Here is a 115,343-nt window from a genome sequence, read left to right on the forward strand (position 1 = left end):
CCTCCAGCATGATTCCAGGCTGGTGGAGCAAACCCCATCCAATATTCTAATGCATCTTGTGCAGAATAAATTGGATTATCTGCTGTTTGTCCTTGATAAGTACCTTGTTCTACTTTATAAAGAGAAGAATGAGGGCCTTCTGGTGATTTATCCCATGATCCTGTAAAATCATAAGACATAAGACCAATCCAATCCATATAGTCTGCCATACCATCATCATAGTTATTTCCATACCAAGATGTTCCGAATACGGCAGCTGTAATTAATTTATTAGGTATTTTAGCTCTTAGTTTCTGACTTAATTTTTTTAGTCCAACACCTGCTGGGTGAGGACCTTTATCAGCATCTCCCCATTTGCTTCCTCTTACTCTTCCTCCTTGATCTGAAGTCCCACTAATGGCTGGATCTGCCCACCAGCATTCCATATCCAAATCAACCCCGTCCAGATCATTTTGAGTAACATAATTAGCAATCAATGTTGCTATTTCATCTAGTTTACTATCATTGTTTTGGTATTTGTTCATCAACCATAGAAATGCATAATCTGTAGCTCCACCTAATGCAACAGATACTTTTACTCCTTTGGCTTTAGCTTTTTGAAGAACACCTAAATCGTTAAGAACAGAATCTACTTTTCTAGATTGAAACTCATCAAAAGATATAGAAGCAAAGTTTGAACTATTATAATCGTTATTATTCTGTTTAAACATTAAAAAAGAAATGTTCAGATGTGTTACTACTTCTGGATTAAATTTATTTTTGATATCATAATCAGCAACCCAGGTAGGCAAATACCCAATAATTCGTTGTTTACCAGAATAGTCTGGTCCTAGTCCTCCATCACCACATGGTCCTATTAGTTCCCAGGAACCAGCTCCAGGAGCATCACTGGTATAGTATTTACACTTATAATTAATATTATTATAAGAAACTTCTTGCCCTTGTGTATAAGGAACTTTACTTGCATCCCATTCTGTAGAACAGGTAGGGAAATTGTATTGTGCCTGAATATACAGCGCACAAAAAAACATTAATAAAAATGTATAATAATTTTTCATGATTAGTGTGATTAATTAATTCGAGTTTGTATATATATAATCGGGTAGTTAAGTCACTAGTAAATAACTACCCGAAATAGTTCCTTAGCAGTTAATTTTTAAGGATTTTCTCAAAATAAACGTCGTCATTTATGTAAATTTTAAATACATAAAGACCGTTTTTGAGATTTGACAGATCGTGTGTAAATGATTTTACTGACTTTGTCTGGATTCCATTAAATGATTGTGTACTTATTAATTTTCCAGAAAGGTGGTATAGATTAATCCTAATCCAGGATGTATTATCTGTTTTTATCCTAAAGTTTACAATATCCTGAGTTACAGTAGGAAAAACAGAGTAATCATTTGAAGTTATTTCAGAGTTACTTTTAGAACAAGTTCCTGTTTTTGTCCAGGCAAGTTGCCAATGAGCTCCAGTACCAGGTGCATATGCCCAAGCAGCAGCAGATGAGCACCATCCCGGGATGTTACATTCAAATTTTTCTCCTTCATTTACTACTTCATCATTTAATCCATAAGAAGTACCTGCTACATATTGAGGTACATTCGCACAGTTACCATTACCCACCGTAGTAACCGAAACTGAAATTGAAGAAGAAGTTGAAGAAGCACCGTCATCATCTGTAGCTTCGGCTGTTAATACATAATTTCCTTCTACTGCATTAGTAATTGTATATGTATAAGGGCTACTTAAGCTTTCTCCTATCTTATTTCCATTATTAAAAAAAGTTACTTTTGTAATCGTACCATCATTGTCAGACGCACTTACCGTGATAGGAATCGAAGTTCCTGCTTCAAAAGAAGTATTATCACCCGGAGAAGTTATACTTACAACTGGAGCATTATTATTTCCTCCTGTCGTTTTTTCTTTCACAGTAAAAGAAATTGCTTTTTCTGAAGTATTATTTTGATCATCTGTAGCAGATGCTGTAATCGTAATTTCTCCAAATGCAGTTGGCGTAAAACTAGCTGTATAGTTATTCCCTGAAGAGGTAGGATTAATACTAGTATTGTTATATTTAAAGACAAAAGATTGAACAGTTCCATCGGTATCTGTAGCACTGGCTTTTAAAGTAATTGGTGTAAGTTCTTTTTGTTCTATGACCTGTCCATTACCTGGTGATTCCCATGTTATTACAGGGTTAGTTCCATTAGAAGCACCACATTCTTTTACAAACTCCCATACGGTATCACTTCCTGGGATATTACTACTATCTGCATACCATTTGTTTTTATAGACTTTGTTATTGTACTTCACATAGTTGTTCTTGTCTTTATAAATTCTTGAAGCATTCCATTCGGGCACTTCTTGACAGTCAATATTCACTCCATCCCAAATAATAATCTTTATGGTTGAAGTTGCGGTAATACCATTTTCAAATACAGCATTAGCGGTTAAAACGTGACTTGTATAACTAGATGGTGTCCAACTGAATGTTACTCCATCAAAAGTTTGATTTTCTACAGATGTAGTAACGCTTACTAATTTTGTGTTTTTTTCGTCTATAGACAAGCTTACCGAAATTGGCGAAAATGTAGTTTGCTCAAACATTTGATTATTCTTCGGGCTAGCAAATGTTACCTGAGGTTTTTGTGCGCAGGGTTCTGCTGTAAGATCAGCAGCATCACCACCATACTTAGACATATCTTTACATCCACAATCAGAAAGATCATGAACTCCATCCATATCGGTTCCTATATTATAAATATCAGTGAATCTTTGGTAGTACCCTATTCTATCCACTACCTGAGGTTTTTCTGTACCTTGCCCACATTCTACTCCTCCATTAATAATATTTACAGTCATCCCAAGTCCTGGAATTCTATTTTTGGTTTTATCCAACTCATTAGGGGTCCATTTGTTCACCATCACATCATGAGCCGATGGCTTAGGATATTGAGGTGTCATCCAAAACCAAATAGCAGTCTGAAAAGCTAAAGCAGCATCTTCGATTACTTTTTCCGGATTATCCAAGAGTATTTGTTTGTCTCCAAAAATAAATTCACTGGCAGGACCGTAGTTATAATTGTATGATAACTGTATTGGTCCTCTTCCTTTATATGATTTTCCCGGAGTTGGGGGATAATTTGTATCTGGAGAAGCATAAGAAGCATCTGTAGGTTCTTCGCGAAAGTGCAAACCCCAAGAAAACTGTCCACCCGGAGCAGTTGACCACCCCCCGGTAGTCTCGTGAGAGATATTAGCAAAAAAAGCGGTAATCTCTCTTTTTCTGGTTTCCAGATTTCCTTCTCCCAAAAAGGATCCATAATCTACTTCTTTAATGACAATTTCTTTTTCTACATTTCTTGGTGCATCAAAATCTACATCGGTTCGAATCACTTTTGATACACCTGTAGTCTTATCAGTACGTGTAACTCTATAAGCGTTCGTACCACATCTTCTCTCAAAGGTCACTTCAATTTTACTCATTCTATTAATGGCCTCGATAAAAGATTCGAAAGTATAAAAATCATCTTTAGGATCTAATACCCAAACACCGCCTCCTGTGTCTTTGGCGCCAAAACGGTACGGAAACAAAGTATCCCATAAGTCTTTATTTATCAAATCATTAACTTGAAATAATGGTTTTACGGTCAAAGATTTATCCGGAGTAAAAGAATAATCTGATTTTGATATCCTGGGATATGTATTATCATCGTTAGAAAACGTTGGATTAATAGCAAAAAGTAATACAGTAAAAATCATTATCCATAATTTCCTGCATAAAATCCAATGGATTTTTGGAGTAGTGAGCTTGTGTGTCATTGTTAAGGTTAATTTGTGTTAAGTCGTTGGTTTTCTTTAAGTTTTTTAAAAACCTAATCATAAAGTACTGTATTTAAGTTCTTTTGAAGAAATAAAATATACGAGTAACACTTTTTAGCACACAAAAGCCATCAGATTGGCAATAAGTGAAATTTTGGATTAATCAATTATACAATTCTATAATTATTCATTTATTGAAGAAAAAAAGAACTGATTAATTCGAGATATTAGAACCAGATAGTTTTATTATTTTGGTATAACTTTTTGAATTTGTTCCAGTAGTGTTACGGGTTCGAAGGGTTTATTTATTACTTTGGTAATACCTGCATTTACAAAATTTTCTTTGTTTTCTGATTCAGAAATAGCTGTTAAGGCAATAATTGGAGTTTTTTTATCCGATTTACGTATTCTTTTTGTAGTTTCAAACCCATCAATCCCTTCCATCATTATATCCATAAAAATAAGATCATATCCATTTTTCTCTGTCATTTTCAATGCTTCATAACCATCTGAAGCAATTTCACAATGATAACCGAAATTAGTTATGATTTTTCGTGTAATTAATTGATTAATCTTATTGTCCTCGACAACCAAAATTTTTACATCTTTCTTTTTTTCACCGTTAAATTCTGCTTGCCCTATTTTCTGCTCTATGTGTTCGAAAGGTATTTGAAAACTAAAAATTGCACCTTCTTTTTCGTCCGATATAAAATCCAGTTTACTATTACACTGAAGAAGTAATTTATTAGCTATAACTAATTCGAGAGTAGGTAGATTATTTTCATCTGATAAAGAAGTGAAAATTGCGGATTCGTTTTCTATAAAAGCTTTATTTAATTCTTCTTGCTTTCTCATAGAAAAATATAAATTTTTACTCTTTAATGAAAATAAGATAGTGCTTGTCTTTTCTCTTGAAAAAAGATGTTGCATCGAAAACTCTATAACACCCCCATTTATGTATCTAGAAGTATTTGAAAGAATACTAATAACAATTCTTGACAAATGATCAGAGTCACCCAAAAGTTTCTTGGGTAATTTGTCATCTAATAAAAAATTAAAATCATTATTGTTTTCTCCTATAATAAAGAATTTAAGAGATTCTTTAATTGTATTAGCTAACTTGACAGGATCAAAAGGGTGTTTTTTTAAAGAAGTTTTATATGCTTCGTCAGATCTGTTTAATTCTATAATATCATTAATAAATCTTAATAGATATTTCCCCGAAAACTGTAATATATTTAACTGCTTTTTTCGCTGATTTTCATTAGATTCCTTATTCTCTAATAAATGTGCAATGCCATTTATTGCATGAAGGGGGGTTCTTAATTCATGAGTAATATTATTGATAAACAATGTTTTCTGTTTATAAGCTTCTTCTACCCTATTTTTTGCCTTTAATAATTCTTGATTTTTCTGTTGTAAGAGTACGTTATTCTCTGTTTTTAATCTAGAATTTTTATATTGAAGTAAGACCAAAAGAACCAGAATAACTATAATCACAATTCCAGATATCAAAAGAGATTCATTAAGCTTTAATTGAGCTTGTTGGTACTTATTTTCTGCAAGAATCCTTTCATTATCCTTTTGTTTTAACTGAAGTTCTTTGTATCCTTTTATGTCTTGAGCATACTTTTCAAGAAAAATATTATTCTGTTTTGCCTGTTCTTGGATATAATCTTTATAATAATTATTAGCTAATTTATATTCCTTTTTTCGGTCATATATATCTGCAATCCCTGCAAGATATAATGTGTGGTTTGCATAATTACTTGTCTTTGCTGAGTCTATTTCTTTTTTGGCAATCTCTTCTCCTTTTCTAAAAAAAATAAGTGCTTCATCATATCTATTTGTTTTTGAACATGCCGTGCCAATTCGATAATATAGATATATCAATCTTATATCTTTATGATATTTTTTTGCAAGTTCAATAGCTTTTTGAGAGGCCTCATAACAGTTTTTCCAATCCGCATTTCGATAATAAATAGAAGTTAAGTTTACCAGCATATCAATACTTTGCTCCTCATACTTATATTTTTCTGCTCCATCTATCGCTTTTTTTAAGAAAAAAATCGCTTTATTATTATCTTTTGATATTATTTTATGATATAAGCCCCAGAGGTTATTTATGTACATTTCACCATATTGATCTTGTACTTGTTTTTGTAAGATAGTCGCTTTTTCTAGATAAGTTTCGAACCCTTTTAAATCCTGAACAGATATATACAACCCACTATGCAATCTATAGACTCGAGCAATATGCTTTTTATTGTCACTCTCTAATGCTAATTTTTCAGTTTCATCAATTATACTAAGAGCCTTACTTATATAATCATGATCTATCCAATATTCTATAGAATCTAAATTTTGTTTTAAAACATTCTCCTCCTGTACAGAAGAGAAATCATAAGCCTCTTTAGCACTAGCAAATAAAATCAGTAATGAAATAAGAATTATTGAGGTGAATACATTTCTTTTCATAAAACGTCTTGTTTCATCTTTTAGCTTAGAGTACAACTTTATTACCTAGTATTTAAAATCAACTTAGATATCATTAGATCATATTTAAAAATCACATTATCCTCGATAATTGTAATTTATGAATAACAAATCTTAAGCTTTTTTTATTAGGCAGATATAAAACAAGAAGGGGTAATTATTTGTATTATGATTTGCATTAAGCCTATTTACAATTAAAATTTTAACAAAAATAAGCTTTATTTTTTAAAATTTTAACATAATCAATTTTAAAAAATGTTTTTTAAATAAAAGTACTACAAGAATTATTTTAATTTCTTATAGTACCCTTTATAGTATCTTGTAATTTTTCTTATTGAAATTTTAGACTTTAATAAATATCTTTTTCTTGTATAAAAAATATGCTAAAAGCGTATAAAAACCAACAACAATCAATGCATAGAAAAACGAAGATAATGGTTTACCAATCGACGGGTATACAAAAAATGTTTCAAAAAGAAATTGATGTACCGAGGTTTGTGAATCTATTTTAATTAAATAAAAAGATTTGGCAAGTATCATAGAAGAGAAATAGATAATGATTGCATTAGCACCTACATATTTCACAAGACTACCAAAATCACGCTCTTTATAATCCATGAAATAATGAAATAACACTAAAAACAAAGTAGCATAGCCCGATGTGACTAGTACAAAACTACTACTCCACAACACTTTATTGATTGGGAAGAAAATACTCCATAGATATCCTATAAGAATAAAACATGTTCCCATTATGGTCAATACACCAAGTTTCCGTTTTGTTGCACTCACTAAAATCTCGCCCACAACGATTCCCGTAATTGTGGTTACTATAGCCGGTATCGTACTAAGAATTCCTTCAGGATCATAATCAGGTTTCCAAATATGCCCTTTAAGTAATAGATAATCCAGATAATTGGCCCAGTTGTTTGGGCCTCTTTCTAGTATAGGAGTGGCCCCATCAGGCAATGGAATATATGTCAACCATACCCAATAGCCTATAAGAATAATAGCAGCAATAGAAATCAACTGTTTTCTAGTACAATTCAGATACAATATAGATGCTACGCAAAATACAATTCCTATTCGTTGTAATACTCCTGGGAGACGTACGGATTCTGTTTCAATAAAAGGAAAATAGGGTAAAAACACATTGATAAGTAATCCCAGTGCTACTAATTTTATACTACGTTTTACAATTTTCTTATAAATAACCCTATCTCCTTTTTTATGTTTGTATACAAACGATATAGATATCCCAACAATAAATAAAAAGAAAGGAAATACAAAATCTGCCAAAGTAAGGCCATTCCACTCTGCATGTAATAATGGTGTATATACATAAGACCAATCCCCTGGTGTATTTACCAGAATCATAAGCATTATAGTAAGCCCTCTTAAAAAATCAACAGATTGTATTCGTTTAGTTACACTCACGACATTAAATTCTTTCCTATTGATTTCCAAACTCTCACCAATAAGAAGCCAGAAACTACAGCTAATACTCCTATAATTGCAGCCATGGCGTACTCTCCATAAAGCAAGTTACCTACAGAAAACAAACAACTATATACTAATACGCAACCTAATAACATTGCTAGAATTCCAGAAGGTACAGACCATTTCTCATTAGATTCAACTATTTCTACTCCCTCGGCATCAGCTTCATCCACAATTTTTTTCCAGCCTGGTCCACCGGGTTGAATACTTTTATAAAAAGATCGTAAAGTCTCTTTTGATTCTGGTTTAGTTAGATAAGTTGTCACAATCCAAACAATTGAAGTTATAATCACCATAGCTATAAATCTAAACCAAGAAGGAAAAATTCCTGATATTATTTCTCCAGCATCGCTGGTATATCCAAATAGTGAGTCACCAAGAGGTGTAAAAGTTAAAATTAATGGGATAAGCATCGCAGAGAACATTACAGATATCTCACTCCATGCATTTATACGCCACCAAAACCAGCGTAAAATATATACTAATCCTGTTCCTGCTCCAAACATTAAAATAATGTCAAAAAGCTGCTTGGCATTGGTAAGATAAAGTGCAAATACAGCACTAGTCACCATAAGGACTATAGTAGTAATTCGTCCAACATTCACCAGTTCTTTTTCACTTGCATCTTTTTTAATTTGTTGCTTATAGAAATCATTAACGATATAAGATGATCCCCAATTAAGATGTGTAGATAACGTTGACATAAATGCAGCACCCAGAGAAGCTAAGACAAGTCCTAATAGTCCAGCCGGAAGCTTTGTTAACATCGCCGAATAAGCCAAATCATGTCCTAATTTACTAGATTCAACATTAGGAAAAGCCTCTTGAATACTAGCGATATCTGGATACATTACTAAAGATGCTAATGCTACCAAAATCCATGGCCAAGGTCGTAGTGCATAATGCATAATATTAAAAAAGAAAGTAGCACCTATTGCATGGTTTTCGTTTTTTGCAGCAAGCATACGTTGCGCAATATATCCACCACCTCCTGGTTCTGCACCAGGATACCATGAACTCCACCATTGTACTGCTAATGGTATAATTAAAATCCCAATTAATGCTTCTGTATTAGAAAAATCTGGGAAAAATGAAAGTTTATCAGATACATTTGGATGAGAGACCAAATTGCTCAACCCTCCCACTTCAGGAAGATTAACCAAATAATAAGAAGCTCCTACAGCACCTACTATTGCAACAAAGAAAAGTACAAAATCTGTATAAATCACCCCCCTAAAACCTCCTAAAGAGCTAAAAGCAGCTGTTACCACGCCACCAATCAAAACGGTCTGTATTGGTGAAAGTCCAAGCATAATTTGCCCTATTTTGATTGCAGCAAGGTTTACCGCAGCCATGGCAATTATATTAAATACTACTCCGAGATATATCGATCTAAATCCCCTTAAAAATCGAGCAGGTTTACCACTATACCTCAGTGTATAAAACTCTAAATCTGTCGTAACGTTTGATTTACGCCATAATTTGGCATATACAAATACGGTTAGAAGACCTGTCAATAAAAAGGCCCACCATACCCAATTACCGGCGACACCGTCCTGTCTTACAATATCAGTAACTAAATTTGGAGTGTCGGTAGAAAATGTAGTTGCTACCATCGAAAAACCAAGTAACCACCAGGGCATATTACGTCCTGACAAAAAATACTCTGCTGTATTTTTTCCAGATCTTTTAGATACCACAACACCGATAATAAGTGTGGTTAAGAAAAATGAGGCTATGATTATGTAGTCCAATGTTGTTAAAACCATTATTTTTATTTTAATAAATTTGATTTGTTTTTTAATATTCGTTGTTTTGCGTGAGCCGCATAATTTCTCCCTATAGGAATTCTTTTTTCCCCCACCTCGGCAAGATTCCCTTCGATAGATTTAACTTTATCTATAGCTATAGTATACGATTTATGAATCCTTATAAAATTTTCTGAAGGAAGCTCTTCACTAATACTGGTTAAAGATTTATGGGATAGAAATGTATCTTCAAGTGTACTCACCCTGATATAATCTTTAAGGCTTTCAATAAAAAGTATATCAGTTAAAAGAATTTTCACCAATTTCTTATCTACTTTTAAGAAAATATGAGCCGGTTGCACCATATTCATAGAAGGTTCATGTTTCTTTATAGCAACAAGCCTTGCTGTTAATTTATTTATAGATTTCAGAAATCGATTAAAAGAAATAGGTTTTACAAGATAATCGAGAACTTCTAGCTCATAACTTTCTAATGCATATTCCTTATATGCAGTGGTAATAATAATCTGGGGATATTCCTGTAAGCTTTTTAAAAATTCTAAACCATTCATTCTAGGCATATTAATATCTAAAAAGACAGCGTCAATATCTCCTTGTTCTAATATAGATAATGCCTCTATTGGGTTTTTAAAAGTATCAACGATCTGAATGTTTTTAAATTCTTTTAAAAAAGATTCAATAACTTCAATTGCTAAGGGCTCATCATCAATTATGATACATTTAATAGTCATTATATAGGGATTTTAAGCAAAATCGAATACTCATTATTTTTTTGTGCTATGTTTAGTGTATATTTTTTTGGGTATAGTATTTCTAACCTTCTTTTTACATTTTTTATTCCAATTCCATTAAGTCTTTTAGTTTTAGATTCATCTTCATAATTATTTTTAGATATAAATACCAGTTCATTTTCAAATCTTTCAAAAGAGATTAATAACTCCATTCTGTCATTATTTTTTAGCCCATGTTTAAAAGCATTCTCAATAAACGGTAAAAACAGCATAGGAACTACTTTAACATCATCAATATTACCATTTATATCAACCCTCGAATCAACTCGATCACCATAACGCATTTTTTCGAGCTCAATGTAATTATCGATATGATCAATCTCCTGCAAAAGAGGGAGCTTCTTTTTACTGGTATCATAAATCACATATCTCATAAAGTTAGATAGTTTTAATACAAGATTAGGTGCCAAATCCGATTTTTTTATTGTTAGTGCATATAAACTATTAAGTGTGTTAAAAAAGAAATGGGGTTGTATCTGCGCTTTTAAATATTTTAATTCTGTTTTATATTGCAATTCACTTAAGTCTCTATTCTTATTTTGCATAATCAAAAAATCAACTGTATATTTTATTGCAGAGGTTAACCCTACAACATACAATTCTCCTATAGCTACTGCTACAATATGATTAAAACCAAATGGATCCAGCCTTCCTTCTACTTCTGGCCAGATATCCTCGGTAACCAACAATAGATTAAGACCAGACCTTAATATATAATGAACCCCAAGAGACATACATAAGAAAAGTACGTAATACACATACTTTTTTTTGAATATGTATTTAGGAACTAAAAAATAAATATTAAAATAAACTAAGATGATGTGTAGAGGAAATTCTACAAGGTTCGATTTTAACGAATACCAATAATCATTAAAATAACTTCCCCATCGAATTACATTAAATAAAAAATAGATAATCCAAAAATATAGATGATATTTTCGTTTAATAGTCCTTTGCACGTTACCCCTCTCTTTTTTTAAAAAATCATTAAATAATACTAGTTAAAATCACTTTTTTAACAAAAATTTTTGAAAAATGTAAGGCTATTTGTAGAGAAAAACAAAAAAAATAAGAATATCGAATTTCAAAAAAACCGTTATCTATCAATGTATGTCGATTGTTATTGAAACGATGTCGTTTGTCTAAAAAAAATTTTGTTAAATAATTAAAATACTACTTTGAGATCATTCAAAAAACACTTATTAATATGAAACAAAAAATTTTAACCCTTACCACTCTATTATTTTTTTCTTTTATGAGTTTTGGGCAGGGAACCCAAATAACGGGTACAGTAACAGGGGCTTCAGATGGTGTACCACTGCCTGGAGTTAATATTATTGTAAAAGGAACTACAAACGGAGTACAGACAGATTTTGATGGAAATTACACAATTACTGCTGCTGCAGGAGATGTAATTCAGTTTTCCTATTTAGGAATGTCAAATAAAGAAGTTACTGTAGGTAGTGATACAGTAATAAATGTTCAGTTACAAGAAGATGCTGAACAATTAGAAGATGTAGTAGTAACTGCACTGGGGATTCAAAAAACCAGGAAGTCACTTACTTATGCTGCTCAGGATATAAAATCTGATGAGCTAACAAAAATCAAAGATGCAAATCCTATTAACAGTCTTTCTGGTAAAGTATCAGGACTTGTTGTAAACAGAAGTGCCTCTGGTGTTGGTGGATCAGTAAAAGTAACTCTAAGGGGTAATACTTCTACGAGAAACAACCAACCATTATATGTTATAGATGGTATTCCTTTATTAAACAATTCTGCTATTCAACCTAATAGTACATTTGGTGATATTGAAAACGCGGGAAACAGAGATGGTGGAGATGCATTATCTCTTATCAATCCAGATGACATTGCAAGTATTAGTGTCCTAAAAGGAGCTTCTGCTTCTGCCCTATATGGTAGTCAGGGATCTAATGGTGTTATATTAATTACCACTAAGAAAGGTAAGTCAGGAAGTTTTAGAACAAATGTATCTTCTAGTTTCACAGTAGATAACGCTGCTTATTTACTTGATTATAATGATCGTACACAAAAAAACGTAGATGACTTTTTAGAAACAGGAACAACTGCAATTAATTCATTGTCAGTATCGGGAGGAACAGAAACTGCTCAAACGTATTTCTCTTATGCGAATACACAAGCATCAGGAGTACTTCCTACTCATAATGTAAAAAAGCATACACTTAATATTAGAGAAACAGCTAAACTATTTGATAACAAGTTAACTGTTGATGCAAACATCTTGCTTTCAACTCAAAAAATACATAATAAGCCCGTTTCTGGTCTATATTATAATCCATTAGTAGGAGCAACAGCATTTAATTCGGATACAGAAACCTTAAGTAACTATAGAGTTTTTGAAGAATTTAATGTAGATAGAAATTTAATGGCGCAACGTTGGTTTAGAGGAACTTCTGATATCGAACAAAACCCATATTGGATAATCAATAGAAATGCCAGTGATGATCAAAATCAAAAAGTATTAGCCTCTGTTTCTTTAAAATATAGGTTTAATGACTGGTTATCTGTGCAAACCAGAGGAAGTTATGATAAAAACTTTTATAAATTTGAAAGAAAAATCTATGCAACTACCGATGGAACGCTATCTGCATCAAACGGTCGTTATTTATTAAATGATGTAGAGGATACTCAGATCTATGGTGATATCATAGCGACAATTAATACTCCTCTTTCAGAAAATTTAAATTTAACAGCTAATATCGGTACCAGTATCAGAAAATCTGATTTAGGAGAAAGCACCTTATTAGATTCTGGTGTAGGAGGTAATCTAAAAATACCAAATATCTTTACGCTTTCTAATTTTGTCGTTGGTACAGTAGGAGTTAATCCAATATTAAAAGAAACTAAAGCTGAGCAAAAAGAAGTACAATCTCTATTCGCTAGTACAACATTAGGGTTTAAAGATATGTTATATCTTGATCTTACTGCTAGAAATGATTGGTCTTCAACTGTATCAGATTCTTTCTTCTATCCATCTTTTGGTATTACAGGAGTAGTATCTGAGATGTTTGATTTACCTGAAGTAATTTCTTTTGCAAAAGTAAGAGCTTCTTATGCAGAAGTGGGTAATGATATACAAAGTTTCGCCAATAATCCAATCAACACTATTGGTACTGGTCCAGGAGGGTTAAACCGTCCTACTGTAAGACCGCTTACAGAGCTAAAGCCAGAAACTCAAAGATCTTTTGAAATAGGTACAGAATGGCAATTTTTTAATAACCGTCTAGGGTTTGAAATTGGATATTACAAAACCAATACTATAGATCAGTTTATGACAGTCCAATCTGCTAGTGGTCAAACAAATGCTAACGGTCAAACAGCAGATCAATTTGCTATCAACGCAGGGGATTTTGAAAATAAAGGTATTGAAGTTTCTATTACTGCAGACCCAATACAAAATGAAAATTTTTCCTGGAATACAACTGTAAATCTAGCTAGTAATAAAAATACTATTAAGGAATTAGATTCTAGATTAGATAGAGATTTTCTAGAACTAACCCCTATAAGTGTTAACTCTTATGCCTTATTAATTGCAGAAGGTGGATCTTTTGGTGATATTTATGGAAAAAGACTTAACAGAAATGCAAATGGATTGCCGATTCGAAATACAGATGGTAACTTTACTCAAGCAGCACCTGATGCAAATACCAGAGGAGGTTTTGATTTATTAGGAAATGCAAATCCTGATTTTTCTTTAGGATGGAATAATTCTTTCACCTATAAAAACATAACATTATCCTTTTTAGTTGATGGAAAATTTGGTGGAGAAGTAATGAGTCTTACTGAAGCTATTGTTGATGGTTTCGGAACATTAGATAGAACAGGTAGCGTAAGAATCTTTGATGAAGTTTCTGGTTCAGAAACTTCAATACCAGCTTCAGAATATTACCAAGCAATTGGAGGAAGAGATAAATTTAGTGGTGAATATGTATATGACGCTACTAATATCCGTTTAGCAGAATTATCTATAGGGTATAATTTTAATCTTGGAGAGAATAGTTTCTTTAATTCGATCAATACTTCTTTAGTCGGTAGAAATTTATTTTTCTTTTATAAAGATGCACCTTATGACCCAAATATATCTTTAAGTACAGGAAATGGACTTCAGGGTGTTGATGTATTCGGATCGCCATCTACCAGAAGTATCGGTTTGAATGTTGGCTTATCATTTTAATTAAAAGGAATAGAATATCATGAAAAATATATTTAAAAAAATAATCATTACTGCTTTTATCTCGGTATTTGTACTCTCATGTACAGACGATTTCGAAGCATTAAATACAGATCCTAATGGATTAACGGATGCACAAAGTGAAGCCGATTTTATTAATGTAGGTGGACCATTTAATCCTATCTTTTTAAACCTATACAGGTATGACCCTGCATGGCATACGCAATTACAACATAATCTAAATGCAGATACCTTCTCTGGATATATGGCCCCACCAAGACCATTTGCAGGAGGAGCAAATACCACAAACTATAATTTTATTGATTTTTGGGATCAATTCCCTTGGGATATCCCATATTCTTCTACAGGAGTTATGCAAAATGCTGCATTAGTCAAAGAGCGTGGAGAAGAAAAATTCCCATTAATCTATGCTATCGCAAAAATATTAAGAGTAGAAGGTATGCATAGAGTAACCGATGTATATGGACCAATTGTGTATTCAAAATTTGGAGTACCTGGAGCATCTTTTCCAGAATATGATACTCAACAAGAAGTATACAATCAATTTTTTACTGAACTTGACGAAGCAATAACCACTTTATCTACAGATCCTACCAATGAGCAATTCACCAATTTTGATCTTGTATATGGAGGAAATTATGCGCAATGGATAAAATTTGCCAATACACTTCGATTACGTTTAGCAATGAGAATTTCGAAAGCAGATGCTGCTAAGGCTCAAATTGAAGGAGAGAAATCATTAGCACATAGTGGTGGACTTCTGGAAACTAATGCTGATAATTTCATCATTCAAGGTGGTGCAAAACATCCACTAACTGTTTTTAATTCTGAATGGAATGACGTTCGTATGAATGCTTCTATGGAATCTATATTAGTTGGATATAACGATGCCAGAGGTCCTGTTTTATTCGAAGAATCTACGGTAACACCTGGATCATTAAAAGGATTAAGAAGTGGATTACCATTATTAGATGGATATACTGATGATATCGATCAAAAAGGAGATTATGTTGGATTTTCAAGATTAGGAAATTCTTATATCATTGATAAAACTCCAACTACAAATATCCAATTAATGACTGCTGCAGAAGCATATTTCTTAAAGGCAGAAGCTGCCTTAAGAGGATGGACTGGTGCCGGTGATGCGCAATCAAATTATGAAATGGGAATCACAACTTCTTTTGATCAACACGGCGCTGCTGGAGCATCAACCTATATTACTGATAATGCCTCTACACCTATTGATTATGTTGATCCTGTTGGATCTAATAATATTGCTGCATTAAGTACGATTACTATTGCCTGGAATGCCGGAGCAACGAATGAAGAAAAATTAGAACGAATTATTACTCAGAAATGGATTGCTATGTTTCCTGACGGACAAGAAGCATGGAGTGAATTCAGAAGAACGGGATATCCAAAAATATTCCCTTCGGTAGCTAATAATAGTGGAGGTACTGTAGATACTGATATTCAGGTTAGAAGATTACCTTTCCCTGCTAGTCAACGAAGTACTAACCCACAAGGAGTAGCACAAGCGAGAACACTTCTTGGAGGTGCCGATAATGGAGGTACTCGATTATGGTGGGATATTGCTGGTGGAAATTTTTAAAAAATTTGAGTTAGCCAAATAATACTTATGAAAGAGATGGATAGAGCAATATCTCTCAACTCCATCTCTTTTCATAAAAAGCCTTAAAATAAAAAAACAATTAAAACAATCAAACTCTTGAGGAAAAATGATCCAGGAAATTGAATATAAACAGGTAGGACAGTTTGAAAAAACGAAGTTTGAGAAGATTCATAATGAAATATTTCCCGATTCGTCGATAGCTTCAAAGCTTGTTGCACACGAAATTGCAACACTAATTAAACAAAAACAACAAGAAGGTAACCCTTGTGTACTAGGTCTTGCTACAGGTTCTTCTCCTATAAAAGTATATGAAGAATTAGTAAGCTTGCATCGTTCTGGAGAGTTAAGCTTTTCAAACGTAATTACTTTTAATCTGGATGAATATTATCCAATGGATACTGCACATCAGCAAAGTTATTATCACTTCATGCATCAACACTTATTTGATCATGTAGATATTAACCCAGAAAACATCAACATTCCTGATGGCACCATTCCTGTTACAGAAATGGATCAATATTGCATTGATTACGAGATGAAGATCAAAAAGTACGGCGGACTAGATTTTCAACTCTTAGGAATTGGTAGGACAGGACATATCGGTTTTAACGAACCAGGATCGCATCCCAATTCGGGTACACGAATCATCACATTAGATCATGTCACCAGAACTGATGCTTCTTCTGATTTTAATGGTTTAGAAAATGTTCCCAAAAAAGCCGTTACTATGGGAATAAGTACCATAATGAAATCCAGAAGGGTATTACTATTGGCTTGGGGACATAAAAAGGCTACAGTGGTTAAACAGACAATAGAAGGTGAAATTACATCTAATATTCCTGCATCTTTTTTACAAGAACATAAAAACACCACTATTATCCTTGATTCTGAAGCTGCTTCTGAACTTACACGAATCAAAACGCCATGGCTTGTAGATCAATGTATCTGGAAAGAACAATTAAAATTTAAAGCTGTTACCTGGTTGAGTCAAGAACTCAATAAACCTGTCTTAAAACTTACAGATAAAGATTATAACGATAATGGAATGTCTGGTCTATTGGCTGTTGAAGGATCTTCTTATGATTTAAATATTAAAATTTTTAATAACGTTCAACATACCATCACAGGGTGGCCAGGAGGAAAACCAAATGCAGATGATACCAACAGACCCGAGAGAGCCCTCCCTGCAAAAAAGAGAGTTTTAATTTTTAGTCCTCACCCAGATGATGATGTAATATCAATGGGAGGAACATTCTTAAGATTAATTGATCAAGGGCATGATGTACATGTTGCTTATCAAACTTCGGGTAATATAGCGGTTACAGATGATGAAGCCTTAAAGTTTGCTGAGGTAGCCAATAGTGTTCATCCTAATAAAGAAGAAGATACTTTTAAAAAAGTAATTACATTTCTTAAATCAAAAAATCCAGGTGATATTGATATACCAGAAGTTCGGTTAATCAAAGGGTTAATTAGACGAATGGAATCTTTGGGCGCTACTCGGTATTTTGGATTAGATGATGATAAAGTTCATTTTTTAGACCTTCCTTTTTATGAAACCGGAAGAATCAAAAAAAATCCGTTAGGAGAAGAAGATGTAACTCTTACCGCTAGTATTATTGAAAAAATAAAACCACATCAAATATATGCTGCAGGTGATCTTGCCGATCCTCATGGAACTCATAAGGTTTGTCTAGATGCTATTTTCGAGGCTGTCGACAACCTAAAAAGTAAAACCTTCATGGATGATTGTTGGGTATGGCTATATAGAGGTGCCTGGCAAGAGTGGGATGTTTCTGAAATTGAAATGGCCGTACCTCTAAGTCCACACGAAGTATCCAAAAAGACTAATGCTATCCTATATCACCAATCTCAAAAAGATAGAGTGATGTTTCAAGGGGAAGATTCAAGAGAATTTTGGCTAAGAGCTCGTGAAAGAAATAGAAATACAGCGATATTATATGATAAGCTTGGTCTCGCAGATTATGAGGCAATAGAAGCTTTTAAGAGATATATATTTTAAAATTAATTGCTTTGTTTGTTAGATAAATTTTTGCAAAAAACAACCTTCCCTCAACATATGAGGGAAAGTTGCTTTTAAAAAGAATCTCTTCGCTATGCACCAGCAATAAGACAATACATAAATGATAAATAAACTAATGACTAATGATATTATTTGCAGATAGCGGTTCTACCAAATGTGATTGGGTTCTTGTTGATACTAATGGAGAACTCGTTGACAAGACTAAAACCGATGGTATAAACCCTCTTTTACTTTCTGACAATGCTATCATAAATATTGTTCAAAAAGCAGACTCTATACTACAAAAAAGGGATCTCATACATAAGATTTATTTTTATGGTGCAGGGTGTGGTGAGGCTGATGCTAAGAAAAAAATAGCCTTCGTGCTGCAATCTATATTTAAAAATGTAACATCTGTTGTTATAGAAGAAGATATCATTGGAGCCGTAAAAGCTACAACAGAAAAACCAAGTGTAGTATGTATTTTGGGAACAGGAGCAAATTGCTGTTATTTTGATGGAGAAAAAGTTATTCAAAAATCCCCTGCTTTAGGGTACCTATTAGCAGATGAAGGTAGTGGTAATTATTTAGGGAAAAAATTGATTAAAGATTATTTCCTAGGTAAAATGCCATCTGATACAGCCTCATTATTTAAGAATGAATATACTACCGAACTTAATCAAATTCTTGATGAATTATATTGTGCTGATCATCCAAATAAGTACTTAGCTTCTTATGCAAAATTCATTTTTAGAAATCGAGGAAATGCTTATCTCGAAGGAATTTTACATCATGGTATTTCAAAATTTATAAGTACTTACCTTTTTCAATACAAAGAAGAATTATCCAAATATCCTATACACTTTGTGGGTTCGGTAGCCTACTACTCTCAAGATATTATAAAAAAATTATTAGATGACCATGGTTATCGGGTTAGGGGTTTTGTAAAAAAACCAATAGATCATTTAGTTAATCGCCTGATCATCCAAAGAATTTCTCAAAAAACAAGTCAGTAATGAGTTTACGAATTATACCTTTCTTTTTTTTAATTTTCATGGCCTGTAAAAGTCCTGATTCATCATTCCCTGTTAATCAATCTTTGAGTATCACCCCCATACCTTTCAAAGTAAATCAAAAACAAGGATATTTCGAGATCAACAAAAAAACTGCTTTTCTATGTACTGATGCTTCTTCTGAAGTTATCGCAAGTTTTTTTATCGAAAAAATGAAGACTCTCACAGGTCATTCTTTTTCAATAGATAATGAAAATAACACTAAAAACAGCATTCAACTAATCAAAGAAAGTACGCTAGACTTTGGTGAAGAAGAATATCGTCTGTCTATATCAAAAGACGAGATAAAAATAAAAGCAAAAACCGATCAAGGATTGTTTTATGGAATGCAAACTTTTATGCAACTTCTTCCGTTATATGATGCCAATTCAAAAAATCAAATGCATTTTCCTGTTAAAATCCAGGCTCTAGATATAGAAGATAAACCTCGTTTCGGTTGGCGAGGAATGCATCTGGATGTTTCCAGGCATTTCTTCTCAATTGATTTTATCAAAAAACAACTTGATCTATTATCTCTTTTCAAGATCAACAAATTTCATTGGCACTTAACAGATGATCAGGGATGGCGAATAGAAATTAAAAAATACCCTAAACTTACAAAGATAGGTTCCAAAAGAAAAAATGCTGATGGTTCTTTTCATCAAGGATTTTATACTCAAGAAGAAATAAAAGAAGTCGTACAATACGCCAAAGAAAGATTTATTGATGTAATTCCAGAATTTGACACACCAGGGCATGCTATAGCAATTTTGGCAGGATACCCAGAGCTTTCTTGTAGTGAAGAAAAATATAAGGTAAGGAATTTATGGGGTGTCGAGTCTAGTATACTATGTGCCGGAAAAGAAGAAACTTACACTTTTATAGAAGATGTAGTCCAGGAACTATCAACTCTTTTTCCTTATGAATACTATCATATGGGAGGAGATGAAGTACCTAAAGATCAATGGAAAAATTCTGCAGAATGTCAGAAATTAAAACAACGCGAAGGCCTAAAAGATGAAAAAGAAATTCAAAGTTATTTTATGGCTCGTGTAGAAAAAATCTTATCAAAATATCAGAAAAAAATGATTGGATGGGATGAGATTCTGGAAGGTGGTATTACCCCTACTACAAATATTATGTCATGGCAAGGAGAAGAAGGTGGAATCAATGCCGCTAATAAAGGACATGATGTTATTATGACTCCTGCTAAGTATTGTTATTTTAATTTTTATCAAGGAGATTTTAAAGCAGAACCTTTAGCTTTTGGAGGGTATATCCCACTAGACAAAGTATATCACTATGATCCAATACCAAAAGAAATTGAAGAAGATAAAAAGAAACATATTTTAGGCGCACAAGGAAATGTCTGGACCGAATATACTTATGAAGAAGAAACAATTGAGTACCTGCTATATCCGCGTATCATAGCATTGGCAGAGACTACATGGTCACAAAAAGAAAATAAAAAATTCGATGATTTCTTAAATAGATTAAATAGTGTTTATGATGTATTAGAACATTATAATATCAATTACCATATTCCTCTTCCCGAGGGGCCTACTTCAAATAAGATTGTATTTACTGATAGTATAAGTATTCCTTTTTCTACCACACATCCGGTTAAAATGGTATACACTACAGATGGAACAGATCCAATAGCAACTAGCACAGCATATATCGAACCTTTAAATTTTAAGGAAAATACAGAACTACGAATTGCTTCAATATTGAAAAGTGGAAAAATGAGTAGTATTCGAAAATTGAACATCACAAAAGAAAATCTCATTGCTTCTTCTGATACAGCAGAATTATCTCAGGGACTTATCATGAAAGAAATAAAAGGTTATTTCAAAAGTATCAGTGATGTTAATGATATTACTAAAAGCCATACATCTACTATTAAAAATATCAAAGATGCGAATACAACATATCACTGGGGACATGAAGTAAATGAAGATAATTTCAAGGCTGTTTTTCTTAATGGTTATGTTGACATCCCAGAGGATGGAGTGTATTATTTTTCTAGTACGCAAGATCAGATATGGATAGCGGATCAACTCGTTATTGATTATAAAACCCCATTAAAAAAACATCCAAAAGAAAGCTCAATCGCTTTACAAAAAGGAAAACATAAACTTAAGATAGTGTATCTAAACAATATAGCAAAAGGTTGGGCAACAGATTGGAATACTGTAGAACTCAAATATAGAAAAGCTTCTGAGGTTGATTATAAAGAAATAGATGAACATATGATTTTTCATTAACTGTATAATGGCCTCGCAATATTCACAAACTCTTAATTTAATACACAATGAAATTACTTAAAAGATTATCAGTCGTCTTATTCATTCAGGTTTTTTTATTTTCCTGTACGAATGAAAGTTTTATAGAAGAAGGGGCTCTGGAGGCTCAAAATTCTGAAACAAGTCTAACAGACAAGGCAGCACTCACAGAACCTATTGTCTTAGGATATTTCCCTTCCTGGTCAGAAAGTTGGGCCGGACCTGGGCAAGGATCAAAACTAAGAGATATCCCAGAACATATCACTCACGTTTTTTTGGCATTTGCAAAGCCTAATCTTCGTTATCAAAAAGGTTCTTTAGATATTACCAATACCGGTATTCAAACTCCTTACGGAGGGGCTACTTTAAAAGAATCTGTTGCAGCTCTAAAATCAAAAGGCATCAAAGTTATTTTATCTGTAGGTGGAGAAACGTATTGGGGTACAGATGCAGCTTATGATATAAATTATCAGCAGATCAAAGATCTGGTAGATGACATGGGATTTGAAGGTATCGATTGGGATTTTGAACCCAATGGTAGTTTTGCCACCATAGGAGAACCTATAAATGTACAACGCTTCATCGATTTCTTTACAAATTCAAGAGCTATTATGCCAAAAGGACAATACTTATTAGCCTGTGCTCCTGCGGGAGTTGGAGCTTTAGGAGGTGCAAATAATAATGACCCCTCCTCTCCTTTCGCCTATAGTAAAAGAAACACAGTAACTGGAGAGTCCGATACTAACTTATTCAATGCTACTTCACCTAACCAAGGCATTAGTTTATTTGGTTTTGCTACTACAGGGCATATGATTCCTGTAATGGAAGCTGTTGGTGATAAAATTGATCTTATTGCATATCAAGGATATAATACGGGAGCTGCCAGTAATAGAAAAATTATGTATGATGCATATAAACACTACTCAAACCAGTATGGCTTTTCTATTGCAGCCGGAGTTCATTATCCTAATGAACCTTGGGGGCCTTATTATGAATATACCTATCAAAATATAGCAGAGCTATCTAACCATATTTCTGTAAATAACAGCTCTAATGATGGAGTTATGATATGGCAATTATTACTTGGTAATACGACTTCTTCTGCATATGGATATCTTCATGTTGCAAGTCAGGTACTTAATGGTGTATCACAATCTCAGGCCATAGCCAATGCAGAAAACTATCCAGAATCTCCATACTCTGGCGATGGCGGTGGAGGTGGTGGATCAGGCTGTGAATCTGCGCCATGGAATGCTTCTGCTGTTTATAACACTGGTCAGGAAGTTGTGCATAACAATAAATTATATCGTGCAAAATGGTGGACGCAAAATGATAATCCATCATCAAATTCTGGAGCAGGATTGCCATGGGAATTTGTTCAGAATTGTAATGGTAACGGAGGAGGAAACAACCAATCTCCTTCTGTATCTATCACATCTCCTACAAATAACCAATCGGTAACCGAGGGGCAGTCTATCAATATTACAGCAAATGCTTCTGATACCGATGGGACAATTACTAAAGTTGAATTTTTTCAAGGAACTACTAAACTTGGAGAAGACACAACAAGTCCATATAGCTATTCCTGGAATAATGCTGCTGTAGGAAGTTATAGCCTAAGTGCTGTTGCTACAGATAATGCTAATGCAACATCTACATCGGCTACAGTATCCATTATTATTACTTCTTCTGGTGGTGGTAACGGTGGTTCTTGTAGCGGGATTGCAAATTGGGAAGCATATCCAACAGTATATAATGTGGGAGATAAAGTAGTATACCAAGGTACATTATACGAAGCTCAGTCAGGGCCAATATGGGTAACCCCAGGTAGTGGTGAACACTGGTGGAAAACTATAGGAACCTGTAACTAAAAATAGTTTTTGATTGTTTAAAGTCCTCCGACACAATGGATCAGTGAAGGAGGACTTTTTTATATATTCATAGTATCAAAATAACTAGTTCCATAATCAACCAATGTTTTTGCTGAGCATAGAATTGAATCTGCTGTTCCTACTTTTCCTATACTTGCGTTTCTATCCTTCAAATATGATGCTCCTATTTTAGGAAAATAAGTACCATTATCATTTCCCATATCTTCTACTTCAACCCATACTCTTTTAATATTACGAAAAATCGGATATGTACTAGTTGTGGTTCTCCTGTTTTTTGATTTTGATTCTGCAAAATGAAGCATTGTACATCGATTGAATCCTACTCCCAATAGGAGTATTTCGAAATTAAGGTCATAAACTTTTTCGTAAGGAGTATTTTCTCCTTCTGAAATTTCTAAAGTATGAGTTTTTGTGATTTCAGCTGATAGTTTCCCCCAGGCAGACACCGAACTAATAGGGTGATCGCTTCGTACAGTTTCAGGCCAGTTTCTAAATGTTTCTGGTATTGCTCCCATTGTTGTTGGTGTTGTATTGAGATCAAACACAGGTAAATGTTCTACTATTTTTGGTATCCAGCTTTCTGGGATTTTGGTTTCACCCCAATCGTTAGGGTGCAAACAAAATGGAGTTGCAGCGGGCATAACAATAGTTCCCTCTTTACCAATGATATCAATTAGCGCGCTCACCACTGTTTGTGCTCCTCCAATTACCCACCCTATCTTACTTAACGAAGAATGGAGCATTAAGTTCATTCCAGCCTTAACTCCTATTGCTCGGAAATCTTTAATCAATTCACTTTTAGAAATTGGTAGAAGTTCTGTCATAAAAGTTTTACTATTTAGTTATCTATTCTTTTGTAAACGTAGCAGTAGTAATTAATTGAAATGCATCTAATCTAAATATAATGTTGCTTAGATCTTTCCATTTAGATTTTTAAGCCTTCCCAATTCATCAAATTCTGCAACCAGTACTTTTTCATTTTTTAATCCCTCAATCGTATTTTCTTGGTTCTTTATTTGAAAATCCTTGTCAATCAAATAGTTTAGAAACGCATTTTTATGATTCATCTCAATACTACTAATAAGTTGTGGGAAATTGGTGAGTACTTTTTCTAGCCGGTTATTGTCTATTCTAGGTATGTCTTTACTTTTTATAGTTACAACCATTGTTCCTTGCCCATAATTTGCACAAAAATAAGCATCTGCATTTAGCATACCACTTACAATAAGTCCCATTTTATGCTCGAACCCCTCCTGTACAGAAAAATGTCCGTTCACAAATTCTTCTATATTATTTTGCTCTCCAATACTTTTTAATTTTAAAGAACTTTCTAATAAATTTTCAGGTATACCACTCTTTTCATTTGCCCATCCCCACATCCAGGAGAAATCATTAAAAGACAAAGAACCAATCACTTCAAAAGGAAAGCTATACTCTCCAAAGGTAATAAGGCCCTCATTTAGATTTATATTCCAGGAATGCTCACCAGTTATTTCACTAAAATTCTGTTGTTTTTCAAAAGATAAACCTCCATGTAGCTCAAGCAAATCACCGAAGTTATCAAAATTTGATTTCGATAATTTTCTAAATTCATCGGTATTCATACTTACTTTAACTTTTGATTCCTGTTTGTTTCCAAATAATTTTTTGAAGATGCTCATTTTTCATTTTTAATATTCGTCTTCCAAAAATACGGTTTATTATAATTTCTACGGATATCCATCAAAATACAAACCTTTCCACTATCTACAAGAAAACAGGATGATTAAGTTTGCTACATTTTCTAAATCGTGATAAAAAAGAGAATTTATTAATTCTTGAGAATGGTATAAAAGAGTTTTCCCAGGTTCGCTTGAAAAATTTTATAATCAACTCGCTCTTAACTATTTTGAAATTGAAGAGTATCAAAAAAGCATTTGGAAATTATAATAAAAGTATTAAATATAATTCTTCATCATTCGATGCTTATGATGGCATTGCTAAAGTCTGTTTGGTTCGAGGTAAACATGAAAATGCTGTTCTAAATAATAAAAAATCTATTGAATTGGCTAGAGCCTGTAATGCAAGGCAATGGATGTTAAATCAATTAATTGCAACAATCGCACTTTTAGTATTGAGTCATACTGGAAGAAAAACAATGAACCGCTAACAATGAATAAATGACAATTGCTTTCTATCACTAGTAACTATACTTATATATGATGATATGGTTAATTTTGAGAACCAAGTCTACTTCATATTTTTTTACCAAATGACAATTCCTATCAAAATGACTTTCATTAATTTTCCCAAATGAAAGAATTTATAGATTATATATTGCAGTTTGGTAGTTTAAATCAACAGCAAATAGAGCTTATTAGCAAAAAGGGTGAAGAACTAGAACTTTGCAAAGATGAGTATTTTGCTGAAGCGGGAAAAATTCTAAAACGAGTTGGATTTATTGTAGAAGGCGTTCTGCGTATAAGTTATTATAATAATAAAGGCGAAGAAATCACAAAATACTTTCTTGACGAAAATCATTTGATGTTTAAATTGAAAGAAGAGCCATTTACAGAATACGTTCAGGCTGCTACAGATTGTAAATTACTGGTGTTTTCAAATAAAGATTGGAAAGAAATTTCAAATACAATTGTAGGATGGGATGTTATTTTTCAGAAAATAATTAATAAAACTCTATCCGAAAAATTAGAAAGAAGGAGTCCTTTAATTGAGCAAAATGCTACCAATCGCTACTTAATGTTCATAGAAGTGTTCCCTAACCTTATCAATCGTATTCCTTTGTCTTATGTTGCTTCTTATTTAGGTATGACACAATCATCACTAAGTCGAATAAGAAAAAATATAAGCTAATTCGCTTTTTGTCATTTGGCAAATCTTATTCGATTTTAATCTATCACCTTTGTAAAATAAAATTAGATAGATATGAACAAAACAATTTTCATCACAGGTGCTTCACAAGGATTAGGAAAAGTCACTGCTAAATTATTTGCTGCTAAAGGTTGGATTGTAATAGCAACTATGAGAAATCCCGAAAAGGAAACCGAATTATCACAATTATCAAACGTTCACTTACTAAAATTAGACATTAGTAATGCTAAACAAATTATTGACGTTGTAGCAGATGCAGAAAAAATAAGCCCGATTGACGTTTTATTTAACAATGCTGGTTTTGGTCTTGCTGGGCCGTTAGAAGCCGTTACTAACTCACAGTTAGAGAAGTTAATAAACACAAACTTATTAGGTACTATATTTGTAACAAAAGCTTTTATTCCTTTTTTTAAGAAAAGGAATAACGGAACAATTATTACTACCACATCTTCTACGGCATATATTCCATACCCATTTATTGCAGTATACGAAGCTACAAAAGCGGCATTAGAAAACTGGACTGCAAGTATGAGCTATGAGTTAGGTAGGTTTGGAATAGATACTAAAACTGTTGTACCTGGTTATATGCAAACTAATTTTGGTAATAATGGTGAATTCGTATCTCATCCAGATTATCAAGAAGATTTTAATAAATACATTAAAGTATTAAAATCTGAAATTGGTTCTATTTCAGATAATCCAGAAGACATTGCAATGGTTGTATTTGAAGCTGCAACAGACAATAAAAAGCAAATAAATTACATTGCGGGGAATCACGCCACAAAAGAAGTTGAATGGTTTAAAAAAGAAGGGATGGAGGTTGTAATACAAACAATGAAAGAACGGTTTTTTGATCAAAAATAATTTTATAATTGTTTACCAAAATCATCTAAGACTTTTAGCACAGGAATAAGCTCTTTTCCTTTTTTTGTTAAAGAGTACTCTACTTTTTTAGGATACACTTCATAATCTTTTTTTTGAATAATACCATCATCTACTAATTCGCCTAGCTGTTTGGTTAAAGCTCTTTTAGAAGCTTCGGGGTTGTATTTTTCTAAATCTTTGAGTCTACAACTCCCTCTATTAAGTTCACATAATAGTGCAAGTTTCCATTTCCCGGAAATAACATGTAATGTTCTTTCCATCGGACAATCAATTTTTAAAGGTGTTTTTCTGGTGTAAGTTCCCATCTATTATGTTTCTTTAAAATTACAATAAACATAGTGTATATGGTTAACGAAAGTATAAAAAACAGCCCTTTTATCAAGTTAAAATGTATCTCGTCCTAAAAAAAGTTTACAGTTTTTACTTAAATCCTAAAAAAACTTTACATCTATATTTTAATCCTATTATTGGTTTACAATAATTAGTATTTATTAGCTATTCTATTACATTGTACGATATGCCTTTGATTGTGATAAATAAGTACTCTAAACGTATCACCCAATTTTAATTTTATCCATTTAGAAATACTGATCGATGTTTTAATCTTACTTAGGTCTTTATTTCTTGCTATATCTAATAATTCTAACGTCTTGTGTTGTTGTGCTATAAACCTGTCAATACATTTTTCATCCAGATCATTATTAATCGGATTTTTATCTTTGAATGTTTTCATGGTATTCAATTTTTCTCTGGGAAGCATCATTTTTGCAAAGTAATTCCCCAAAAGGCCTGATTTAAAAACAGAAGCATTTTTTCTTTTCGACCTTAGCATTCTATCTTCAATCTCGGGCAGATAATAGTCTCCATATAAATTTAAATGTTCCAAACACTCTAAAATACTCCAACTTTCTGGTGTATTTTTCCAGTTGAGTTTTTCTATTGACAGCTGATTATATTTTTCTGCTTCATTAATATTTTTTCGTGTTCTTTCTACCAAATCCAGTAGTAAATCTTTTGACGTTATCTTCATTTGTTTTTTTATACAAAACTCTATGATTTCAAACTTTAAAACATTGATCGAAATTAAGATTTTTTAATTCTTGAAAGTGTTTCGGGTGTCATTCGTAAGTAGGAAGCAATATACTTGTTTGGTATTTCCTGAAAGAGCTGAGGACTACGTTTTAAAACCCTCTTATATCTTTCTAAAGGAGAAGTGGTCAAAATATCCCTTTCTCGTTCCATTTGTTGCAAAACAAAGTTTTCAAAAATCAGATACCATGCTTTAGTATATTCTGGAGAAGACCATATAAAGTTCATAAGGTTAGCTTTTTTAATCACTTTTAAAGTCGTCTTCTTTAAGGCTTGAATATAAAAATCAGATGGTTTTTCGTTTATAAATGAATCGAGAGCCGCAATAAAATTGTTTCTGTAGCCAAACCTAATAGTGTGTTCTTCAAACTCGTCTATCACAAAAATTCTTAAACTACCATCTACAACCAGATATCCGTTTGTGTCAACACTTCCTTTTACTTTTAAATATTCATTCCTATCCAATTTTAACTCTTTATCCCACAAATCTTGGCTATTTATTTCTTCTAATAAGGTTGAAATTGGATTCATATTTTACGCACAGGTATTAGTCAAAACAAGATACTTTTTAGTACAGAGATTCTTTGATTTTGTACTAAAGTAGCAAAAAGACATAAACCTATTGTCTGGTAGTGATAATTTTCTGAAAAGGAAATCAGATATTATACGCTATTGATTGTAGTTTTATTCGGATATATATTTTTTTCCGTTTATGAATATTTCTCCGCCAAGTTCTTCTATGTCATATCCAAACCAGCCTTCTTCATTGCTTCTCCAGGTTTCTTTATGCTTCTGTGTAGTTAGTACAGTATCTGTTGTTATACCGTCTCTTTGAAACATCATTCTTTTCCATCGTTGAGATGTAAAAACAATTACACTATCTTTTTTTAAAAATTGTATACTATCAATATCCATTTTTATACTCAAAGTGGTATCGATTATTGCCCAATCTCTCAATGCATATTCTTTTTGTTTATCTCTTGAAATGATTTCTCCGCTTTCATCATAAATTACAAGATCCTGTGGTAATCGGCTCATATAAGTTTCAATGTCTTTTACCCGTGTAGCTTCAATACCTTCATCTATATTCTTTTTGATTAATTTACCAATAGTAACTTTTTCTAATTCGGTTAGTCCTATTGATTTTTTGCTTGAATCGCAACTAGTTGATACAATTAAAAACAAAAATCCTATTATAAAAACAGTTTTCATTGGTACCTATTTATGGTTTAGTTCTTATCATATTTTAAGCTAGCAATACCTCCATTTGACACTAAAAAACCAGAAATTATACCTTTTGGATTTCTAAGGATTTCAATTTTCTTAAAATGTCTGTTTGATGATGTAAATACATCTTTTTTAATAGCTTTTAGTTTAATCGGATTTCTTTTAAATAGTTTTATAAAAACTGAGTCATTGTCGTTATAAAACTGAATTGAGCTATCAAGCTCTTCACTAGTAAAATCCCCAGTATACTCACTAATATTGAACGAGTTATATTTTAAGAATTCAATGTTTTGATTGTTATTGATATTCAATCGCATCACTTTTTCATTGTTTTCATTTTCTTCAAAAATGACACTTACATCGTTTGTATCCGCCAACATTTTAAATTCATTATTACTAATTGGCAGTAACCTTGTTTGACTTTCTTCGGATCTATAATATATAAGTGTGTCATTAACAATTTTTATTTCTCTATCATACCATTCTTTGGGTTCCCAATATTTACCACAAAATTTTGACATCTGATTTTTGGATAGTTTGATAGATTTTTTAATCTTTTTTTCATTCTTACTCTTCTTTGCTTTTCCTTTTGATTCAGATTTATAATATTCATCTAAAAAAATATCGGCAGTTTTTAATGCCAGCGTAGAAGCACGTATTGGTGTTGTATTTGCTAATATTACTACAGCCGAATTATGCTCTGGAAATCGAGAAAAATAAGCTCTAAAACTAGCATCAGAACCGGTATGATCGAACCATTCTAAACCTTTATATTTAACTCCTGTCCATTGTCCCATTGCAGCCTCGGTGATTTGACCATTATTTAAATAGGCCTGTTGATTCATTTTTGTTATTATGCCTTTATTTTCTGAAGCTGGAGTATTTAGGTAAATAGCCCATTTACATAAATCATGTACAGTAGTAAATAAATTGGTAGCCCCTACAGTAGAGAAGCTAAGTTTACTTTTTTTAATGATATTTTCTTTATTCTTGTAAGAGTACGCCCTGTTCTTTACTATTTTTTCATAATCATCATAGAATTGTGAATTGCTCATTTCTAATGGAACAAAAATGTTATCTTTTGTATATTCAGCAAAAGATTGACCCGATACACGTGCTACAACTTCTGCTAATAAAGTAAATCCTGTATTTGAATATGATAGTTTGGTTCCAGGGTCAAAGTTTAAAGAAGTCTGTTTAGATACTAAATCCAAAATATCCTGATTAAGAATAACATCATCATTTTTCCATCCTGCTAAATACAGGAGTCGCCATTGATCTCTTATACCACTTGTATGACTAGCAAGATGTCGTAAAGTAATTTTTTTACCAAAATTTGGAACTTCTGGTATGTATGTTCTTATATCATCATCTAGTGACAATTTTCCTTCTTTTTCAAGAAGCAAAATGGCATAAGCGGTAAATTGTTTTGATAATGAAGCTGCATGAAATATAGTGTTAGTCGTATTTGGAATGTTATATTCTAAATTGGCACTTCCGTATGCATTACTAAAAACAACTTTTCCGTTTTTAATAACTGCAATTGCTGCACCACCAGAATTTACTGAATTCCATTCTTTAAATAATGAGTTAGCTTGCTCGACTTTAGTTAATTTACTAGTTGTAGCATGATTTTTATTGGTCTGAGCGTGAATTGAACTAAATAGGAAAATAAATAAGCTACATGTATAAAGAGTCGATAATCTTTGTGGATTTCGTTTCATTTCTTTTTGATTTAACCTACTATTTTTGGGTAGTCTTTATTTGTATTACCCATTTTTTTCAAAAAGGTTACATAAAAACTTAAGAATGTCCTTTGGTTTTTGCTTTTAGCAGCTTTCAAAAAATACAATACCCATACATTTTTTAGAGAAGTATTTCTGTGAATTAGTGAAAGAAACTTCATCAAAATACCAGTATCATACTTCTTGATTTTGGATATACAGCACTATTATTGGTTTCGCTTCCCATTTGACACTAAAGCAGTTCTGGATCCAACGGCAAGGCTCTCTATTTTTTTATCCTCATTTATGGTAAAATCAATCCACCAATCAGGATCGGATTCAAAAATAAATTTGTGTTCGCTAATTGGCACAATAACAAACTTTCTCCCCTGGTCTCGCTGCGAATTAAGCTGTCCGTTTTCTAATGTGATATTACGAATGGTTCCATCTTCATGAGTATAAACCCCTGTAAACTTCTTTAACACACTCTCATCAAAGGACTTAACCTGTTCTAGATTAGGTAGAATTCCTAAAACATCTGAAGCTAATTGTACGGCGAGTGCTCCCGGAGAACTTCTATTTAGGTTTGATAACACAATAATTTGTAAGTCCTCTTCAAGAACCCATAACGAGTAACATTCGGTGCCGTGCACGTTTCCTCCATGCTCTACTGTAGTGTACTTCCCCAAAGTTGTGGTCCACCAACCTAATCCATATTTAGTTTTTCTGCCATCATGCAGGCTTTGAGAAGTGAAAGCGATCTGTTTTTGTTGCTCACTGATTAATGTGTTGTTTTTTAAAGCATCGTACCAAATGGTTATATCATCGATAGTAGAAATGATGCCGCCATCTGCAAGTGTTCCTGGTTTTACAGCCTTTGCATGAACAATTTTATGAGGTTCTTCCTCGGCTACTTCGTATCCCTTAGACAATTGCGGAACGACTTCATAAAAATCATAGAAGCTTGACTGTTTCATATCTAACACATCAAAAATATGCTCTTGCATATATGCTCTAAACTCCTGTTTGGAAACGTTTTCAACAATTTTGCCTAATAAAACATATCCTGAGTTTGAATATTTCCAGGCAGTTCCGGGTTTAAAATCAAGTGAAATAGTATTGATCACATTTACAATAGTGTCCATAGTTACCCGATCTGTACCATGATGATCATAAGAAGGTTCTACTTCTGTGTATTCTGGAATTCCTGCAGTATGCCCTAATAATTGACGAATAGTAATTTTGTTATCATATGATTGTTTATACTCAGGAATATACTCTCTAATATCATTATCAAGAGATAGTTTCCCTTGTTCTTCTAACATCAAAATACAAACGGCAGTAAATTGCTTTGTAATAGAGGCGATACGGAATTTCATATCGATTTGAGCCTCTACCTGATGTTCTATATTTATATTTCCAAATGCTTTTTTGAGTAATGTTTTTCCGCCTTTACGAATTAAAACAACCGCTCCTGCTCCATCGGGTGGATAATGAAGATTAATTTTCTCCTCTAATAACTGGTTTAATGCAGCTTTTTCTTTTGTTTTAGGAACATCGGGTTTTCTATCGGTTGCACATGCTGTAAAAAACAAAATTGATACTAATACAATACTAAGGAGTACAAAAAAATTTGATCGAAACAGGTTCATATATATATTTTGTACTTAAGACCATCGTTTTTTAGAAAGGTTACATTGTATTTTTGATTTAATTCATCATTATTCCTTAGGGATTTCACCAATTAGCACTCCTTTTTCGTTATAAAAATGTAGTTTGGCGACATTTGTAGAATCTATAAATAGTTTTATCCTTTCATTCCCCATAACATCTTTCATTGTAAGTTGAGGAATTTCGTTATCGCTACCCAAGAATACTCTTTCTACTCCCAGATCACGATTCTTTTTCATTTTTCTTATTTCCTCAATGATTTCCTTTTTTCTATCATCTGATATATTTTGGTATTTATATTCTTCTATCAAATCAAGGTTTTTACCAAAACTACCATTACCAGTTCTATCATAAAACGTTATTCCAGACTTAATACTGCCATGAATATTTTCTTTATGTTCTAAATTTATTACCTGATTATCGTTATATCTATCGAACGATAAATGACCAGCTCCAAACTTTCTCCCGTCTGGCAATTGAGCACTATTAAAAACAAGTCCTCCTATTTCATCTCCTTCTTCATTAAAAAATATCATCCCGGCAAAGTGCTCTCTCTCTATCATACTAACAGGGTATTCTTTTCCATTCATCCTAGGTGCTGCAATACGTTGTTTGTTTGCTAGTGCCATAACTGTAGTTCCGTCGTCATTCACTATGTTAATTCTTTCTGCAGTAATGACATCAAATGTAGTATTCTTTATCCCAGTAAAACCAGTCAGTAACAGGACTAATAATAATGCCCAACAAGAGATGTTACTAATAATTAAAAAGCGTGTTTGTTTTTTAGAAAGATTCATTTTATACTAGATTTTGGTTATAGTTAAAAGACATATTTCATTTTTCTTTGTTACAATAAGAACATCTCATACCTACTAAGCCAATATGTAGAAAGTGATAAAATACATGGATTAACCTATCTTTTTTCTTGTTCAGAATATTGTTGATTGTATTATTTAATTGACGTAGTAATTATAACTTGATACGCTTTTAGAAAGAAGGAGGAGGAATGTGAGTTCCATGTAATAAAGTTTACTCCAGTCGATGATTTTCTATCGAAAACTGTACTTCGACAAGACTTGTTCTAAGTTTTTCGAAGACAAGTAAATTTTAATCAAAAGCCTAATTTCGATACAATTTTTCTTCGTTTCACTATGAAAAACCACTCAACTTGACGGCTTTTGATTAAACTTATAAAAATTTAGCATTGCTAAAAACAGGGAATTCTTTTTACTTGAAACTAAATTGCTCTGATCTCATGTATAGTGTAGTAAATAGTTTTTTTAATTTGTCATCTAAATCAGGGAACATATACTTATTCTTTTTCAGGTCATAATTAAATTGATACTTGGGTAAATCAAACCCAAAATGTTCAGATGCCCAAAATGCAATTCCGTAAAACATTCCTTCAACTTGATAGTCACAATGATTTAGCTTTATTTCATTCAGAGTTATTTTGGTTGGAGTATTAATTTTCTTTTCAATTATTGAACTTACCCAGATAAGACCTTCTTTTAAAAGTTCAATTTCAACATCTGTTAGATGTATGGTATTAGCTTTATACTCAAAAAACAAGTTGTCGGATATTTTATCACCTTGATTACTATTTTCAACACCGGCCGAAATTTGTACCCAAATACCCCAACTTGTTTTCCGAATTCTATAAAGAGATGTAGATGATTTCTGCATATGATTAAGTGCTTGTGTCAACTATTTATGGGTATATGTCCTAACCAGGTAAAATGTTACTTAATCAAGTAAAGTAATTTGCATTTATTTTATGTCATTCACTATAGAAAAGATGATATTTTCAGTTTAACACAGATTCTAATCTCACTATACTGCTTTTAATCAAAAGTAAGTACATCAGGTTCTAAAAATTCTGTTTTTGCTTTTTCCGAATTAAAAATATCAAAACTATAATGGCTACCGATGAGTTGTTTAAAGCTGGTTTTTAATTGCGGAAACTCAACTATGAAATCTTTAAAATTATTAGAGTTTGATTGATTCATAAAATGATTCACTGCTTTGATCGCGACAATCGTTAGTGTTTTGTTGTATTTGTCTTTTGCACCTACAAATTCGACAAAATTCTGTAGCTGAGTTTGTATCTTTTTTTCAGCTTGTTCAACTCCATGATTACTAATATTTATCCAAGCCAGTCGTAAATGTGCTTCATGACTAAAAATTTCAGGATTTAGTGTACACTGTGTAAATTGATTTTCGAATACTTTGTCTGTTAGTTCAAAATGCTTTTCCATATTGTATCTTTTTTATATCATTTCTTGATACAAAAGAACGAATACGTATTTTTTTTCTCATTTACATTTGTCGATAAATTGTTTTCGTGCTCTACTTAATTGTGTTGGTGTAATACCTAAGTAGTTTGCAATGTAATAATGTGGAATTCGATTGATTAAACTGGGGTATTCTTTTAAAAAGAGTTCATACTTTTCTACAGAATTCAAATTTAAAAGAGATACTAATCTTGATTGTAATTGATTATTGAGTTTTTGGAACTCGTTTGTTATTATTTCGGTGATATTTTTGTCTTTATTGACCCAAGACATCACTTCTGAATAATCTGCTACAGAAATTTTACATTTTTCTAAAGCTTCAACATACATTACTACATTTGTTTTTGGTATATAACTACCAATAATCATATCATCTTCCTGATAAAAATGAGTAGTGATTTCATTACCATCATTATCATAAACAAAACCCCTCATCACTCCTTTAATCAACATACCAATTTCTATACAAGGTTTGCCATATTGAAGAAAAAAACCGCCTTTTTCTAATGATATTGTTTTGTGCAAAGAATCGCTAATTGTTTTCTTTTGAGACATTTTGGTTTTTAATTACACACAACGTTACCTGCTTTTTTTTAATTCATCGATAATTTTAGTACTTACCCAGTAAATATCTTGATTACTTGTATAGAAGAAATATTTACCATCTTTTGATACAAAAGGACAGAGTTCGTGGTTTTTTGTATTGATTTTTTCTCCCATATTGATAGATTTTGTCCAAGTACCATCAGTATTCTTGAAACTAATATACAAATCACCTCTACCTAATCCCTTTGGTCGTCTTGCACAAAAAATAATGTAGCTTTCCTCTGGGTCAACAAAAACATCAGCTTCATAATTTGAGGTGTTAATTGAATCTCCAAGCGTAATCGCTTTCTGAAATTTTCCATTAATACTTTTAGAGGAGTATATATCAAAGTCACTCTGCTTTTTCTCAGCGGTTATTTTATTTGATGAAAAATACATTGTTCCGGTTTGTGTAAATGAAATATAGTATTCATTTCTATTGGAATTGATGTTGGGTCCGGCATTGATAGGTTCTGACCACTCGTTACCTTCTTTTTCTACATACCATATATCATGATCTTGTTTGGCTCCCATACCATCTAATGTTCTTTCTGATATAAAGTATAATCTCTTTTCGTCTGGAGAAAGGAATGGGTCATTAAATCCATATTTATCATGAGATAAAATAGTTCTAGGTTTGCTCCATTTGTTTTCTATAAGTTCTGAATATCTTATTTCGGTTCTTCCGTTTATATCTACTCCATAGAAAAATTGTGTTGCTTCGGTATTAAAAACCGAACCAAATTCTGATTCAGTATTTTTAGAAATAAGACCGGGTGCGAATATCTCTGGGTTTACAGATGGAGGTTTTTGTTCAAGATACTTAAGACGATCATCTACTTTCTGACTGCAACATATTAAAGGAGTTAATAAACACCAGAAAAAACAATTAATTAGTAAACGCATATGTTTTTAAGTTTTATCTATTGAAGGTAATGTTCTGTATAAGAAACATAAGGTAGATAATAAGCAATACGTTTCAGGTCGGTGCTAACCCAAATATAAATATTTTCCTCTTATCATTTTTTGACATACCTAATATTGCTTTCATTAAACCATAAAAACTCTATTTACCCTTACATCCAGGCCTAGCATCAATGTCTGATTCTAAGCGAATATTGCTAAGTCCAATATCTACGCCTTCTCCTGCGGTAATCATTAATGCAGAGCTTATTTTGGTCATATCAACACCAAGGTTATCAAAACAGCTTAGACTTATTCGATATTCTTGCCAATGATCGGCAGCGATATTGATATTAAGAGTTTTATCGCAAGAAGAATTTTTATCACACATACCAATTTCGACAACTGCCTCCTTTGCTTTAAATGATTTTGCAGAGAAAGTAAGTTCCATTGCTCCATTTGCTTGGCGAGACATATTGCTTGGTGAAGTCGTACTGATCCGCATTTGATCACGATCTGATTTAGACCATTTTATTCTTAATGCATCTTCTTGTGCCATGTGGTCTGTCTTACTTATAATTAGCCCTCCAACAGATGTTGGAAAACTAGCAATTTGTTTGACCAAATTACCTGAGTTTAACCATAATCCCCATGGCGCAACAGGGGCACCTTTACTGAAAAACTCGCCTGTAGATACTACTTTATTATTTTCTATGCCAGAATTTTCAGAAAGTTGATTGACCGCTATATTATTATTATAAGAAAGACCATAACCTAATTTAAATAACGGTTCACTATCTTCTGATACTACCGCACTTGCTGGCCATGAAAATGATAGACGGCCTGTAAAATCAAAAGAAGGATCTCTTTGAAATAATAAATCCGAAATCCCTCCACCTTCAGTACCAGGTAACCATGCTGCGATAAATGCATCTGACTTGTTTATTTCAGGATTACACCATAGTGGGCGGCCTGATAGAAAAACAGATACAACAGGAATGCCTTTACTTTGAAATTCTGCCAATTTATTTACATCAAAACCATTTGGAATAAAGTCAAGGTTTTCTCTGTCGCCTTGAAACTCAGCATATGGATCTTCTCCATATACGGCAATTACAACATCAGCTTTCACGGTTGTATCTCCATTAGCTGAATAAATTACCTTACCACCTGCTGTGTTAACTGCTTTCTTAATACCATCAAGAATAGAGTCACCATTGGGAAACTCATCATTGGTATGACCTGTTCCCTGCCAGGACAATGTCCAACCACCACATGCCTTAGAGATATTTTCTGCTCCATCACCAATTACCAAAATTGTTTTCATAGCATCAATCGGTAAAGTACTGTTATTGTTTTTAAGCAAAACCATCGACTCTCGAACCGCCTGGCGTGCGATGGCTCTATTTTCTGGTAGCCCCAAAAGGTTTTCGTCTCCTGCATTTTTACGTGTACTCGGTGCTCCTTTGGTAAATATACCCGAAGCAATTTTCACTCTAAGTATACGACGTACTGCATCATCTAAGCGGGACATTGGAATTGTTCCACTCTTTACATGCTTCAATGTGCTCTTATACAAACCTTTCCAGCTGTCAGGGGCCATATACATATCCAGGCCTGCATTCAGCGACTGCGCACAATCTGTATTTGTACAACCAGGAACCTGGCCATGACCGTTCCAGTCACCTACCACAAAACCGTTAAAACCAAGTCGTTCCTTCAAGACATCTGTCAACAGTTCTTTCTCGCCATGGAGTTTTTTACCTTGCCAACTGGAGAAAGAAACCATCACTGTTTGAACACCTGCAGGTATAGCACTATAATAACCTGTCGCATGCACATTACGTAATTCTGTTTCACTAACAAGGGCATCACCTTGATCAACGCCTTTTTCTGTTGCACCATCAGCGAGAAAGTGCTTAGCACTAGATATAACGCGACCATCTCCCATAAAATCGGCTTCGCCGAAACGGCCCTGCAATCCATAAACAATACGATCTGCATACGACTTTACAATCTTCGCATCTTCAGAGAATCCTTCATAACTTCTACCCCAACGAACGTCTTGGGGTACTGCTAAAGTAGGAGCAAAGGTCCAATCATGACCAGATACAGTAAGCTCATGAGCAGTTACTGATGCAATTTGCTCCATCAAGTCAGGATTGTTCATCGCTCCGAGTCCAATATTATGTGGAAAAATTATTGCTCCAATAAGGTTAGCATGACCATGTACTGCATCTATTCCCCATATACATGGTATCGCAACTTCAACACCTTCCACATCAATCGATGCATTGTAGTATTCATCAGCCATTGCCAACCAAGTTTTTGGATCTGCATAAGGTAATGGTCCGGGTGCCGAATTCCCACCACTTAAAACAGAGCCCAAACGATATTTTTTAACCTCTTCTGGCGTAATAGATCCATTGTCTGCCTGGATTACCTGACCTACTTTTTGCTCTAGTGTAAGTTTTGGCAATAGATCATCTATTTGTGCTTCGATCACAGGATCTAATGGTAGTGCTTTAATGCTTGGCCAATCTTCAGGATTTACAAGATCTGCTGATTTTTCTACTTCTGCTTTAGAATTATTTTTTTGAACACAGCCCAAAACTAGAATAGACAAAAGGTATAATAAAGAAACGGGTAAGATTAAAAGTTTTTTAGTGCGCATATTGAAATTAATATTAGTTGTTATTACACTAAAGAAAAATTCTATCAGGTCATAGACAATATGTAAGCTACCTTTTTTATGTTTATAAATGTTTGTAACAATTATTTTGTATTATTATCATTATCGATTTCTTATTCGTGAACACATAACATTAAGTTTAAAAAACGTAAGGTAGTTAATAAGTAATACGCCTAAGATGCTATTCGGTGGTTTTATTTTTCAGTATAAAGTTTCATTGCCATATCAAATATGCTATGAATTTTTTCTATCGGAATATCTTTATTCGGGTCAATCATTAATAATTTTGTAAACGTCCTTTTTCCCTGAATTAAGTCTGGATGGTTAATTTTTACACCTTTTCCAATTGCTATGTAAGGGAATTGTGTTTTCTTATCTACCCATAAATAGCAAAAGATCTGATTTTTATACATAAAGCAAGGTAAGCGGTAATACCATTTCGACTCAAATTCGGAATTATAATCGGTTATTATAGCTTTTAATCCCAAAAGGCAACTTTTAATTGGTTCTTCTTTATCAAAATAAAAATTGTCTATAGCTTTCATACAGATTGTTAATAGTATTACACCACTTACACTAGGTATTAAATGTATTAAAAAAGCGCAAATTTTTATGATTTGCGCTTAATTAGCTATTTTGTATTTACACTTTGCGATAGTTTTATGTATTCAATTATATGCTTTTCTAAATTCTATGGGAGACATGTCTGTTTTATTTTTGAAGAGCTTTGTAAATGATGCCGGGTGTTCAAAACCCAAATTATAAGCAATTTCACTTACCGAAAGCAATGTTGTTGATAGCTGTTCTTTGGCCTTTTCTACTAATTTATTATGAATATGTTGTTGTGTACTTTGCCCGGTTAATGATTTGAGCATACTGCTCAAGTAATTCGGAGTAAGGTTTAAGCAATTAGCCACCCATTGAACAGTAGGCAGGCCTTTTTCAACTAAGCTATCAACTTTAAAGTAATCTGATAAGATTTGTTCTAGCTGACCTAACACCTGGTGGTTAGAAATCTTACGAGTGATGAACTGTCGTTCATAAAAGCGTTCTGCATAATTGAGAAGCAACTCTAACTGTGAAATAATAATTTTCTGACTAAACTTATCCATATTTGATTGATACTCGCGTTGGATATTCTTCAAGAGATCCAGCATCATTTGTTCTTCTTTTTCAGAAAGGAAAAGCGCTTCATTTACCGTATATCCAAAAAAATCATAATTTGTTATTTGCGTCGCCAACGGTGAATTCCATAAAAAATCAGGATGAACTAATAGTAACCAACCTGAAGGTTTATGATCTTTAATATTAGGGTTATTTCCTAAACTCATCACCTGTTTTGGTGCTACAAATGTCATGATACCTTCATCAAAATCATACTCTTGTTGCCCATAAAAAAATTTATGTGCTACGTTTCGCTTTAATCCAATAGTATAATAGTCTTGTTTCCATTTTAGTTCTTCAATATCCGATGGATACCTAACCTGACTATAATCCACTAAACTTATTAACGGATGTTCGGGAGCGGCAATATTAGCTAATTTATGATAATCACTTACTTTTTTAAAATGCTTTAAGTCTTTCATTATACTAAATTTATGGATTTTTTTATGTCAACATACCTCCTGAGACTTCAATACGTTGTCCATTAATCCAACCTGCTTTATCAGAACATAAAAAAGCAACGATTCCTCCAATATCTTCAGCTTCACCAACACGCCCTAATGCAGTAATACTAGAAATTAAAGCTGCTTTTTGTTCATCTTTATTACTTCCTCCTGCAAAATCGGTTGCAATGGCTCCTGGTGCGATAACATTAGCTGTAATTTTACGTTGTCCTAATTCTTTTGTTAAATAACGTGTAAAAACTTCTATACCTCCCTTCATCATTGCATATGCAGACATACCTGGTAGACTAAAACGGGTTAATCCACTAGAAATATTGATGATTCGCCCTCCTTTATTAAGAAAAGGTAATGCTGATTGGGTTAGAAAATAAATACTTTTAAGATGCACATTCATCATTTCATCAAATTCTTCCTCCGTTGTATCTGAAACCAAATTATGTACTCCTGTTCCGGCATTATTGATTAAAAAATCAAAATTAAGGTTACCATTTTCTTCTTTTAAATAATTGGTCACTTTGTTTATGAATTCTTGTCCGTTTTTATAGTTGGTAGCATCAAAAGGAAAAGCTATAGCTTTCTGCCCCAGTGCCTCTATTTCTGAAATAACTTCTTTTGCTTTGTTCCCGTTTTTATGATAAGAAAAGATAATATTCACACCATCTTTTGCTAGATTGATTGCCATATCACGACCTAATCCACGGCTTCCGCCTGTAATAATTGCAGTTTTTTGACTCATTTTTATTGTTTTTAATTTACAATACAAAGTTGAGTTTATAAAGCAACTAGTTCTTTTCCAAATCTACTTTTATCTTGTTCTAATCTATGATATAAAGGCAAACCATTTCTAACAACAATATAAATGTAATGATCAAATACATTCGTTTGTCTAATATTGCGCATGAAATCTAAACTCTTTATCTAAAAAGCAAAAAGCTACCAGATAGGTAGCTTTTTGTAGTATGATTAGAATCAAATTTATCTTACTCTCATATCGATAAAACATCTATATGACTATAGTAAGTATATTGATTACCGTTTTTTAAATATTAGATTGAGCAAGAACAGAATGATTATCGCTCCGATAGCCCCAGTAAGTATCGCACCGATCCAACCGGTACCCAGGCTAATTCCCAATCTTCCCAAAAGCCAGTATCCTACATAACTACCGACGATTCCAACTATAATATTTCCGATGAGACCTAAACCACCACCTTTATAAATGGTACCTCCTAGCCAACCAGCTACTGCTCCAATAACAATTGTTACAATTATTTCCATATTGTTAGTTTTAAATTATTAATAAAGTGTTAATATATTAAAAAAATACGAACTTATCTGATATGTTTAGCTTTTCAATGTTATAATATGATCGACCTCTTCTTAATGATAAGTCTTTTTTTTAGTATTATTTTATTATCATTCATAGTAAAGATTATCAACAACTTAAGAATAAAAAAAACTATTAACGATACTATAAAATCCAGCTACCTTTGGGTTTTAACTGTATAACTCTTTAGTGTTCCATCGGTTATAAATCCAATTTTAGAATAAATTCTCTCACCAGATCTAGATGCCACTAAAACAACGATATCACTTAGATTTCTGTACGCTTCAAATAATAGCTTGTTGGTCATAATTTTACCTAATCCCATTCCTCTATATTCTGGTAGTGTTCCTATCATATGTATCCCAGAACATCCATTTTTATCATGATATATAATTCCGCAACTTACATATTCACTGTTATATTTACCCAAAAAAAGATGTATGTTTTTTTGGTGTTTAACTAATGAAATTATAGTCTCGGGGAGTATTTGATATCCAAATGAATTTGATGAAACTCTTGCAAATACTATTGCCTTGTTATCATCATCAACGGGCTCTATCGTAGCAAAATTATCTAAAGGTGCAGTATGCTTAGAAGTTTCCAAAAACATTGCTTTTACCATTGATTGCTGCTCAAAATCGTGCTGTAGTAATCGTTTTTCTATATTTTCATTTTCGGCTACTCCTAATGATTTTGGCAAGACCCCATTCTTCATTTCTGTATGAAGTTGTTTCAGGTTTACTGTTTCTGGATCTATCTCAAAAATTTTATTGGGCCAGGAGTTTTTTTCGGGTTTGGTATAGACATACCCCTCTCCTCTATTAAAAAAGCCTCCCTGTGTTCCTATATATTCCCAAAATTCAAAAAGGTGGTTTATTATGGTCTCCTTCATAAAATTTAGTTCTGTGAAGTTTTTACAAAAGCTGCCGAATCTTCATAAAATCTATATTCTTTAATTTTTCCATCTTCAATTATGCTTATCTGAGCCCAATCACTTATAAATAATTTGCCAGTTGCTTTTACTTCGTGTGAAAATTTTCCATTTGCAAAAACGACATTTCCTTCAGAGATTACCCTTTCTACACTAAATTCTTTGGTCGTAAAAGAATTAACTATGTTAGCAATAAACTGCTTTGCTTCTTCTTTGGTTCTATATGTACCATGAAGTTGATCTTTTTTACGTTCTTGGTCACGTACACTTACGATCAGGCAATTTTCATGAAACAAATTTACTACTTTATCCATATTGCCATTTTGAAAAGCATTAAAATAATCATGTACTACTGTGCTACTGTTTTCTGTATTTTTCATGTTTTTTGTTTTTATAGAGTGAATACTTATTTATTGCATTAATGTCTTAACTTCTTTGTCTAGTTTTGCGTTCTCTAATGGATCTAGAATTGATGAATTGTTTACATCAAACTTGTTATTAAAATCTCCTAAAGAATATATACCAGATAGGTTCCCACCCCATATTGGGAAGAGTTTTTCTAAAATCTGAAGATGTGATGCTCCTCCTGTTACTCCAGGAGAGGTGCTCATTAACACTACGGGTTTGTCTCCAAAAAATCGTTGATCGATTCTTGAAAGCCAATCTATGATGTTTTTGAAAAAAGATGAAGGAAGTCCGTTATGCTCTGGTGAAGCAATCATAAACCCTTCTGCCTTTGTAAAAAGTTGAAAAAGCTCTTTTATCGGTTTTGGAATACCTTTCTCTTCTATGACCGGACTATAAATAGGAACTATATAATCTGATAATTGTATGAGATGTACATTAGTATGCTCATCGATTTTATTGACTGCTGCAATCAATAATTGTTGATTGATTGATTTAGGGTTATTACTTCCCGAAAAAGCAAGGATTTTTTTCATTTGTACTATTTTTTAAATTATTTAGTACAAACTAACTGCTATTTGGCATTAAAAATCTTAAGGTATCTTAAGAACGGATCATATTCCAGTTTTTTTTCTTAATGCGCTTAAAAACTCTGGAGTCATTCCTAAATATGAAGCAATCATGTATTGCGGAACACGCTGTTCGATATCCCTATATTTTGAACGAAACTCAAAATATCGTTCTTCCGCTGTTTTACTTAAAGTATTAAGTGTACGATCTTGCAAAGCAACATATGCTTTTTCAAACTTAAACCTAAAAAAACGTTCTATTGCCGGTACCTGGTCATATAATTGATTTAATGTATCCCGATGAATTTGTAGTATTACACTATGTTCTAATGCCTGGATAAAGTGTCTGGCCGGAGTTCTGGTAAGGTAACTATACAGATCATTAACCCACCAACCTTCTATTCCAAATTGAATGATATGTTCTCGCGCTTCTTCATCCATATAATAACTTCTTAGAGCTCCTTCTGTTATAAATCTCATATGTAAAGAAACCTCCCCTGTATACAACAGAACTTCTTTCTTTTTTAAAGTTACCGCATGAAAACATTCACTAACGCAATTGGCATCATGATCTGTAAGGACAATACTTTCTCTAAAATGTTGTATTAATTTATCAATTGGATCCATATCTACAACACTGATTTTTTCATATCAAAAGCAAGTCCGATATACGAATTGTTATTAAACTCGAATTCATCTATTATTTTCCAGCCCAATTTCTTAGTATGTGCTTTTTCAGAAATAACATTCACTTTATTTATAAATGTTATGCTAATAGGATATTTTTTTATGAATTCGATTCTCATTTCTTCAAAAATCAAATTTAGCAGTCCTTTACCACGGTAATCCTTATCAATACAAACCGGCCCGTATTGAAAACTATTTTCTGTTGAAATTTGATATCCTTCGAATGATAATTTTGGAAAACGAGATATCATAACATTAAAAATTTCCCATTGCTCAAAATATTTCCAGTTTCCGGCAAAAGCATAAGCCACAATTACATCATTATCATTTTCTGCAATAAAAATTCCGTTTTGCTTTATAATCTCTTCAATTTGACTAGTAGTAAATGGGGTGGTCACAAAACCTGTTTCTCGTTCTTTTTCGGTTAAATTACTAAACAGGTTCTTTTCCTGAAGTGAAAGAATTCCTTTTATATCAGCTACTTTACCAATACGTGTTCTCATTATTTTTATGCTATTTTACCAAAGAATACTACATCATTATTTAGGTATAATTTCCCAGGTGAGTATATTTCTTATCCAGGTAACTAAGGTAGTTAATCTTTTATGTTTTTGAAATAAGACGAATCTAGATTTACACGCTAAATCAATTAAATTTTGAAGGTATTGTAAGTGTGTGATCTGAAATCAGGGTTTAAGAATCTATAGGAAATAATTTTAACCCTTCATTTTTACATTGCATAAGGATATATTTTTTATCACCGATCATTATACGTTCTGCAGCTTTTATTTCTAACCCGTGTAGTGCAGGCAATGTCGCAGAAAAACGTAGAGGAGTTTCCTGATTTCTATACAGAAGATATCCTTTATTGGCATCGTAACGTATCGTTTCTACTTCGGCTTCATATAATGAGCCTACTCCAAAAATGTCATTTACTCCGTCCTTATTAAAATCTTCGACAACAAAATCTGTAGTTGGCCCAAATTGAGCTTGTACTGGTAATGATGTTATATTAAAATTTCCTTTTCCATCATTAATCAGTATAACAGTAGTAAACTCCTTAGCCATGTAATGAGTTGCTTCTTTCAAGTCCTGATCTCCATAAATATCAGACAGTGATGCGTTTGCAAATTCCCCATAGGTTTTAAACTTATTCTTTAACATGGGTAATTGCTCAGAGGAGCATTGTTTCCCTCTCACGGGCAATAGTAATCCTGTTTTGGATTCTTTACTCAAAATAATATCCAAACTTTGGTTTTGATCAAAATCTTTGGTGTAAATGTGTAGTGGTTTGTCTTTTGTAGGATGAAACTTAGTATTCTGGCCCATATTTCCTATTAAATAATCCACATCCCCATCACTATCAATATCTGTAGGGTGTATCGTAAAATACCATCCAGAAGTATGTTGTAATGCGTCTATATCTTTTTTAATCAATACTCCTTTATCATTATCAAAAATGGTAATTGGCATCCACTCTCCGATTACCAAAAGGTCTTCGTCTCCATCCTTATCATAATCAGAAAAAACAGCGCCATTTACCATGTTTAGTTGTTCTTGTCCTTTGATCATTTTATGGGTTCCCTTCACAAAATTTCCTCGGTCATTTCTTAGCATATATGAAAGTGATGACATAGGATATTTACCCGGGACTACTCCTCCACCAATAAAAAGATCAAGATCACCATCCTGATCAACATCAGATGCAGCCACGGCAGAAGATATCGATTTGATCTTAGGAAATGTAGTATCTCTGGTAAAATTACCTTTCCCATCATTTGTATAGACTCTATCGACAAGCCAATCACTATTTTCCTGATCTTCATAACTTCCACTCGCTACATATAAATCCTGATCTCCATCATTATCAAGATCAAAAAATAATGCCTGGTTATCTTCAAATTCTTTATCATTCTGAAAAACGGAAATACTAGAAGTCCTAAATGTGCCATCTTCTTTCTGAATATAGATTGCTGCAGGTGCTCCTTTGGCATTCCCCACAAAGAAATCATCTTTTCCATCGTTATTTACATCACCAACGGTAAGTGCTTTCCCTTTTTCGCTTTGTTTTTGCGGTAATAATAACTGAAGTTTGTAATCATCAAAATTACGTTCGGTATTTTTATACTGAATCCCAAATTGAGAAGCATCAATCACAGTTGAGATATTTGTATGTTGCTTTTTAGTTTTCTCTGCGGTTGACTGTGCATCTTTTTGATTGATCTCGAGCAATTGATTCCCTTTTATATCCTGAAGTGTAGTATATGCTCCTTGAGGCCATTGTACTTGTATACTATCTATCATTGTTATATCTCCTAATCCAAAATGTATTCGTTGACTTACAGAAGATTGAAATCCTCTTACAGGATAATGCGTTTTTGACTGTTGTTGGTCTTTGGTATAGATATTAACTTTTGCACCAATACCATTGAGATTTTTATCACCACCAGAAAGTATAATCGATATATAGTTATTGTCCTGGTTATTTTTATAGATACTTGCAGTTTCCATCTGATTGTTGAGGATAAGATCAAGATCTCCATCATTATCAAGATCAGCATAGGCAACCCCATTAGAATTTACTTTTTCTTGTAGTCCCCATTCTTTGGTAACAGGTAAAAACGTTAAGTCTCCATTATTAAGAAACATTTTGTTACTTAATTTGCTAGAAGGCATCATACCAATTGCTTCGTCTAATGTTACTTTTTTTCGATTACGAATATTAGTCTTCATTCTATTTCTAAAATCCTGGTTAGAAAGATCATGAAGGATACCATTAGTCACAAAAAGGTCATTAAATCCATCATTATCAAAATCTGCCAATACAGGAGCCCAACTCCAATCTGTATTTGAAATACCAGACAATTGCCCTATTTCACTATACATACCATTCCCCAGGTTTAGTTGTAACGCATTAGACATGTATTGATGATGATACCCTGCTTCAACCAACTCGTTGAAATTTTCGGTACTCATCGATGCCATATTTTCTTTACTTCTTTTATGATCATCAGACATCATATCCAAAACCACCAGATCAGGTTTTAAATCATTATTAATATCAGCAAAATCAGATCCCATACTATTTGCAGTGATATGGTCAAAAGTGTTAAGGATGGTGTTGGTAAATGTACCATCGTGATTATTGATATAAAGAAAATCAGATTCTAAAAAATCATTAGCTACATAAACATCGGGCCAATTGTCTTCATTAAAATCGCCAATAGAAGCACTAAGTCCCCAGGCTTTATTTAATAGTCCCGATTTTTGAGTAATATCGGTAAACTTTCCTTCGTTATTTTCAAAAAGCTGGTCGCTACTTTCGGGAAGATAATTAAATTGGATTCTTGGGTCTATCGTTACATTATTATTAAAATCCGGTCTGTGATTTAATAGGTATATATCTAAATCTCCATCTTTATCAAAATCCAAATAATAAGCCTGAGTTGAAAAAGCACTGGATGCCAAACCATATTGATCAGCTTGCTCTATAAATGTTCCATTTTTCTGGTTGATATACAGTTTATTCTTTCTTTTACCCTCATCTTTAAGTGCTCCTGATTTACATACATAAATATCTAACCAACCATCGGTGTTGATATCTATCATAGAAACACCAGTAGACCAACCTTCCTGATCTGTAACTCCTGCATTTTTTGTGATATCATCAAAAACAAAATCACCTTTATTAAGGTAAAGTTTATTAGTGCCTTGATTAGAACTAAAATATATGTCTTCTAATCCATCATTATTAATATCTCCTACAGCTACGCCCCCTCCATTATAGATATATGAATAATTAAGAAAATTGAAATATAATGTTTCTTCGATCTTATTTTTAAAACCAATAGTACTATGAGTTTCTGAAACTTTTTCAAATAGTGTTGAAATTTGCTTTGTTTCTACAACAGTAGTATCTTCTTTCTGATGCTTTGAGCAACCAGAAAAAATCAAAATCAGCACTATGAGGTAAAATGTATTCTGCATAATATTTTAAAAAATTAAGTCCTCCTTTTTCGAGGGAATTTGAAAATAAGGAACATTTTTTTTTATTGTAAACTTATCCTCTAAACAGCGTGTTTTTATAGACAAACAACTTGAATTAATTTATCAAATGACGGCACTACACTATACATTTCTTATTATAAATAAATCTCTAAAGCGTCGTACTTGGGGATATTATACAAATTATTGTACTTTGCCCTAAATATACCTTTTTGTAACGAAATGCTAAATACTTCTCGAATTATAAAATTTACCGTTTTTTCTTTATTACTATTTGTTTTTGGATGCAAGGATACTCCATCAAAAAGTGACCATGCATATACCAATAGGTTGATTGATGAAACAAGTCCATATTTATTACAACATGCACATAACCCTGTGGATTGGAGACCCTGGAGTGATAGTGCTCTTGAGGAAGCAGTAGCAGCTAACAAATTATTAGTTGTAAGTATTGGATATTCCTCTTGCCATTGGTGTCATGTAATGGAAAAGGAGACTTTTGCAGATCAAGATGTTGCCTTGTTAATGAATGAGCATTTTATAAACATTAAAGTTGATAGAGAAGAACGTCCCGATCTGGATCATATTTATATGACTGCTGTACAATTAATGCAAGGTAGTGGCGGGTGGCCTCTTAATGTTATTCTTCTTCCGAATGGAAAACCTGTATATGGAGGTACTTATCATACCAATGAACAGTGGAAAGAGGTACTAGATAAAATCATTAATTTATACCAAACTGATCCTCAAAAACTAACCGAATATGCTGATAAAATTTCATCTGGTATACATGCTACAAATGTAATTGAACCCAAAAATGATGATGCACATTTGACTAAAAATACGCTCGATCTAAGTGTGAAAAATTGGCAAAAAAACTGGGATTCAAAATGGGGAGGAGATCTCGGGAACCAAAAATTCATAAAACCTCATAGTTTGGATTTTCTTATGGACTATGCAGCGTTAACAGGTAATGACACTATTAAAAAACATGTTGAAAACACATTAGATAGAATTGCATCCGGAGGTATTTATGATCATGTTGGTGGAGGTTTTTTCAGATACAGTACCGATCCACATTGGGAGGTTCCCCATTTTGAAAAAATGCTCTACACTAATGCTCAATTAATCAGCCTCTATTCTAAAGCATATAAAGTTTATAAAAAGACACGGTATAAAACAATAGTGAAAGAGACCATCAATTTTTTAGAACATGAAATGAAAGGTCAAAATGGAGGGTATCATTCGGCGATAGATGCTGATAGCAAAGGTAAAGAAGGTGGCTATTACCAATGGAAAAAAGAAGAGCTAAAACTTGTTCTAAAAGAAGAGTATTCTATTTTCTCTACATATTATAATTTAGGAGTTTCTGATAGTACAGAAAAGGAAGCTTCTCTTATTATAAAACAATCTTCTAACGATAGTATATTTAGTGCGCAAAATAATATTTTGCCCGAGAAGCTAGCACTCCTAAAAACTAAATGGCAAGAATTACTCTTTACCGAAAGACAGAAAAGAGTGTCTCCTGCTATCGATGATAAAGTTATTACTTCATGGAATGCATTGTTGATTAATGGATTTATTGATGCTTATAAAGCTTTAGGAAATAAAGAGTATCTCACCAAAGCTATCGCGCTTTCTGATTTTATTGACACCAATAATACCAGAAATGATTTTTTGATTCATACCTATAAAAAAGGTAGTACGCAGCAAGAGGGTTTTATTGAAGATTATGCTCTTCTAATTGATGCAACAATTAATTTATATAGTATTACCGGAGAAACAAAATATCTTGATCGGGCAAATAATTTACACACTACTACCTCTACACATTTTGCTGATTCGGTTACTAAAATGTTTAAGTATACCAAAGAAAGTAAATTGATATCGACATTAATTAAAGTTGATGATGGAGTAATACCATCGCCAAATGCTATTATGGCACATAATCTCAAAAAACTTGGTATTCTAAACTATGATAACAAGCTTACAGAAAAATCAAAGCAAATGCTATCTTCTATGGCGATTTACCTAACTGATAATGCTAAAGATTTTTCTAAATGGAGTGCTTTACAGCTTCATACCGTCTATCCTTTTTATGAGATTGTAATCGTAGGGAAAAAAGCAGATTCGATAGCAGATATTTTTAATTCTTATTACATTCCTAATGCTATCGTTGTGGCAAGTACTCAAGAAAGTTCACTCCCCGTATTTAAAAACAAGTATATAGAAGATGCAACTTTTATATATGTCTGCCAGGAAGGAGCATGCAAACTTCCTGTTCAAAGTGTAGAGCAAGCTCTCAAACAATTATAAAACACGCCTTTTATTTTATACTTAAAAAGAAGCTTATGAATTTAAATGGTTGTTTTGAAAGTTTTTAAAACTATTCTCAACCTCCTATCTCTTCTGTAATATTACTACTTAACCGCAACAGATTTGTATCGGTAAGCGCCTCTTTTTATATTTCACGATCATATAGGTAAGTATAATAGCTTTGTTCATTGACTTTACCCAAAGAAAGTAATTCTCAAATTCTGTATTCAAATCTTCTTCTTTAGCAGAAATATGGATTCTTTTTTTTAGCTTACCATAGCAGCTAAAAAAGTAACTCCATCTGTTTACCCATATACTTCATTCTCTCTATAATTCCCTCGACTATTTCGTCATGACTTCTCTATGCTTTCAACTTCTTTTCTTCAGATATAAGTTTTTTGCCTTTAATCAATACATTCCTCATTTCAATTTTATGTTTTTAGCACCTGTCAAAATAAAAGTGATATTGAATATAAGTATGTAGCTATAATTGTCATGTATTCTACAGTTCGAAAAAACTTAGAATAGTAATTAGCATTAGAATCATCTTCATAAAGTTATCAATATGAGATTTGCTTATTTTTCCTCTTTAGGTGTATTTACTTTTTGATAAATCGAGACGAACCAAAAGATTCCAAAACTGCATAATAAAGTTCCTAAACCTGCAAAAAAAATTCCTATTGTCGCTAAATGTTCCATTTTGTATTAATTTATGTTGTTATTATTTATAATAGAAGGTAGTATTTCTTCTTTTAAGATGTTAAATCCATTAATCATTCTTGGATTACCATAATTCCCAGCAGTAAAGACCACAATCATATCAAAATCGGGAAAAACGAATACTAATTGTCCTCCATTTCCCTGTGCCTGATATCCATTAACGTGCTTCCCTTTAATGTCAAAATAATTTTTCCACCAGAGAAAGCCATATTTTGGGTACCCTAACCTCTTTTCTGTCGTTGTTGTATGATTACTTACCGATGCTTCAATCCATTTTTTTGAGACTATCTGATTTTTATTCCAGATACCATTATCTAAATATAATTGTCCCAATTTTGCAAAATCTCTAGATGTAAGTGATACTCTAATGCCAATATCTTCTCGATTTGGCATAACCGTTGTCCACTTATAATTGGTTATATTAAGAGGGGTAAATAAATATTCTTTAGCAAAATCTTGCAGCGACGTACCTGTTGCTTTAACAATAATAGCTCTTAACATCATTTCTCCAAAAGTGCAATAAGAAAACTGGGAGCCTGATTTTTCTTTGTATGGTAGCTCTAGAAATGCTTTTATCCAATCATTTGTTTTATATAATTTATTTTCATTCCCTACTGAGGATGAATCCCAATCATTACAATCAAGTCCCGTATTCATAGTTAGAAGATGTTTTATGGATACTATCTTTTTATTTTTCCCCCAATCAATTAAACTTTGATATTCTGGAAACATATCATAAATTTTTTCATTGACATCTTTTATAAATCCTTTATCTATAGCAATACCTATTAAAATTGAAGTAATTGTTTTATTAGCAGATCGTAAATCATGAGGTGTATTTTTATCATAGTTATAAAAATAATCTTCTGCCACCAATTTTCCATTTTTAATAATTAGTATGCTATGCATACGTTTGTAGCTTCGGTCATTAACCAGTTTATTAACTACCGTATTATAAACTAATGTATCCATTTCTTCCTGGATTAATGACGATACTTTCCATCCATCATTTAGTTGAGAAGGCATACTATATACATTTTGATATGTTTTTCCAAAGGGCACATCTCTGGGTGTGGAATAATCATAAAAAGCGAAGCCAAAAACTATCAAAACAATATCCATTATTACTAAAGAAATAAAAATCGTTTTAGCAATAACACCTTTATTTATAGTCCTTTTCTTTATTTTTTGAACTATGATAAAAGTTCCCGTTAGCACAATAACACCTATTATAAAAATCATAAAGAAAGTGGCAAAATTGTATATATTCATATAGGTATTGAACATATCTGTAATTAGATATACAAGTGCTATAGATAGTATAACTCCCATAATGAATCCTATACATATTTTTAATTTTATGTGCATTTAAATAGTAATAGAGTATTATTTAATTTAAATAAATGTTGTATTCTGACATAACAAGTACGTAAGTGAAAGTCTATAACTCTGAGCATACATAAGATACAATATCAACGTTTTATCATTTTTATATTAAATCACTATGTAAATCATTAATTGCATCCAAGACTGTGTCTCCAAAACCTTTTAAAATTTCATACTCTTGTTTATCTATTAATGTTGCTACGTATTGATTTTTTATTTTATTGAATGTTATATGTTTAAATTGAAAGTTTAAAAGTATTTCATTTTCAAATTGTTTACTGTAATCAGCCATTGACTTATTATTTTTATTCATCAATATTATTTTTTAAGTAAAATTCAATTATTGGTTTTTAATTTTTTGATTTCTCACGGGTTCTCCTATTTCTACTAAAATATTATCTGCATAGTAATCTAGGAATTGAGCTGGTAAACCATCTCCATCAAATGGATCTGCAGTGGTTTGTAAATGATAGTGTAAATGAGGTTCGCTTGAATTACCACTATTCCCAGCTTTTCCTAACTCTTGTCCTTTTATAACAGTATCACCAACTGAAACAATTATCGATCCTTTTTTAAAATGCGCCAAGATTGAAAACTCCCCGTTTTCATGGTCAATTATAACACGGTTACCAGTTGGGGAATCTTGATTAAATTCCCCAGGAATATTGTCTTCTATATTATTTATAACATCAACAATTTTTCCGTTTCCGGGTGCATTTAAACGTTTTCCAAAACAGTGATAATCTTCATTTTGAGAACCTTTACCGATATGTGTGCTTCCATCGATTCTTTGTACAATATCTAAAGCAAACCTTTGTTCTTTAAGTGCTACATGATAATTTTCTCTTACACTTCTACCACCCCAGAATACCCACCATTCCTCATCAAAAGGAAGCTCTAACTCTGTCTTAGTTTTGTAATTTAAATAAGCACTTTCTGCTGCTTTAGGAAGATCATCGTTTGAACAGCTAAGAATTGTAAATAACATAGTAACAATAATTGCACTTATACTTATCTTCTTCATTTTGTTATATTTTTATTTCAGTTTTTTTTCTAATTGTATAAAGCTTCTCAATTACCTTTTTAACAAAAATATACTGAAGAATTCGTTTAAGAGTTCCGAATTATAAATGCGAACGAACTAATGCCTGTTTCAAACTTATTATTACAATACTATTAGGTAGGAGATGTGCTAAAATTACAGTTTAAGGTATTGCATTGGTGTCATTCCGGTTTCTTTTTTGAAAAAGGTATTAAAAACAGTTTTTGAATTAAAACCACTTTCGTACGCCAAACCTATCAATGTGATATGAGAATTTTTTGGATCTTTAGAAATACGCTTAAAAGTTTCTACTCTATAGTGATTAATAAATTCACTAAAGTTTTTATTAAACTCATGATTGATTAGCCAAGACATTTGATTTGGGTGAATCTCTAAATGAGATGCAAGGCTTTTTAATGTTAAATCAGAATTTAGATAAGGTGCATCTTGTTCTATATAATTCAATAGTTTTTGAGAATACTTTTTACGCTGTGCTTTAGTTAAAAGTTCTTTTTTCTTAGTATCATTTTCTTCAATATCAAAAGTTGATAAAAATATCTCATCAGTGATTTCCTTATATTCTGGGTTTTGTTTTATAGAATTTAACAAAGGATCTCTAAATATGGTTAACATCAAGGTTGGTTTGGTACCAATAATTCCTTTTAACCATTTAAAGGCTTTCTTTTTTTCTCCTGAATGAATCCAAATTAAAAACATAAAAAACTGTGCTCTTTCTGCTTTAGAATTTTCTATTTCCTTATGCAACAAGTTTATATAAACTTCTTTCTTCTCTACGTCTTTCAAAATAGTATAAGCAATACCTAGTATTCCATATTTCGTAGCAACATCAATAGTAGTCGGCAAATCTGAAGTAAAATAATCTATAACAAGATGTATCTTATTTTGCATTAACCAGCAACAAGCTTTTATTATAATCCCTAATAAATTGTTTGGGTTCAATTTTAAACAGGTATCCAAAATCTTTATAGAAGCATCATAATCTTCCATAATATAATGTATATATCCTTTGGCAAAATATACTTCAGACGATAATGGATCTAAGCTAATAGCTATTTCAATATGTTCTAATGCTTTTTTAAACTTCTTTAAAAAGCAATAATGAAATGCAAAATGTATATAAGCAGGTGCAAAATTGGGATTTACTTCTATAGCTTTGCTTAGATGCTGAATCGTTTTTTTAAAATCCCATTCATACCAATAACTTACACTTGCCAATCCATAATGGGCCTCGGGAAGTTGAGGGTTTAATTTTAAAGCTTTATTTACAAAACCTCTCGCTTTTTCATAAGTTTCTACTTTTGGCAAAAAGCCAAGACCTGCCATCATTGAATAATATTGTGACAGACCAAAATTTGACTGTGCATGCTCTGTATCTATTTCTAAAGCTTTTGTAAAATATACCTTAGCTAACTCCAAATCTTCTGGGTTCCATTTTTGGAAATGATAATTACCTTTTAAATATAATTGATACGCTTCTATGTAATCAGTCTGTTTACTTACCAGCTTGTCTTTAATTTCAAAATGGCCAAAGTTTTCTCTGATTTTATCTGTAATTAATAAGCTTATCTCATCTTGGATAGCAAAAATATTTTCGAGTTTTCTATCCCAAGTTTCTGACCAAAAATGAAAATCGCCTTGAACCTCAATTAACTGTGCCGTAATTCTAATGGTATCCTTAGATAATCGAACACTTCCTTCTAAGAGTATTGAAACATTTAAATCCTTTCCAATTTTTGTTAGAGAAATATCTTTATTTTTAAAGAAAAAAGAAGAAGTACGCGATGTGATTTTTAAACCATTTACCTGAGCTAAAGTATTGATAATCTCCTCGGTTAGACCATCACAAAAATACTCATTCTCTTTATCAGAACTCATATTCTCAAATGGTAATACTGCTATAGACAGGGTATTTATCACAACACAAAGATAATCTTATAACCACAATTTATTTAATATTACATATGCAAATTAGGGTAATTTTAACGCTTTATCTATTAATTTGGTAATTGTCTCAATTTCATTCAAAACCTCATTATAAACTTTGTCTTTTTCTGTCATGATTTGTAGTAGTGATAGTACAAGATTTTGAAATTCATAAGAATATAGTTGGTTCGGCTTTTGTACTGAAGCATCCGAAAATTTAATTATAGAATTTGTAGCAATAATTACATGTTTCATCATAGCATCATAATGAATGTTTTCCATTCTATTAATGTAATTGTACTTTTCTTCCAACTCTCTTATATTATTCACAATCATATGATTTTGAAGTAGTTTTATTTCTCCACTATTAACAAGTGTCTCATATATATTTCCTTTTTTATCAAAATCTGAATATTGAGTAAGGTTACGTACTATAAATCCCAGCGTATCAATTTTACTTCGGTCGTTTGCTTCAAGAATTTCGTTGGCATACTTAAATTCTTCCATATACCGATTATTGAAATGTATTTGTTCTATAACCAATGCTTTATCATCTGTGATTTCATCTTTAATATTCTCATAATACTTAATTTCTGTACTATTCCTGATACGATTATCATTCCAGTTATTAACTTGAAAAGCTAAACTAATACCAATCATTACTAGAAAAACTTCACCTATCGCATATAACAAGTATCGTTTTAGGTTGCCTTTTTGAATTAGAGATTTTCTAATATTCCTGAATAACTTCATTGTTTTATACTTTTAAGTTACTATCAATCATTATTTATCCAATATTAATTCTTTTTCAATTTGACCAGATTCAATATGTACTTTCTTTGCTTTCATTTTCATTCCAAATACGATTCTCAAAACATTAAGCCGTCTAATAATAAACCAATAACATACTGTTATTGAAATCAATGAAAATAAAATTATAAAGAGAGCTTGATATATATATGATATGTCCCATTGCAACACAAAATAACCTACAAATATTAAGGCCGGTTGATGTAATAAATAAAATGGATAAATGGCTTCATTTAGAGCTTTTCTACACTTATGATCTTTATTAAAATAAACTCTAACATAGCCTATTGCTGCTAAACCACAAGACCATGCTAATGTTATACTAGTAATTAAGTATAGATAGTCTTTAATACCACTTTTCTCTACCCAATAAATAATTATAAAATATAGGATCGTAAATAGTATTGTTTGGTATAAGTATAACCTTCTATTATTAGAAAGAGTATGTATCACTTTGCCACTTGTAAATAGCATAAAACCACTTAAAAAGAACAAAAGATAATATATGAAATATGCCCAGTCATTGTATAACGCATGGGTACTATTTGGAAAATATTGCCTCAAAATTAGCTGAGATATGATGATGATAGGTAATACCCAATTTAATCCCATTTTTTTTGAAGTTATCATTATTAGCTTACCTCTTACCATATTATAATGACCACTTTTGGTGTAATTTAAAAATGGGGTAATTAGTAAAGAAATAATGAATAAGTAGAGAATAAACCACAAGTGATGCCAGGAGATATTTCCTACGGGATATGGGCCGCCATCAAACATATGTGGAATGAAATCTAAAAAAGAAGTATAATTATCGATACGCTCTACATATACCATTAATGGCACTAATGTAAAAAAGCCAACAGTAAAAGGAATGTATAACCTTTTAAATCGTTCTTTTAGGTATTGCCAACTTGTTCTATGTCCAATCGCATAGTAAGTACCTACTCCCGATACTAGAAACAACAAGGGCATTCTCCATATATGTAACCACCACATAATTGGTTCTAAAAAAGGAAATGTTTCTGTACTGTTTACATGCCATTGCTCAGGTCTGAAAATCATACCCACATGAAAAAAGAATACACTTATTATTAGTCCTATTCTTAGCCAGTCAATAAAATATTGGCGTTGTTTTTTTGTCTGTACTTGAGAATTCATAACTGCTCGTTTTTGATTTGAGTCAAAAGTATAAACAGTCTATATGTCAACACGAATTAGCCTATAAGCAAGGTGTTCGAGTTTATAAGGAAGCACTAATCAGCACTGATTATAAACAAATTACAAATCCCTAAATGCAGATGGGGTTTGTGAATTAAATTTCTTAAATGCTGTATTAAAAGCAGATTTTGAGTTATATCCCACACGTTCTGCAACTTCTTCAATAGTAAGTTTTTTACCTAAATCCGTCTTTAAAATAATCTTAGCCTCCTCTACTCTATATGAAGCTAATAACTCGAAGAAAGTCATTTCCAGTTTTTCATTAATAACTTGAGATACGTGATGAGAACTTTGATTTATAGATTTTGCCAGACCTGATAAAGAAGCAGTACCGCTAGTAAAATATTTTTTATTCTGCATTTGATCTTTTATAGCTTCCAGAATTATCTTTTTATTATCTTCTTCTAAAGAAGATTTTTTGTATTTCAATACAGGGCCTTCCAAAAAGTTAGACACTTGGTTAAAGTAATTTGAATCATTCATAATTTGATATGCCGTCATAAAAATCATAAATGATAAATAGAGAAAAATCAAATAATCTCCAACATCACTTTCAAAATTCGATTTCACCAAAATTAAAATAACCATGACGATTAGGAAATGATAAAACGAATTCCTTAAATATTTTAAAGCTTTATTGGTTGTTTTGAAAAAAGATACACCTTCTTTTTTGGTTTCAATTAGTAATCGTCTAGTGAGTATAATATTGTAAACAAAAATATGTATAATAGTTCCTATATTAACATAATTACGAATACTTAATGGATCTCCTGCATAGGCTTCTGAAGTTGAAATTTCAGCAATTCCCAATTGCATAACACGAATATTATCATTGTATTTAAACACCTCTAGTTGGGTAAAGAAAAACATACAATATCCTAACCACAATAGAAAAGGTATAAAATGCAACCCATCTTTTCTACCTCTTTCATCTCCTAATTGAGATGTCATAAACAAGTAAATTAATGGTGCGATTACAAAATTTAAAGGTTCAGAAAAGTTAGTTAGCCATAATACTTGAAAAATATAACCGGTATAATTAAACCATCCCTCCAACATTATAAGTGATAAGACAAGTAATAAAAACCCCATAAAGAGATTTGGAGATTTATTTTGAAGTGATTTTTTAATCAAAAAGTATGAAACAAAAAAACCAAAGAAAATCCCAATAAAAATGATTGCCCCTATAAAATTTATATGAATTGGTACTTGTTGCATAACCAAATTTAAAACTAAATTCATGCTTATTAGATATTTCTAATAATAATTTCATAAAACAAGTAACAATACCTGACAATAATTTAATTGAAATTTTTTTCTATATAAACCTTTTGAAGCGACATAAACAATATAAATTATTAGCTAAAAATATAGGTGTAAAAAGCAGTAAACTTCTTTGTGTAAAGAAGTTTACTTATGTCGGGTAGAGAGGATTCGAACCTCCGATCTCTGGTCCCCCAGACCAGCACTTTAACCGGACTAAGCTACTACCCGTATTTCAAAAAAAAATTCCAAGCATTCGAAACTCCTACCTCCCCGTCCTATGTCACATCCCGAAAAATCAGAGTGCAAATATAACTTTTTATTCTAATTTTTGAGAATCGATTATTAACTAAAATTTTAAAAAATTTATAACGATTGCACTTTAACCTCAGCCATATTTAAACTCTTTTTGAAGAGGTATTTGTACAAAAATGAAATAAAAAAGGCTATCAAGTTATTTTGATAGCCTTTGTGAAATTATCTTATTTCAATGAGATCCAGACAGACAAGTTTTGCCGTACACGCTTTCATATCAATATGCCAGTTACATCCAGGTGGTGGTGGTGCTAAAGGAAATATGCAGTCATCAATATCCCCAATTGAAATTCTTGCGGCTCCTCCTTTTATTTCCTTTTGTTGAGTCTTACTCAAAGGCTTTCCTAATTTTTGTAAATCTTTCATAGTTGAAAATTTTGTATCCAAGTATACACAATACTAGTTATGTATATCATCAGTAGTTCCTGTTAATGTTCCTAATTTCTTAATCGCTTCCATTTGTCTTGCTATCTCAGCCAAAGCTGCAGCTAAACCATCTATTCCCCCGTTAGTTTCTCTTAATTCCTTACCTGTTAAATTTCTCATTTTTTGATTGAATTTTAATTAAACATTATTTCTTTGAGTTGCTTCCTATTGAAAACTTTGGTAAAACTAATGTGCAATGATCTCAAATTATGAGACTCCAAAAAATAATTTTTAAATAGTCAGAATTTATGACCTCTTTTTAAACCCACTACACTAGGAAATACCTATGTTTTAGGATAAGAAATCAGTATAGAAATACAGGAAATAATTTAAATCAAGTCCTTTTTAAAGGTTATCGGGTGATATGTATACTTATTAATCTCTTTCCAGAATCTTGATCATTTTAAATGATTTTAATAGATGAAACAACCCTGGTAAAATAACGGTTCCTCCGATAATAAGAGTTATTCCTAAGACTTTAATAACACTATCCGGAGCTATGTCTTCTATTAAACTAACACTCCCGGTTTGGGTAATTATTATATCTGGGTAATGAGAAACCATAACTGCAAGTAAAATCAAAAACACCTGTAATCCAGCAAAAAACCTACTCCATATAGTGTCTCCCTTAGTAATAGTCTTCCACAAAGGAAATAATAAAAGAGCAGAAAGTACAACAGAAATTATAGCAAAAGGACTCTTTATAAATCCTTGTACGAATACATTCCCTGAGATGTATCCATATCCAAAAGTTAACAGTCCTACAACAAAAACAATAATTGTAGCAATAGCAGATTTTCTAATATAGATATTTTCATGTCCTTCTTTAGACTCTCCTATTAATAATACAGAAGATAAAAACGCGCAAAGTGATGCAAAAAATAATCCAACCAATATGCTAAACACATTAAACCATGGCTTTACAAATGCTTCATAAAATGTTAAGGAACCAATGTCATCTACTATACGTATTTCACCACTAATTAATGCCCCGAATACCATCCCTAAAAATATCGGAGTTATTAAACTAGAGATTTTAAACATGTTATCATATAATTTTTGAGAATTATCAATAATAGCATCATAATGTCTAAACACAAAAGCTACTCCTCTTAGTGTAACTCCTAATAGTATTATCGTAAGTGGAATATGTAAACTCACTACCATAATATTATAATAAACCGGAAATGCTATCCACAGAATTACAATCAAAATGATAATCCAAATATGATTAGCTTCCCAAACAGGTCCCATTACACGATAAATAGTTTTCTTAGTTATTTTCTGGTTTTCTTCTGAAGAAAAAAGTTCTACAATACCGGCTCCATAATCTGCTCCTCCCAAAACTACATATAGATACAAGGAAAAAATCAAAAAGAATAATACAACGTACAACATATTTAGTGATTTGAATTATTTAACACCTTTATTTGCCTAAGCATTAACCACGTAACAGCGACTGATAAGGTAAGATATACTGCAACATAGGTATAGAAACTAAATACAATACCGGGCATAGGAGTCACTGCATCTTTGGTTCTCATTATTTTATGAATTATCCAGGGTTGTCTTCCTACTTCTGTAACAATCCACCCAGCTTCTAAAGCAATAAATCCCATTGGGGCCAGTATCACAAATAATAGCCAATACTTATGATTAGTAAACCATTTTTTCTTTTTTAGCGATATAAAATATAGGATTCCTGCAAATAATAAAAGGGTACCTATTCCTACCATGATCTGAAATGCATAATGTACCATAGGTACATTAGGTCGTTCATCTTCAGGAAAATCGTTTAATCCTTTTACTTCTGCATCAAAATCTGAGAATGCCAAAAATGACAACATTCCGGGGATTTCAATTTTATAGTTTACTTCTTGTTTTTCGGTATCTACAATGCCACCTATATATAATGAAACTCCTTTTTCTGTATTATAGTGAGCTTCCATCGCTGCAAGTTTCACAGGTTGTCGTTCTGCAATATCTTTAGCAGAAATATCACCGCTAATCGGCTGTAATATTGCTGCTATCGCTCCGAATGTTATTGCTATCTTAAATGCTTTTTTATGTAATTCTACTTTTCTTTTTCGATATACCTGATATGCATGAACTCCCGCAACGGCAAAACCAGTAGCTGTAAAAGCAGCCAATGTCATATGTAAAGCTTGTGTAAACCAGGCGGGGTTTAACATCGCCTGAATCGGATCTATATTTAGGAATTTCCCGTCTATATAGTCAAATCCTGTTGGAGCATTCATCCACCCATTTGCTGCTACTACCAAAATACCAGATGCTACTCCAGACAAACCAATAATAACACCAGTTATCCAATGAAATTTTTCTGGTAGTTTACCCCATCCATATAAATAAAACCCTAAGGCTACCGCTTCAACAAAAAATGCTGCTCCTTCTAATGAAAAAGGCATCCCGATAATAGGACCAGCATGTTTCATAAACTCAGGCCAGAGTAGTCCCAGCTCGAAAGATAATGCTGTTCCAGAAACTGCACCGGTAACAAAAAAAATGGCAACGCCTTTTTGCCATGATCTGGTTAAAACTAAATACACTTTATCTTTTGTTTTCAACCATTTATAGTGTGATACTACCATAAAAAAAGGCATGACCATACCAATACAAGCAAAAACAATATGAAATATTAGGGTAAATGCCATTTGGAGTCTTGCCGCATCAAGGTTTTCCATAGAATTTGTCTTTTAAATCTTTAACGTTATAAAGATACTTTTCAGGATAACAAAAGTTAGTAACATTGGTTACAAATGTGAAAAAAAAATGTTTTTCCGGAAGCTTCTTTTGGTCTATAAAGATACGATCTAGCTCTGGTATAATAGTTATACAAAGACTTTATTTTTTCATGAAAATCATGCTCATAAAAGCGTTAATACCTGTACATCTACAATATGCTTTCTTCTAATAAATTCGATGTGTGACAACTATTCTGACCTTGATCTCATTAGAACTGTTCTCCTCGGGAAAAATTGACAAGGGTTAAGGGAAAAACTACATTTTCTGGCAACAATGATCCTCGCATCTTTACACCATCAAATAGTAATCAATAATTAATCTAAAAAAATAAACATGGAAAATACAATTGAAACAAACCTTAAACACGTTCATGAATTATTATCAAAAGGAGCTTTTATCGAAGCTATGGATTCCTATTTACATGATGATGTAGAATTAAAAGAAGCTAATGATGCTCCTAAAAAAGGGAAAGCGTTCAACCTTAAGTTCGAGCAGGATTTTATAGATAATCAACTTTCTGAGTTTATTAGATATGATGTAAACAATTATGCAGTTAATGGAAACCATTCTTTTTATGACGCCGTGATGGAATTAAAATTAAAAGATGGTAGTACTATGCTTTCAGAACAGACTGTTGTTACAGAGTGGAAAGATGGAAAAATTTACAGAGAACGTTACTATCACGCATAATAGTGTACCCCCATACCTATATAGAACCCCTTTTATGTCTAGCATAAAAAGGGGTTTTACTGGTTTCTAAAACAAGGATAAAAAAAATCTTCACTTTATAACCTAATTTGGTTCTATTTTAAATGATTTGTCTATATTTGCACCCTCAAAAGGGAAATACACACCTCGGGGTGTAGCGTAGCCCGGTTATCGCGCCGCGTTTGGGACGCGGAGGTCGCAGGTTCGAATCCTGCCACCCCGACTAAAGAAATCCAATCACTATTGTGGTTGGATTTTTTATTTTCATGTATTTTATTCAATTTAAGTCTAATTCAAAAAGAATAAGTTTTAGTATGCTAATACTATATACTTCATTGAATACAACTTGTTAAGTTCAAATTCCAATAAAAAATTATCATTACAAGAATTATAGTAATTTCTTTCAATTTATAAATCAGGAGATTTAATGGATCTATTTCTATAGTAACATTTAAAATCATCCATATTTTATTGAATTGTTACAATGAAACCTTAATTTTATTGGGTTAATTTTCATTTTTGAAGCAAAATGCCAAAAAAACCTATCTAACTGGTAATTAATAAAATAATAACAATCGCATACTGCGTTATCCTCTTGCTTATTCAAACCTCCTTCGCAAAGCGAATAATATTTTCATACAAATGGTTATTCTATTTACAATATTAAAAGGTAACTATATTTCTTATATTTGAGCATATCTATATTAGATATATGCGTAATGTCCATATACATACATTATAGTTAATTATGAGAGAAGCAAAATTCATAAAAGGCAACATCTTGAAATTTCATGTTAACCATGATATTTCTGGAGTTCAGTTAATGAACGCTAATTTCAAATCTAACAAAGCTTCATTACATTATCACCCTGAGTTTATTATTGGTGTAATGGAAAGTGGTGTACAATCGTATTGTCCAAAGTCACCTAAAGAAAAAATAATTTCTAAGGGACATATCTCAATGATAAATCCAGAGAGAATCCATAGTAACAAAAATGTTGATGATGAAGGCTACCAGTATAGAACTTTTAATATACAGCCAGAAGTTTTTCAACAGATTGCAAATGATATGGCACAGGATGAGGTTACACTTCCAAATTTTGATAAGGTCACAGTAAAAGACAAACATCTAGAAGAACAATTATTACATCTACATAATTATCTTTTTTCGAATCAGTTTGATACCATTCAAAATCAAAATTGTTTTTATGAAACGTTTGCTTATCTTGTAAAAACTCACGGTTCAAATAAACTAAAAGTAGATGAAATGTCTACAAATTCCATCATTGCTAACCGTGTAAAAGATTATTTACACACCTACTTTGATTCCAAAATAACATTAGAACAATTATCAGAGGTTTCGGGTTTAAGTACTTATTATTTAAATAGAGTTTTTTCAAAATCAATTGGTATTCCTCCGCATAAGTATTTGACGAACTTAAGACTCAATAAAGCTCAGGAATTGTTGAAGCTTAAAAACTCGGTTACAGAAGTGGGCTACATGGTTGGATTCTTCGATCAAAGCCACTTTACAAGAAATTTCAAATCTTTTTTAGGGATTACCCCTAAACAATATCAGTCTTCCATTTCCCAATAGCAAGATTATACAATTTTTTCAGGTCTACCTATTTTAATTTTGTTTCTCATTAAAACAGAATAAAAAAATGGATGTACATAAAATACTCTCTGAAAGAGATGAAACTTTAAATTATGCTGCTCAAAAAGCAATAGCTTTTTTAAACGAAGCACAAACTAGAGACATTGAACCAACCGAAGAAGCTCTTAAAAACATTTCTTTATTAGATAGTCCTTTTCCTGAAACTCCAATCCCTTCTAAAAAGGTTATTGAAGAACTAGAGGATATTGGTAGTAAGGGAGCTATGGTAACAATAAGTCCACGATTTTTTGGGTTTGTAACTGGAGCGAACTTACCTGTTACCGTAGCAGCTCAATGGTTGGCTGCTGCTTGGGATCAATTGCCTAACATGGCAGTACTTTCTCCATTAGCATGTAAATTAGAGCAAGTGGCTGAAAAATGGCTAGTTGATGTTTTACATTTACCAAAACAAACACGTTGTTCTTTTGTAACCGGTACTACTACCGCTGATATGGTTTGTTTACTTGGTGCCAGAAATCATGTATTAGAACAATATGGATGGGATATTCAAACCAACGGAGTCTTTGGTGCTCCAAAAATTAGAGTTCTAGTTGGTGAAGAAGTACATACCACCATGCTAAGAGCTTTAAGAGCAATAGGTATTGGAAACGCACAAATAGAAAAAATTCCAGTAGATGATAATGGTGCAATTGATGCCAATAAACTTCCAGAATTTAAAGATGAACCAACAATTATTTGTTTACAAGCAGGAAATGTAGATTCAGGAGCATTTGATCCTTTTGATACTATCATTGAAAAAGCGAAAAAATATAATGCCTGGGTACATATTGATGGTGCTTTTGGTTTATGGGCAGCTTCAAACCCAAAACTTAACTATTTAATGAAAGGCTTTGAAAAGGCAGATTCGTGGGCTACGGATGCTCATAAATGGCTAAATGTCCCTTATGATTCTGGTATGGCATTCTATAAAGATGAAATGGTTATTAAAAAAGCACTTACTTTAAAAGGTAATTACCTCGTTCAAGGGAATGATGACCCAATGAACAGAACCTTAGAAACTTCAAGAAGAGCAAGGGGGACTGAAGTTTGGGCAGCCTTAAAAAGTTTAGGACGAAAAGGCGTTTCGGATATGATAGGTAAATCCTGTGATTTGGCTAAGTATTTTGAAAAAAGACTAAGAGAAGAAGGCTTCGAGATTTTAAACAATGTGGAACTTAACCAAGTAATGGTTTCGTTTGGCTCTGATGAAAAAACTAAGGCAGTAATAACAGAGATTCAAAAAGAAGGAACCGCTTGGTTTGGTGGTACCAATTGGCACGGTAAAGAAGCCATGCGAATCAGTACAGTAGGATGGTCAACCACTAAAAAAGATATTGATATGAGTATGGAAGCACTTCTTAAAGTTGTAAATCAGTTTAATTAAATAAAATTCATTACTATGTTAGAAAGTGAAAAAATACTCAAATTTGAAATCATTACTGAAATCAGAAATAAAGTACCTACTTGTTTTACCTCTAATGGTCAATTTATTGGTTCTTCTGTTACAAAAAATAATGCAAATGAATTGAAAGCGGTAATTACCAAAAATAATATAGATAAAGTTATTATTGAAGATATTACCTTAGGCTACTTATTTAGAAATAATTTCTTAACTCAAAATTTCAAAGACCAAGTTAACTTGGTCTTTGATTTCTTTTTTACAAATTAAAGTAGAATGACAAAGTCTAAAGAACATAATGATAAAGTACTTCTTAAAAGACTTAAAGTAGAGGACCTTGATGATTATGAATATTGGAAACATCCTAAGCACAACTATCATTTATTAAATGGTCCTTATTTTAAGAAATCCACAGAGAAAGAAATTGAAATAGAAATTCAAACATTAAAGTTGAAATTTCAAAAAGGAAATGATGTTTTGGGAAATATTCGAATTATTTCCAACGAAAAAAATGAAATGATTGGAGAAGTCAGTTGGTATTGGAAATCAAAAGAAACTAATTGGCTTGAAATAGGTATTGTTATTTTTAATGATAAGTTTTGGAATAAAGGAATTGGTTGTACGGCTCTTAAGTTGTGGATAAACGAAGTTTTTCTAATTAAAAATGATATTGTCAGACTTGGAATTACCACCTGGTCAGGAAATGTAGGAATGATTAAGCTTGCAAAAAAATTAGGCATGAAAGAAGAAGCAAGATATAGAAAAGCTAGAATTGTAAATGGAAAATATTTCGATTCCGTAAGCTATGGAATTCTTCGTGATGAGTGGGAGAATAACTAACCACAACTATTTGTATAGTATATTGTTTTGGATTTTTCCAATGAAAATACCTTAAATCACGAAACGATTTCTTTGAGTTTAAAAGATATTTTTAAACTTCTATCTTCTACGTAAAAAAGTATAATTTATTTTACATTTTTTTATTGGAAATTGTATATCTCCCCACCGCAAAGACAAATTAAATTTATTTTTAAATAGTTCTTTTTGACTTTAGTGTACAATTAGGTGAACACCTATATTTAAAAGTGTTTAAAATACTAGAATATAATAAGTTACAGAATTTTAATTAATCCTGCCACCCTGACTTTTCAATAAATCAATTAATAACAAAAACTTGATAATCATATGATTATCAAGTTTTGTGGTTTTAGGACTATCATTTAATTTGAATTGATTTGTTTAAAAATGTTACCTATTCGGTTACCAAGTATCAAATTATATTAAAAAGGTAACCGAGACAACTGATTTGACTTTTGTTTTTAATGTTTAATTATTAAAACAAAAAAGTATGAAAAACACGCACACCTTCAGTATTCTGTTTTGACTAAAACTAGCAAATACCAAAAATAGAACAGCACCGCTCTATGCTCGTATTACAAGTTAATGGAAAACGAGCTGAACTTTCTTTAAAAAAAAGTATTAATTTCTCATTGGGACACTCATAAGAATAAACAAAGGATTGAGCGGTGAAACTCGATTAATTAATACCTATCTGGAACAAGTCTACCGTAAACTGTTTGACTGCTATCAAAATTACAACATGAAAATAAATTAATTTCTTTTCGTATTATTAAAGCTCACTTTTTAGGAACTAATGAAAATCGTTTTTAAAGTGATGGATTCAGAGGCCGGATATTATTTCTTATAAAATCTAGGAGAATCCATTACTTTAAAAATGATTCAAATCCGCCAAGCGGATATGGTAGTTTTAACATTCTCTATTCGACATAAAAAGCAACAAATTTTATGGATTGTTACAATTTTGTAGTTTATTATCTATTCAATTTTTTTTCGCTTGTTTAGAATTTTCGATTTTACTAATGTATTCAGAAGGAGTAATTTTTTTAATCTCTTTAAATGCCTTGTAAAAGGTAGACTTGGAATTGAATCCAACTTCAAGCGCAATAGAAATTAAGGTTAATTCCTTATAATCCTCTTTATCAACTCTTTGCAAAAAATCTTTAACTCTATATTCATTGATTAATTGGTAAAATGTTTTTCCGTAAACGTTGTTCAAAAGCCATGATAAATTATTTGATGTTGTGCCAATTTGGTTAGCCAAAATTGGCAGGCTTAATCTTGGTTGTACATACCCTTTTTTATCTTCCAAAAAAGAGTTCATTAGTTTTTGAAGTTTATTTATTTCATCCTTACTTAATTTGTTTTTCTTAACAGATTTATTTTGATCATTTTCAGGTAAACGAATCTTAAATATTTTTGGTTGCTTTAGACTATAATATCCAATAACATATGCTTGAGCTCCAAATAGTAACCAGATGAGGTCTGTAAAAAAATTACCGTGAAATTTAGAAATATATCTATCAATTACGCTAATTGACCATGCAAACATGCAAGCAGACATAATAAAAAGAATTCTATTAATATATTTTGAAATTGTCTGATTAAATGACAACTCTAGTCTTTCACTTATTTGAAAATAACGCGATAATCGATAAGATTTGTAGCAATAAATTGAAATAGAAATGATTGCAAATAATTCAAATAAAAAATAAGAAGCAATTAAAAATCTTTTATACTCTCTCAAATAGTCATATGTAATAATTATTAACACAGAATAAAACAGAAATATAATTGCAGGTAAATAGTGTAAAACAGTAAGATTGTAAGACCCGTTTTCAGAAAAAAGAAGCCTTCTTAAATACGTATAAATTAATGGCCCAATGATAAAGTAAATTGCAGTTGTAATACCTCTGTAATGCATTAAGACATCCAAATCTTTTATTTTAAAAACTAAAACGCCTTCCAACAAAATACAACCATATATAATTAATAAATATTGTAAGATTTTGTTTGCACCTTTATTTCTTTGAGGAATCGACTTGAATGACAAAATTAAGTAAAGACAATGACCAATAATGATTATTAATAGCAAATCGAAACCAGTTATTTCCATTTATTAAAGAGATTACAGTTTTGGGTTATGTTTGTGTTAGGTCAATTTCTAATTATAAAGATAGATTTAAAATGTGCCCTATTTTAATAATGAGCAATATTATTTAATAATAATTCAAGAATTCTAAATGGATGAATATTCAAAAGCTCTTTACCTAAAAAGTTTAGAAAATAATTAGTCCGAAAGTATATTTTAGGACTGTTGACAATGAAAAATTGTGTTTTTTTGTATTCTCATTATCAATTAAAACCAATTTTTATGTTAGAGAAAATCTGTTATTTGATTTTCGTTTAATGCTTAATTTGTAGTGCTCAAAAAATCGAGATTAGTAATTGAGATTATCATTGTACTCAAACAGATTCTATTCATCAATCAAATATAATTTAACTTGAAAAAAACAATCATTTTCCTAATCGTTGTTTCTTTGTTTTCTTGCAAAGAATCAAAAGAAAACAATGACCAAAAAAACACGTTTCTGGATACTTCAATAGTTCACCGGAAAGCCGTATTTAGTAATTTAACACCTAATTATTATTTAAAAGGGAAAGCAGAAAAACAAAGTATAGAAGACCTGATGCTTAAATATAAAGTCCCCGGACTTCGTATTGTTTTTGTAGATAAAGGTAAAATTTCTTGGTCAAAAAATTATGGGTATGCAAACTTGAAAGATTCAATCAAAGTGGATGAAAAAACTGTTTTCACAGGAGCTTCCCTAGGAAAACCAATAACTGCAATGGCCGCTTTAAAATTGGTGGAACAAGGTATTTTGGATTTAGATGAAGATGTAAATAAAAAATTAAAAGGGTGGAAAGTTCCTATAAATGAGTTCACAAAAAAAGAAAAAGTTACAGTTCGTAGACTTATTGGACATACTTCAGGGTTTAACAGATATTATGGACCCAATTATATGCCTTATGAAACCATACCAACCATTGAGCAAACTTTAAGAGGGGAACAACTATCCAAACATCCTGCTGCAAAATTAGTTGCTGTACCTGGTTCAAAATACATTTATTCTAACCCTGGGTATTTAATTTTAGAAAAATTATTAGAAGATGTAACTGATAAAAAGTTTGAAAGTGTGATAGACGAACTGGTTTTTAAACCTTCAAAAATGAAAACAAGTTCATTTGTACAACCAATTCCTGAAAGACTTCTTACTACAAAGGCTACAGGGTATTCAGAAAATTTACAGCCACAACCCTATAATATCATCACGTTTAAAGCTGCTGGAGGTATATGGACAACTCCAGACGATTTAGCGAGATTTACATATACATTGCTTAACGATCATGCCAAAGGGACTCATAAACTCATCTCTCAAGACATGACCAATAAGGTATTCAATAAAGGGGGTAACCTTGAGAAACTTGGATTTACACTATTGAATTGGAATAATGATGTAGATGATATTGCTTTTAGGCATACAGGACAAAATTATGGCTTTACCTCAGTCATTTTTGGATCTGTGAATAAAGAACAAGCGGTGATTATCATGGCAAATGGCGTAAATACAGAAGACTTGTTTAATCATATACAAAGAGCTGTAGCAAAAGAATATAATTGGGATTATTTTCAACCAACAGAGTATGAGTTTTTTGACATAGGCGACAAGAACCTTAATGGATATGCAGGTCAATACGATTGGAAAAATCATTTCGTTGTGATTACCAACGAACACAATGTATTGTTTATTCAAATTGATAATGAAAGACACCAGCTTATTCCTGTGGATGAAAATACTTTTTTAGCACCTGACATATCACTTCTTATTATATTTCCTAAAAAACTAGGAGGGAATTTAATTTTCTTAGATAGGAATGGTGATTACTCTCGAGTAAGCAAATCGCACCAATAACATGCATTATTTTAATCAAAATTCTAACATCATGGAAGTTTTAAAAACAAAAGTGTTTTTCTACATCGCAAGTTTTCTTTTTTGCTTTGTAGTAAGTGCACAACTAAAATCGGATTCTTTAAAAATAGAGGAGTTTATTTACGACAATAAAGAACAATTAAAAATCTATCGTATTCTTCCTTCAGATTTTGATTCTGATAAGGAATATCCTGCCATTGTAATATTTCATGGGGGTGGATGGTCTATGGGAGAAGCTGCTTGGGGGTTTAGTAGTGCTAAACATTATGCGAGCAAAGGTATTGTAGCCTTTTCTGTACAATACAGACTGCAAAATTTAGATAAAAATATTACCCCGTATGAATCAGTACTAGATGCACAACGTGCCATACGATGGGTTCGAAAAAACGCAACTGAATTTTCTGTTAATGAAAATAAAATAGCGGCTTATGGTTGGTCTGCGGGTGCGCATCTTGCCGCTAGTGCTGCTGTCTTCAATAATTTAGGTGCTTCTGATGAAAAAATATCTAGTGCGCCAAATTTATTACTTTTAAAATCGCCAGCACTTTCTTTGCTTCTGTATACAAATTTTCAAAAAAGATTACTTGACAAAATCAATGTAAAGAATATTTCGCCGGCAGAATTTGTATCTAAAAAGACTCCTCCAACAATAATTGTAATTGGGAGAGATGATACCGTAACCCCACTAAAAGGTTCTGAACTATTTAAGAAGAATATGGATGAATATACAAATGAATGTAAACTGATTATCTATGATGGTGTTGGACATTTATTTACACCTTCATCAGAACCTGACGATGGATGGCCAAACCCTGATGAAAAAATCAGACTTGATGCTCAAAAGAAAATGGATATCTTTTTAAAAAAACACAAATACATCCAATAACGATAAAGTAATAAGTCATTAAACTAAATCAAATGAACACTAAAGTAGTATACATATTAGTATTGAGCATTGCATTATTCTCATGTAAAACCAATCAAAAAACAGAGTCAGAAACTTTTATTCGATCTTTTAATGGTAATCTTATTTCTTCATCCAAAATGGATGTTTTTATTAAACATCAAATGGATTCGCTTAATATACCAGGACTGTCTATAGCTTTTGTTAATGATGATAAGATAGCGTATCACAATGCGTTGGGAGTTAAAAACATTGAGACCAAAGAAACAGTAGATAGTTCTACAATGTTTGATGCTGCCTCTATGTCTAAAACAGTGTTTAGTTTTTTTGTTATGAAAATGGTAGATGATAATATTCTTGATTTGGATACACCATTATATACCTACATGGAGTATCCTGATATTGCTTATGATGAGCGCTATAAATTAATTACTGCTAGAATGGTATTATCGCATACGAGTGGGTTTCCAAATTGGAGATATCTAGATCAACAAGGAAATTATAATCCAAAAGGTAAGCTTACCATACAATTTGAACCAGGAACTAAATTTCAATATTCAGGAGAAGGTTATGAATATTTGGCTATGGTAATTGCCCATCTAAAAGGAGTTGAAAAAAATGAACTACAAGGTTTAATTAAAGCGGCTATTTTTGACCCTCTAGCTATGAATAATTCTAGTTTTGTTTGGAACGACTATATAGAAAAACATCGTGCTAATGGTCATTTTAAAGGTGCATTAAACAAAGGCTATAGCAGCAGTGCAAAAGATCCCAATTTTAAGGCATCAGCTAGCTTGCAAACAGAGTCTAAAGAATTTTCAAATTTTTTATTAGCGCTTATAAACACTAAAATAGTATCAAAAAAAAGCCGTAATGAGCTGTTAAAAATACAATCAAGGAAATTGGCGACTAAAAGATCAAAAGAACAGAAATATGGACTTGGAATTGCTGTAGAAGAATCTGATTATGGTACAAATTACTCTCATGGAGGTGATAACAAAAGTAATACAGCACTATATATGCTTAATCTAGAAAAAAAAGTGGGTTATGTGTTTTTTACCAATTCAGAAAATAGAAATAAGTTTCAAATAAATTTACTTGATTTTGTTTTAACCAATTAATAACAATATAAAATTTGCTTCTAGAGAAATTTTATACTGCTGTTGTGTGTAAGTTAAACCAAAATCAACATTCATGAAAAGATTTTTTTATTTAATTTAAATCCCTATATCATTTATCATTGTATATGAGAATACTCAAGGAAAGAAATCCAATCACTATTGTGGTTGGATTTTTTATTTGTTGGAACTTAGAATCCTAGCTTTTTTAAGAAGAAGTAAGTAAAAAATAAACAGGTAATATGTTGCCTACAAAATATAAAGAACAGATTATAAAAAACTCTTGAATTATTATCTATTCTAAATAAAGGCTTATCGTATGCTTTAATTCCTCTAATAAATGCAATTTTTAAAGTCACGCTATACTAATATTGTATCATTTTGGATCATCCAAACAATTTAGAATTATTTAACATTTTATATACATATTATTTGGTACGTTTGTTTGTTATGAAAATTGGGGATTTAAAAAATTACATTACCTATATTTTTATTGTCATTTTCCTCTCTCTGAAAGTGGCAGGCTTGCATGTACTTACTCATAATGATGATGGTATAGAACATTGTGAAGTTTGCGATCTCGTTTCTATAACCAATTTTACTCCGGCTGCTGTTAATGACACCAGCCAAAACTATGTAAATAGTACTTTTGAGTTCTATACTCAAAAAAATGTAATAAGTCACTACAACTTCGTTTATAGTAGTGATGTAAATATTACAAATCTATTTTCGAGACCTCCTCCTTTTTTAGCATAGTTATTTTACTCTATTTTCATTTTTAACAATTAAACTCTTTCTTTTAAGCGATTACTCATCAGGTTTTATACTTGATATTTTTCTTAAATCAATGAGGTGAAGCTACCCATAAATGCTAATTCTCATAGCCTTAAAAGATAATTCGGTTTATGTTTTCATAAGCTTTGACTTTCTTCTGTTACTCATGTTTTTAGGGTCTAAAACTTAACGACTTCCAATTTTAAGTACTCTAATTAGACTGTAATTGTATATAACCACAAGGTTATAAACATTTGGATATAAGGAATGGCTATTCTCTTATTCAAAATCTCAGTTTAATTACTACCACTTAAGATTATACCTCTATTTATTAATACGATCTCTTTTTAGAGATACAATAATACCTTAAACACAATGCTCAGAGCAAAAAACTTGTCAAAAACCTATAACGGGAAAAAAGCATTAAACAATGTTTCTTTTCAAGTAGAACAAGGTTCTATATTCTGTCTCCTTGGTCAAAATGGGGCCGGAAAAACCACAACTATTAATCTATTTCTTGGTTTTATAAAACCTGATAGTGGGCAAATTTTAATCGATAATGAAGAGATTGAATCCAATACTACTTCTATAAAGAAAAAAACAGCCTATATCCCAGAGACAGTTCAGCTATATGGGAATTTATCAGGAATAGAAAATTTAGATTTTTTCAGTCGTTTGGCTGGGTATAAATACCCTCAAGAAAAACTACAGGATTTTTTAACTAAAGCTGGATTACAGGAAGAAGCACATCAACAACATCTGTCTACTTATTCTAAAGGGATGCGCCAAAAAGTGGGTATTGCGGTTGCAGTTGCAAAAAATGCTGATGTAATTTTTATGGATGAACCAACATCTGGTCTTGATCCTAAAGCATCAGCTGAATTTACTACAACTTGCAAAGAACTTGCTAAAGAAGGTAAAACCATATTCATGGCCACACATGATATATTCAACGCTGTACATGTAGGTACTACTATCGGAATCATGAAAGAAGGCTCCCTTGTTCAACAGATTAAAACAAGTGGTATTGATGCCAACCAGCTAAAAGAACTGTATTTAGAAACCATTTAAAAATTACCCCATGAAAAAAGAAGTTTTAATTATTTTACTTGCCATTATTTGTCAGCAAAGTTTTGCTCAAATCAATATTAAAGGCAAAATCATTGACGAAAAACAAAATATCATTCCCGGTGCTACTATTTCCTTTGATATTGAAGAAAAAAAAGAAGGAACTATTTCTAATGAAAACGGAGAATTCAACTTTATTTTGCAAAAAACAGGAACTTATGAAGTTAAGATAAGTTATGTTGGTTTTTATGTGATCACCAAGACCTATGATTTTCTAGAAAACAAAGAGTATGATCTCGGCACGATAGCGCTAATAGAAGATGTACAACAACTTCAAACCGTAGAAGTAGTAGGGCGTACAAAACGAGATTATAATAGTGACTATTCGTTCTCTGCTACCAAAATAGCCATTGCGAACAAAGAATTACCACAGGCTATTGCCTCTGTAACAAAGGAACTGATTGCCGATAGGCAAGCCTTTCACTTAGCAGATGCCGTTAAAGTAGTTAGTGGTGTTAGTCCATCTAGTTTTTATAATCAGTACAATATAAGAGGTATAAGCCAAAACGAAGAAGGGCAGATCATTAATGGTATGCGTACTCGGCAGTTTTATTTCTTACAGCCACTTACCTCGAACATAGAAAGAGTAGAAGTAATAAAAGGGCCTGCCAGTGCAACTTTTGCCAGTGTTGATCCCGGTGGAAGTATTAATATGGTTACTAAAAAACCTTTATCAGTAGATAGAAAAGAAGTGAGTTTAAGTGTGGGTAGTTTTAGTACTATGAGAGGGACTTTAGATTTTACAGGGCCACTTAACGAGTCTAAAACGTTGCTATACCGTATAAATGGAGCATACCAATCAGCACAATCTTACCGTGATTTAGTAAGTAATAAATCAATCTTACTATCACCATCGTTCAGTTATATCCCAAATAAAAAAACTGCCATCAATGTAGAGTTCATTTTCAATAACATGAATGGTAATCTAGATCGTGGACAACCTATTTTTGGAGCGATAGCCGGGCAGACAGACCTTAACAGCACACCTATAAGCCTTAATTTAGGAGCTTCTAGCGACTTTTTCAAATCGAAGGAAGTAATTATTACGGGAAATATTTCTCATAAATTCAGCCCTAATATTACTTTTAACACCTCTTATATGAAACAAACCTGGACCGAAGATTTACAGGAGCATCGTACTACAAATACATTTGCTGTAGATATTGCAAACGAGCCTATTCCCAGTTTGGTCTCCATGCGATTTGTACAACGAAAGCAGTTTTGGAGCATTGATAATGTAAACAGCTATTTCAATTTTGATTTCAAAACGGGGTCGATAGATCACAAATTATTGGTCGGATATGATTTGCACTACTGGAAAAAACTTAAAGGAGGCGGTCAAAACTCAGCAAGAGGTTATTTATTAAATGATGGTAGTGTCACCAGGTCTTTTGATCTAGCAAATGCATCAGATTATCAAACCATTACTATGGGGGATCGTACATTGCCCAAACCCAATGTCAATCATTTTGATTTGGCAAACCCATCATACACGATACAGAATATTCAAGATTATACGATTAACTCACGTATCGCAGTTCCTTCTGCATTAACCATGAGTAATGCCGTCTATATTCAGGAGCAGTTGAAATGGAACAAGTTCTCTTTATTATTGAGTTTAAGAAATGAGTGGTTCGAAGACATAACCAATTATAAAACAACTAATGAATCTTCTTTCACAAACCAAAGACTCCTTCCTAGAATCGGTATAACCTATGCTGTAAATAATAATATTAACGTATATGGAACTTATTTAGAGGGTTTCCAACCTCAATCTAACACTGTTACCTTACTACCAAGTACAGGTCAGTTTTTTTGGGCTGACGAATCTGCTTCACGATTCAAGCCTTTAATTTCCGATTTAAAAGAAATAGGGGTGAAAGCTGATTTGTTTAATAAAAAGATAACAATGAACATGGCTTTCTACGAAATTAATCAGAAAAACATTCTAATGAGTGCCAATGACCCTTCTCAACCAGATTTGTTGGTACAACGTGGAGCCGACCGTAGTAGAGGATTTGAATGGGATATGGCAGGCTACTTACTACCCAATTGGCAAATAAACGCTTCTTACAGTTATATCGATGCCATTATTGTAACTGATGCTGATGCTACTTTGAACGGTGCCAGAAAAGAGAACGTACCAAAACATAGTGCAAATCTGTGGACACGTTACAATTTCGACAATGGGTCTATATTAAGAGATTTGGGTATTGGGTTTGGCGTACAACATCAAGGAAGTAAAGTCCCTTGGTTTACACGTGATTTTGAAGTACCAGCCTCTACCATTTTTGATGCAGCACTGTATTATACTCCTACTAAAAGTAATCTACAGGTAGCGGTAAATGTGGGTAATTTATTTGATACAACATATTGGTTGGGTGCACAAACATACACGCGTTTGTTTCCTGGAGCTCCTAGAAATATAACACTTACAACAACCTATAAATTTTAAATATATGAGAAGGTCTATAATCATATTATTTGCCAAACAATTATGGCAAACCACTTTTAGATCCAAAGTATTACATGTTACTATGATTTTGGTGACTGTTTTAATTGCATTTGCTGCCTATAGCGGATGGGATAATTATAATACTCAAAACCATATTCGAAATTTTTATCAGGAAGAAGCCAGGCATAGCTGGGAGAGTAACCCAGATAAACACCCGCATCGTATGGCGCACTACGGATCCTTTGCTTTTCGTCTAAAACACAAACTAAGTCTGTTTGATTTTGGAATGGAAAACTATACAGGGAATGCTGTTTTTTTAGAAGCTCATAAACAAAATACCATAAATTTCTCAGAAGCAAGCCTATCTACAGGCTTGCTTCGCTTTGGAGAAGTAAGTTTGGCTATGTTGTTAAAAATCATTTTCCCATTACTCATTTTTTATTTAGGCTTTGGAGCTTTAGCTAGTGAAAGAGAAAATAACATCTTAAAAATAATGATCAATCAAGGGGCCACTTGGAGAGAAATATTTTTCGGTAAATCTCTTGGGTTAATGAGTCTTGCCATGTTTTTCTTTATTCCAGTAATTATCATCACTCTATTATTTATGATTTTTGCAGAAGGCACCCCCATAACTTCTTCTGAAATAACAAGATACCTTATACTAGTATTGAGTTATGTACTTTTTTTTGGTATCATTAGCAGTATAACCATTCTGGTTTCTGCCATAAGTAAAACTGCCAAAGATTCTTTAATAAGGCTCTTAGGAATCTGGCTATTCTTTATCATTATACTTCCTAAAACACTTCAAGCTTTTGGGCATTACCTTTACCCTACTCCTTCAAAAATAGAGTTCGAATCTATTGTAGAAAACGATTTGATAAAAGAAGGAGATAGTCACAATCCAGATGATATTCATTATAAAGCAATTAAAGATTCTGTACTTCTGGCAAATAATGTTGAATCTGTAGACCAATTACCTTTTAACTACGGAGGTTTTATCATGAGTCAAAGTGAAAAAATCAGCGCTTCAATTTATAATCAACATTTAAATAATTTATTAGCTACATATAAAAGTCAAAATGCCATCGAAAGGCTTTCTGCTTTACTTAATCCATATACAGCAATAAAACATATTTCTATGGCTTTTTCGGGGACCGATTTTGCGTCCTATATTCATTTTCAGCATCAGGCAGAACGTTATCGTTATCAACTTGCACAAGAAATGAATTCGTTACAAATGAAACTCATTTCAAACAAAAAAACAGGCACCTCTAATAGTATAGATAAGAGTCATTGGGAAGCGTTTCCCGATTTCGAATATGATCATTTGTCTACCATATCTATTCTGAAAAACGAAGCTTTGTCTATTTTCTCGTTGATTCTTTGGAGTATTCTCTCTGTCATAATCGTAAGAAGTTTATCTAAAAAAACAAAAGTCATATAACTATGTATTCCATATTATTTAAATCGTTTATTCGAACCAAAATAGCAGCTATTTCTCTTGTGCTTCTTCTAGGGGTAGGTATAATAAGTATTTTCATCGGAAAGCAATTTACCCAAAAGCAAGAAAAAGCAATTATTGAAGCCGAGTCATTTCAAGAAGAGAGTATTAAACGAAATGTAAAATATCATAATGATGACCTGGGTCTATTACTTTATTATTTACGTTTTTCTCTAGTCAAGAAATCAAATAGTTTAACAGGACTTTCTATTGGTCAACGTGATATAAACCCATCGATATTAGCTGTAACCATACGAGGTCTTGAAGGGCAAAAATATGATACCGATTTTGAGAATCCATCTCTTTTACTATCTGGAAATTTAGATCTTGGTTTTGTAATCATCTACTTGTTTCCGTTACTACTTATCGCATTAACATTTAATTTGTATTCTGAAGAAAAAGAAGCTGAAACATGGCGATTGGTATCCGCTCAGACCTCTTCTCCTATTAAGTTTTTATTTAAAAAATTATCTGTAAGAGTATTTTTTCTATACACAGTATTAACTATACTTTTTTTATTGGCTATTATTATTTTACAACTACCAATTAACGAAGCTCTTATCGCTTTTATAATTGTAAGTATTTTGTATTTGGCATTTTGGACTTCTTTATGTTTTATCATTATTTCTTTCCGAAAAAATTCGAGTTTTAATGCATTAACATTGATATCTTTATGGATACTACTTACCATATTACTTCCTGCCTCGGTAAACAATTATGTCATCAATACATATCCTGTACCAGAAACACTAAAAACTATGGTAGAACAACGAGATGGGTATCATAAAAAATGGGATATGGCAAAAGAGGTTACTATGGACAAATTTTTTGCTCATTATCCACAGTATAAAAAATATCCTGTTCCCGAAGACAAATTTAGCTGGCTCTGGTATTATGGAATGCAACAGATGGGTGATGACGAATCACTAGAATCCAGTAAAACAATGAAGGAAAAAATAAAACTAAGAGAAAACGTAAGTCAGGCAATATCCCTTGCAATACCTACGATGCATGTTCAATTAACCTTTAATCAAATTGCGCAATCCGACTTAAATAACCATCTACTTTTTTTAGATCATCTAGATAAGTACCATGAAGAGTTAAGGCTATATTTCTATCCCAAAATATTCGAAAATTATCCGGTTAAAAATGAAAATTGGAAGGAATTCAAACCAAAATACGCATCTATTTCACATACCATTAATTGGGTTAATTCTATGCTTCCATTAGTGTTAATTACGATAATTATTTCGTTAGTAAGTTTTTTTAATTTGAGGAAAATCTAACATAAGCATAGGTACAGCATATAAAATGTACTTCTATTCTTTTACATACCAGTATCTCTTCAAACATAAAGTTCAATCACATTTGTGATTGAACTTTATTATTCGTTTTGCCTTTTATCAAGAAATGCCAAAGAAAAAAAACTTAGTTTCTGTATTTTTGACTTTGCTTTAGTAATAAAAAATGATATACATAGCAGGTATTAGTATTGCTTTATTTATTTCGGCATTACTTCTTAATAAAAAGAATAAATCAAGATCAGATATGATTCTTTTGGGATGGATGATCTTGATCGCGGTTCATTTATATCTTTTTCATCTTAATTTCACAGAGCACATTTATCAATCTCCTCACCTATTAGGGTTACATTTTCCCCTTCCTTTATTTCATGGTATATTTCTATATTACTATGTATCTGCTGTTACCAATCAATTTCCAAAAAAGAATTGGTATGTTCTATTGCATTTAACTCCGATTATTTTGTCGTATCTCTATTTGATTCCGTTTTTTCTTCTTTCGGGTGCACAAAAAATAGAAGTGTTTGAAAATGAAGGTAAGGGTTATGAAACATTTATGGCTATAGGCATATCACTAATTTATATATCGGGTATCATCTATGTACTATGGTCTAGTATTTTATTAAAAAGGCATAAAAAAAATATTCTGGTGCAGTTTTCTAATATCGAAGAGATTGACTTAAAATGGTTGCGATTTTTGATATATGGTCTAGGAATAATATGGAGTATCCTGATTTTCTCAAATAATGATATTTATATCTTCATGGGAGTTTCTGTTTTTGTGATTTTAATTGGTTTTTTTGGAATACAACAAAAAGATATTTTTAGTACTCAAGATTTGGTATTAAAAAGAAATCAAAGAAGGGTATCTAAAAAAGAAAATAAAAAAACAAAATATATAAAATCTGGTCTTACCGATGAATTAGCCGAAGATACATACAAGAATCTAATGTTATTAATGACCAAAGAAGAGTGTTACAAAGAAAACAACCTTTCATTGAATGACCTGGCCTCTAAACTGAACATACACCCTAATTACTTATCCGAGATAATTAATAAAAAGGAGGAAAGGAATTTTTATGATTTCATCAATGATTTTCGAGTAGAAGAATTTAAGAGGTTGATTAATATTCCTGAAAATCAACAATTCACATTATTAGCTCTAGCATATGATTGTGGATTTAATTCTAAATCATCATTCAACCGGTATTTTAAAAAACATACCGGAAAAACACCTTCAGAATACCTCAAATCGGTTGTAAAATAACTATAGCGCCCATCTTTCTTAAATACCTTAAAGAAAAACAAGTGTCAGATTACAAGTTGAAACGTGATACTGTTTTGATACTTATATGTTTGCCTTAAAAATTTAATTAAGCAAGCTTTTGTAAATGAAAACCTATAACATTATCCAAACGATCATCATTACGTTATTAAGTAGTATTCTTCTTTCCTCTTGTGCTTCTAAAATTCCGGTTTTTGTTAAAAGCAAAGCTTTGAAAGAAGGTGATATTATAATAAAACGAGGGACATTTAAAAATAAGAATACTAAAAAATACCCAAAGAAAATTAAGGCCGATTACTTTTCATTAGCCGTCAAAGAAAATCGAAATAATCCCAATAGCCGTATCATTACTATACCAGTAATTAAATTACATTCTACAAGTAATAAACCAAAAGAACCCATTTTTTTATTGGCCGGAGGTCCGGGAGCTTCAAACATATGGAAAAACCCAAGATTATGGTTACTTGACAATCATGATATAGTTATGGTTGGATATCGTGGGGTTGATGGCTCTGTGCAACTTGATTCTGAAACATTTGAAAAAGCACTGATACATCATACAAAGGTTTTTTCTCCTGAACACCTAAAAAAATTAGGTGGTGTTTTAAAAAATCAATTAAAACAGTATAAGAAAAACGGTGTTGATATTAATGGCTATACCATGATCGAAGTTATAGATGATATTGAACTTGCCAAAAACAAACTAGGCTATGACAAAATAAACCTATTTGGCGCTAGTTATGGAACACGATTAGCATATATATACGGATTAAGATACCCAAATAGCATTTATAGAAGTGCAATTGGGGGTATAAACCCTCCAGGGCATTTTGCCTGGGATCCACAAGAAATAGATAATGTTCTTGTTAAATATGGCGAATTGTGGAAAAAAGATCCTTCGAACCTTAAAAGATCACCCGACATAATCCGGACCATCCAAAATGTATTTTCTGAGTTACCAGTAAAATGGAAAAAAATTAATATTGATCCAGGAAAAGTAAGGGTAACCATGTTTAGTATGCTATACACAACAGCAGGAACAGCACAAGTATTTGATGCATTTATTGCTGCAGAGGGAGGAGATTTTAGTGGGTTAGCTTTTTTGGTTATGATGTATGATCTTCTACCTAATGTAAAAAAACTTTATTGGGGAGAATTTCTTGCAAAATCCATCACCGCTGATTACCAATCAGAAAGAAATTATACTACTGCAATGGATTCTAAAAGCAATTTACTTGGTGCTCCTCTATCAAAACTATTTGAAATAATCAATTATTCTGAATGGAATGTACAAATGATTCCTAAACAATATAGAACATTCGAAACTTCCTATGTAAATACTTTACTAGTCAATGGAAATCTGGATGTAAGTTCTCCCATAGAAAACGCAAAAGAATTAATTGACTATTTACCTAACGGACATTTGGTCGTTATTACAGATAGTGGACATCATGATTTTTATGAAAAACAAGAAGAAGTCGTAAACACTATGATTAAGAAATTCTATTTAACAGGGCAGGTACATGACGAAAGAATTAAACACATTTCTGTAGATCTTGGAAAACCAAAACAAAGTCTACAGAAATTAGGAAAATCATCTTACACTTTAAAAAAATTAGGTCTGTTAAAAGTAATCGTAAAATTATTCATGTAATGCCAACATTAATAATTTCTTGCCTTTTATCAAGAAGAATGAATTCAAAATAAAATAAATTTGAAGTTAGTATTAATCAAATGTCAATACTCAAAAAAGGATACAAATCGTATTTATAGGTATTGATATTTTTCCTGTATTTTATTTATATAAGTGTTGATGCAAGAAATGGAGTAACTTTATGGAGTTTGTTGAAGGAAATTTAAATTGAAAACAATTATAATCATAAATGATTTTATAGCATGAACAGTTTAGTCGTATTTATACAACACATTATTCCTATTCCTGAAGCAGAAGCCATAGCTATAGCAAAATCTTTTGAATATAAAGAATTAAACAAAGGAGAATTCATCGTTCGAGAAGGTAAAATTAGTGATGACTACTACTTTTTTGAAAAAGGGCTATTACGAACATACCTATATGACATCGAAGGTAACGAAGTTACTACTGATTTTTATACTTCAAATTCTGTTGTTTTTGAAGTTACTTCTTTTTTTCAAAGAGTACCTTCACAAGTAAATATACAGGCAATTACCGATTGTCGAGGATATCGATTTTCATACCAACAATTAAACACTCTTTTTCACAACAAACCAGCATTTAGGGACTTTGGAAGGGCTATCCTGGTTAAAGAATTTATTGCCTCAAAAAAAAGAACTATCTCGATGATAAATCAAACAGCAGAACAACGATACAAGGCTCTTTTACAATCAAATTCAGAAATTATTATGAATGCTCCCTTAAAATATATTGCTTCCTATTTAGGAATAACAGATAGTACTCTAAGTCGTATTAGAAAGGATTTTGCTAAAAAATAGGTATCGCAATTACCTTATATATTTCATCTTTTTTAAGAATTCTTCCTTATATGTTTTTCCAACAGGGATTTTTTCATCTGCTATATATACCAAGTTTCCTGATACTTTATCTATTTTCTCAAAATTTACAATATAAGAACGATGAGTTCTTACAAAATTATAGTCATACAGTTTTTTTTCCCAATTATGTAAACTGTCTAACAGTAAAATAGACTTTTCTTTAGTAATTACTTTTACATAATCTACCTCGGCTTTTAAATATAAAATATCATCAATAGTAATTTTATAAATGGTCTTATCTGCATATAAAAAAAGCTGTTTGTCGATTTCGTTATTCGTAATCTTTATTTGATTTCGAACTCGGGTAATTGCTTTAAAAAAGCGTTCATAAGAAAATGGTTTTACCAGGTAATCCAATACATTTTCTTCAAAAGCATCTACTGCATAATCTGGATAAGCAGTAGTTACAATTACTTTTGGAGGGTTGATAAGTGTTTTTAAAAAAGATAAACCATTTAACTCTGGAAGTTGAATATCTAAAAACATAAAATCTACCTCTTTTAGTTTTTCTAATCTAATATCCAATCCGCTTTCATACACTCCTAAGCAGTTCACAAATGGGGTTTTATCAATATAATTTTGCAACACCTCTTGTGCACCGTGTTCGTCTTCTATAATCAAACAATTTATCATAATGAGATAGTGAGTATTACTTTATACACATTATTTTCGTTCTTAATCTGCAATTGATATTTCTCTGGATATAATAACTGTAGTCTATTTTGAGTGTTTTTTATCCCAATGCCACTTTCTTGCCAATTTGTATCAATCTCCGGTTTTTTGTTTTCATCATATGGATTTTCGCAATAAAAAGAGAAGTGATCCTTTTCTAATACAGCTTTAATTAGTATCTGATGGTTTTTACCTTTTAAAATACTAGTATACTTAAATGCATTTTCTACAAAAGGGATTAAAAGTAACGGAGCTATTTCCTTTTTAGAGTTATCAATTTCTTCAAAAAAAGTAGCTTTTATTTTGGTAGATAATCGTTCTTCCTGCAAGCTAATATAGTCTTTCACATGAGTGATTTCATGAGACAAACTTACTTTTTCTTTTTGCCCCTCATGCAGTACATATCTAAAACTATTTGATAGCTTTAAAATCAAATCCGGGGTTTTTTCATCTTTCTTTAAAGCATTTGCATAAATATTATTTAACGTATTAAATAAGAAATGAGGGTTTATTTGTGCTTTTAATGCGTTGAGTTCTGCTTGTTGTTTTTCTTGTTTTGTAGTATCCAGCTCAAGTTGTTTAGCATATAACTTTTTAATAGAATACAAAGCAAAAAAAGCCAAACTAAAGGAGAAATACGTCACCCAGCTAGAAACCACATATTTCCAGCGATGATCTTGATGATCTTTATGGTCTTCTCCCATATGAAAAAAATTATCTGCATAATAGTGGATTAAAGCATTACTACTAAAAACAAGCAATACCAAAACAATAAACTTCTTCTTATTTTTTAAAGGAAAAAACCACAGATACATGACATATGTAGGTATCATATTGAATACCAATGTAACTAGCTCATGCATAAAACTCATAGGGTATCCTCCTTCTCTTCCCAGATACTTTATATATGGAAAAAAAAGTACCATTCCCCAAAAAAGCAGATGCAATACAGGTTCTGCTTTTTTTAGTTTTGAATACATAGAGTTATTATTCACACGTTCTTTTATAAAACCTTACTAAGGTATTACTTTTATTGATGATAAATCATCAAATCCTTTATAGATGACTTTGCTAGAATGGTTTCCTCTTGAGTAGAAGCACCACTTATTCTGAAAAGTATATGCCCTCCCAGAAGTGGATTATAATCTGTACGTTCGAAAATAATACTATCATTAAGAGAAAACCACACTCTATTCTCTTTTTTACCAATTTCGACATTAACCCATTGGTTATACTCCATTATGTTTTCTTGTTTCCGGAGATGAAAATCTCGTTCCAGAGAAGAAATGTTTTTGTAAAAGAATGGAGTATAGCCATGAGATTTATTATTAAAAGTCACGTTATAATGATTCATTTTTCTTCGCCACTCCCAAATATCTTCGGCAGTAGCATTCTTTTCGGGTAAGGTTAGCTGTATAGTTTCTTTGGTATCAGAAGCAGAAAATAACACAATTAATACCGATGCTTTTGACAACGCCTTTATTTTATATTGTACTACCATATCTCCCTGATAACTTTTAGGACTTACCAAAAAGAAGCCATTAGAGCTATCAATTTCTTCGAAAATAAATTCATGATCCTTAATCGAGGTTTTACCTTTTCCTATTGTTTTCCATTCGGAAAGTTCTTGAGAAGAGATTTTTTCTTCAACAAAATCATTTGGTTTACAACCGATTATTGTTAACATAAAAATCAATATTACTGTTGACAAAAAAGAATTTATCTGCATTACGTATAGTTTTATTTGTTTTACTTTTTTAATTGCTAGAATGATTATGTCTATATTCTCGCTCTTTTCTATTTCTTGCTCTATCCCCATTTTTAAAGAGTGTATACTTAAGACTAAATAGAAATCCCAGTGTTTGTGATTGAAACTTCCAAACAGTACGTTGGCTAAACTCGGTAGTACGTGTATTTCGTTTCATTAAGTTATCATCTAATACATCTATCACTCTTAAGTTGGCCGTTAATTTATTATTCAAAAATTTTGCTCTTACCGCCCAATCAACTCTATGTCTTGGTTCTATATAATTAAAAGCATTTTGTCTCTTGGGTGTATGTCGATATGTTATATCTGTACTCACCTTTTTAGTGATTTTAAATGTATTTTTTAATTGTAGATTAGACGAGTATAATTCATCCCAGGTAACCAGATTGTTCTGATCTGTCATTGTGTAATAATAATTCCCGGTAAGTATAGTATTCCAATACTTAGTAAACTTATATTTTGCAGTAGCTTCAATACCCAATGAATGATTTATCCCAATATTTTGAAATGAGATCACCTGTACATTATTATCTTCTATAGTATTTACCCAAAGAATAACATCTTTTCTGTAGCGATAAAATGTGGCAACAGACCAACTTAATTTTCTCTTATTATTTTGGTAATTAAGTTCAATATTATCACTTGATTCTGGTTTTAATCCTGGGTTACCATCAAATCTAAAAAAGGGATTTCCTAGCTGAAAAGGGTTAATATGATGTAAATTAGGTCTGGAAATTCGTTTGCTATACCCCAACCCCAGTGTATTATCTTCACTAAAGGTATAGGCTACATGAATTGAAGGAAAAAGATTAGAAAAATGTAAATCGGTTGTTGATGAATTTAACGTATTTTGAGATTTTGATGAGAAATATTCATATCGCAATCCAACTTGCCAATCTAATTTTTGAATATTAAATTTTGTAAGCCCATAGATACCTAAAAGTTCTTCTTCATAATCAAATGTATTTAATGTAGACACTGCATTATTTGGTCCAAAAAACTGTTGGTTTTTTGTATCACTTCTATTCCAGGATGCACCAGTTTCTATTTGAATTTTTTCTGAAACAGGCAATGCATAGTCTAATGATATGGCATGGATTGTATTATCTTCTTCTATTGTTTGATCAAACAAAAAAACATCATCTTCAAAATCAGAAGCTGGATACTCATTTTTATTATTATTAAGATTATAGTCAATCTCTAAAAAATGTCCTTCTTTATTAAATCCTCTACGGTAATTAGCATTAAAAACAGAAGTAAAATGTGAATGTGCTGAGTTACGAGTATATGTAAAATCATCACGATCAGTCACATCAAAATATTGTGAGTTATTATAAAAACTATGATAATCATCGGTATAATCAAATCCCAAAGAGAATTCATTATGTTCATCCACAAAAAAGTCTAATCCAATTACTCCTCTTTTTATTTTTCCATTAAAATCGTGGGGAGTAAAAATACTTTGAGTATCACCATTTATAAAAGATCGATTAATAGTTTGTTTGCTATCCATTTCTCTTCCAGATTGCGAGGCGTTAAATCTTAAGTTCATAAATGAAAGGTTATAGTTTCCATCAATACCATAGCTATATCGCTTTGTTCCTAGTGCACTATTAAGATTAAGGTTAAATCCTCTATTTATATTTCTTTTCAAGATCACATTAATAACACCTGATAACCCATCTGCCTGATATTTTGCTGATGGAGAAGTAATAATTTCTACAGTTTTTATAGAAGATGATGGGATTTGCTCTAATAACTCTACTGCATCTAAGGAAGAAGGTTTCCCATTGATCAACAATTTCACATTGTCACTACCTCTTAATGAAATATTACCAGTTCCTAAATCAGTCTGTATATCTGTTATTTGATCAAAAGCTTCGAGTGCTGTAGTGCCAGATTGTTGAATATCTGCTCCTATATCGATAATTTTTCTATCGATTTTAAGCTGTGTGGTTGTTCGGTCAGCCTCGATAACAATTTCGTCTAGAGTGCTTGCCATCGATTGCAGTCTAATTGAAATATTGGTTGGATCGCCAACTTCAGAAAATTGAACCAGAGTAGTTTGATAACCAATAAAACTAACTTCAAAATATGTAAATATTTTGTCTGTCTCTAGTAGAAATTGACCCTGATCATTAGTCGAAATACCATCAACTAATTCTCCTTTATTATTATAAGCTGCTACTGTAGCATAAGGGATAATTTCCTGGGTTATCTGATCTTTTACCGTTCCTTTCAACATTTTTATTTCCTGACCACTCATAATTGAGAATCCTATAAAAAAAAATAGTATAAAACTTACTGTTCGTATCATTCTTTCGATTTTGATATCTCAAAAGTGATACGTCTATCTTTTTTAGAAAATTTTAATCTGTGAAAGTTCTCAGTTCATCTGTTAACTGCTTAAAAACTAGTTTTAAAAAACAAGAAATCTTTATAAATCATACTATTACTTTTATTTTTTGCTTAAATTAAGGTTTCAAAAATATTTTTTTGAACTCTTTTAAACCTTCACTCATACCCTAAAGATTTGTGTTTTGGATATTTTAATACCATAATACATCACTTTAAAACAAATCATAACAGGAGTACAGCAATCACTTTGAAATAAAGAAATAAAATTAAAAGTGACTTTTTTAGACATACTGTGTCTAAACTATTTAGAGGGATTATATGTAATAAAAATACAGGTTGAAGAAGACAGAACTGGATGAAAATTTGGAGGATAAAGAGCTTGTTTACAAAATAGCCAAAAGTAAGGATACTAAGCTATATGCAATTCTTTATGACAGATATGCAAAAACTATATATAATAAATGCTTGAGTTTTGTAAAGTCTAATGAAGAGGCACAAGATTTAACACACGATATTTTTGTTCTTTTATTCGCCAAGCTAAAAACATTTAAAGGAAATTCTAAATTTTCTACCTGGTTGTACTCATTTACCTATAATTTCTGTGTGAATTATGTACAAAGGATTCAAAAAAAGAAAAAAGAGAAAATCGTATCTATCGATGATATTATCGTTGAATACCCACCCGAAGAGATAGACGATGAAGATATGATGAAATTAAAGTCCAAAAAACTTGCAATGGCGCTAAAAAAAATTGAACCAGAAGATAAAATCATTTTAATGATGAAATATCAGGATGATCTATCTATAAAAGAAATTGAAAAAGCTCTAAACATTGGCAGTAGTGCAGTAAAAATGAGATTAAGCCGAGCCAAATCTAGATTAGTGAACTCATATAAAACCTTATAACACCTTTTAAACCTAATACCCCACAAAAAATGAAAAATCCATTTAAAAAAATTATTCAAAATGAAGAATTACCTGCTTCTATCAAGGAAAAGGTACTCGATGATGTCGAAATAGTAAAGCTATCACTAGATCTGGCTGATTTATTTGCTATAAAATATCCAAATTCTCTTGAAGAACTTTTTAAAATAGTAAGTCGTTCTAACAAAAATTAAAGACTAACCTCCAAAAATCGTATGGAAAAATTTCTAAATTTTAAATTGATTGAAAATATATTTAATGAACTATATGAGATTATGCCTAATATAATTGGTGCCATTTTGTTCATTTTAGTCGGGTGGATGATTGTAAAACTCATTCTTTTTATATTAAAAAAATCCTTGAAGCTAACCAAAATTGATACTTTGGTATCTAAAATTAGTGATAACGGGACTCTTTTTAATTCTGCTACCAAAATCGAACCTACCAAAATAATTCTAGCTTTTGTTAAGTGGTTTCTAATTCTTGTATTGGTCATTGTCGGAGCTGATATGTTTGGTTTAAATATGGTTTCGAATGGTGCAGGAAGGTTAATCGATTATTTACCCAAAATATTCAGTTCGATCGTAATTTTAGGATTAGGATTATACCTGGCTTCTTTAGTAAGAAAATCTGTTTATGCTTTGCTAAAATCTTTGGATCTTAGTGGAGCTAAACTAATAAGCTCTATCCTCTTTTTTAGTATTGTAGCTATTGTTTCGATTACTGCTTTAAATCAAGCAGGTATCAATACTAGTATCATAACAAACAACCTTTCTCTAATCCTGGGAGCTTTTTTAGCCACTTTTGTACTTGCATTAGGTTTAGGTTCCAGAGATGTTGTGTATAGATTATTACTAGGTTTTTATTCTAAGAAGAATTTTGAAGTAGGACAAAAAATTAGAATCGAAGGTGATGAAGGAGTTATTATTTCTATCGATAATATTAGCATGACAGTAGAAAGCAATGATAATAACAGAGTAGTCTATCCCATTAAACTTATAGCAGATAAAAAAGTTGAAATTATAAAGTAATGAATCTAAAGTGACTTTTCTTTTTTTTATGTGTCAAAACTATATAACGGATAAAAATAGAAGTTTTATTATACTTCTTGTAAAAAGGGAAAGATGATTGCATTGATTGCTGTTCAAGTTATAATACTAATAGTACTAATTATACTAATAGTTCGTAATTGGTTTGAATATACGAAGGATAAGAGACAATTACATAATATAAATAAAAAAGAAGAAAATATTTAGGGGGTCCAAAAATGACATTGTTTTTTTGGATAATTCTGTTTTTTATAGCAGGTCAGTTGATAAGGGGAATTTATATAACAACTGGCCTCTATAAAAAATGAACACTTTTCACTTCATAGTACAGTTGTATATTTTCTTCGGTGTAAGAATTACTCCATCTGATCGTTAAAAAATCATAATATTCATTAACACAATCATGTTTTTTAAACCCAATTGCCTCTAGTTTCCGATATTTGAGGAAAAACAAATCTTGAAAAGAATATTTTTATTTTTAGTACTCGCTTGTCACTTTTCTGTATACTCACAATTTGACACTAAAGGAATTGTCATAAATAGTTCGAATAAACTTCCAATAGCCAATGTAAATGTTCTTGATACAGACAGTAATATCAAAGTTTTCACTGATACTGATGGCAAGTTCACTATAAAGTCTTTAGGCAAAATAAAGTTTTTCAAAGATGGTTATACTGAAACTTCTATAGATGTTAACAAACATAACCATATTAAGGATGAATACATTGTAATAGCATTAGTTCCCATTACAAATTTAGTTGAGGTTGTGATAGAAGATCATTTTCGTCCACAAAAACATAAGTATGCAGCAGAGGCTGTCTCTTCTATTACAGCTAGTGATATTAATCGTGGAAACTCAATTGAGTTACACCCCGTTCTCAATAGAGTTGCTGGTGTTTTTATGCAAAATGGTACATTAAATACCAATAGAATTACAATTAGAGGAATCGGAGCCAGAAACTTATTTGGCACAGCTAATATAAGAGCCTATTTTGGGGATATTCCATTAACCGATGGAAATGGAGAATCTTCTATAGAGGATTTAGAACTCGGTGCTTTATCCAGTATAGAAATTCATAAAGGACCTTCTTCAAGCAGTTATGGTGTGGGATTAGGAGGAACTATCTTATTTCAACCCGAATTTGCAAACACAAATACTTCTGAGAGTGAATTAACTACATCCTTTGGGAGTTATGGATTAAGAAGAATTCTGGCTAAGGCCGCCATATCTAAAGAAAAATCTAATATTACAGTACTGTATAGCAATAATCATACTGATGGATACCGAGATAATAATAAATATGATCGAAATACAGTAACACTGGCCTCTGGTTTTGATGCTGGAAAGAAAAACAATTTTTCGATAGTAGGAAGTTATGTTAATCTTAATGCTGGTATCCCCAGTTCATTAGATCAGGAAAATTTTGAAAACAATCCAAGACAGGCCGCATTTACCTGGGGGCGTGCTCAAGGTTTGGAAGATGTTGATTATGGACTATTAGGAGTAACCTGGAGACATAAATATAGTCCAAAAACATCACATAATACTAGTGTTTTTAGTTCTTTTAGAAACAATGACGAGTCTAGACCTTTTAATATATTAAAAGAAAATGCAACAAGTTTTGGTATTAGAAACCGAGTTTTGGGCACTCATATAATTGCTGGTAAGGAATTAAACTGGACCGCAGGTGGAGAATTATTCTTTGATTATTATACTGGTAAGACTTTTGAAAATTTATATCAGGATTTTCCTACTGGAACAGGTAGTGTACAAGGCAATCAACTTTCTGATCTCGATGAAAAACGATACTATTACAACATTTTTGCTGAAGCAAATTATAAGATTAATAAGAAGTTTAGAGTAAATGTTGGCATAAATCTCAATCAGACTTTTTTTGATATCGATGATCAATTCTTATCTGATGGAGAAGATAGCTCTGGCAAATTCGATTTTGATCCCATATTCTCTCCCAAAATTGGAATAAATTATTCTCTAAATTCTCAATTTACGCTCTACGGAAACATTGCCCACGGTTTCTCTACTCCTACTACTTCAGAAACACTATTGCCTGATGGTCTTTTTAATCCCGATATAAAACCCGAAATAGGTTGGAATTATGAGATCGGTACCCGATATAGTCTATTACAGGATATGCTCTATGGGTCTTTATCATTATATCAATTTAGAGCTAAAGATCTTTTGGTTTCAAGAAGAACTATCGATGATAATTTCTTTGCTATTAATGCAGGAAAAACCATACATAATGGTGCCGAATTAGAATTGAATTTCGATATTATAAAAGTAAACTCAGGAGTATTAAAATTCTTTTTCAATGCATCAATATATGACCATAAATTTGATGACTTTGTAGATTTGGATAATGATTTTTCGAATAACGATCTTACCGGTGTTCCTTCTGAAGTTACCAATTCTGGAATTGAATTTATAGCTCAAAAAGGGTTTTATGGTAACCTTAGCTTTCAGACTGTAGGTAAAATACCTGCAAATGATGCAAATACAACATTTAGCAAAAACTATGAATTATTACATGGTAAAGTAGGTTTCAAAAATAACATTGGACCTCACTTTAGGTATGACTTATTTTTTGGCGCAAACAATATTTTAGACACTAAGTATGCCTCTCAATTACAAATCAATGCCAGAGGGTTTGGTGGTAATTCTCCCAGGTATTTCTATCCTGGTTTACCACTTAATGCATACGCAGGGATTAACATAAATTATAGATTATAACTAATATTTCTTTGTATTTTTCGGAAATCAACAAAAAACTTATGAAAATCTCGTCATTTTTAATCTTTCTAACTATTGTGTTTTCGGCTTGCGCACAGCAACAAAAAGAAAATGATATTACCTTAGAAGGTGATCCTAAAAACTATACCACAGAAGTTGTTGTTCCTGATTTACAAATCCCTTGGGGAATGGCTTGGCTGCCTGATGGTAGTATGCTTATTACTGAAAAAAGTGGAGAATTAATCCATTTTAAGAATGGTAATAAAACTTCTATTGGCAATATCCCAGAAGTATATAATCGTAATCAAGGTGGGTTGTTGGATATAGAGTTACATCCAAAATATAAAGATAACGGATGGTTATATATCACATATTCTTCTAAAGAAGGTACAGAAAAAGGTGGCAACACAGCTTTAATTAGAGCCAAACTAAAAAACAATCAACTAACTAGTATAGAAAAACTTTATAAAGGAACCCCTAATACTACAAAAGGGCATCATTTTGGATCACGAATAGAATTTGATAATGAAGGATATCTCTACTTTTCTATTGGAGATCGCGGTAATAGAGATGTAAATCCTCAAGATATTACCAGAGATGGAGGAAAAATATACCGCCTTAATGATGATGGTACTATTCCTAAAGATAACCCTTTTGTTACCAAAAGTGGTGCAAAAAAAGCTATCTTTTCTTATGGTCATCGTAATCCACAAGGAATGGCAATACATCCCGATGGTACAATCTGGGTTCATGAACATGGCCCAAAGGGTGGTGATGAAATTAATCCAATTATAAAAGGTACAAACTATGGGTGGCCAGTAATCACTTATGGTATTAATTATAGTGGTACATCTATTACAGATATCACTAAAAAAGAAGGGATGAAACAGCCTTTATACTACTGGGTTCCTTCTATCGCTCCAAGCGGAATGGATTTTATTACAAGTGATATTTATCCCCAATGGAAAAATAACCTATTAGTAGGTTCTCTAGTATTTCAATATCTCGAACTGGTAGAATTGACAGATAAAAAAGTTACAGGACGAAAAAAATTATTAGATGGTATGGGGCGTATTCGTAATGTAAGGCAAGGACCTGACGGTTATATCTATGTAGCAGTAGAAAATAAAGGTATTGTAAAAATAATTCCTAATTAAATTAGAAACATGTAAACGCATGAAAAAATATTTAAAACGTTTCTTCATAATAGAAATTACCATATTGATCATAAGTATTTCACTTGTTGCACAACAAGAAAAACCAGATATCGAATATGTTCTATATCCTGTATCAAAAATTCAAGATGCCAAATTATCAGAAAGTATCGCTCGCGGAAACGAGATTTATACTGATTTTTGTATGCAATGTCATCTTCCGGATGGAAAAGGATCTCCTAATGTATTTCCGCCTTTGGCAGGATCAGATTGGTTAGTTAACAAACGAAAAGAAAGCATCTATTCTATCAAATATGGGTTAAATGGTCCTATCAAAGTTAACGGAAAGACTTATAATAGTGCGATGACGTCATTAGGTCTTGAAGACGAAGAAATTGCAGATGTAATGAATTACATTATGAATAGTTGGGGTAATACCCAGAAAAAAATGGTTACCGTTGAAGAAGTTGGTAAAGTTGAAAAATAACATTTTTCTTAGAATATAACCCAAGGTTGATAAAATATAGAATTTATTATAAATTATATAACAATCAAACCGTATATTACGTTAATGTTATTTCATTATAGTCTAAAAAAACTCTTACCAACTAAACATGGTGTATGAAATTCTTAGCATTTATTTCTGTATTTCTAATCATGTACCATGTTAACGCTCAAGAAAATCCCAATACATATAGGTTTAGTTATAAATCAGAACTTTATAAGGGTACCAGATTTGAGATCACTACAAAATTAAGAGCGTTAAAGAATAACTCATGGTTTACAAACATCCCTGAAGAAAAACAAGTAGAACTTGCCGGTTTATTTAAAAGAGTAAAAGATCAACCAATACCTAGATTATATCGAAAGGATGCTATTGTATTTCTTGATGCATTGTATGCGTATGAAGAGTTCTTAACCATATATGATAATGCACTTTATGAAGTAATCCAAGACCTGAAACACGATATGCGTCGTCTTGATTTTAAATTCGAAAGGCAATTTACCAAAGCTAAAATACAACTAAATCGTACACAGAAGGAAGCAAAAAATAATATAGAACGGATAGACCTTCTAAGGAAAGATGTTCATGATAGTCATATAAAACTAGTTAGCCATAGATGGATGAAGAAAAAAATGGAGAAGTATAACGGTATGGATGCAGTTAAAAAGCCCGATAAACTAATCAAAGAGTTTAAAAAGGCCGAAGCAATGAATGTCTTCACTATGATTGAAGAAAAAAAAATGGAAAAAATCAATTCGTATCTTGTGGATCAAATCATTGATTTTTTTTATAAAAAGTCGCTCCCAGAGATAGATCTGGATAAGCTAGAACTAGATTATATTGATAAAATATAAATCAGGTATTACTAATAATTTATAAGTATCTTTCTTTCCTTAATAACAATTCATGACAGAACCTAATAAAGACAAAAATGCCTGGGCTTGGGTGCCTTCATTATATTTTACAGAAGGATTACCATATGTAATTATCATCACGTTTTCTGTAATCATGTATAAGAAACTAGGAATTAGTAATGCCGATATTGGATTGTATACCAGTTGGCTCTACCTTCCTTGGGTTATAAAACCACTATGGAGCCCGTTTGTAGATATTAAAAGTACTAAGCGTAATTGGTTTTTAGGCATGCAACTCCTTATTGCTATAGCATTTTTGGGAGTAGGCTTAACGATCCCTACTAATAATTTCTTTGTTCTTAGTCTTTCCTGTTTCTGGATAGCCGCATTTGCATCAGCCACAAACGATATTGCTTCTGATGGATATTACCTTATTAGCCTTACACAAAAAAAGCAATCCTTTTTTTTAGGAGTACGTAGTACTTTTTACCGCTTGGCTATGGTAACAGGGCAAGGGTTAATTGTCGTACTTGCTGGCTTTTTAGAAGAACATTATGGGAATAATCAAAAAGCATGGTCTTATACCATGATCATTACTGCTGTTTTCATGATTGTATTAACAGTAATCAATCTTTTTGCAACTCCAAAAGTAGAAAATGAAACCGAGGCTTCTAAAGAAAAACCAATGCGTTTCTTCGATGTTTTTAAAACCTTCTTTCAAAAAAAACAAATAGGTGTTGTTCTTGCCTTTATCCTTCTTTACAGATTAGGAGAATCTCAATTGGTAAAAATGGCTTCTCCCTTTTTATTAGATCAGAAAGAAGCTGGTGGACTGGCATTATCCACTACCGAAGTAGGTACTATTTATGGTACATTCGGAATTATAGCCTTAACCATAGGAGGAATTCTGGGAGGTATTGCTATTTCGGTATATGGATTAAAAAAGTGGATGCTTCCTATGATTCTAGCTTTAAATCTGCCTAATATATTATATATTTTGTTAAGCTTCTGGGAAGCATCTTCTGTAGTATCTGTTACATTAGTTGTTATTATAGAACAATTCGGGTATGGATTTGGATTTGCTGCTTATCTTATGTTTTTGATATATGTAGCAGAGGGTGTTTCTAAAACTTCTCATTATGCAATCGCAACAGGATTTATGGCTTTAGGTATGATGTTACCAGGTATGATTAGTGGTTTCATCCAGGAGGTTCTTGGATATACCGGATTCTTTATATGGGTAGCCATTGCGGCAATTCCTGGCATTATCCTTACTCGATACATCCAATATCCCGCTACTTACGGAAAGAAAGACAAAAATTAAATTAATGCAAGCAATGAATCTATCTAACCTTTCCAAAATCGAAAAAATTGGTCAGTTTTTCTTTCCTGCTGCATTTATTAATGACACGGATCAAGAAATAAAAGAAGTTGAAAAATTAATACAAGATCACAAAGTAGGAGGCCTTACCTTTTTTCATAGTAGAGCTAGTGCTGCTACCAACTTTGAAGGCAAGAAAAAAGTGATTCGAAATGAAGACAGCGCTAAACGACTAGCAGAACTTATAACACATTATCAAAACATAGCTCCTACTCCACTACTAATTAGTATTGATGCAGAATGGGGATTGGCTATGCGTGTAGAGAATACACCTCAATACCCTTATGCTATAACATTAGGAGCAATACCCGATGACCAATCAGATTTGATTACCGAAGTAGGAAAATACATAGGAAATGATCTTAAAAGTGTAGGAATTCACCTCAATCTAGCTCCTGTCGCCGATATTAATGTCAACCCTAATAACCCTGTAATCGGTTATCGTTCATTTGGTGAGAAAAAAGAACAGGTTACACTTAAATCTTTAGCATTTTACAAAGGACTTAAAGCTTCGGGAGTTTTAGGCTGTTTTAAGCATTTTCCAGGACACGGGGATACCGCTGTAGATTCGCACCTTGGACTTCCTGTAATCTCCAAAACCCGACAAGAATTATATGATGAAGAACTGTATCCATTTATAAAAGCAATAGCATCGGGAATTGATAGCATTTTGATCGGGCACCTCGCTGTACCTTCTTTAACCAAAGGAAAAGATATATCCGCTACTTTGTCAAAAGATATTATAAAAGGAGTATTAAGAAATGAATTGGGTTTCGAAGGTGTTGTTATTTCTGATGCCCTTAATATGCATAGTGTTTCTAAATTATATCCCGAAAAAGGAATATTAGAGTGGAAAGCATTTGATGCAGGTAATGACATTCTATGTTTTGCAGAGCATGTAGCAGAAGGTATTCGTATCATAGAAAAAAATGCAACCGACAAGCAAATTGAAGAAAGTTTTACAAGAATTCAAAAGCTTAAAAAGGATGCATTTGAAAAGAATATCTCGAACCCTACTTTTGATCCTGAAAAAGGAGTTTCTTTAAATAGTAACATTGCTAAAGCATCACTTACTCATTATAAGTCGGATAAAGAAAGTTTTGAAAAATTTGATACCGAAAGTTTTGAAGCTGTAGTTATAGGAAATAGCGAAAATTGTACCTTTTTCGAAGAAATTAAACAATACAAACAGTTTAATAAATCAAGATATACTCAACCATTTTCTACTACCATTTCTGGTAATAATATTCTTATAGCATTGTTTCCTCCTTCGATAAAACCAATGCATGAGTTTGGTATAGATCCAGAGATACGGCAAACTATAGAAAAACTAAGTAAGACAAAAAATGTAACTTTATATTTGTTTGGTAATCCATATGTTTTGAGAATATTACAGACTAAGAATATAAATAATATAGTACTTGTATATCAGAATTTTAAAACTTTTCAAGAGGTAGGAGCCAAACACTTTCTTGGGAAACATAAAGCCATTGGTCTATCTCCTGTACAACTTTCAATATAAAAAGATATGAGTTCGGTTAAAAATCAATACACTACAATCGGTTTAATGTCTGGGACTTCTCTTGACGGATTGGATATCGTTTATTGCTCATTTGAAAAGAAAAATGATACCTGGATATTCTCTATTATTAATAATGATAGTATTGATTATGACATTACTTTTAAAGAACAATTAAAAAACACAGTACATCTCGAACCAAGGGCTTTATTGACTTTTCATAACGAATATGGAAGTTGGTTGGGTAATCAGGTAAAAAAATTCATGAATCAAAACAATATTCAGGTAGATTTTGTAGCGAGTCATGGTCACACTGTTTTTCATCAACCCGAAATTGGATTAACATATCAAATAGGATCTGGACAACATCTGGCTAATGCATGTGAGCAAAAAGTAATCTGTGATTTTAGAACCAATGATGTTGCCCTGGGTGGCCAGGGAGCCCCTCTAGTTCCTATAGGTGATCAGTTGTTATTTGGTCAATATGATTTTTGTCTTAATTTGGGTGGGATTAGCAATATCTCTTTTAATAGTGGAGAAAAAAGAATTGCTTATGATATTTCGCCTGCCAATATGCTACTTAATTTTATTTGTTCGACTATAGATAAAGCATATGATAAAGGTGGGGCGATCGCTAAAACAGGTATCTTAAATCCTACCTTACTAGATACTTTAAATAATCTATCGTATTATAAGCTTCCGTTTCCAAAATCTTTAGGATATGAATGGTTTACCGAAGAAATGATGCCTATTATTGTTCATAATCAGGATTCTACAGAAAATATTTTACATACAGCCGTTCACCATATTGCTACTCAAATAGCAGATGCAATTAAAAAAACTAAGCATAAAAACAGTTCTATACTGGTAACCGGTGGTGGTGCAAAAAATGATTTTCTTATCCAAACATTGCAACAAAAATTAGACGGCTTTGCAACCGTAGTTATTCCATCAGAAGAGATTATTGATTTTAAAGAAGCACTGATCTTTGCTTTTATGGGAGTACTTAGAGAAAGAAATGAGGTAAATTGCCTGCAATCTGTTACCGGAGCCAGGAAAGATTCTTCCTCTGGAGTTCTATATTATCCGTCATAAAAACCTCTTGTATATTTCTTTGATCTAACAGAAGGTATACAATAACTTTTACGACAATAGAAATTTGATGCGCAATTACTCAAAAACAATCTTTAAATTTGTCAAAAAAATCAGAAATGCTAATTATCGGTATCGCCGGAGGAACAGGCTGTGGTAAAACTACTGTTGTCAATCAAATTGTAAATGAATTACCAGAAAATGAAGTTTGTGTCATATCACAAGACTCATACTATAAAGATACAAGTCATCTCACATACGAAGAACGAGTTAAAATAAACTTTGATCATCCACAATCTATAGATTTCGAACTATTAGGTCAACATTTGACCGCACTTAGAAAAGGTGAAACAATAGAACAACCTGTATATTCTTTTGTAGAACATAATCGTACTAGTGAAACTGTTAGTACAGCACCAAGCAAAGTAATCATCGTTGAAGGAATTTTAATACTTACCAATCCAAAAATCCGGGAAATGTTTGATATAAAAATATATGTACAAACAGATAGTGATGAACGACTAATACGGAGACTTAAAAGGGATATAGCAGAGCGTGGACGCGATATGGATGAAGTTTTGGATAGATACCAAAACACATTAAAACCTATGCATCAACAATTCATTGATCCAACCAAAGAATTTGCTGATCTTATTATACCCAACAACAACTATAATAATGTAGCTATTGATATTGTACGTACCATTATCAAAGAACGCTTGAATTAACTTTTGTACCTTTACAACGAATATTATTCTCAATTAGATTGAAGCTAAAACAATATTTTCAGAAACTAAAAAATAAACCGGCGTTGATCCCGATATTTGCCATATTTTTAAATAAATATGTACTCATTATTCTGTTATTTATAGTTTGGATGCTGTTTTTCGACACCAATTCCTGGTTGATTCATAGAGAATTAGATGAGGAAATCCAGGAGCTTGAAGATAATAAGGAATACTATATGAAGGAGATTGTAAAGGATCAGAAGGATATTAAAGTATTAAAAGACAGTAGCGAGCTTGAAAAATTCGCAAGAGAAGAATATTTTATGAAGCGAGATAATGAAGAAATATACATTATTGAGTATGAAGATAGTGTACCTAAAAACAAAAAAGATGACTAAATCCCTATTCGATGGTTTTGAAGAAGTTTCTGCAAAACAATGGAAACAAAAAATTCAATTTGATCTCAAAGGTGCAGATTATAATGAAGCATTGATTTATAAATCTTTAGAAGGTATTGACATAAAACCTTTTTACAACGAGGAGGACAGTATCGAAAACGGTTCTGTATCTCATCCTTCTACTTGGAAAAATTCTGTAAAAATAGTAGTCAGCACAGCTATTATTGGTAACCAAAAAGCCTTGGAAGCTATTAAAAAAGGTGCCGAAAGTATTCATTTTGTGATCTCACAAGAAGATATTGACCCAAAAAGTCTTTTACAACATATTACCTCTGATACTTCTGTTTTTATAGAAACTGAATTTCTTTCTCCTTCTTATGTTCAAAAACTAAATGATATTGCCAAAGAAATTAATCTAAGTATTTATATATTAACAGATATTATTAATAATCTGGCAAGTACAGGAAACTGGTATAAGACATTAAAAGAAGATCATGTTTCATTAGATCAAATCACTAAAAATAAACATCTAAAAAACAGTATTAGCATCAATATAGGGTTGTATCAAAATGCTGGCGCTACAATGGTACAACAATTAGCATATGGATTAGCTCATGCCAATGAATACTTAAATCATTTTGAGAACGCTACAAATACACTTTTAGAAAAAACGCCTGTAGTTTTTAAAGTTGCGGTGGGTGGTAATTACTTTTTTGAAATAGCTAAACTAAGAGCTCTTAGAATATTATGGAGCACCTTGGCCCCAGAATATAATGCTACAACAGAGTGCCATATTTTAGCATATCCATCATATAGAAACAAGACCATTCTGGATTATAATGTAAATATGTTACGTACTACTACAGAATGTATGAGTGCAATATTAGGAGGTGCCGATACCATTCAAAATCTACCTTATGACGATATTTATCATCTCGAAAATGATTTTGGGACGAGAATTTCGTTAAATCAACTTTTAATTCTAAAAAACGAAAGCTACTTTGATCTGGTTGCTAATCCTGCTTCAGGATCTTACTATATTGAGAGTATAACAAAACAAATGGCCGATAAAGCATTATCAATATTTAAAAATATTGAGGAAGGCGGTGGTTTCCTGAATCAATTAAAATCAGGAGTTATTCAGAAAAAAATAAAAGAAAGTGCCGAAAAAGAGCAAGAATTATTTAATAATCAAGAAATTATATTAACAGGGACCAATAAATATCAAAATCCCGAAGAACATATTCCAGAATTTCAAAAACCGGTATTTCCAGAAAAAAGAGTTCGAAAAACACTTTTATCTCCAATAATAGCAAAAAGATTGCCTCAGGAAATAGAAAGAAAAACCGTGAACTCATAGCATAAGTCGTTAATTTTTCGTACTTTACAAGGAAGCAATACTTTTTTTATAACTAAATATTAATCTCATGCCCCTAAAGATTAAATATACGGTTGTATTATTTTTTTTAGTTCTATTTATATGTACTACAGGTAATACTCAAGCCACTGAACAAAATTTTGACTGCCTCAAGATTGACAATCAAGGATTACTAAAACAATCTTTTGATTCCTTTGAAAAAGATTTATTTCATCATTATAAATTTAACAATGATACCATAAGAACGTACCAAACGTTTCTTAATGAAGTATATAGTTTATCCATAAACCTAAGAGAGCTTCCTTCTAAGAATTCTATACAACTAGCGCGTATATACAAGAAAAAAGCTACCGATAGAAATTCTCTTTGGGTTTTATTAAGTCAATATGATGAAGAAATGGTGGCTTCAAAAAATACTTCTGGCCCAAAAACTAATCAACAAAAAGAAGAAGAAGTTTTGACATTTAATTATCGTGGTGGGTTTATCCAATGCTTAAAAAACAATAGCAATAGCGAAGGGTTTAAGGATATTGTAAATACTTTAGAGCTTGATGGTAATGTAAGTCCTTCTCTAATCGCACAAAGATTGCATGATTTACCAAGAGAAGAATTTAACACCCATGAGGTAAAAAGTTTCATCGCTTTTGATATCTATTACTCTATTTTGTTAGTAATAGAGAAAGCATTTGGGTAATTACCTAAGAAAATATGACACCTATACATAAGTCACTTAAGGTGTTACCTCCTTATTTCATTTGATATTGAATTTCACAAAAAACAACGGCAATAATTTCGGATTTAAGAAAAAAATACAATAAAACGTTAATATTTGCTAACTTATTGTTAACTTCCCGGCTGAATTATAAAATTTAGCCTATACATTAACATTACTAAATCTAAATCAATGCCCCTTAAGATTAGATCTAGAATTATAGTCATAACTTTATTTATATGCTTAAAGGTGACTTATTCTCAGTCTGGTTATGACTGCCTTAGTGTAGATGAAACCGGTATCATAAAAAAAGCATATGATTCTTTTGAGAATGACCTATTTGCTCACTATAAATTTGGTACAGATTCTATAAAAACCTATCGAACTTTCTTAGCCGAGGTTGCCAGTTTATCGATTGATTTAAGAAAACTCCCATCTGATAACTCTATTAAACTCGCTCGAGAATTCAAAAAGATTGCTAATAATAAAAACTCTCTTTGGATCAAATTAAGCGAATACGAAAATCAAGAAGCTGTAAAAAAGTCTACACCCACTACAAGTAAAAAAAATGGAGAAGAAATCTTAATTTTCAATTATAGAGGCGGATATATTCAATGCCTTAAAAACACAAGTGATAGCGATGACTTTAAAGATATTATTTCTACTCTCGAAGAAGATGGTAATGTTAGTACTTCATTAATTTCGCAAAGAATCTACTATATTCCCGACAAAGAGTTTTGTGCAATAGAAATAAAAAACTTTATAGCTTTTGATGTATATTACTCCATCTTAATGGTTATCGAAAAGGCATTTAAGTAATTTTTTTACTATTCTCTAAAAACTTAAACTTGAATCCGTTTTTTTTTAATAAAAATCGTTTTTAAAACCTTAAATTTATAGCCTTGTTAATTTATCATTTTTAAAAATGAGGTTTTGAGTAATGAATAGAAAAGACGTACAACATATCCAGTTATCAAAAGAAGTTACCCTTGATAAACAGCAACAGATTTCTACATTTACTACTTCAGAGGGAGTTGATATAAAATCCTTTTACGAAAAAGATGATATTAGTGATGTAGATCATCTTAATTTTTCTGCTGGAGTCCCTCCCTATTTACGTGGTCCATATTCTACGATGTATGTTCGTAGACCTTGGACAATACGACAATATGCAGGTTTTTCTACTGCAGAAGAAAGTAATGCTTTTTATCGCAGAAACCTTGCTGCGGGACAAAAAGGACTATCTGTAGCTTTTGATCTGGCTACACACCGTGGATATGACAGTGATCATGAACGTGTGTTTGGTGATGTAGGTATGGCTGGAGTAGCGATTGATACTGTAGAGGATATGAAAGTTTTATTTGATCAGATTCCACTCGATAAAATGTCTGTTTCTATGACTATGAATGGAGCTGTTTTACCCATTATGGCATTTTATATTGTAGCAGCAGAAGAACAAGGTGTAGATAAAAACCTTCTTTCTGGAACTATTCAAAATGATATCTTAAAAGAGTTCATGGTACGTAATACTTACGTTTACCCTCCCGCTCCATCTATGCGAATCATTGGTGATATTTTTAAATATTGCTCTAAAAATATGCCAAAGTTTAACCCTATAAGTATCTCTGGTTACCACATGCAGGAAGCTGGTGCTACCTGTGATATCGAATTGGCATACACATTAGCAGATGGGTTAGAGTATATTAGAAAAGGAATTGAAGCAGGTATGGATGTCGATTCATTTGCACCGCGTCTTTCTTTCTTTTGGGCAATTGGCATGAATCATTTTATGGAAATTGCTAAAATGCGTGCAGCACGCATGCTATGGGCCAAATTGATCCAGCAGTTTAATCCAAAAAACCCAAAATCTTTAATGCTCCGTACGCATTGTCAAACTAGTGGATGGAGTCTTACTGCACAAGATCCATTTAATAATGTGGCACGTACTTGTATAGAAGCAAGTGCTGCTGCTTTTGGCGGAACACAGAGTTTACACACCAATGCACTAGATGAAGCCATTGCACTGCCTACAGATTTTTCTGCAAGAATTGCCAGAAATACACAGATATATCTACAAGAAGAAACTCAGATTACCCGCACAGTTGATCCATGGGCAGGGAGTTATTACGTAGAATCCTTAACTAACGATATTGCCGAAAAAGCTTGGAAGCTTATTGAAGAAGTAGAAGAACTGGGAGGAATGACCAAAGCTATTGAAGCAGGAATCCCAAAAATGAGAATAGAAGAAGCCGCTGCACGTAAACAAGCCAGAATCGATAGCGAACAAGACATCATCATAGGGGTTAATAAGTTTAAACTAGAAGAAGAAGAGGCTATTAGTACTCTAAAAGTAGATAATCAAGCTGTGAGAACTCAGCAAATAGAAGGACTTAATAAAGTAAAAGCTTCAAGAGATGAGCAGGCTGTACAAAAAGCATTGCATAATTTAACTATAGCAGCGACTAATGAAAGTCAAAATTTATTAGCTTTAGCAGTAGAAGCCGCAAGACTGAGAGCTACGCTAGGAGAAATCAGTGATGCCTTAGAAAAAGAGTTTGGAAGATATAAAGCAGAAATCAAATCATTTACGGGTGTGTATGCAAAAGAAATAAAAGATGATGCTTCTTTTAATAAAGCAAGAGAATTAGCAAATCAATACGCTAAATTAGAAGGTCGTAGACCGAGGATTATGATTGCCAAAATGGGACAAGATGGTCATGACCGTGGTGCAAAAGTAGTTGCAACCAGTTATGCCGATGTAGGTTTTGATGTAGATATTGGCCCGTTATTTCAAACTCCTGTTGAAGCCGCAAAACAAGCTGTAGAAAATGATGTACATATTGTAGGAGTATCTTCACTTGCTGGAGGGCATAAAACTTTGGTTCCTCAAATTGTCGAAGAGCTTAAAAAATATGGAAGAGAAGACATAATGGTTATTGTTGGTGGTGTGATCCCTCCTGATGACTACGATGTTCTCTTTGAAGCAGGTGCAGTTGCTATTTTTGGGCCAGGAACAAAAATAAGTGATGCAGCAATCACTATCTTAGAGATTTTAATTTCTGTATTTAAGTAGATATTATCTAAATATTGAGTTAAACTTAAACAATTGCATCTTGTGGTTATAACTATTGAGTTTGAATAGTTTTATATGATTTGTTTGATTTTCTCTTCCCCAATTCTTGTAAACTGTTGCTTTTAAATATGTGGGAGCATACTTTTTATTTCCTAGATAAGTGATATTTATAAGCCACTCTCCTTTACCTAAATCATAAATAAAAAATTCATCAGAAGAATATCCTTTTAGTTTCTCATCTGAAATACGATCACTATTTTTTGCCCAAGAATGCTCATAAACAAAAGAATTTAATTGAGGATCTACAAATTCCAATAAGAATTCTGCCTCAGAGGTATTCCATTCAAAAACAACACGAACATCACTGGTTAACGTTTCTTCTTCCTCTTTCTTAATCCTAAAAATTTCTTTAATTTTTGCTTCCTCTTTTTTTTGTGCATACAAGTACTTCATTTCATTATAAACAACTTGCTCTATACCCTTCTCTTCTAATTTAAAACCTCTGCGTAAATATCGTATATACATATCCCAAGCATTCTGATACTCTTTGTTTTCTGAATAAACATTAGCTAAGTCGCGAAATGATTGTGCATAAGATGGTCTTAAATGAATAATCTTATTATAAACATTCAAAGCTTTCAACTTTTCACCCAATTCCTGGTATTTGTAGGCAAGAGCTTTAAGTGCCTCTGCATTTTTATCAAACATCTTTTCCATATCTGCCAGCACTAACAAGGAAAGTTTGTTGTTTTCTTTTTCTTGCCTAAAGTAATTAGCTACATCAAGATAAAAACTTGGTGAATTTTGATATTTTGCAGATAGGGTTTTATAGGTTTCATACACTTTTTTTTCGCTGATATTCGAATCTGTTTTCTCTAAGACACCTATAATATTAGATTCTTTATCAATATAAGGAAAAGCATTATTTTGATACTGATTTTCATTGGTTCCAAGCTTTCTTTTAAGTGTTTTACGCAACATAGAACTCTTTGTAGTAACAACAATAACTCCTCCTGCTCCTCTTGTTCCATATTTTGTTCTTGCCGCAACAGATCTAAGTACGGCTACATATGCAATATCATTCAAATCAATATGGGGTGCTTCCTCATAAACAAAGCCATCAACATCCCAAATTGCCAGTCCACTTCCTTCATTAAACATAGTATAAACTCTAGGTAAAATTCTAACTCTTTTTTTACCATGCCCCACTGTCATACCTTCATTACCTACAGGATCCGAACCTTGATAGACAACACCATAAATTGGAATACGTCCCCTAATCGCTTCTATTAAATCAATAGCTCCTACATTAAGATCTTCTCCTTTTACAATTTTAGAAGCAAATGGTGAACTTCTTAGATCAATTTCCCCATATGCTGTTTTCAGTTTAGATAATTTAGGCTTATTCTTCATAGAATGTTTCTCATGACGATTAGTTTTAACTAATACTTCATCTAGTGTATTGACATCTTCGATCATCTTTATATTAAGAAACTGAGTGACATCTTCTACAATAACTTCTACTGGTTTTTTTCCTACAAAAGAAAAATAAATGACTTCTTTTTCTGAAGCCTCTATATAATAATATCCATTTTCATCGGTAATAGTTCTTCTATTTTTATCTTGTATTGAAACATTTACATTCTTTAGAGGGATATTATTTGAAGTAACATATCCATAGATTCTATTTAGGTTTGATTTAGACTGAGCAAAAAGGGCAGGAAAATTCCCCATTATCGTCATGATTAAAATCATCAAAAAAGCTGAGTGTTTTTTTGCAGGCATTATGAGTAGAATTAAATGAAGAAATCAACCTTATAAAGGTTATTACGAATTTGATTTTAATTCATTTTTTAACTCCACAAAGATTTTGCCGTATTTATGCATAGAGACGATAAATAGTAATTTTTATGTTTTTATTAACTATTTAAGTAATCAATATTCTGAATTAGGTAGTTTTGAATTCAATTTTAATAGTCCCATTTTATAATTTTTTCTTTTGAGTTTAAAAAGTTTGACCTCTTTGGTTTGATTAATCTTACCCCAATTTCTATATACTGAGGCTTTTACATAAGAAGGTTTATCCTTTTTATTTCCTAAATATGTTATATTAATAAACCAATTCCCCTCGGTCAAATCATAAAGATAAAATTCATTAGAAGAATATCCTCTTTGCTTTTCATCCATAATACGGTTACTATCCTTTTCCTGAGAATGCTCAAAATTAAATGCTCTAGATTGGGGATCAACAAATTCTATTGCAAACTCTGCTTCAGAGGTATCCCACTCAAACACTAAACGGATATCGCTTTTTGAATTTTGCAATCCCAATCCCTTAATCTCAGAATTTTCTTTAATACCAGCTGCTCCCTTTTTTAGTGTATATAAAAATGCCATCTCACTATATACCACTTTTTCAATCCCTTCTTCAAGTATATAATTACCTTCTCGTAAATATTGAAGATACATATTCCAGGCTTTTTTATATTGTTTATTCTCTGTATATGCATTTGCCAGATCTCTATATGATTGTGCATAAGATGGTCTTAATTCTACAAGTTTGGTATATACATCAACAGCTTTTTGATGTAAACCTCGTTCTTGATATGTATATGCGATAGCCTTCAATGCTTCTGGGTCATTCTTAAAAATATCTTGAGCATCAGATAGCACCTGTAACGATATGGAATCGTTGTTTTTCTCCGTTTTAAAATATTTAGAAACATCCAGATAAAAATCAGGAGTTTCTAAATAATTAGAGGAAAGTCCCTGAAAAAATTTAGACAATGTTTCATGATCAGAAATTGTATCCAGAGTGGTAAGGAAAGGAGTCTTAGATTCTACCGAGGTATAAGGAACAGCTCCATTCCCATAACCATTTTGTTTTCCTTTTTTCTTCTTTCTTTTTTTTTGTTTTTTTGATTTGACACCTATGGTTCTTACAACAATTACACCTCCCGACCCTCGCATACCATATTTTGTAGTTGCGGACACGGATTTTAGCACAGTAACTTTATCAATATCTCCTACTGCCAAGTTAGGAGGATATTCGTATACAGTACCATCAATATCCCAAATTGCTAAACTTTCTTCAGGGCTTGAAATAGACAAATTAGGCACTATTCGTACTCTACCTTTTTCAATACTTAGATATTTTACAATACCACTTAGTGTTTCAATTAAGCTGGTTCCTTGAACTGTAAGCTCTTTACCTCTAATCTTCTTTATTCTGCCATATGAGACACTTTTTTTATTGATTTTCCCATAAGAAGTTGTTATTGTAGACTCTTCTTCTTCTCTATAACTATTCTTCTTTTTATTAGTCTTAAGCACCACTTCTCCAAGTTCATTTAACTCATCAACCATAGCTATATTAAGACGTTTAGTGACGTCTTCAACCATAATCTCAACTGGCTTCATACCAACAGAAGAAAACTCTATAATTTCTTTCTCAGCAGCTTTAATTTTATAATACCCTTTTTTATTTGTAGTTGTTTTTACACCTGTATTCTTTACTATGACATTTGCATTTTCTATAGGAGAATCATTATAAGTTACATATCCCGAAATTTCCTTTAGTTTTGATCTTGACTGACCAAAGACAGAAGCATAATTTCCCATGATTACCACTAGAAATAAGGTTTTAAAAACTAAATGCTTTTTTAAAATCATTTTGCTAATAAAATAAGCAGTATATATTCCTATCGTGCACAGGGGTAGTTGTTTCGCTTTTATAATCATAATTTCAATAATATATTCCTTTTCCCAAATAATACACACCAAAAATAGTGGTAGTGTTTTTATAAAAATACACAAAAATAATTAGGCAATGTTATGGAAGTATGACGTATGACTTTTCTAATGATTATAGGTAATCACAATAATTAGATAATTATTTTTTAATCCCACACTACTTTAAGCATTATAAATAATAGTATTTTAGCTAAACATTAAAAAGAAAACAAAAATAAACTATGCATGCATAGTTTATAATTATAACTTGTTATCTTAGCAGAATACTGATACAAATATGAATTATAAAGATAAAATGCTTCGTGATGGAGCACTAAAAGGAAAAAATATCGTTGTTACCGGTGGGGGTAGCGGATTAGGAAAATCTATGACGAGATATTTTCTAGAACTTGGAGCCAATGTTGCCATTACTTCGCGTAATCTAGAAAAATTACAAAACACGGCCAAAGAGCTAGAATCAGAAACAGGCGGTACCTGTTTACCAGTGCAATGTGATGTAAGAGAATATGATCAAGTAGAAGCAATGAGAGACAAGGTTCTTGAAGCTTTTGGTTCGGTAGATGTGTTACTTAATAATGCTGCAGGAAATTTTATTTCTCCTACAGAGCGTTTATCGCATCGTGCATTTGATATCATTATTGACATTGTGTTAAAAGGCACTAAAAACTGTACACTAGCTTTTGGAAAACACTGGATTAAAAATAATTACAAAAACACTGTCGTTCTAAATATCGTGACAACATATGCCTGGACAGGTTCGGCGTATGTAGTACCTAGTGCTACTGCAAAAGCGGGAGTTTTAGCAATGACCCGATCATTAGCTGTAGAATGGGCAAAATACGGAATGCGTTTTAATGCGATCGCTCCGGGTCCTTTTCCTACAAAAGGAGCATGGGACCGCCTTTTACCAGGTGATTTAAAAGATAAGATCGATATGGCTAAACAAGTACCTTTAGCTCGTGTAGGGGATCATCAGGAACTTGCTAATCTTGCGGCTTATTTGGTATCTGATTTTTCTGCCTATGTAAATGGCGAAGTTGTTACATTAGATGGTGGTGAATGGTTAAAAGGAGCAGGACAATTTAATCTTCTTGAACAAATCCCCGAAGAAATGTGGGATCAACTGGAAGCAATGATCAGAGCAAAAAAAAATAAATAAGTATTTATTAACAATAATAAAAGTACGTTAGACCATCCTTAAAGGGGGATGGTCTTTTTTTTTCCTACTGTTAACATTTTTCATTTTTATAATATATAATAAATTGTATTTTTATCGCTACTAAATCCAAATCTCCCCTCATGGGTAAAATAATAGCAATTGCAAATCAAAAAGGTGGTGTAGGTAAAACTACCACCTCTGTAAACTTAGCGGCTTCTCTAGGTGTTTTAGAGAAAAAAGTACTCCTTATCGATGCAGATCCACAGGCCAATGCAACTTCTGGACTAGGGTTAGATGTCGAAAATATTGAAAAAGGGACGTATCAAATTCTAGAACATACCATAAAGTCTGAAGATGCAATTTTAGAAACCAATTCTCCTAATGTGCATATTATCCCTGCACATATTGACTTGGTTGCAATAGAAATAGAGCTTGTTGATAAAGATCAACGTGAGTATATGATGAAAAAAGCAATCGAAGGGTTAAAGTCAAAATATGACTATATCCTCATAGATTGTGCACCTTCTCTCGGCTTGTTAACTTTAAATGCGTTAACCGCCGCTGATTCGGTAATGATTCCTATTCAGTGTGAATATTTTGCATTAGAAGGGCTAGGAAAACTTTTAAACACAGTAAAAAGCGTACAAAAAATCCATAATAAAAATTTGGATATCGAAGGGTTATTGTTAACGATGTATGACTCTAGATTAAGATTATCTAATCAGGTAGTAGAAGAAGTTCAAAAACACTTTAATGAAATGGTGTTTAAAACTATCATTCAGAGGAATATTCGTTTAAGTGAGGCTCCAAGTTACGGTGAAAGCATAATTAATTATGATGCTTCTAGTAAAGGTGCTAGTAATTACTTAAGTTTGGCACACGAAATTATTAAGAAAAATAGTTAAGGATTCATGGCGAAGGCAACTAAAAAGCAGGCACTAGGAAGAGGATTATCGGCACTATTAAAAGATCCTGATAATGATATACAATCAGTAGAGGACAAAAATGCAGATAAAGTAGTTGGTAATATTATAGAATTAGATCTAAATAGTATAGATGTAAATCCATTTCAGCCTCGTACTAGTTTTAATGATGAGACATTACGAGAACTTGCAACCTCGATAAAAGAAGTTGGCGTTATACAGCCAATCACAGTTCGTAAATTAGATTTTGACAATTATCAGTTAGTAAGTGGAGAACGTCGTTTTCGAGCTTCAAAATTAGCTGGATTAAAAACAATACCTGCATATATTCGTATTGCCAATGACCAGGAGTCATTAACAATGGCATTGGTAGAGAATATTCAACGACAGGATTTAGATCCTATTGAAATTGCCCTATCATACCAACGTCTCATCGATGAGATTAGTCTGACACAAGAGCAATTGAGTGATAGAGTAGGAAAAAAAAGATCTACTATTGCTAATTATTTAAGATTACTAAAACTAGATCCTATTGTACAAACAGGTATGCGAGATGGTTTTATATCTATGGGACATGGTCGTGCTTTGATAAATATTGAAGATCAGCAACAACAACTGGATATTTATGAGAGTATTATAGGAAAATCATTATCTGTTCGGGATACCGAAAAAATAGTTAGATCCCTTAATGATAAAACAGAAGATACCCCAAACACAAAGGTTTCTTCTTCTAATAATCAGCTACCAAAACACATTGCCAAAGGGGTAAAAGAGTTTTCAGACTATTTTGGCGCAAAAATTGATATAAAAGTTTCTGGTAAAGGAAGTGGAAAACTTATTATACCATTTTCTTCAGAAGAAGATTTTAAACGCTTAAAGAAACTTATAGATAGTGAAGATTAAATTCTTTTATATTATTTTTTTTGTACTACTTTCTATTCAAAATATTCTTTCTCAAGAAAATGAAGAATTAAAAGTTATTACAGAGGAAGTTCCTGTAAAAAAGAAAAAAAGGGAAAGGAAAATACGTCCTTATGAGCCTTTAGCTCCGGCTAGAGCAGCATTTTATTCTGCAGTTCTACCAGGATTAGGACAAGCATACACTAAGAAATATTGGAAAATCCCTATCGTATATGCAGCATTAGGAGCAGGTATTTATTTCTATATCGATAATAACAATAATTATAATCGCTTTCGGGATATATACAAACGAAGACTGGCAGGTTTTACAGATGATGAGTTTCCTAATATAACAAATGATCAATTAATATCATTGCAAGAACGTTTTCGTCGGGATAAAGAATTATCACTGTTAATAACAGTAGGAGTTTATCTTTTAAATATTGTAGATGCAAATGTGACAGCTCATTTATTACAATATAATGTAACCGAAGATCTCTCGTTCAAACCAAAAATAAATTTTAATGAGTTTGATACCAAACCAAATTACGGCGTATCACTCAACTATAGCTTTTAAGAAATACTAATCCTTAAGAGCTTAGTGAATTAATATCAACCAAAATATGAAAATTGCACTACTGGGATATGGCAAAATGGGTAAAACCATAGAAAAGATCGCAATAGAAAGAGGTCATACCATAGTACTTAAAGTAGATAAAGGTGATACTACATATGATCTTTCTGAAGCCGATGTAGCTATTGATTTTAGTATTCCTGACGCAGCAGTAAATAATATCACCAATTGTTTTAATGCCAATGTTCCTGTAATATCCGGTACAACGGGATGGCTAGATCATTATGATGATATCCTTGAATTATGTAATGAAAAAAAAGGAGGTTTCATTTATGCTTCAAATTATAGTTTGGGGGTGAATTTATTCTTCGAGCTTAATAAAAAGCTTGCCAAGATGATGAACCCTTTAGAAGGGTACGCTATAGCTATGGAAGAAATTCATCATACCGAAAAACTGGATGCTCCGAGTGGTACTGCAATAACACTTGCAGAGGGAGTTATTCAAAATACAGATAAAAAGGCATGGCAATTGGATAAAGGTGATGAAAACACCATCCCGATTGTTGCAAAAAGAATTGATAAAGTTCCCGGCACTCATACCATAACATACTCTTCTCTGGTTGATGATATAGAAATCAAACACACTGCACATAATCGTAATGGTTTTGCACTAGGTGCTGTTGTAGCCGCCGAATGGCTAAAAGACAAAACCGGAGTTTATAGTATGAAAGATGTACTAGGTTTATAAAAAGTGTAACACTTTACAGATAAAAGGGACTTATATTAAAAAATATATTAAAAGATGATACTTACAGAATGGTTTATTTTTTTCCTGATACTACAGGTTATTCATTTTCTGGGAACCTGGAAATTATATAGTAAAGCAGGTAGAAAAGCATGGGAGGCTCTTAT

Annotated in this window: 97 protein-coding genes and 2 tRNA genes (2 of these 99 running past the window's edge); 49 read left to right on the top strand and 50 right to left on the bottom strand. The window is 32.1% G+C overall.

Annotation, left to right across the window (positions count from 1 at the left end; all coding sequences use genetic code 11):
• The 7 genes from DG435_RS06635 to DG435_RS06665 form a co-directional block, all read right to left on the bottom strand.
• On the bottom strand, positions 1-1,058 hold the 5' end (the start) of the coding sequence (locus tag DG435_RS06635; protein WP_106792216.1) for a glycosyl hydrolase family 18 protein. The gene continues 1,555 nt to the left of window position 1, outside the view; only the first 1,058 of its 2,613 coding nucleotides appear in the window; it begins with the start codon at positions 1,056-1,058; its stop codon lies beyond the left edge, outside the window.
• 91 nt (positions 1,059-1,149) lie between these two features.
• The gene (locus tag DG435_RS06640) at positions 1,150-3,825 is read right to left on the bottom strand and encodes a glycoside hydrolase family 19 protein (protein ID WP_106792215.1); all 2,676 of its coding nucleotides are present in this window, start codon (positions 3,823-3,825) and stop codon (positions 1,150-1,152) included.
• A 246-nt stretch (positions 3,826-4,071) separates the two neighbouring features.
• The gene (locus DG435_RS06645; protein ID WP_106792214.1) at positions 4,072-6,303 is read right to left on the bottom strand and encodes a response regulator; all 2,232 of its coding nucleotides are present in this window, start codon (positions 6,301-6,303) and stop codon (positions 4,072-4,074) included.
• Positions 6,304-6,663: 360 nt separating this feature from the next.
• Positions 6,664-7,758, bottom strand: a complete 1,095-nt coding sequence (locus DG435_RS06650; RefSeq protein WP_106792234.1) for an acyltransferase family protein — start codon at positions 7,756-7,758, stop codon at positions 6,664-6,666.
• Complete coding sequence (locus DG435_RS06655; protein ID WP_106792213.1) at positions 7,755-9,590, bottom strand: sodium:solute symporter family protein; 1,836 nt, start codon at positions 9,588-9,590, stop codon at positions 7,755-7,757. Before DG435_RS06655 ends, DG435_RS06650 begins: the two co-directional genes overlap by 4 nt.
• Positions 9,591-9,595: 5 nt before the next feature.
• Positions 9,596-10,321 (bottom strand): LytTR family DNA-binding domain-containing protein, encoded by a 726-nt coding sequence (locus tag DG435_RS06660; RefSeq protein ID WP_106792212.1) that lies wholly within the window; start codon positions 10,319-10,321, stop codon positions 9,596-9,598.
• Complete coding sequence (locus DG435_RS06665; protein WP_234387080.1) at positions 10,321-11,139, bottom strand: sensor histidine kinase; 819 nt, start codon at positions 11,137-11,139, stop codon at positions 10,321-10,323. Before DG435_RS06665 ends, DG435_RS06660 begins: the two co-directional genes overlap by 1 nt.
• Positions 11,140-11,588: 449 nt before the next feature.
• Here DG435_RS06665 and DG435_RS06670 point away from each other — a divergent pair, with 449 nt between their 5' ends.
• From DG435_RS06670 to DG435_RS06695, 6 genes are all read left to right on the top strand, one after another.
• Positions 11,589-14,594, top strand: coding sequence for a carboxypeptidase-like regulatory domain-containing protein (locus DG435_RS06670; protein WP_106792210.1), 3,006 nt, complete (start codon positions 11,589-11,591; stop codon positions 14,592-14,594).
• Between the two features lie 19 nt (positions 14,595-14,613).
• Positions 14,614-16,224: a RagB/SusD family nutrient uptake outer membrane protein gene (locus tag DG435_RS06675; RefSeq protein WP_106792209.1), complete on the top strand. Its 1,611-nt coding sequence runs from the start codon at positions 14,614-14,616 to the stop codon at positions 16,222-16,224.
• 127 nt (positions 16,225-16,351) lie between these two features.
• Positions 16,352-18,268: a glucosamine-6-phosphate deaminase gene (nagB, locus tag DG435_RS06680; RefSeq protein WP_106792208.1), complete on the top strand. Its 1,917-nt coding sequence runs from the start codon at positions 16,352-16,354 to the stop codon at positions 18,266-18,268.
• A 143-nt stretch (positions 18,269-18,411) separates the two neighbouring features.
• Positions 18,412-19,284, top strand: a complete 873-nt coding sequence (locus tag DG435_RS06685) for an N-acetylglucosamine kinase (protein ID WP_106792207.1) — start codon at positions 18,412-18,414, stop codon at positions 19,282-19,284.
• On the top strand, positions 19,284-21,587 hold the full coding sequence (locus DG435_RS06690; protein WP_106792206.1) for a family 20 glycosylhydrolase: 2,304 nt from the start codon (positions 19,284-19,286) through the stop codon (positions 21,585-21,587). Before DG435_RS06685 ends, DG435_RS06690 begins: the two co-directional genes overlap by 1 nt.
• A gap of 47 nt (positions 21,588-21,634) precedes the next feature.
• Complete coding sequence (locus DG435_RS06695; RefSeq protein WP_106792205.1) at positions 21,635-23,476, top strand: Ig-like domain-containing protein; 1,842 nt, start codon at positions 21,635-21,637, stop codon at positions 23,474-23,476.
• Between the two features lie 59 nt (positions 23,477-23,535).
• Here the strand turns inward: DG435_RS06695 and DG435_RS06700 are convergent, their stop codons facing one another.
• The gene (locus DG435_RS06700; RefSeq protein WP_106792204.1) at positions 23,536-24,321 is read right to left on the bottom strand and encodes an aminoglycoside N(3)-acetyltransferase; all 786 of its coding nucleotides are present in this window, start codon (positions 24,319-24,321) and stop codon (positions 23,536-23,538) included.
• 87 nt (positions 24,322-24,408) lie between these two features.
• Entirely contained in the window at positions 24,409-25,158 is a 750-nt protein-coding gene (locus DG435_RS06705; protein WP_234387079.1) for a DUF6882 domain-containing protein, read from the bottom strand.
• Positions 25,159-25,391: 233 nt separating this feature from the next.
• On the opposite strand from DG435_RS06705, the gene DG435_RS06710 reads away from it, so the two are divergent.
• The 3 genes from DG435_RS06710 to DG435_RS06720 all read left to right on the top strand — a co-directional run bounded on the left by DG435_RS06710 (position 25,392) and on the right by DG435_RS06720 (position 27,229).
• The gene (locus DG435_RS06710) at positions 25,392-25,646 is read left to right on the top strand and encodes a hypothetical protein (RefSeq protein ID WP_159098246.1); all 255 of its coding nucleotides are present in this window, start codon (positions 25,392-25,394) and stop codon (positions 25,644-25,646) included.
• 143 nt (positions 25,647-25,789) lie between these two features.
• On the top strand, positions 25,790-26,347 hold the full coding sequence (locus DG435_RS06715) for a Crp/Fnr family transcriptional regulator (protein ID WP_106792202.1): 558 nt from the start codon (positions 25,790-25,792) through the stop codon (positions 26,345-26,347).
• A gap of 72 nt (positions 26,348-26,419) precedes the next feature.
• Positions 26,420-27,229, top strand: coding sequence for an SDR family NAD(P)-dependent oxidoreductase (locus tag DG435_RS06720; RefSeq protein ID WP_106792201.1), 810 nt, complete (start codon positions 26,420-26,422; stop codon positions 27,227-27,229).
• Positions 27,230-27,231: 2 nt separating this feature from the next.
• Here DG435_RS06720 and DG435_RS06725 read toward each other — a convergent pair whose 3' ends face one another.
• The 22 genes from DG435_RS06725 to DG435_RS06830 all read right to left on the bottom strand — a co-directional run bounded on the left by DG435_RS06725 (position 27,232) and on the right by DG435_RS06830 (position 48,969).
• Positions 27,232-27,555 carry a helix-turn-helix domain-containing protein gene (locus tag DG435_RS06725; protein WP_106792200.1) on the bottom strand — a complete coding sequence of 108 codons (324 nt, stop codon included), beginning with the start codon at positions 27,553-27,555 and terminating at the stop codon, positions 27,232-27,234.
• A 176-nt stretch (positions 27,556-27,731) separates the two neighbouring features.
• Positions 27,732-28,280, bottom strand: coding sequence for a DinB family protein (locus tag DG435_RS06730; protein WP_106792199.1), 549 nt, complete (start codon positions 28,278-28,280; stop codon positions 27,732-27,734).
• Positions 28,281-28,333: 53 nt separating this feature from the next.
• A complete protein-coding gene (locus DG435_RS06735; RefSeq protein WP_106792198.1) occupies positions 28,334-28,870 on the bottom strand; it encodes a Crp/Fnr family transcriptional regulator in 537 nt (178 codons plus the stop codon).
• A gap of 153 nt (positions 28,871-29,023) precedes the next feature.
• Complete coding sequence (locus DG435_RS06740) at positions 29,024-29,551, bottom strand: hypothetical protein (protein WP_106792197.1); 528 nt, start codon at positions 29,549-29,551, stop codon at positions 29,024-29,026.
• Between the two features lie 17 nt (positions 29,552-29,568).
• Positions 29,569-31,290 (bottom strand): serine hydrolase, encoded by a 1,722-nt coding sequence (locus DG435_RS06745; RefSeq protein WP_106792196.1) that lies wholly within the window; start codon positions 31,288-31,290, stop codon positions 29,569-29,571.
• Positions 31,291-31,517: 227 nt separating this feature from the next.
• Complete coding sequence (locus DG435_RS06750) at positions 31,518-32,942, bottom strand: serine hydrolase (RefSeq protein ID WP_106792195.1); 1,425 nt, start codon at positions 32,940-32,942, stop codon at positions 31,518-31,520.
• Positions 32,943-33,011: 69 nt separating this feature from the next.
• On the bottom strand, positions 33,012-33,758 hold the full coding sequence (locus DG435_RS06755; protein ID WP_106792194.1) for a hypothetical protein: 747 nt from the start codon (positions 33,756-33,758) through the stop codon (positions 33,012-33,014).
• A 430-nt stretch (positions 33,759-34,188) separates the two neighbouring features.
• On the bottom strand, positions 34,189-34,647 hold the full coding sequence (locus tag DG435_RS06760) for a hypothetical protein (RefSeq protein WP_159025535.1): 459 nt from the start codon (positions 34,645-34,647) through the stop codon (positions 34,189-34,191).
• Positions 34,648-34,805: 158 nt separating this feature from the next.
• A complete protein-coding gene (locus DG435_RS06765) occupies positions 34,806-35,219 on the bottom strand; it encodes a hypothetical protein (RefSeq protein WP_106792192.1) in 414 nt (137 codons plus the stop codon).
• Between the two features lie 57 nt (positions 35,220-35,276).
• Complete coding sequence (locus DG435_RS06770; protein ID WP_106792191.1) at positions 35,277-35,810, bottom strand: Crp/Fnr family transcriptional regulator; 534 nt, start codon at positions 35,808-35,810, stop codon at positions 35,277-35,279.
• Positions 35,811-35,834: 24 nt separating this feature from the next.
• Positions 35,835-36,746: a PD40 domain-containing protein gene (locus DG435_RS06775; RefSeq protein ID WP_106792190.1), complete on the bottom strand. Its 912-nt coding sequence runs from the start codon at positions 36,744-36,746 to the stop codon at positions 35,835-35,837.
• Positions 36,747-36,906: 160 nt separating this feature from the next.
• Positions 36,907-39,417 carry a glycoside hydrolase family 3 protein gene (locus DG435_RS06780; protein ID WP_106792189.1) on the bottom strand — a complete coding sequence of 837 codons (2,511 nt, stop codon included), beginning with the start codon at positions 39,415-39,417 and terminating at the stop codon, positions 36,907-36,909.
• A 212-nt stretch (positions 39,418-39,629) separates the two neighbouring features.
• On the bottom strand, positions 39,630-39,980 hold the full coding sequence (locus DG435_RS06785; RefSeq protein WP_106792188.1) for a DUF1801 domain-containing protein: 351 nt from the start codon (positions 39,978-39,980) through the stop codon (positions 39,630-39,632).
• Positions 39,981-40,103: 123 nt separating this feature from the next.
• The gene (locus DG435_RS06790; protein WP_106792187.1) at positions 40,104-41,021 is read right to left on the bottom strand and encodes an AraC family transcriptional regulator; all 918 of its coding nucleotides are present in this window, start codon (positions 41,019-41,021) and stop codon (positions 40,104-40,106) included.
• A 22-nt stretch (positions 41,022-41,043) separates the two neighbouring features.
• Positions 41,044-41,799 (bottom strand): SDR family NAD(P)-dependent oxidoreductase, encoded by a 756-nt coding sequence (locus DG435_RS06795; RefSeq protein WP_106792186.1) that lies wholly within the window; start codon positions 41,797-41,799, stop codon positions 41,044-41,046.
• Between the two features lie 293 nt (positions 41,800-42,092).
• A complete protein-coding gene (locus DG435_RS06800; RefSeq protein WP_106792185.1) occupies positions 42,093-42,341 on the bottom strand; it encodes a GlsB/YeaQ/YmgE family stress response membrane protein in 249 nt (82 codons plus the stop codon).
• A gap of 206 nt (positions 42,342-42,547) precedes the next feature.
• Positions 42,548-43,282 carry a GNAT family N-acetyltransferase gene (locus tag DG435_RS06805; protein ID WP_106792184.1) on the bottom strand — a complete coding sequence of 245 codons (735 nt, stop codon included), beginning with the start codon at positions 43,280-43,282 and terminating at the stop codon, positions 42,548-42,550.
• A gap of 5 nt (positions 43,283-43,287) precedes the next feature.
• Complete coding sequence (locus tag DG435_RS06810; RefSeq protein ID WP_106792183.1) at positions 43,288-43,701, bottom strand: nuclear transport factor 2 family protein; 414 nt, start codon at positions 43,699-43,701, stop codon at positions 43,288-43,290.
• Positions 43,702-43,731: 30 nt separating this feature from the next.
• On the bottom strand, positions 43,732-44,262 hold the full coding sequence (locus DG435_RS06815) for an NADPH-dependent FMN reductase (RefSeq protein WP_106792182.1): 531 nt from the start codon (positions 44,260-44,262) through the stop codon (positions 43,732-43,734).
• A 78-nt stretch (positions 44,263-44,340) separates the two neighbouring features.
• On the bottom strand, positions 44,341-44,922 hold the full coding sequence (locus tag DG435_RS06820) for a Crp/Fnr family transcriptional regulator (protein ID WP_106792181.1): 582 nt from the start codon (positions 44,920-44,922) through the stop codon (positions 44,341-44,343).
• Positions 44,923-44,924: 2 nt separating this feature from the next.
• Positions 44,925-45,485, bottom strand: coding sequence for a GNAT family N-acetyltransferase (locus DG435_RS06825; RefSeq protein ID WP_234387078.1), 561 nt, complete (start codon positions 45,483-45,485; stop codon positions 44,925-44,927).
• A gap of 190 nt (positions 45,486-45,675) precedes the next feature.
• Positions 45,676-48,969 carry a VCBS repeat-containing protein gene (locus DG435_RS06830; RefSeq protein WP_106792179.1) on the bottom strand — a complete coding sequence of 1,098 codons (3,294 nt, stop codon included), beginning with the start codon at positions 48,967-48,969 and terminating at the stop codon, positions 45,676-45,678.
• A gap of 240 nt (positions 48,970-49,209) precedes the next feature.
• Here DG435_RS06830 and DG435_RS06835 point away from each other — a divergent pair, with 240 nt between their 5' ends.
• Complete coding sequence (locus DG435_RS06835) at positions 49,210-51,303, top strand: thioredoxin domain-containing protein (RefSeq protein WP_106792178.1); 2,094 nt, start codon at positions 49,210-49,212, stop codon at positions 51,301-51,303.
• 705 nt (positions 51,304-52,008) lie between these two features.
• On the opposite strand, the gene DG435_RS06840 is transcribed toward DG435_RS06835, so the two are convergent.
• From DG435_RS06840 to DG435_RS06890, 12 genes are all read right to left on the bottom strand, one after another.
• A complete protein-coding gene (locus DG435_RS06840; protein ID WP_159025534.1) occupies positions 52,009-53,355 on the bottom strand; it encodes a serine hydrolase in 1,347 nt (448 codons plus the stop codon).
• Between the two features lie 157 nt (positions 53,356-53,512).
• The gene (locus DG435_RS06845; protein WP_106792176.1) at positions 53,513-53,722 is read right to left on the bottom strand and encodes a hypothetical protein; all 210 of its coding nucleotides are present in this window, start codon (positions 53,720-53,722) and stop codon (positions 53,513-53,515) included.
• Positions 53,723-53,749: 27 nt separating this feature from the next.
• Positions 53,750-54,433 carry a M23 family metallopeptidase gene (locus DG435_RS06850; RefSeq protein ID WP_106792175.1) on the bottom strand — a complete coding sequence of 228 codons (684 nt, stop codon included), beginning with the start codon at positions 54,431-54,433 and terminating at the stop codon, positions 53,750-53,752.
• A 174-nt stretch (positions 54,434-54,607) separates the two neighbouring features.
• A complete protein-coding gene (locus tag DG435_RS06855) occupies positions 54,608-56,389 on the bottom strand; it encodes a helix-turn-helix domain-containing protein (protein ID WP_159025533.1) in 1,782 nt (593 codons plus the stop codon).
• 51 nt (positions 56,390-56,440) lie between these two features.
• Positions 56,441-57,148, bottom strand: coding sequence for a DUF6090 family protein (locus tag DG435_RS06860; RefSeq protein ID WP_159025532.1), 708 nt, complete (start codon positions 57,146-57,148; stop codon positions 56,441-56,443).
• Positions 57,149-57,178: 30 nt separating this feature from the next.
• The gene (locus DG435_RS06865; protein ID WP_106792172.1) at positions 57,179-58,366 is read right to left on the bottom strand and encodes an acyltransferase family protein; all 1,188 of its coding nucleotides are present in this window, start codon (positions 58,364-58,366) and stop codon (positions 57,179-57,181) included.
• A 120-nt stretch (positions 58,367-58,486) separates the two neighbouring features.
• Positions 58,487-59,668, bottom strand: coding sequence for an AraC family transcriptional regulator (locus DG435_RS06870; protein ID WP_106792171.1), 1,182 nt, complete (start codon positions 59,666-59,668; stop codon positions 58,487-58,489).
• 177 nt (positions 59,669-59,845) lie between these two features.
• Positions 59,846-59,920 (bottom strand) — tRNA-Pro (locus tag DG435_RS06875).
• A gap of 246 nt (positions 59,921-60,166) precedes the next feature.
• A complete protein-coding gene (locus tag DG435_RS06880) occupies positions 60,167-60,370 on the bottom strand; it encodes a hypothetical protein (RefSeq protein ID WP_106792170.1) in 204 nt (67 codons plus the stop codon).
• A gap of 33 nt (positions 60,371-60,403) precedes the next feature.
• On the bottom strand, positions 60,404-60,550 hold the full coding sequence (locus DG435_RS25485) for a hypothetical protein (RefSeq protein ID WP_159025531.1): 147 nt from the start codon (positions 60,548-60,550) through the stop codon (positions 60,404-60,406).
• Between the two features lie 255 nt (positions 60,551-60,805).
• Positions 60,806-61,828, bottom strand: coding sequence for a cytochrome d ubiquinol oxidase subunit II (locus DG435_RS06885; RefSeq protein WP_106792169.1), 1,023 nt, complete (start codon positions 61,826-61,828; stop codon positions 60,806-60,808).
• 2 nt (positions 61,829-61,830) lie between these two features.
• On the bottom strand, positions 61,831-63,132 hold the full coding sequence (locus DG435_RS06890) for a cytochrome ubiquinol oxidase subunit I (RefSeq protein ID WP_106792168.1): 1,302 nt from the start codon (positions 63,130-63,132) through the stop codon (positions 61,831-61,833).
• A 394-nt stretch (positions 63,133-63,526) separates the two neighbouring features.
• Between DG435_RS06890 and DG435_RS06895 the strand changes: the two genes are divergently transcribed.
• From DG435_RS06895 to DG435_RS06920, 6 genes are all read left to right on the top strand, one after another.
• Positions 63,527-63,883: a hypothetical protein gene (locus tag DG435_RS06895; RefSeq protein ID WP_106792167.1), complete on the top strand. Its 357-nt coding sequence runs from the start codon at positions 63,527-63,529 to the stop codon at positions 63,881-63,883.
• 166 nt (positions 63,884-64,049) lie between these two features.
• Positions 64,050-64,124, top strand: a tRNA-Pro gene (locus tag DG435_RS06900).
• A 525-nt stretch (positions 64,125-64,649) separates the two neighbouring features.
• Positions 64,650-65,498: an AraC family transcriptional regulator gene (locus tag DG435_RS06905; RefSeq protein WP_106792166.1), complete on the top strand. Its 849-nt coding sequence runs from the start codon at positions 64,650-64,652 to the stop codon at positions 65,496-65,498.
• 67 nt (positions 65,499-65,565) lie between these two features.
• Positions 65,566-66,942, top strand: a complete 1,377-nt coding sequence (locus DG435_RS06910; RefSeq protein WP_106792165.1) for an aminotransferase class V-fold PLP-dependent enzyme — start codon at positions 65,566-65,568, stop codon at positions 66,940-66,942.
• Positions 66,943-66,957: 15 nt separating this feature from the next.
• Positions 66,958-67,227, top strand: coding sequence for a hypothetical protein (locus tag DG435_RS06915; protein WP_106792716.1), 270 nt, complete (start codon positions 66,958-66,960; stop codon positions 67,225-67,227).
• 6 nt (positions 67,228-67,233) lie between these two features.
• Complete coding sequence (locus DG435_RS06920) at positions 67,234-67,797, top strand: GNAT family N-acetyltransferase (protein WP_106792715.1); 564 nt, start codon at positions 67,234-67,236, stop codon at positions 67,795-67,797.
• Between the two features lie 1,000 nt (positions 67,798-68,797).
• Here the strand turns inward: DG435_RS06920 and DG435_RS06925 are convergent.
• A complete protein-coding gene (locus DG435_RS06925) occupies positions 68,798-69,931 on the bottom strand; it encodes an AraC family transcriptional regulator (RefSeq protein WP_106792714.1) in 1,134 nt (377 codons plus the stop codon).
• Positions 69,932-70,319: 388 nt separating this feature from the next.
• Here DG435_RS06925 and DG435_RS06930 point away from each other — a divergent pair, with 388 nt between their 5' ends.
• The 11 genes from DG435_RS06930 to DG435_RS06980 all read left to right on the top strand — a co-directional run bounded on the left by DG435_RS06930 (position 70,320) and on the right by DG435_RS06980 (position 84,745).
• A complete protein-coding gene (locus DG435_RS06930) occupies positions 70,320-71,789 on the top strand; it encodes a serine hydrolase (RefSeq protein WP_159025583.1) in 1,470 nt (489 codons plus the stop codon).
• Between the two features lie 31 nt (positions 71,790-71,820).
• On the top strand, positions 71,821-72,693 hold the full coding sequence (locus tag DG435_RS06935) for an alpha/beta hydrolase (RefSeq protein WP_159025582.1): 873 nt from the start codon (positions 71,821-71,823) through the stop codon (positions 72,691-72,693).
• Between the two features lie 32 nt (positions 72,694-72,725).
• Complete coding sequence (locus DG435_RS06940; RefSeq protein ID WP_106792711.1) at positions 72,726-73,832, top strand: serine hydrolase; 1,107 nt, start codon at positions 72,726-72,728, stop codon at positions 73,830-73,832.
• Positions 73,833-74,210: 378 nt separating this feature from the next.
• Complete coding sequence (locus DG435_RS06945; protein WP_106792710.1) at positions 74,211-74,585, top strand: hypothetical protein; 375 nt, start codon at positions 74,211-74,213, stop codon at positions 74,583-74,585.
• Between the two features lie 393 nt (positions 74,586-74,978).
• Positions 74,979-75,674 (top strand): ABC transporter ATP-binding protein, encoded by a 696-nt coding sequence (locus tag DG435_RS06950; protein WP_106792709.1) that lies wholly within the window; start codon positions 74,979-74,981, stop codon positions 75,672-75,674.
• Positions 75,675-75,684: 10 nt separating this feature from the next.
• Entirely contained in the window at positions 75,685-78,186 is a 2,502-nt protein-coding gene (locus DG435_RS06955; protein WP_106792708.1) for a TonB-dependent receptor, read from the top strand.
• 4 nt (positions 78,187-78,190) lie between these two features.
• Entirely contained in the window at positions 78,191-79,630 is a 1,440-nt protein-coding gene (locus DG435_RS06960) for a DUF3526 domain-containing protein (RefSeq protein ID WP_106792707.1), read from the top strand.
• A 2-nt stretch (positions 79,631-79,632) separates the two neighbouring features.
• Complete coding sequence (locus tag DG435_RS06965; RefSeq protein ID WP_106792706.1) at positions 79,633-80,973, top strand: DUF3526 domain-containing protein; 1,341 nt, start codon at positions 79,633-79,635, stop codon at positions 80,971-80,973.
• A gap of 181 nt (positions 80,974-81,154) precedes the next feature.
• Positions 81,155-82,255 (top strand): AraC family transcriptional regulator, encoded by a 1,101-nt coding sequence (locus tag DG435_RS06970; RefSeq protein WP_106792705.1) that lies wholly within the window; start codon positions 81,155-81,157, stop codon positions 82,253-82,255.
• Between the two features lie 124 nt (positions 82,256-82,379).
• A complete protein-coding gene (locus DG435_RS06975; protein ID WP_106792704.1) occupies positions 82,380-83,927 on the top strand; it encodes an alpha/beta fold hydrolase in 1,548 nt (515 codons plus the stop codon).
• A 242-nt stretch (positions 83,928-84,169) separates the two neighbouring features.
• The gene (locus tag DG435_RS06980; RefSeq protein WP_106792703.1) at positions 84,170-84,745 is read left to right on the top strand and encodes a Crp/Fnr family transcriptional regulator; all 576 of its coding nucleotides are present in this window, start codon (positions 84,170-84,172) and stop codon (positions 84,743-84,745) included.
• A gap of 9 nt (positions 84,746-84,754) precedes the next feature.
• Here the strand turns inward: DG435_RS06980 and DG435_RS06985 are convergent, their stop codons facing one another.
• The 4 genes from DG435_RS06985 to DG435_RS07000 form a co-directional block, all read right to left on the bottom strand.
• Positions 84,755-85,438: a LytTR family DNA-binding domain-containing protein gene (locus DG435_RS06985; protein ID WP_106792702.1), complete on the bottom strand. Its 684-nt coding sequence runs from the start codon at positions 85,436-85,438 to the stop codon at positions 84,755-84,757.
• Positions 85,435-86,457, bottom strand: a complete 1,023-nt coding sequence (locus DG435_RS06990; protein ID WP_106792701.1) for a sensor histidine kinase — start codon at positions 86,455-86,457, stop codon at positions 85,435-85,437. The genes DG435_RS06985 and DG435_RS06990 overlap by 4 nt, the downstream gene beginning before the upstream one ends.
• 50 nt (positions 86,458-86,507) lie before the next feature.
• A complete protein-coding gene (locus tag DG435_RS06995; RefSeq protein ID WP_159025581.1) occupies positions 86,508-87,164 on the bottom strand; it encodes a hypothetical protein in 657 nt (218 codons plus the stop codon).
• Between the two features lie 70 nt (positions 87,165-87,234).
• Positions 87,235-89,562 carry an outer membrane beta-barrel family protein gene (locus DG435_RS07000; protein WP_106792699.1) on the bottom strand — a complete coding sequence of 776 codons (2,328 nt, stop codon included), beginning with the start codon at positions 89,560-89,562 and terminating at the stop codon, positions 87,235-87,237.
• Between the two features lie 377 nt (positions 89,563-89,939).
• On the opposite strand from DG435_RS07000, the gene DG435_RS07005 reads away from it, so the two are divergent.
• From DG435_RS07005 to scpA, 16 genes are all read left to right on the top strand, one after another.
• Complete coding sequence (locus DG435_RS07005) at positions 89,940-90,509, top strand: RNA polymerase sigma factor (protein ID WP_106792698.1); 570 nt, start codon at positions 89,940-89,942, stop codon at positions 90,507-90,509.
• Positions 90,510-90,538: 29 nt separating this feature from the next.
• Positions 90,539-90,721, top strand: coding sequence for a hypothetical protein (locus tag DG435_RS07010; protein ID WP_024768642.1), 183 nt, complete (start codon positions 90,539-90,541; stop codon positions 90,719-90,721).
• 21 nt (positions 90,722-90,742) lie between these two features.
• On the top strand, positions 90,743-91,558 hold the full coding sequence (locus tag DG435_RS07015) for a mechanosensitive ion channel (protein ID WP_106792697.1): 816 nt from the start codon (positions 90,743-90,745) through the stop codon (positions 91,556-91,558).
• Positions 91,559-92,033: 475 nt separating this feature from the next.
• Positions 92,034-94,328: a TonB-dependent receptor domain-containing protein gene (locus DG435_RS07020; RefSeq protein WP_106792696.1), complete on the top strand. Its 2,295-nt coding sequence runs from the start codon at positions 92,034-92,036 to the stop codon at positions 94,326-94,328.
• A 41-nt stretch (positions 94,329-94,369) separates the two neighbouring features.
• On the top strand, positions 94,370-95,485 hold the full coding sequence (locus tag DG435_RS07025; RefSeq protein ID WP_106792695.1) for a PQQ-dependent sugar dehydrogenase: 1,116 nt from the start codon (positions 94,370-94,372) through the stop codon (positions 95,483-95,485).
• 19 nt (positions 95,486-95,504) lie between these two features.
• The gene (locus DG435_RS07030) at positions 95,505-95,969 is read left to right on the top strand and encodes a cytochrome c (RefSeq protein WP_106792694.1); all 465 of its coding nucleotides are present in this window, start codon (positions 95,505-95,507) and stop codon (positions 95,967-95,969) included.
• 134 nt (positions 95,970-96,103) lie between these two features.
• Complete coding sequence (locus tag DG435_RS07035; RefSeq protein ID WP_159025580.1) at positions 96,104-96,841, top strand: hypothetical protein; 738 nt, start codon at positions 96,104-96,106, stop codon at positions 96,839-96,841.
• A gap of 52 nt (positions 96,842-96,893) precedes the next feature.
• Entirely contained in the window at positions 96,894-98,165 is a 1,272-nt protein-coding gene (locus DG435_RS07040) for an MFS transporter (protein ID WP_106792692.1), read from the top strand.
• A 4-nt stretch (positions 98,166-98,169) separates the two neighbouring features.
• The gene (locus DG435_RS07045) at positions 98,170-99,744 is read left to right on the top strand and encodes a glycoside hydrolase family 3 protein (protein WP_234387094.1); all 1,575 of its coding nucleotides are present in this window, start codon (positions 98,170-98,172) and stop codon (positions 99,742-99,744) included.
• Between the two features lie 6 nt (positions 99,745-99,750).
• Positions 99,751-100,836 (top strand): anhydro-N-acetylmuramic acid kinase, encoded by a 1,086-nt coding sequence (locus DG435_RS07050; protein WP_106792691.1) that lies wholly within the window; start codon positions 99,751-99,753, stop codon positions 100,834-100,836.
• Positions 100,837-100,952: 116 nt separating this feature from the next.
• Positions 100,953-101,561, top strand: coding sequence for a uridine kinase (udk, locus tag DG435_RS07055; protein WP_106792690.1), 609 nt, complete (start codon positions 100,953-100,955; stop codon positions 101,559-101,561).
• An 83-nt stretch (positions 101,562-101,644) separates the two neighbouring features.
• A complete protein-coding gene (locus DG435_RS07060) occupies positions 101,645-101,959 on the top strand; it encodes a septum formation initiator family protein (RefSeq protein ID WP_051473670.1) in 315 nt (104 codons plus the stop codon).
• Positions 101,952-103,319: a methylmalonyl-CoA mutase subunit beta gene (locus tag DG435_RS07065; RefSeq protein WP_106792689.1), complete on the top strand. Its 1,368-nt coding sequence runs from the start codon at positions 101,952-101,954 to the stop codon at positions 103,317-103,319. Before DG435_RS07060 ends, DG435_RS07065 begins: the two co-directional genes overlap by 8 nt.
• Before the next feature lie 67 nt (positions 103,320-103,386).
• Positions 103,387-104,031 (top strand): hypothetical protein, encoded by a 645-nt coding sequence (locus DG435_RS07070; RefSeq protein WP_106792688.1) that lies wholly within the window; start codon positions 103,387-103,389, stop codon positions 104,029-104,031.
• 210 nt (positions 104,032-104,241) lie between these two features.
• Complete coding sequence (locus DG435_RS07075; protein WP_159025579.1) at positions 104,242-104,868, top strand: hypothetical protein; 627 nt, start codon at positions 104,242-104,244, stop codon at positions 104,866-104,868.
• A 121-nt stretch (positions 104,869-104,989) separates the two neighbouring features.
• Positions 104,990-107,122: a methylmalonyl-CoA mutase gene (scpA, locus tag DG435_RS07080; protein ID WP_106792686.1), complete on the top strand. Its 2,133-nt coding sequence runs from the start codon at positions 104,990-104,992 to the stop codon at positions 107,120-107,122.
• A 3-nt stretch (positions 107,123-107,125) separates the two neighbouring features.
• Here scpA and DG435_RS07085 read toward each other — a convergent pair whose 3' ends face one another.
• Together DG435_RS07085 and DG435_RS07090 are read right to left on the bottom strand one after the other, a co-directional pair.
• Positions 107,126-108,856, bottom strand: a complete 1,731-nt coding sequence (locus DG435_RS07085; protein WP_159025578.1) for a carboxypeptidase-like regulatory domain-containing protein — start codon at positions 108,854-108,856, stop codon at positions 107,126-107,128.
• A gap of 201 nt (positions 108,857-109,057) precedes the next feature.
• Positions 109,058-110,863 carry a carboxypeptidase-like regulatory domain-containing protein gene (locus DG435_RS07090; RefSeq protein WP_159025577.1) on the bottom strand — a complete coding sequence of 602 codons (1,806 nt, stop codon included), beginning with the start codon at positions 110,861-110,863 and terminating at the stop codon, positions 109,058-109,060.
• A 289-nt stretch (positions 110,864-111,152) separates the two neighbouring features.
• Here DG435_RS07090 and DG435_RS07095 point away from each other — a divergent pair, with 289 nt between their 5' ends.
• The 6 genes from DG435_RS07095 to lepB all read left to right on the top strand — a co-directional run.
• A complete protein-coding gene (locus DG435_RS07095) occupies positions 111,153-112,034 on the top strand; it encodes an SDR family oxidoreductase (RefSeq protein WP_024768662.1) in 882 nt (293 codons plus the stop codon).
• A 140-nt stretch (positions 112,035-112,174) separates the two neighbouring features.
• Positions 112,175-112,939: a ParA family protein gene (locus DG435_RS07100; RefSeq protein WP_106792683.1), complete on the top strand. Its 765-nt coding sequence runs from the start codon at positions 112,175-112,177 to the stop codon at positions 112,937-112,939.
• A 6-nt stretch (positions 112,940-112,945) separates the two neighbouring features.
• On the top strand, positions 112,946-113,860 hold the full coding sequence (locus tag DG435_RS07105) for a ParB/RepB/Spo0J family partition protein (protein ID WP_106792682.1): 915 nt from the start codon (positions 112,946-112,948) through the stop codon (positions 113,858-113,860).
• Positions 113,850-114,434 (top strand): DUF5683 domain-containing protein, encoded by a 585-nt coding sequence (locus tag DG435_RS07110; RefSeq protein ID WP_369871758.1) that lies wholly within the window; start codon positions 113,850-113,852, stop codon positions 114,432-114,434. The genes DG435_RS07105 and DG435_RS07110 overlap by 11 nt, the downstream gene beginning before the upstream one ends.
• Before the next feature lie 46 nt (positions 114,435-114,480).
• Complete coding sequence (dapB, locus tag DG435_RS07115) at positions 114,481-115,179, top strand: 4-hydroxy-tetrahydrodipicolinate reductase (protein ID WP_106792681.1); 699 nt, start codon at positions 114,481-114,483, stop codon at positions 115,177-115,179.
• 54 nt (positions 115,180-115,233) lie between these two features.
• Positions 115,234-115,343 carry the 5' portion of a signal peptidase I gene (gene lepB / locus DG435_RS07120; RefSeq protein WP_106792680.1) on the top strand. Its footprint extends 1,462 nt past the window's final position, so 110 of the gene's 1,572 nt are visible here — the first part of the coding sequence; the start codon lies at positions 115,234-115,236; the stop codon falls past the right edge of the window.

This window comes from Aquimarina sp. Aq78 (assembly GCF_900299525.1).
GTDB lineage: Bacteria > Bacteroidota > Bacteroidia > Flavobacteriales > Flavobacteriaceae > Aquimarina.

Coding starts and splice junctions, on each gene's coding strand:
- DG435_RS06790 (WP_106792187.1), bottom strand. CDS start 41,021: ATGAAAGACTTAAAGCATTTTAAAAAAGTAAGTGATTATCATAAATTA.
- DG435_RS06975 (WP_106792704.1), top strand. CDS start 82,380: ATGAAAACCTATAACATTATCCAAACGATCATCATTACGTTATTAAGT.
- DG435_RS07105 (WP_106792682.1), top strand. CDS start 112,946: ATGGCGAAGGCAACTAAAAAGCAGGCACTAGGAAGAGGATTATCGGCA.
- DG435_RS06860 (WP_159025532.1), bottom strand. CDS start 57,148: ATGAAGTTATTCAGGAATATTAGAAAATCTCTAATTCAAAAAGGCAAC.
- DG435_RS06720 (WP_106792201.1), top strand. CDS start 26,420: ATGAACAAAACAATTTTCATCACAGGTGCTTCACAAGGATTAGGAAAA.
- DG435_RS07070 (WP_106792688.1), top strand. CDS start 103,387: ATGCCCCTAAAGATTAAATATACGGTTGTATTATTTTTTTTAGTTCTA.
- DG435_RS07035 (WP_159025580.1), top strand. CDS start 96,104: ATGAAATTCTTAGCATTTATTTCTGTATTTCTAATCATGTACCATGTT.
- DG435_RS06990 (WP_106792701.1), bottom strand. CDS start 86,457: ATGTATTCAAAACTAAAAAAAGCAGAACCTGTATTGCATCTGCTTTTT.
- udk (WP_106792690.1), top strand. CDS start 100,953: ATGCTAATTATCGGTATCGCCGGAGGAACAGGCTGTGGTAAAACTACT.
- DG435_RS07025 (WP_106792695.1), top strand. CDS start 94,370: ATGAAAATCTCGTCATTTTTAATCTTTCTAACTATTGTGTTTTCGGCT.
- DG435_RS25485 (WP_159025531.1), bottom strand. CDS start 60,550: ATGAGAAATTTAACAGGTAAGGAATTAAGAGAAACTAACGGGGGAATA.
- DG435_RS06960 (WP_106792707.1), top strand. CDS start 78,191: ATGAGAAGGTCTATAATCATATTATTTGCCAAACAATTATGGCAAACC.
- DG435_RS06670 (WP_106792210.1), top strand. CDS start 11,589: ATGAAACAAAAAATTTTAACCCTTACCACTCTATTATTTTTTTCTTTT.
- DG435_RS06780 (WP_106792189.1), bottom strand. CDS start 39,417: ATGCGCACTAAAAAACTTTTAATCTTACCCGTTTCTTTATTATACCTT.
- DG435_RS06645 (WP_106792214.1), bottom strand. CDS start 6,303: ATGAAAAGAAATGTATTCACCTCAATAATTCTTATTTCATTACTGATT.
- DG435_RS06690 (WP_106792206.1), top strand. CDS start 19,284: ATGAGTTTACGAATTATACCTTTCTTTTTTTTAATTTTCATGGCCTGT.
- DG435_RS06940 (WP_106792711.1), top strand. CDS start 72,726: ATGAACACTAAAGTAGTATACATATTAGTATTGAGCATTGCATTATTC.
- DG435_RS06735 (WP_106792198.1), bottom strand. CDS start 28,870: ATGAATCCAATTTCAACCTTATTAGAAGAAATAAATAGCCAAGATTTG.
- DG435_RS07015 (WP_106792697.1), top strand. CDS start 90,743: ATGGAAAAATTTCTAAATTTTAAATTGATTGAAAATATATTTAATGAA.
- DG435_RS06950 (WP_106792709.1), top strand. CDS start 74,979: ATGCTCAGAGCAAAAAACTTGTCAAAAACCTATAACGGGAAAAAAGCA.
- DG435_RS07100 (WP_106792683.1), top strand. CDS start 112,175: ATGGGTAAAATAATAGCAATTGCAAATCAAAAAGGTGGTGTAGGTAAA.
- DG435_RS07095 (WP_024768662.1), top strand. CDS start 111,153: ATGAATTATAAAGATAAAATGCTTCGTGATGGAGCACTAAAAGGAAAA.
- DG435_RS06770 (WP_106792191.1), bottom strand. CDS start 35,810: ATGTCTCAAAAGAAAACAATTAGCGATTCTTTGCACAAAACAATATCA.
- DG435_RS06970 (WP_106792705.1), top strand. CDS start 81,155: ATGATATACATAGCAGGTATTAGTATTGCTTTATTTATTTCGGCATTA.
- DG435_RS07000 (WP_106792699.1), bottom strand. CDS start 89,562: ATGATACGAACAGTAAGTTTTATACTATTTTTTTTTATAGGATTCTCA.
- DG435_RS06910 (WP_106792165.1), top strand. CDS start 65,566: ATGGATGTACATAAAATACTCTCTGAAAGAGATGAAACTTTAAATTAT.
- DG435_RS07040 (WP_106792692.1), top strand. CDS start 96,894: ATGACAGAACCTAATAAAGACAAAAATGCCTGGGCTTGGGTGCCTTCA.
- DG435_RS06915 (WP_106792716.1), top strand. CDS start 66,958: ATGTTAGAAAGTGAAAAAATACTCAAATTTGAAATCATTACTGAAATC.
- DG435_RS07050 (WP_106792691.1), top strand. CDS start 99,751: ATGAGTTCGGTTAAAAATCAATACACTACAATCGGTTTAATGTCTGGG.
- DG435_RS06700 (WP_106792204.1), bottom strand. CDS start 24,321: ATGACAGAACTTCTACCAATTTCTAAAAGTGAATTGATTAAAGATTTC.
- DG435_RS06715 (WP_106792202.1), top strand. CDS start 25,790: ATGAAAGAATTTATAGATTATATATTGCAGTTTGGTAGTTTAAATCAA.
- DG435_RS06785 (WP_106792188.1), bottom strand. CDS start 39,980: ATGAAAGCTATAGACAATTTTTATTTTGATAAAGAAGAACCAATTAAA.
- DG435_RS06685 (WP_106792207.1), top strand. CDS start 18,412: ATGATATTATTTGCAGATAGCGGTTCTACCAAATGTGATTGGGTTCTT.
- DG435_RS06935 (WP_159025582.1), top strand. CDS start 71,821: ATGGAAGTTTTAAAAACAAAAGTGTTTTTCTACATCGCAAGTTTTCTT.
- DG435_RS07090 (WP_159025577.1), bottom strand. CDS start 110,863: ATGATTATAAAAGCGAAACAACTACCCCTGTGCACGATAGGAATATAT.
- DG435_RS06755 (WP_106792194.1), bottom strand. CDS start 33,758: ATGAATCTTTCTAAAAAACAAACACGCTTTTTAATTATTAGTAACATC.
- DG435_RS06925 (WP_106792714.1), bottom strand. CDS start 69,931: ATGGAAATAACTGGTTTCGATTTGCTATTAATAATCATTATTGGTCAT.
- DG435_RS06760 (WP_159025535.1), bottom strand. CDS start 34,647: ATGCAGAAATCATCTACATCTCTTTATAGAATTCGGAAAACAAGTTGG.
- DG435_RS06775 (WP_106792190.1), bottom strand. CDS start 36,746: ATGCGTTTACTAATTAATTGTTTTTTCTGGTGTTTATTAACTCCTTTA.
- DG435_RS06840 (WP_159025534.1), bottom strand. CDS start 53,355: ATGGGAGTTATACTATCTATAGCACTTGTATATCTAATTACAGATATG.
- DG435_RS06955 (WP_106792708.1), top strand. CDS start 75,685: ATGAAAAAAGAAGTTTTAATTATTTTACTTGCCATTATTTGTCAGCAA.
- DG435_RS06880 (WP_106792170.1), bottom strand. CDS start 60,370: ATGAAAGATTTACAAAAATTAGGAAAGCCTTTGAGTAAGACTCAACAA.
- DG435_RS06870 (WP_106792171.1), bottom strand. CDS start 59,668: ATGAATTTAGTTTTAAATTTGGTTATGCAACAAGTACCAATTCATATA.
- DG435_RS06905 (WP_106792166.1), top strand. CDS start 64,650: ATGAGAGAAGCAAAATTCATAAAAGGCAACATCTTGAAATTTCATGTT.
- DG435_RS07075 (WP_159025579.1), top strand. CDS start 104,242: ATGCCCCTTAAGATTAGATCTAGAATTATAGTCATAACTTTATTTATA.
- DG435_RS06745 (WP_106792196.1), bottom strand. CDS start 31,290: ATGAAACGAAATCCACAAAGATTATCGACTCTTTATACATGTAGCTTA.
- DG435_RS06865 (WP_106792172.1), bottom strand. CDS start 58,366: ATGAATTCTCAAGTACAGACAAAAAAACAACGCCAATATTTTATTGAC.
- DG435_RS06730 (WP_106792199.1), bottom strand. CDS start 28,280: ATGAAGATAACGTCAAAAGATTTACTACTGGATTTGGTAGAAAGAACA.
- DG435_RS07030 (WP_106792694.1), top strand. CDS start 95,505: ATGAAAAAATATTTAAAACGTTTCTTCATAATAGAAATTACCATATTG.
- DG435_RS06820 (WP_106792181.1), bottom strand. CDS start 44,922: ATGGATCCAATTGATAAATTAATACAACATTTTAGAGAAAGTATTGTC.
- DG435_RS06705 (WP_234387079.1), bottom strand. CDS start 25,158: ATGAGCATCTTCAAAAAATTATTTGGAAACAAACAGGAATCAAAAGTT.
- DG435_RS07085 (WP_159025578.1), bottom strand. CDS start 108,856: ATGGGGAATTTTCCTGCCCTTTTTGCTCAGTCTAAATCAAACCTAAAT.
- DG435_RS06830 (WP_106792179.1), bottom strand. CDS start 48,969: ATGCAGAATACATTTTACCTCATAGTGCTGATTTTGATTTTTTCTGGT.
- DG435_RS06815 (WP_106792182.1), bottom strand. CDS start 44,262: ATGAAAAAAATCCTTGCTTTTTCGGGAAGTAATAACCCTAAATCAATC.
- dapB (WP_106792681.1), top strand. CDS start 114,481: ATGAAAATTGCACTACTGGGATATGGCAAAATGGGTAAAACCATAGAA.
- DG435_RS06890 (WP_106792168.1), bottom strand. CDS start 63,132: ATGGAAAACCTTGATGCGGCAAGACTCCAAATGGCATTTACCCTAATA.
- DG435_RS06845 (WP_106792176.1), bottom strand. CDS start 53,722: ATGAATAAAAATAATAAGTCAATGGCTGATTACAGTAAACAATTTGAA.
- DG435_RS06895 (WP_106792167.1), top strand. CDS start 63,527: ATGGAAAATACAATTGAAACAAACCTTAAACACGTTCATGAATTATTA.
- DG435_RS06980 (WP_106792703.1), top strand. CDS start 84,170: ATGAACAGTTTAGTCGTATTTATACAACACATTATTCCTATTCCTGAA.
- DG435_RS06885 (WP_106792169.1), bottom strand. CDS start 61,828: ATGTTGTACGTTGTATTATTCTTTTTGATTTTTTCCTTGTATCTATAT.
- DG435_RS06800 (WP_106792185.1), bottom strand. CDS start 42,341: ATGGAAATAATTGTAACAATTGTTATTGGAGCAGTAGCTGGTTGGCTA.
- DG435_RS06810 (WP_106792183.1), bottom strand. CDS start 43,701: ATGAAAAATACAGAAAACAGTAGCACAGTAGTACATGATTATTTTAAT.
- DG435_RS06725 (WP_106792200.1), bottom strand. CDS start 27,555: ATGGGAACTTACACCAGAAAAACACCTTTAAAAATTGATTGTCCGATG.
- DG435_RS06675 (WP_106792209.1), top strand. CDS start 14,614: ATGAAAAATATATTTAAAAAAATAATCATTACTGCTTTTATCTCGGTA.
- scpA (WP_106792686.1), top strand. CDS start 104,990: ATGAATAGAAAAGACGTACAACATATCCAGTTATCAAAAGAAGTTACC.
- DG435_RS07065 (WP_106792689.1), top strand. CDS start 101,952: ATGACTAAATCCCTATTCGATGGTTTTGAAGAAGTTTCTGCAAAACAA.
- DG435_RS06850 (WP_106792175.1), bottom strand. CDS start 54,433: ATGAAGAAGATAAGTATAAGTGCAATTATTGTTACTATGTTATTTACA.
- DG435_RS06965 (WP_106792706.1), top strand. CDS start 79,633: ATGTATTCCATATTATTTAAATCGTTTATTCGAACCAAAATAGCAGCT.
- DG435_RS06740 (WP_106792197.1), bottom strand. CDS start 29,551: ATGAAAACTGTTTTTATAATAGGATTTTTGTTTTTAATTGTATCAACT.
- DG435_RS06835 (WP_106792178.1), top strand. CDS start 49,210: ATGCTAAATACTTCTCGAATTATAAAATTTACCGTTTTTTCTTTATTA.
- DG435_RS07010 (WP_024768642.1), top strand. CDS start 90,539: ATGAAAAATCCATTTAAAAAAATTATTCAAAATGAAGAATTACCTGCT.
- DG435_RS06750 (WP_106792195.1), bottom strand. CDS start 32,942: ATGAACCTGTTTCGATCAAATTTTTTTGTACTCCTTAGTATTGTATTA.
- DG435_RS06795 (WP_106792186.1), bottom strand. CDS start 41,799: ATGAGTCAAAAAACTGCAATTATTACAGGCGGAAGCCGTGGATTAGGT.
- DG435_RS06695 (WP_106792205.1), top strand. CDS start 21,635: ATGAAATTACTTAAAAGATTATCAGTCGTCTTATTCATTCAGGTTTTT.
- nagB (WP_106792208.1), top strand. CDS start 16,352: ATGATCCAGGAAATTGAATATAAACAGGTAGGACAGTTTGAAAAAACG.
- DG435_RS07045 (WP_234387094.1), top strand. CDS start 98,170: ATGCAAGCAATGAATCTATCTAACCTTTCCAAAATCGAAAAAATTGGT.
- DG435_RS06805 (WP_106792184.1), bottom strand. CDS start 43,282: ATGAAGGAGACCATAATAAACCACCTTTTTGAATTTTGGGAATATATA.
- DG435_RS06995 (WP_159025581.1), bottom strand. CDS start 87,164: ATGTTAACAATAATCGGTTGTAAACCAAATGATTTTGTTGAAGAAAAA.
- DG435_RS06765 (WP_106792192.1), bottom strand. CDS start 35,219: ATGGAAAAGCATTTTGAACTAACAGACAAAGTATTCGAAAATCAATTT.
- DG435_RS06985 (WP_106792702.1), bottom strand. CDS start 85,438: ATGATAAATTGTTTGATTATAGAAGACGAACACGGTGCACAAGAGGTG.
- DG435_RS06640 (WP_106792215.1), bottom strand. CDS start 3,825: ATGACACACAAGCTCACTACTCCAAAAATCCATTGGATTTTATGCAGG.
- DG435_RS06660 (WP_106792212.1), bottom strand. CDS start 10,321: ATGACTATTAAATGTATCATAATTGATGATGAGCCCTTAGCAATTGAA.
- DG435_RS06825 (WP_234387078.1), bottom strand. CDS start 45,485: ATGAGAACACGTATTGGTAAAGTAGCTGATATAAAAGGAATTCTTTCA.
- DG435_RS06920 (WP_106792715.1), top strand. CDS start 67,234: ATGACAAAGTCTAAAGAACATAATGATAAAGTACTTCTTAAAAGACTT.
- DG435_RS06655 (WP_106792213.1), bottom strand. CDS start 9,590: ATGGTTTTAACAACATTGGACTACATAATCATAGCCTCATTTTTCTTA.